Annotated in this window: 100 protein-coding genes and 1 pseudogene (1 of these 101 only partly in view); 57 read left to right on the plus strand and 44 right to left on the minus strand. The window is 66.3% G+C overall.

Annotated features, from left to right (window positions below; translation table 11 throughout):
• Nucleotides 1-508 precede the first annotated feature (508 nt).
• The gene (locus FEF15_RS06595; RefSeq protein ID WP_163558368.1) at nt 509-1738 is read left to right on the plus strand and encodes a DUF4236 domain-containing protein; all 1230 of its coding nucleotides are present in this window, start codon (nt 509-511) and stop codon (nt 1736-1738) included.
• A gap of 8 nt (nt 1739-1746) precedes the next feature.
• On the opposite strand, the gene brxL is transcribed toward FEF15_RS06595, so the two are convergent.
• The 6 genes from brxL to FEF15_RS06625 all read right to left on the minus strand — a co-directional run bounded on the left by brxL (nt 1747) and on the right by FEF15_RS06625 (nt 13770).
• Entirely contained in the window at nt 1747-3807 is a 2061-nt protein-coding gene (brxL, locus tag FEF15_RS06600; protein WP_163558369.1) for a BREX system Lon protease-like protein BrxL, read from the minus strand.
• Nucleotides 3808-3835: 28 nt separating this feature from the next.
• Nucleotides 3836-6169, minus strand: a complete 2334-nt coding sequence (gene pglZ / locus FEF15_RS06605) for a BREX-1 system phosphatase PglZ type B (protein WP_163558370.1) — start codon at nt 6167-6169, stop codon at nt 3836-3838.
• 54 nt (nt 6170-6223) lie between these two features.
• A complete protein-coding gene (locus FEF15_RS06610; RefSeq protein WP_163558371.1) occupies nt 6224-8092 on the minus strand; it encodes an Hsp70 family protein in 1869 nt (622 codons plus the stop codon).
• Between the two features lies 1 nt (nt 8093).
• Nucleotides 8094-9152, minus strand: coding sequence for a hypothetical protein (locus tag FEF15_RS06615; protein ID WP_163558372.1), 1059 nt, complete (start codon nt 9150-9152; stop codon nt 8094-8096).
• A gap of 250 nt (nt 9153-9402) precedes the next feature.
• A complete protein-coding gene (locus FEF15_RS06620) occupies nt 9403-10509 on the minus strand; it encodes a hypothetical protein (protein ID WP_163558373.1) in 1107 nt (368 codons plus the stop codon).
• Between the two features lie 33 nt (nt 10510-10542).
• On the minus strand, nt 10543-13770 hold the full coding sequence (locus FEF15_RS06625) for a DNA methyltransferase (protein ID WP_205598487.1): 3228 nt from the start codon (nt 13768-13770) through the stop codon (nt 10543-10545).
• Nucleotides 13771-13773: 3 nt separating this feature from the next.
• Here FEF15_RS06625 and FEF15_RS19225 point away from each other — a divergent pair, with 3 nt between their 5' ends.
• Nucleotides 13774-14097: a hypothetical protein gene (locus tag FEF15_RS19225; RefSeq protein ID WP_205598488.1), complete on the plus strand. Its 324-nt coding sequence runs from the start codon at nt 13774-13776 to the stop codon at nt 14095-14097.
• A 58-nt stretch (nt 14098-14155) separates the two neighbouring features.
• Here the strand turns inward: FEF15_RS19225 and FEF15_RS06630 are convergent, their stop codons facing one another.
• Genes FEF15_RS06630 through FEF15_RS06650 form a run of 5 tightly spaced genes read right to left on the minus strand, consistent with a single transcriptional unit; the run spans nt 14156 to nt 20917 of the window.
• Nucleotides 14156-15868 (minus strand): RNA-binding domain-containing protein, encoded by a 1713-nt coding sequence (locus tag FEF15_RS06630; RefSeq protein WP_163558375.1) that lies wholly within the window; start codon nt 15866-15868, stop codon nt 14156-14158.
• Nucleotides 15869-15882: 14 nt separating this feature from the next.
• A complete protein-coding gene (gene brxC, locus FEF15_RS06635) occupies nt 15883-19317 on the minus strand; it encodes a BREX system P-loop protein BrxC (protein ID WP_163558376.1) in 3435 nt (1144 codons plus the stop codon).
• A 50-nt stretch (nt 19318-19367) separates the two neighbouring features.
• A complete protein-coding gene (locus FEF15_RS06640; protein ID WP_163558377.1) occupies nt 19368-19919 on the minus strand; it encodes a BREX protein BrxB domain-containing protein in 552 nt (183 codons plus the stop codon).
• Nucleotides 19906-20694 carry a DUF1819 family protein gene (locus FEF15_RS06645; protein ID WP_205598489.1) on the minus strand — a complete coding sequence of 263 codons (789 nt, stop codon included), beginning with the start codon at nt 20692-20694 and terminating at the stop codon, nt 19906-19908. The genes FEF15_RS06640 and FEF15_RS06645 overlap by 14 nt, the downstream gene beginning before the upstream one ends.
• Nucleotides 20695-20722: 28 nt before the next feature.
• Nucleotides 20723-20917 (minus strand): helix-turn-helix domain-containing protein, encoded by a 195-nt coding sequence (locus FEF15_RS06650; RefSeq protein WP_163558378.1) that lies wholly within the window; start codon nt 20915-20917, stop codon nt 20723-20725.
• Between the two features lie 141 nt (nt 20918-21058).
• Between FEF15_RS06650 and FEF15_RS06655 the strand changes: the two genes are divergently transcribed.
• From FEF15_RS06655 to FEF15_RS06665, 3 genes are all read left to right on the plus strand, one after another.
• Nucleotides 21059-22021: a hypothetical protein gene (locus FEF15_RS06655; RefSeq protein ID WP_163558379.1), complete on the plus strand. Its 963-nt coding sequence runs from the start codon at nt 21059-21061 to the stop codon at nt 22019-22021.
• A gap of 90 nt (nt 22022-22111) precedes the next feature.
• Nucleotides 22112-22396, plus strand: coding sequence for a hypothetical protein (locus tag FEF15_RS06660; protein ID WP_023006937.1), 285 nt, complete (start codon nt 22112-22114; stop codon nt 22394-22396).
• A gap of 2 nt (nt 22397-22398) precedes the next feature.
• Complete coding sequence (locus tag FEF15_RS06665; RefSeq protein WP_163558380.1) at nt 22399-23067, plus strand: SOS response-associated peptidase; 669 nt, start codon at nt 22399-22401, stop codon at nt 23065-23067.
• A 334-nt stretch (nt 23068-23401) separates the two neighbouring features.
• Here the strand turns inward: FEF15_RS06665 and FEF15_RS06670 are convergent, their stop codons facing one another.
• Both FEF15_RS06670 and umuD read right to left on the minus strand, forming a co-directional pair.
• Nucleotides 23402-24676, minus strand: coding sequence for a Y-family DNA polymerase (locus tag FEF15_RS06670; RefSeq protein WP_163558381.1), 1275 nt, complete (start codon nt 24674-24676; stop codon nt 23402-23404).
• 14 nt (nt 24677-24690) lie between these two features.
• Nucleotides 24691-25131: a translesion error-prone DNA polymerase V autoproteolytic subunit gene (umuD, locus tag FEF15_RS06675; protein ID WP_163558382.1), complete on the minus strand. Its 441-nt coding sequence runs from the start codon at nt 25129-25131 to the stop codon at nt 24691-24693.
• 672 nt (nt 25132-25803) lie between these two features.
• Between umuD and FEF15_RS06680 the strand changes: the two genes are divergently transcribed.
• From FEF15_RS06680 to FEF15_RS06690, 3 genes are read left to right on the plus strand one after another with little or no spacing between them, the layout of a single operon-like run.
• Entirely contained in the window at nt 25804-26133 is a 330-nt protein-coding gene (locus tag FEF15_RS06680; protein ID WP_163558383.1) for a hypothetical protein, read from the plus strand.
• A gap of 10 nt (nt 26134-26143) precedes the next feature.
• On the plus strand, nt 26144-27352 hold the full coding sequence (locus tag FEF15_RS06685; RefSeq protein ID WP_163558384.1) for a PfkB family carbohydrate kinase: 1209 nt from the start codon (nt 26144-26146) through the stop codon (nt 27350-27352).
• Nucleotides 27349-27954, plus strand: coding sequence for a 7-cyano-7-deazaguanine synthase (locus FEF15_RS06690; RefSeq protein WP_163558385.1), 606 nt, complete (start codon nt 27349-27351; stop codon nt 27952-27954). Before FEF15_RS06685 ends, FEF15_RS06690 begins: the two co-directional genes overlap by 4 nt.
• A gap of 686 nt (nt 27955-28640) precedes the next feature.
• Here the strand turns inward: FEF15_RS06690 and FEF15_RS06695 are convergent.
• Entirely contained in the window at nt 28641-29411 is a 771-nt protein-coding gene (locus FEF15_RS06695) for an 8-oxoguanine DNA glycosylase (protein WP_163558386.1), read from the minus strand.
• Nucleotides 29411-30217, minus strand: coding sequence for a DNA adenine methylase (locus FEF15_RS06700; protein ID WP_205598490.1), 807 nt, complete (start codon nt 30215-30217; stop codon nt 29411-29413). Before FEF15_RS06700 ends, FEF15_RS06695 begins: the two co-directional genes overlap by 1 nt.
• 292 nt (nt 30218-30509) lie before the next feature.
• On the opposite strand from FEF15_RS06700, the gene FEF15_RS06705 reads away from it, so the two are divergent.
• The 11 genes and pseudogenes from FEF15_RS06705 to FEF15_RS06750 all read left to right on the plus strand — a co-directional run bounded on the left by FEF15_RS06705 (nt 30510) and on the right by FEF15_RS06750 (nt 42155).
• Nucleotides 30510-30875: a hypothetical protein gene (locus FEF15_RS06705; protein WP_163558387.1), complete on the plus strand. Its 366-nt coding sequence runs from the start codon at nt 30510-30512 to the stop codon at nt 30873-30875.
• A gap of 77 nt (nt 30876-30952) precedes the next feature.
• Complete coding sequence (radC, locus tag FEF15_RS06710) at nt 30953-31492, plus strand: DNA repair protein RadC (RefSeq protein ID WP_163558388.1); 540 nt, start codon at nt 30953-30955, stop codon at nt 31490-31492.
• Between the two features lie 93 nt (nt 31493-31585).
• A complete protein-coding gene (locus FEF15_RS06715) occupies nt 31586-32218 on the plus strand; it encodes a DUF3275 family protein (RefSeq protein ID WP_163558389.1) in 633 nt (210 codons plus the stop codon).
• Between the two features lie 81 nt (nt 32219-32299).
• Nucleotides 32300-32893, plus strand: a complete 594-nt coding sequence (locus tag FEF15_RS06720) for a hypothetical protein (protein WP_205598491.1) — start codon at nt 32300-32302, stop codon at nt 32891-32893.
• Nucleotides 32894-32961: 68 nt separating this feature from the next.
• A pseudogene (locus FEF15_RS06725) lies at nt 32962-34044 on the plus strand (DUF6094 domain-containing protein); the annotation flags it as partial.
• Nucleotides 34045-34221: 177 nt separating this feature from the next.
• Nucleotides 34222-34464: a plasmid related protein gene (locus tag FEF15_RS19230; RefSeq protein WP_205598494.1), complete on the plus strand. Its 243-nt coding sequence runs from the start codon at nt 34222-34224 to the stop codon at nt 34462-34464.
• A 129-nt stretch (nt 34465-34593) separates the two neighbouring features.
• Nucleotides 34594-36822, plus strand: a complete 2229-nt coding sequence (locus FEF15_RS06730; RefSeq protein WP_346427855.1) for a DEAD/DEAH box helicase — start codon at nt 34594-34596, stop codon at nt 36820-36822.
• Nucleotides 36823-37142: 320 nt separating this feature from the next.
• A complete protein-coding gene (gene mobH / locus FEF15_RS06735) occupies nt 37143-38870 on the plus strand; it encodes a MobH family relaxase (protein WP_163558393.1) in 1728 nt (575 codons plus the stop codon).
• Nucleotides 38867-39808 (plus strand): site-specific integrase, encoded by a 942-nt coding sequence (locus tag FEF15_RS06740; RefSeq protein ID WP_163558394.1) that lies wholly within the window; start codon nt 38867-38869, stop codon nt 39806-39808. The genes mobH and FEF15_RS06740 overlap by 4 nt, the downstream gene beginning before the upstream one ends.
• A gap of 595 nt (nt 39809-40403) precedes the next feature.
• Nucleotides 40404-41390, plus strand: a complete 987-nt coding sequence (thpD, locus tag FEF15_RS06745) for an ectoine hydroxylase (protein WP_163558395.1) — start codon at nt 40404-40406, stop codon at nt 41388-41390.
• A gap of 99 nt (nt 41391-41489) precedes the next feature.
• Entirely contained in the window at nt 41490-42155 is a 666-nt protein-coding gene (locus FEF15_RS06750) for a fumarylacetoacetate hydrolase family protein (RefSeq protein ID WP_163558396.1), read from the plus strand.
• Nucleotides 42156-42283: 128 nt separating this feature from the next.
• On the opposite strand, the gene speA is transcribed toward FEF15_RS06750, so the two are convergent.
• The 3 genes from speA to FEF15_RS06765 form a co-directional block, all read right to left on the minus strand.
• Nucleotides 42284-44209, minus strand: a complete 1926-nt coding sequence (speA, locus tag FEF15_RS06755) for a biosynthetic arginine decarboxylase (protein WP_163558397.1) — start codon at nt 44207-44209, stop codon at nt 42284-42286.
• The gene (locus tag FEF15_RS06760) at nt 44206-45168 is read right to left on the minus strand and encodes a homoserine kinase (protein WP_163558398.1); all 963 of its coding nucleotides are present in this window, start codon (nt 45166-45168) and stop codon (nt 44206-44208) included. Before FEF15_RS06760 ends, speA begins: the two co-directional genes overlap by 4 nt.
• 110 nt (nt 45169-45278) lie before the next feature.
• The gene (locus FEF15_RS06765) at nt 45279-45566 is read right to left on the minus strand and encodes a DUF2782 domain-containing protein (protein WP_163558399.1); all 288 of its coding nucleotides are present in this window, start codon (nt 45564-45566) and stop codon (nt 45279-45281) included.
• 178 nt (nt 45567-45744) lie between these two features.
• Here FEF15_RS06765 and polA point away from each other — a divergent pair, with 178 nt between their 5' ends.
• Nucleotides 45745-48513 carry a DNA polymerase I gene (gene polA / locus FEF15_RS06770; RefSeq protein ID WP_163558400.1) on the plus strand — a complete coding sequence of 923 codons (2769 nt, stop codon included), beginning with the start codon at nt 45745-45747 and terminating at the stop codon, nt 48511-48513.
• Between the two features lie 90 nt (nt 48514-48603).
• On the opposite strand, the gene FEF15_RS06775 is transcribed toward polA, so the two are convergent.
• Nucleotides 48604-49632 (minus strand): Fe(3+) ABC transporter substrate-binding protein, encoded by a 1029-nt coding sequence (locus FEF15_RS06775; RefSeq protein WP_205598492.1) that lies wholly within the window; start codon nt 49630-49632, stop codon nt 48604-48606.
• Nucleotides 49633-49882: 250 nt separating this feature from the next.
• Here FEF15_RS06775 and FEF15_RS06780 point away from each other — a divergent pair, with 250 nt between their 5' ends.
• Entirely contained in the window at nt 49883-51070 is a 1188-nt protein-coding gene (locus FEF15_RS06780) for an ABC transporter ATP-binding protein (protein WP_163558401.1), read from the plus strand.
• On the opposite strand, the gene FEF15_RS06785 is transcribed toward FEF15_RS06780, so the two are convergent.
• The 4 genes from FEF15_RS06785 to dctP all read right to left on the minus strand — a co-directional run bounded on the left by FEF15_RS06785 (nt 50981) and on the right by dctP (nt 55877).
• Nucleotides 50981-52669 carry an iron ABC transporter permease gene (locus tag FEF15_RS06785; protein WP_163558402.1) on the minus strand — a complete coding sequence of 563 codons (1689 nt, stop codon included), beginning with the start codon at nt 52667-52669 and terminating at the stop codon, nt 50981-50983. The genes FEF15_RS06780 and FEF15_RS06785 overlap by 90 nt on opposite strands.
• A 172-nt stretch (nt 52670-52841) precedes the next feature.
• Nucleotides 52842-54170: a TRAP transporter large permease subunit gene (locus FEF15_RS06790; protein ID WP_163558403.1), complete on the minus strand. Its 1329-nt coding sequence runs from the start codon at nt 54168-54170 to the stop codon at nt 52842-52844.
• Nucleotides 54167-54670 (minus strand): TRAP transporter small permease subunit, encoded by a 504-nt coding sequence (locus FEF15_RS06795; protein WP_163558404.1) that lies wholly within the window; start codon nt 54668-54670, stop codon nt 54167-54169. Before FEF15_RS06795 ends, FEF15_RS06790 begins: the two co-directional genes overlap by 4 nt.
• Before the next feature lie 97 nt (nt 54671-54767).
• Nucleotides 54768-55877, minus strand: coding sequence for a TRAP transporter substrate-binding protein DctP (dctP, locus tag FEF15_RS06800; RefSeq protein ID WP_163558405.1), 1110 nt, complete (start codon nt 55875-55877; stop codon nt 54768-54770).
• Between the two features lie 359 nt (nt 55878-56236).
• Here dctP and FEF15_RS06805 point away from each other — a divergent pair, with 359 nt between their 5' ends.
• Both FEF15_RS06805 and FEF15_RS06810 read left to right on the plus strand, forming a co-directional pair.
• A complete protein-coding gene (locus tag FEF15_RS06805) occupies nt 56237-58426 on the plus strand; it encodes a GNAT family N-acetyltransferase (RefSeq protein ID WP_240454096.1) in 2190 nt (729 codons plus the stop codon).
• 28 nt (nt 58427-58454) lie between these two features.
• A complete protein-coding gene (locus tag FEF15_RS06810) occupies nt 58455-59918 on the plus strand; it encodes an aminoacyl-histidine dipeptidase (RefSeq protein WP_163558407.1) in 1464 nt (487 codons plus the stop codon).
• Between the two features lie 67 nt (nt 59919-59985).
• Here the strand turns inward: FEF15_RS06810 and FEF15_RS06815 are convergent, their stop codons facing one another.
• Nucleotides 59986-60459, minus strand: coding sequence for a Dps family protein (locus FEF15_RS06815; RefSeq protein ID WP_163558408.1), 474 nt, complete (start codon nt 60457-60459; stop codon nt 59986-59988).
• Between the two features lie 293 nt (nt 60460-60752).
• Between FEF15_RS06815 and FEF15_RS06820 the strand changes: the two genes are divergently transcribed.
• From FEF15_RS06820 to FEF15_RS06835, 4 genes are read left to right on the plus strand one after another with little or no spacing between them, the layout of a single operon-like run.
• On the plus strand, nt 60753-61304 hold the full coding sequence (locus FEF15_RS06820; RefSeq protein WP_163558409.1) for a hypothetical protein: 552 nt from the start codon (nt 60753-60755) through the stop codon (nt 61302-61304).
• Nucleotides 61301-61657, plus strand: a complete 357-nt coding sequence (locus FEF15_RS06825) for a hypothetical protein (protein WP_163558410.1) — start codon at nt 61301-61303, stop codon at nt 61655-61657. Before FEF15_RS06820 ends, FEF15_RS06825 begins: the two co-directional genes overlap by 4 nt.
• A gap of 51 nt (nt 61658-61708) precedes the next feature.
• Entirely contained in the window at nt 61709-62392 is a 684-nt protein-coding gene (locus FEF15_RS06830; protein WP_163558411.1) for a DUF1007 family protein, read from the plus strand.
• Nucleotides 62383-63396 carry a nickel/cobalt transporter gene (locus tag FEF15_RS06835; RefSeq protein ID WP_163558412.1) on the plus strand — a complete coding sequence of 338 codons (1014 nt, stop codon included), beginning with the start codon at nt 62383-62385 and terminating at the stop codon, nt 63394-63396. The genes FEF15_RS06830 and FEF15_RS06835 overlap by 10 nt, the downstream gene beginning before the upstream one ends.
• A 2-nt stretch (nt 63397-63398) precedes the next feature.
• On the opposite strand, the gene FEF15_RS06840 is transcribed toward FEF15_RS06835, so the two are convergent.
• Nucleotides 63399-63821 carry an HIT family protein gene (locus tag FEF15_RS06840; RefSeq protein WP_163558413.1) on the minus strand — a complete coding sequence of 141 codons (423 nt, stop codon included), beginning with the start codon at nt 63819-63821 and terminating at the stop codon, nt 63399-63401.
• Nucleotides 63822-63972: 151 nt separating this feature from the next.
• On the opposite strand from FEF15_RS06840, the gene FEF15_RS06845 reads away from it, so the two are divergent.
• Both FEF15_RS06845 and FEF15_RS06850 read left to right on the plus strand, forming a co-directional pair.
• Complete coding sequence (locus tag FEF15_RS06845; RefSeq protein WP_163558414.1) at nt 63973-64116, plus strand: entericidin A/B family lipoprotein; 144 nt, start codon at nt 63973-63975, stop codon at nt 64114-64116.
• Nucleotides 64117-64158: 42 nt separating this feature from the next.
• A complete protein-coding gene (locus tag FEF15_RS06850; RefSeq protein WP_240454097.1) occupies nt 64159-64488 on the plus strand; it encodes an I78 family peptidase inhibitor in 330 nt (109 codons plus the stop codon).
• Between the two features lie 39 nt (nt 64489-64527).
• Here FEF15_RS06850 and FEF15_RS06855 read toward each other — a convergent pair whose 3' ends face one another.
• The 7 genes from FEF15_RS06855 to FEF15_RS06885 form a co-directional block, all read right to left on the minus strand.
• A complete protein-coding gene (locus FEF15_RS06855) occupies nt 64528-65535 on the minus strand; it encodes an ion transporter (protein WP_163558415.1) in 1008 nt (335 codons plus the stop codon).
• A gap of 59 nt (nt 65536-65594) precedes the next feature.
• Nucleotides 65595-66131: an acyl-CoA thioesterase gene (locus FEF15_RS06860; RefSeq protein WP_163558416.1), complete on the minus strand. Its 537-nt coding sequence runs from the start codon at nt 66129-66131 to the stop codon at nt 65595-65597.
• Between the two features lie 88 nt (nt 66132-66219).
• Nucleotides 66220-67530 (minus strand): short-chain fatty acid transporter, encoded by a 1311-nt coding sequence (locus FEF15_RS06865; protein WP_163558417.1) that lies wholly within the window; start codon nt 67528-67530, stop codon nt 66220-66222.
• A gap of 80 nt (nt 67531-67610) precedes the next feature.
• Nucleotides 67611-69008 carry an MATE family efflux transporter gene (locus FEF15_RS06870; RefSeq protein WP_240454098.1) on the minus strand — a complete coding sequence of 466 codons (1398 nt, stop codon included), beginning with the start codon at nt 69006-69008 and terminating at the stop codon, nt 67611-67613.
• A gap of 109 nt (nt 69009-69117) precedes the next feature.
• Entirely contained in the window at nt 69118-69366 is a 249-nt protein-coding gene (locus FEF15_RS06875) for a YfhL family 4Fe-4S dicluster ferredoxin (RefSeq protein WP_163558418.1), read from the minus strand.
• A gap of 87 nt (nt 69367-69453) precedes the next feature.
• Nucleotides 69454-69936, minus strand: coding sequence for a pantetheine-phosphate adenylyltransferase (coaD, locus tag FEF15_RS06880; protein WP_163558419.1), 483 nt, complete (start codon nt 69934-69936; stop codon nt 69454-69456).
• A complete protein-coding gene (locus FEF15_RS06885) occupies nt 69933-71822 on the minus strand; it encodes a beta-ketoacyl synthase (protein WP_163558507.1) in 1890 nt (629 codons plus the stop codon). The genes coaD and FEF15_RS06885 overlap by 4 nt, the downstream gene beginning before the upstream one ends.
• Before the next feature lie 366 nt (nt 71823-72188).
• Here FEF15_RS06885 and FEF15_RS06890 point away from each other — a divergent pair, with 366 nt between their 5' ends.
• The 6 genes from FEF15_RS06890 (at nt 72189) to FEF15_RS06915 (ending at nt 79182) form a co-directional block, all read left to right on the plus strand.
• Nucleotides 72189-72887 carry a methyltransferase domain-containing protein gene (locus tag FEF15_RS06890; RefSeq protein ID WP_163558420.1) on the plus strand — a complete coding sequence of 233 codons (699 nt, stop codon included), beginning with the start codon at nt 72189-72191 and terminating at the stop codon, nt 72885-72887.
• The gene (locus FEF15_RS06895) at nt 72887-73216 is read left to right on the plus strand and encodes an SMR family transporter (protein ID WP_163558421.1); all 330 of its coding nucleotides are present in this window, start codon (nt 72887-72889) and stop codon (nt 73214-73216) included. The genes FEF15_RS06890 and FEF15_RS06895 overlap by 1 nt, the downstream gene beginning before the upstream one ends.
• Before the next feature lie 77 nt (nt 73217-73293).
• Nucleotides 73294-74745 carry a D-alanyl-D-alanine carboxypeptidase/D-alanyl-D-alanine-endopeptidase gene (dacB, locus tag FEF15_RS06900; RefSeq protein ID WP_163558422.1) on the plus strand — a complete coding sequence of 484 codons (1452 nt, stop codon included), beginning with the start codon at nt 73294-73296 and terminating at the stop codon, nt 74743-74745.
• 19 nt (nt 74746-74764) lie between these two features.
• The gene (locus FEF15_RS06905; protein ID WP_163558423.1) at nt 74765-75136 is read left to right on the plus strand and encodes a diacylglycerol kinase; all 372 of its coding nucleotides are present in this window, start codon (nt 74765-74767) and stop codon (nt 75134-75136) included.
• A gap of 83 nt (nt 75137-75219) precedes the next feature.
• Nucleotides 75220-78201, plus strand: a complete 2982-nt coding sequence (glnE, locus tag FEF15_RS06910; RefSeq protein ID WP_163558424.1) for a bifunctional [glutamate--ammonia ligase]-adenylyl-L-tyrosine phosphorylase/[glutamate--ammonia-ligase] adenylyltransferase — start codon at nt 75220-75222, stop codon at nt 78199-78201.
• Between the two features lie 57 nt (nt 78202-78258).
• On the plus strand, nt 78259-79182 hold the full coding sequence (locus FEF15_RS06915) for a branched-chain amino acid transaminase (protein ID WP_163558425.1): 924 nt from the start codon (nt 78259-78261) through the stop codon (nt 79180-79182).
• A 72-nt stretch (nt 79183-79254) separates the two neighbouring features.
• On the opposite strand, the gene FEF15_RS06920 is transcribed toward FEF15_RS06915, so the two are convergent.
• On the minus strand, nt 79255-79758 hold the full coding sequence (locus FEF15_RS06920; protein WP_163558426.1) for a DUF4142 domain-containing protein: 504 nt from the start codon (nt 79756-79758) through the stop codon (nt 79255-79257).
• Between the two features lie 107 nt (nt 79759-79865).
• On the opposite strand from FEF15_RS06920, the gene napE reads away from it, so the two are divergent.
• The 6 genes from napE to FEF15_RS06950 all read left to right on the plus strand — a co-directional run bounded on the left by napE (nt 79866) and on the right by FEF15_RS06950 (nt 84530).
• Entirely contained in the window at nt 79866-80063 is a 198-nt protein-coding gene (napE, locus tag FEF15_RS19615) for a periplasmic nitrate reductase, NapE protein (RefSeq protein ID WP_163558427.1), read from the plus strand.
• A gap of 80 nt (nt 80064-80143) precedes the next feature.
• On the plus strand, nt 80144-80656 hold the full coding sequence (gene napF, locus FEF15_RS06930) for a ferredoxin-type protein NapF (RefSeq protein WP_163558428.1): 513 nt from the start codon (nt 80144-80146) through the stop codon (nt 80654-80656).
• Nucleotides 80653-80955, plus strand: a complete 303-nt coding sequence (locus FEF15_RS06935; protein WP_163558429.1) for a chaperone NapD — start codon at nt 80653-80655, stop codon at nt 80953-80955. The genes napF and FEF15_RS06935 overlap by 4 nt, the downstream gene beginning before the upstream one ends.
• Nucleotides 80936-83431: a nitrate reductase catalytic subunit NapA gene (gene napA, locus FEF15_RS06940; RefSeq protein WP_163558430.1), complete on the plus strand. Its 2496-nt coding sequence runs from the start codon at nt 80936-80938 to the stop codon at nt 83429-83431. The genes FEF15_RS06935 and napA overlap by 20 nt, the downstream gene beginning before the upstream one ends.
• A 12-nt stretch (nt 83432-83443) precedes the next feature.
• Entirely contained in the window at nt 83444-83917 is a 474-nt protein-coding gene (locus FEF15_RS06945) for a nitrate reductase cytochrome c-type subunit (protein WP_240454099.1), read from the plus strand.
• A gap of 10 nt (nt 83918-83927) precedes the next feature.
• A complete protein-coding gene (locus tag FEF15_RS06950; protein WP_163558431.1) occupies nt 83928-84530 on the plus strand; it encodes a NapC/NirT family cytochrome c in 603 nt (200 codons plus the stop codon).
• A 24-nt stretch (nt 84531-84554) separates the two neighbouring features.
• Here FEF15_RS06950 and FEF15_RS06955 read toward each other — a convergent pair whose 3' ends face one another.
• The 4 genes from FEF15_RS06955 to FEF15_RS06970 all read right to left on the minus strand — a co-directional run bounded on the left by FEF15_RS06955 (nt 84555) and on the right by FEF15_RS06970 (nt 88343).
• Nucleotides 84555-85217 carry an HAD family hydrolase gene (locus FEF15_RS06955; protein WP_240454100.1) on the minus strand — a complete coding sequence of 221 codons (663 nt, stop codon included), beginning with the start codon at nt 85215-85217 and terminating at the stop codon, nt 84555-84557.
• Between the two features lie 63 nt (nt 85218-85280).
• On the minus strand, nt 85281-86783 hold the full coding sequence (locus tag FEF15_RS06960) for a tripartite tricarboxylate transporter permease (protein ID WP_163558432.1): 1503 nt from the start codon (nt 86781-86783) through the stop codon (nt 85281-85283).
• A gap of 15 nt (nt 86784-86798) precedes the next feature.
• A complete protein-coding gene (locus FEF15_RS06965) occupies nt 86799-87275 on the minus strand; it encodes a tripartite tricarboxylate transporter TctB family protein (RefSeq protein ID WP_163558433.1) in 477 nt (158 codons plus the stop codon).
• A gap of 60 nt (nt 87276-87335) precedes the next feature.
• The gene (locus FEF15_RS06970; RefSeq protein ID WP_163558434.1) at nt 87336-88343 is read right to left on the minus strand and encodes a tripartite tricarboxylate transporter substrate binding protein; all 1008 of its coding nucleotides are present in this window, start codon (nt 88341-88343) and stop codon (nt 87336-87338) included.
• Between the two features lie 409 nt (nt 88344-88752).
• Between FEF15_RS06970 and FEF15_RS06975 the strand changes: the two genes are divergently transcribed.
• From FEF15_RS06975 to FEF15_RS07000, 6 genes are all read left to right on the plus strand, one after another.
• Complete coding sequence (locus FEF15_RS06975) at nt 88753-90600, plus strand: sugar phosphate isomerase/epimerase and 4-hydroxyphenylpyruvate domain-containing protein (RefSeq protein WP_163558435.1); 1848 nt, start codon at nt 88753-88755, stop codon at nt 90598-90600.
• Between the two features lie 42 nt (nt 90601-90642).
• Nucleotides 90643-91509: a shikimate dehydrogenase gene (locus FEF15_RS06980; protein ID WP_163558436.1), complete on the plus strand. Its 867-nt coding sequence runs from the start codon at nt 90643-90645 to the stop codon at nt 91507-91509.
• The gene (aroQ, locus tag FEF15_RS06985) at nt 91506-91952 is read left to right on the plus strand and encodes a type II 3-dehydroquinate dehydratase (RefSeq protein WP_163558437.1); all 447 of its coding nucleotides are present in this window, start codon (nt 91506-91508) and stop codon (nt 91950-91952) included. The genes FEF15_RS06980 and aroQ overlap by 4 nt, the downstream gene beginning before the upstream one ends.
• A gap of 317 nt (nt 91953-92269) precedes the next feature.
• Nucleotides 92270-93280 carry a DctP family TRAP transporter solute-binding subunit gene (locus tag FEF15_RS06990; RefSeq protein ID WP_163558438.1) on the plus strand — a complete coding sequence of 337 codons (1011 nt, stop codon included), beginning with the start codon at nt 92270-92272 and terminating at the stop codon, nt 93278-93280.
• 63 nt (nt 93281-93343) lie between these two features.
• Entirely contained in the window at nt 93344-93898 is a 555-nt protein-coding gene (locus FEF15_RS06995) for a TRAP transporter small permease subunit (RefSeq protein WP_163558439.1), read from the plus strand.
• On the plus strand, nt 93899-95170 hold the full coding sequence (locus FEF15_RS07000; protein ID WP_163558440.1) for a TRAP transporter large permease: 1272 nt from the start codon (nt 93899-93901) through the stop codon (nt 95168-95170).
• A 3-nt stretch (nt 95171-95173) separates the two neighbouring features.
• On the opposite strand, the gene FEF15_RS07005 is transcribed toward FEF15_RS07000, so the two are convergent.
• The 6 genes from FEF15_RS07005 to FEF15_RS07030 form a co-directional block, all read right to left on the minus strand.
• A complete protein-coding gene (locus FEF15_RS07005) occupies nt 95174-96064 on the minus strand; it encodes a DMT family transporter (RefSeq protein WP_163558441.1) in 891 nt (296 codons plus the stop codon).
• 81 nt (nt 96065-96145) lie between these two features.
• Nucleotides 96146-96970 carry a TIM barrel protein gene (locus tag FEF15_RS07010; RefSeq protein ID WP_163558442.1) on the minus strand — a complete coding sequence of 275 codons (825 nt, stop codon included), beginning with the start codon at nt 96968-96970 and terminating at the stop codon, nt 96146-96148.
• Complete coding sequence (locus FEF15_RS07015) at nt 96963-98705, minus strand: FAD-dependent oxidoreductase (RefSeq protein ID WP_163558443.1); 1743 nt, start codon at nt 98703-98705, stop codon at nt 96963-96965. Before FEF15_RS07015 ends, FEF15_RS07010 begins: the two co-directional genes overlap by 8 nt.
• Before the next feature lie 88 nt (nt 98706-98793).
• Nucleotides 98794-99747 carry an AEC family transporter gene (locus FEF15_RS07020; protein WP_163558444.1) on the minus strand — a complete coding sequence of 318 codons (954 nt, stop codon included), beginning with the start codon at nt 99745-99747 and terminating at the stop codon, nt 98794-98796.
• 75 nt (nt 99748-99822) lie between these two features.
• Nucleotides 99823-100602 carry an IclR family transcriptional regulator gene (locus FEF15_RS07025; protein WP_163558445.1) on the minus strand — a complete coding sequence of 260 codons (780 nt, stop codon included), beginning with the start codon at nt 100600-100602 and terminating at the stop codon, nt 99823-99825.
• Nucleotides 100603-100665: 63 nt separating this feature from the next.
• The gene (locus FEF15_RS07030; RefSeq protein ID WP_240454101.1) at nt 100666-101457 is read right to left on the minus strand and encodes an IclR family transcriptional regulator C-terminal domain-containing protein; all 792 of its coding nucleotides are present in this window, start codon (nt 101455-101457) and stop codon (nt 100666-100668) included.
• 126 nt (nt 101458-101583) lie between these two features.
• On the opposite strand from FEF15_RS07030, the gene FEF15_RS07035 reads away from it, so the two are divergent.
• The 9 genes from FEF15_RS07035 to FEF15_RS07075 all read left to right on the plus strand — a co-directional run bounded on the left by FEF15_RS07035 (nt 101584) and on the right by FEF15_RS07075 (nt 110672).
• Complete coding sequence (locus FEF15_RS07035; protein ID WP_163558446.1) at nt 101584-102912, plus strand: adenylosuccinate lyase family protein; 1329 nt, start codon at nt 101584-101586, stop codon at nt 102910-102912.
• Between the two features lie 207 nt (nt 102913-103119).
• Nucleotides 103120-103941 (plus strand): CoA transferase subunit A, encoded by an 822-nt coding sequence (locus FEF15_RS07040; RefSeq protein ID WP_163558447.1) that lies wholly within the window; start codon nt 103120-103122, stop codon nt 103939-103941.
• Nucleotides 103938-104714, plus strand: coding sequence for a CoA-transferase subunit beta (locus FEF15_RS07045; RefSeq protein WP_163558448.1), 777 nt, complete (start codon nt 103938-103940; stop codon nt 104712-104714). The genes FEF15_RS07040 and FEF15_RS07045 overlap by 4 nt, the downstream gene beginning before the upstream one ends.
• Before the next feature lie 9 nt (nt 104715-104723).
• Nucleotides 104724-105929 (plus strand): 3-oxoadipyl-CoA thiolase, encoded by a 1206-nt coding sequence (gene pcaF, locus FEF15_RS07050; RefSeq protein WP_163558449.1) that lies wholly within the window; start codon nt 104724-104726, stop codon nt 105927-105929.
• Nucleotides 105930-105974: 45 nt separating this feature from the next.
• Nucleotides 105975-107174 (plus strand): alpha/beta fold hydrolase, encoded by a 1200-nt coding sequence (locus tag FEF15_RS07055; protein WP_163558450.1) that lies wholly within the window; start codon nt 105975-105977, stop codon nt 107172-107174.
• Between the two features lie 48 nt (nt 107175-107222).
• On the plus strand, nt 107223-108152 hold the full coding sequence (gene pcaQ, locus FEF15_RS07060; protein WP_163558451.1) for a pca operon transcription factor PcaQ: 930 nt from the start codon (nt 107223-107225) through the stop codon (nt 108150-108152).
• A gap of 102 nt (nt 108153-108254) precedes the next feature.
• Nucleotides 108255-108983: a protocatechuate 3,4-dioxygenase subunit beta gene (gene pcaH, locus FEF15_RS07065; protein ID WP_163558452.1), complete on the plus strand. Its 729-nt coding sequence runs from the start codon at nt 108255-108257 to the stop codon at nt 108981-108983.
• Between the two features lie 13 nt (nt 108984-108996).
• Nucleotides 108997-109689, plus strand: a complete 693-nt coding sequence (locus FEF15_RS07070; RefSeq protein WP_163558453.1) for a protocatechuate 3,4-dioxygenase subunit alpha — start codon at nt 108997-108999, stop codon at nt 109687-109689.
• A gap of 152 nt (nt 109690-109841) precedes the next feature.
• Entirely contained in the window at nt 109842-110672 is an 831-nt protein-coding gene (locus FEF15_RS07075; RefSeq protein WP_163558454.1) for a 3-keto-5-aminohexanoate cleavage protein, read from the plus strand.
• A gap of 106 nt (nt 110673-110778) precedes the next feature.
• Here the strand turns inward: FEF15_RS07075 and FEF15_RS07080 are convergent, their stop codons facing one another.
• Entirely contained in the window at nt 110779-111681 is a 903-nt protein-coding gene (locus FEF15_RS07080; protein WP_163558455.1) for a LysR family transcriptional regulator, read from the minus strand.
• Between the two features lie 104 nt (nt 111682-111785).
• On the opposite strand from FEF15_RS07080, the gene FEF15_RS07085 reads away from it, so the two are divergent.
• Nucleotides 111786-112611: the 5' portion of a muconate cycloisomerase family protein gene (locus FEF15_RS07085; RefSeq protein ID WP_163558456.1), read on the plus strand. 293 nt of this gene lie beyond the right edge of the window; the window shows 826 of its 1119 coding nt (coding positions 1-826); its start codon is at nt 111786-111788; its stop codon lies off the right edge, out of view.

The raw sequence follows: 112611 nt of genomic DNA on the forward strand, positions 1-112611 counted from the left end.
CCTCGGGGGTGGGTCAAAAGCGTTGGCCGGTACTGGGTCAATTTACTTGGCCATTAACAACTTTGTCCTGCTACCGGTATCTGCGGTTCCCTTCCATGTTCAGGCCCTATCGGCTGAGCGGGGCCAGCAAAGGGTGAAAGGGCCAAAGGGTGGAAAGGTGAAAGGGCCAAAGGGTGGAAAGGTGGAAGGGCCAAAGGGTGGAAAGGTGGAAGGGAAGGGGAGCTCAAGGGGAAGGGGCTTGCCCCGAAATGCGCGATGAGTTGCAAACCCCAAAGGTGAAAGGGTAAAGGGTCGCTTCCGGGGGCACCGGTGCTGCTCGACCGTGTCACTGCCGCTTTTGCACACGGCTGCCGTGCAGAAAGAAAACTCCACCGCTGCAGAAAGAGCTGCTGCTGACCTACTGAATCTGCTGTTTCTTACGCCGCTTTAGGTGTCCCGCCTTCAGCAAGGTTTCACCGCAGTGCAGAATGAAGCACTGTCTGTATCTACCGACAAGGAGGTCGCCGTCGTGGGCTTTCGCTTCCAGCGTCGCATTACCCTTGCTCCGGGCATCCGGCTCAATCTGAGCAAACGAGGCTTGGGGCTCTCGGTGGGCCCACGAGGGGCCAGCCTCAGCGTGGGGCCGAGTGGCGTGCACGGCCATGCCGGTATTCCCGGCACAGGCTTGGCCTATCGGCAGAAGCTCAAAACCCGGAACCGCCGCGTGTCTGGATCTAGCGGTGGCGCCGGGCGCTCCAGTCCCGCTGCCACCCTGGATGCACTGTTGACACAAGGCAAGACGTTGCCCGTGCAGCTCGAGGTCGGCCCTCAGGGCGGCATCCGCTACTTCCATGGCGACGGCACGCCCATGAGCGAAGGCGAGGTGCGGGTGCTCCGGCGTCATGCCAGGCAGTCGCTGCGCGAGCAACTGGAGCGCCACTGCCAACGCCTGAACGAGGATCTCTATCGACTGGGTCGGCTGCACGAGGAAACGCCCCATCCGGATATGAACGGCTACACCACTCGTGATTTCGAGGAGCCCCCGCCACAGCCGCCCCAGCCTCAACAGCCGGCCTGGTGGCACCTGCTGTGGCCACCGGCCAAGCGCCGCCTGGAGGAGGAGAATCGCCGTCGCCAGGCAGCGTTCGACGAGGCCTACCGCGCCTGGGAGTGGTGCAAGGCCGAGCATGATGCGGCGGAGTTTGCTCGCCACCAACGCGAGAGCGATGGCGTGCGGCATGATCCCGATGCCATGGAGCAGACCCTGCGTGAGCGGCTGGAGGAGATCGACTGGCCCCGTGAAACGGCCATCGACTTCGACCTCGGCAGCGACGTGAGTACCATTGCCGTGGATATCGACCTCCCTGGTGTGGACGAGATGCCGGACCGGTACTGGACCATGCCCGCCAAGCAGGTAAAGCTCACCTCGCGCAAGCTGAGTGACACCAGACAGAGTGAACTCTACCGTGACCACGTCCACGGTATCGCCTTCCGCGTGCTGGGCGCGGTCTTCGCTCGCCTGCCCGCCGTGCAGGAAGCGCGGATCTCCGGCTATCGCCAGATTACCGACCCCGCCACCGGAGGCGAGCGCGATCAGTACCTGTTCAGCGTGAAGGTCGCCCGCAAACAATGGGACAGAATCCACTTCGACCAGCTGGAGCAGGTCGACCCCGTGGCCGCGATGGAGGCCTTCACCCTACGCCGCGACATGACCAAGACCGGCATCTTCCGCGATATCGAGCCGTTCAAGCTGGTGTAGGTGCTGTGCTACTCACCCAGCGACTTCAGCAGCGCATCCCGGGCATCCAGGTAGAACTGGATGTCCACCTTAGTGGCCATCTCGTCCGAGAGGTCGAATAGCAGCTTGCGGCAGGTGACGGGCATCAGGATGGCCGTGGCGCCCTTCTCCACGGCGATTTCTACCAGAGTCACCGGGTTGTGGATCGGCTCGATGGAGCCGCCGAGGTTGATCTCACCGACCACGATCAGCCCGCCACGGACACTGCGCTTGAGCAGCGCCGAGCTCATGGCGATCAGCGCCGCCACGCCCAACTTGCTGCCGGCTTTGGCGGCATCGAAGGCGCGCAGCTGAATGGTGAACTCATGCTGACGCGGATCCTTGTCACCGACCAGCTGCATGGCGCGGGTGTAGAGGTTCTGCTCGGCGTAGCCGATGCTCTCGCGGAAGGCGGGGGGTACGGGCTTATTGAGGATCTTCACCCCGGTGCCGGGCCCCTCGTTGACCTCGATGCGGAACAGGCCGGGATGTTCCTCCTGGCCGTTGCTGGCCTGACCGCCGGGGCTGATGCTCCACACCTGACCGGGTTCCAGCGGGTCGTTGCCGATGCTGTTGTCGCTCTGCAGCTCCGGGGTGGCAACGAACTTTTCCACACCATCCTCCCCCATGGTGTAGCTGAAGTGGGTGTTGCGGAACTCGGCGGCCCCGATGCGCTTCTGCTGCTCCTTGACCCGTCGGCGTGCTTCCATGGCGATATGAATCGCCCACTCCAGGTCCTCGTCGCTGGGTGATAGGTCATCACCAGGGTAGAGCAGCTTCAGCAGGCCGCTGGCGGTCTTGTTGACGGCGTTAGTGTCTCGCCCGGACAGGGCGCCACCGAAGAAGACGCGTCCTTGCCACTGCGAGACGCGGCTCTGGCTGCGCAACTGGCTCCAGCACTCCGAGAGGAAGTCGCTGACCAGGCCGAAGTGGTCGGTGAGCAGTTCCTTGCTAACCTTGGGCACGTCCCACCCGGGCAGGAAGGCGTGGATACGGTCCATGAAGGCGGTGTCGTGGCGCATCTCCTCCGGCAGCGGGCCGAACAGGTGGCCGATGCGCTGCTGGTGCTCCACATCCACATCGAAGTTGCCCACCAGCACGATGGAGCCGTCGGCGCGGATGCTCTCCTTGCCGCGGGAGAACTCACCGCTCTCCATGTAGCCCTTCATGATGTTGACGCCGTCCTTGTTATCGAACGAGATACCGGACACCTCGTCGAAGCAGACCACGTCGTACTGACATACCAGGCCGCGCTGGCCATTGGCGTTATTGACGAACATCTTGGCCACGGTGGCCTTGCCGCCGGAGATCAGGTGGGCATAGGGCGAGACCTGCTGGAAGAGGTGGCTCTTGCCGGTGCCGCGTGGACCGAGCTCGACGACGTTATAGTTGCGCTCCACGAAGGGCACCATGCGCAGCAGCATGGCGTCCTTCTGGCGTTCGGTGAGCCCCGCGGGCTCGATGCCGGTGGAGCGCAACAGGAAGGCCTTCCACTCCTCGGTAGTGAGGTGCTGGCGGGCTTGGGCCAGCTCGTCGAGCACGTCGCGCTTGGAGAGCTGGATCTCGCGCAGGGCGCGGATGCCGAAGGGGCGCCCGCCCTGCTCCTGGGCGATGCTGGCGTCGTATTCCAGGGTCAGTTCGGCGTAGAAACCGCCGGTCAGCATACGCTCGTGCTCACTGACCAGCTCGTCGGGAATCCGCACGTCGGTCAGGCGCAGGCTGGGCAGGCTGGCCATGTAAGTGTCGTTCTTGGTATCCAGGCGGGCCTGGATCAGGTCGATGATCTTGATCTCGCCCTTCTCGCGAGCGCGAGCCTTGAACAGCTCCTCTTCGCCGGCCTTGATCGTGCGAGACTTGAGTTGCCGCTGCACCACCTCTAGGCCCTCCTCGATCTCATCCGGATCGGTGCTGGCACAGTAGCGGCCGAGCAGGAACTCCACCACGTAGGTGGGAACCGGAAACTGCCGGGCGAAGGTGCGCACCAGATCCTTGCGCACCAGATAGCCATCCAGCAGCTCAGCCGCCTTACGATCCAGTTCATCGAGTTCCATGACGTCTCCCTGTGTCTGTTATCAAGGGCTATGCAGTGCCGCCAATAATGGTGGAGCGCTGAGCAATGACTTTGCCGTTGTCATCCAGCACCACGGCGTAGGCGGTTTCCCCTTCGAGGTCGTCATCCTCGACGACTACCGAGGCCTTGCCACCCGTCTTGAACGGCTTGGGCGAGAGCACCAGGCTGCTGGACGGGTCACCGGCATGGCTACGAACATCCAGCGTCAGTCCGTCGCTGTCGCCTTCCACCACAAGGGTACAGCGCAGCCCTTTCCACACCAGGTCATCGATCAGCACCGAGGGCTTGGGGCCGGCGCTGCCGGTCACCACCAGTTCCGGCGTGACGCACTCCTGCAGGCTGAGTCCACCATGGGTGTAGGTCTCGCCCGCCTTGAAGCAGTGGATGCTCTCCGCCAGCGCGAAGTGTACCTGTTCGTTCCAGTACCAGGGGAAGCGGGCCGCGTCTGTGTGGGCTCCCGGCTTGAGCGCGGCACAGCGCCCCCACTTGGTCTCCACCAGGCTGGCCGGCAGCTCGGTCTTGGGCAGCTCGCCCGGCAGCAGCAGCCAGCCGTGATCGGTGACCACACGCACCTGCGACCAGCCCTGGGCCAGCAATGCCTGGATACGCTCAGCGACTTCCCCCAGCATGTCATCGACGTGCTGAGCCAGCTTCCAGCCACGCTCATGGCCGGCGTGATCGATATCGCCGAACTCGCACCAGGCCGGCTTGGAGGTATCCAGGGTCTCCTTGTGCAGCTGCTCTACCTGGCGGCGCTCCAGCACCTGCCAGCCATTCTCGCGCAGCAGCTTCTGGAACAGGTGGCGAGTGATGGGCGTGAACTGGTAGCCGTCAGGCTCCTCGTGGATGCCATCGCTGCCGAGGATCGGCGCCACCGCGTACTTGCCGGTGCCGGTCACGCTGGGCAGCGCCGCCCAGGTGCTGTGCTCGGCGACTTCCAGGCCCTGGGCGACAAGGCGCTGAGTCAGGCGCTTGCCACAGTCCAAGCGCAGGCCATCCACGAACAGCACGCACTCACCGGGGCGGGCATTGGGCGATGCCTCGCCACGCTTCAGTCCATCCACGCCGGGCTGCCACACCCGCTGAAGATGGCGAGCGGCCTCATCGGCCCAGCGCAGATACACCGTGTGTGCCGCGGTGAAGATCGCCTCCTGCTCGCGCTGGCCGGTGACCTGGTCCAGTGCCCTGAGCAGGGCATCATCGGCCTTCCAGCCCTCGCTGAGGTACGCCTGGCGCATATCCTCGGCGTGCCCACCCGCCAGGCTGCGCCAAGTCATCCGACCCAGCTCGGCGAGGGGGGCCAGTGCCATGGCCAGCGGGCTTTCGCCCAGCTCCGCCCACACCCAATCGCGGCGCTGGCCGTGCTCGCCCTCCAGAGCTTCCAGCCGTTCCCTCGCCTCGTGAGCCGGCAACTGGCCGAGCGCACACAGGTCGTGATAGAGCCGCTCTTCCTCTTGGCGGTTGAGCTGTGGCCAGATCTCCATTTGCTCGGGTTCCGGGAAGAAATCCAGGGTAGGCGGCGTGAGCTGGCGAATCTGCTCGATCAGCTGCGGGTAGCGGCGGGGGGCCTCGGTGAAACGCGTCCATACCGTCTTCCAGTTGCCCTGGCGCTGAGTCAGCCGCTCCACGGCTTCCAGCGCACTCTGCCGCTCCGGGTGAAGGCCATAGCGGGAGTGGCAGACCTGGCAGAACGCCTGCCATTCGTGGAGGGGCCAGCTGGCCCTCATCGCCTCGGGCTGGTTGAGCCAGTCCAGCAGGTCGCGCACCGGGTCGCCGCCGGTGAGCAGGGTATTGAAGGTCTCGGCGTCCAGGTGGCGGCCCTGCAGGTCAGCGAGTGACTCCCTCAGCAGCCGGGGCAGGGCGGCCAGCAGCGCCTGGCGCGTGGCGGCGTCGCCGGCCACCTCCAGCCCTAGCCCACCTTGCTGGGAGGAGAGAAACGCCCGTGGTGTCCAGTCCTTGGCGTTGACCTGGGACCAGAGCACCCCGCGGTACTGGAGCTCGGCGAGCGGCTTCAAGGCCTCGGGGCACTCGCTGACGGCGCGCAGATCCTGACGACCCACGCCGGGCAGGTAGAGGATCGGCGGTGTTTCTGAATCGACGTCGATACCGTCTACCGTGCCGGCAATGGCGCAGCGCAGCCAAATGGCCGGACCGCGGAGCTGCTCTGGGGCATAGTCGCCCAGTACCAAGAGCTCAGGCAGCTCTGCCTGGATCTGTGCGATCACCGGCTCCCATAGCCGCTCGCGGTCTGGCCACAAGATGCAGGCCGGCGCCGCCTGCACGTCCGGGTTGTAGGCGGCGGCGCTGCGGATGCCTCTGATGAGCTGTTCCATGATAGCCATGGGATGGCGTGTCTCCTCGCTGCGAATGCTTTAACCCCAGTAGCTTACCGGAAATCAGTCCCTGACTCGGAAACTGCCAGGACCGCTTCGGCTCTGCTCGGAAAGGCAGCGGCACTTCGGATCACCGGCGCGTTTCCCGCAGTAGCTGCAGGGCGCATACCAGGCTCGTTCTTCGCGCTGTATCGGGCTCAGCTCTTCGACCCGGCTGAAGTGTCCGCCAGGCCTGCCCATCTCCTTTCTGGTCAGGGCCTCACCGGGCACCAACGTGATGTCCTCATGCCTGGCCACGTTGGGTCGCAGCAGGATACTGCCTACCGGCTGATCGCTCTGGCTGCTGCGACCCTCAGGCTTTTTTTCAGATTTCTCGGCCTCAACCTTCTGGTTGTGCGGCTCGTTCAATGAATGGCCGGTAATGCCCTGCATGATATCCAGGCCGAATTCCAGCTCGTGAATGGGCCGGTAGTCGCTGTCTCCTTTGATGGCAGACTTCGCCGAGGCATGCAGGATCAGGTTATCGTCCACCTCCAGATGGAGCATGATCCGCTCGAACAGTTGCTGCATCGAGGGCTCGACCTTGACGTTCAGGCACGCCAGTGGCTGGCGAGAGTCGTTGGGCTGTACTTGGCGCCCGTGGCGGGTGGGGGAGTACAGGCTGATCTTGCCGACTCCGTCACGCGGATCGGTGCAGTAGAGGGTCAGTATCTCCGACTCGCTGACCTCGCCGGAAGTGGGCATCTCATAGCCAGCGCCAATTACCGGGTAGTACTGGTTGCGTGCCGCATGAACCTCGATGTTCTTGGCCAGGCGTAAGCGTGCGCGGTCATGGGCGATCCATGCGGCCCCTTCCGAGATGATGGAGAAGCCGCGCTCGGAGATCTCGACCCGGGTGGCACCGAACATCTCATACAGGCCCGACTTGACCGCTGGCATGTTGACGATGCCGCCCGTTGCCAGGCACAGAGAGATATCCGAGGTGGTCAGGTCGGCAGATTCGATCAAGTTCTTGGCACGCTTCACTCCCTGGCGAACCTTCTGGCCGATGATCTCCTCCAGCTCGCTGCGGGTCAGCAGGATGTCTATATCCGGGTCCTTCACGTCGTTACGGAAGTATCCCGGGATGTAGATGGGCTCCTGCTCCCGCGAGGAGAGCTTGATCTTTGCCTCCTCGGCCCGGATTAGCAGGCGCAGCCTGGCATCCGGGTTGACGTCCGTCTCCTCGGAGCTGAGCCCTGCCGCTTCGACGGCGCGTTTCTCGACCTCATGACGGATGGCGTCATCCATCTTGTCCCCACCGAGCTCGTAGGTACCGTCGTTGCGGACCTGTATGAGCATGCCATTCTGGACCTGACACAGTGTCAGGTCCAAAGTGCCGCCGCCCCAGTCGAATACCAGCAGGTATTGCCCTTCAAGGTGGCGGATCTCGTTTTCCGGGTCTTCCTTGGTGCGCAGGTAGCCGTAAAGTGCTGCCATAGGCTCATGGACGAACTGCTCGATAACCAGGCCGGCCTGGTGGAAGGCTTCGCGAAGCTCGCGGCGCTGCCTGCCGTCCATATCGACGGGAATCGTGACGACGGCCCGGCTGATACTCCGGTCATGCTTGTAGCGTGGGTCTTCCTCGGTGCTCGACACCACATGCTTGACGACATCCGCGACCATGTCGCGGGGACGCCGCGGGATGCCATCGACGTCCACATGCTCCCGATCCAGCAGCATCTTGGGTGAGCGCACCACGTTGCCGATGACGCCAATCTCGTGGGTCGTCAGGCGTTTCTTGGCCTCGCTGCCGCAGATGACGCTATCGCCCTCGTAGCAGACCACCGAGGGATAGGGCTCCTCCCCCTGGTCGAATACCACCGTCTGTCCACCGATGACCTGGCTGATCAGGCTGTTGGTGGTGCCGAAATCGAAGCCGAAGACCACCATGTCACTCTCCTTCTGTCTCGCGCAGGATCTTCTTCAGATGCTCAAGCGTCTCGTCCACATAGTGCGAGACGATATGCAGCTTGGGCGGATCGCGCTGCAGGGCTGTCAGCGCCTCCTCCAGGCGGGGCACCTCGCTCTTCAGCGCCTTGGTTACCTGGGAGCGCAACCGGTACTTGTCATCCTCCAGGTGGACGCTGGTGGTCTGGGCGTTCTGTTTCTCCCGATGAATCGCCTGCTCAAGCTCTTCGACCCTGGCCAGCAGGGCGTCGTGCTCGTGGCACAGGGCAGTGTACTCCTGGCGAGCCTGATCGCGCTCGGCGGTGAGACGCTTGACGTCTCGCCTCAGCCGCTCAAGTTCGCTGGCCTGGCTGGTCTTGGTGTTCTCGATCTGGCGCGACAGCCAGCCCAGCGGGGAGAAGTCGGCAGTGGCCTGGGTGTAGGCCGCCTTCAATAGCGCCTCCGTGGCCTGGGTCGGGTAGTGGGTGCTGGTGGTGAAAACGCCCTCCGCTCTCAGGAAGCGCAGCATCTCGTCTTCTCTGGCCCATCCCTGGTTGGCCTGCCAGATCAGGCTCAGGAACAGCAAGTTGCGCAGCTTGGCCAAGCGCTCCTTCTTCTCCTGGGCCGGGACCCCCTTGCTGGACGCCGCCTGCTCCGCTCGGCTGGCGTAGCGCCTGAAGAGTTCCTTGGAGGGTATGCGGTCATCGTCGCTAAGCGGGAGCCAGTCATCGACACGCTCCATGGCCAGGTCGAACCCCTCGCGACCAGCGTCGATGGCGAACTTCAGCAGCAGATCCTTGATGGTACGGTTGCTGTGGATCTCGAAGGCGGCGAAGGCCAGGTTGACGGTGCGGGCAAGCGAGGCGTCCTCGCGCTGGGCAAGGTCGAGAAGCTCCGAGCGCTGGACAGCCGAGAGCGTGCGTTCCTCCAGCTTCTTCAGGGCCGGCTCGGTGATCTTCTTCGCTGTGCCCGAGGAGGCATAGAATCGCTTGATGATATCGAAGACCCGCGTGACGGCCTTGCTGCCCTTGGGCCCTTTGCTGGATGGGCTGTCATTCTCCATGGCCCCTCCCTGGCCTGATGACGACGCCATTGGCATTGCAACCTGGTCGGTTTCTCTTGCACGATAGTGCCCACCGGGCCGCCTATCCCGGCTGGTCGCTGACGCCTGCTGCATTGCGGCCGGCGATGAGGGTTCGGCCTCCCGTTCGGTCTCGTCGTTGTCGGGCTGCTTGCCGCGAGACTCGCCTCGGGAGACGGAGCCGGTCGCCTTGTCGATGATCATTACGGCCTTTTTCTCGTCCTTCGGGGAGTCACTCATTCTCTACGTCCTCGATGATGCGGGTGGCCAGTGCCTCGAATATCGGGCTGTGGCGAAGCTTCTTGGCCCAGCCGGCGGCCAGTTCTTGATCGCCCGCTTCCCAGCAGGTATTCATTGCCAGCGCCTGGATCTTTACCCGGTCATAGTCGGTGGTCAGGCGCTTGCTGGCCAGGTGCACAAGCTGAGGCAGCTGCTCCTGCTGCTCTGCCAGCGGCAGGCTGCAGAAGCGCATGGTCTCAGCGGTCAGGGTATCCACTGGCAGATTGTGGCCGGAAGCGACCCTGGTTTCGGGAGCCGGGCAGTGCTTGCCGGAGCGCAGCCCGTTCAGCACCCGGCAGGCGATCGCGACCTGACCACCGGGTGCCAAGGCCTCTGCTTCGTTGAAGGCGTTATCGTTGAAGTTGACCAGTGCCTTGATCAGGTTGGCCAGAGGGCGGTTGAGGAAGCGAAGTGCCTCGCGGGCGGCGTGGTACTTGGCCGAATAGTCATCATGGCCCAGGCTTGTGCCGCCCCGCTGGTCCTTGGCCAGCACGCCGTAGAGGAAGTCGCTGACGCCTTCCAGGTAGTACCTGGCACCATCCTCTTGCTTGGCCACGGTGATGAACTGGGCGATACGGTCACTTTCCAGCGGTTGGTTGACGATCAGCGTGTTGAAGGCCCGCTCCACCTTGGCCAGCTGTGCCTCGGTGGGGATATCGAATTCGATATGGTAGGTCACCGAGTAGTCGGCGCTGGTCAGGGTGACCTCGTGAAAGCCCGAGGTGAGCTGGCTGAGTCGGCGGCATGCCTGACGGCTGGATACGTCCTGCTGATCGATCACGATCCGCTCTGCCTGCTGCATCACCCAGTCCGCCGGCGGGAACGGGCTGGCAATCACCTCGCCCCGCTCCTTGACCATGCGGCTGCCTATGAGCAGCTGAGGGCGCTTGAAGGGGTGCTGGTCAAAGACGTGCTGCCGCCTTGCCTCGCGATCCGTGAAGACCTTCCCGCACTTGTTACATCTGAAATTGACGGGGCGATTGGGCTCCGTTGGAATCTCCGGGATCAGCACACTGCCCCCGGCGTTGCCGGGGTCGACTGCATCGGTGATCTTGGCCATCGTTCGCCTCCCTGCGCATAACTGCACTGTTTCTTATGGTTTTCTCGCCGCCTTCTTCGCCGCCAGCGTGAGGTGGTAGTCGTTGATCCTGGCGCCCTTGGCTTCGCCCAGTTGGGGGCCGAGGTGGTACCAGGGGGCGGATTCCACGTCCTTGCCGCGGTCCTTCTTCCAGTGGATGTTGGGCTTGTGGACGAGCACCCCGGCGCCCTTCTTCCTGACGTCGGGGACCGACAGGAAGGGGCGGATATTGAGGCGCACGCCGTCGTTGAGATCGGGGTGCCAGCCGATGGGCTGCTCCTCCAGCGTCTTCCAGCGCACGAAGATATCGTAGCCGTAACCCTGGTCTGGATAGCCTTCGCCTTCGAGGATCAGCTCCAGGCTCTTTTGCAGCGCCTCGGCGGCGGCGAGGCGGGCTTCGGCGCCGTCGATGCCGTCGTTGATCTGCTTCTTCTGCTGGGTGATCCAGTCGCCCAGGTAGGTGTAGGTGAGGGTTTCCAGCGCCTTGTAGTCGAGCTTGTGGTAGTTTACTAGCGCCGAGAAGCCATCCGTGAGGCCGTCCCAGATGTGCCAGATGAAGGGGCGGTGCTGGAACAGCTTGCAGTGCTGGGCGAAGAACTTGTCACGCAGCCAGCTTTCCAGATCCTTGCCGGCGTGATCGACGCTCTCCAGCAGCTTGCTCTGGATGGAGGCAGACCACTGGTCGCCGTAGGCATCGGCCAGCAGCGCCACCAGGCGGTCAACGGCACGGCGCTCGCCGCGCACGGCGGGCAGGCAGACGACGCCATCGCGGTCGGCATGGCCGAGCAGCGCCTCGCAGCGCTGGACCCACTCGCGCTGTTCCTCGGCCAGCTCCATCTCCGGGTCCCGCTCCGCCGGCCAGCGATAGCCCAGTAACCGGGCCACGGCGACCTGCAGCACACTGTCGTCGGTGCGCAGCGAGCCATGGGCGGTCCATTTGGCCTCCTCGTCCCAGATCACCGAACCGCAGGGGTGGCCGTGGAAGATCCACTGTGTCGGGTCGTCGGAGTAGGGTTCAGGAAGGCCGTGGGGGTACTTTTTCTCTGCAATCTTTGTCCAGTAATCCCTGTCGAAAGGAACTTTAATGAGAGTGGCGTTGGTTACATTTAGTTTTTGGTCTATTTCACGGACGCTGATGCTGTAATCGGCCGAGGAACAATAACACCAAAGCGCTGCCATGATTTTCTGTTTGTTTGGAAGTATGACGCCGATATTTGAGTCAAACTTATTGCCGATATATAGTGATGATGGCAGTGAGTTCATTTGGCTTATTGCCACACCCCACTTTCCCCAGGCCGAGTTGCCGCGCTGATCAGAATCGTGAAGCCTTTCTCTTCTAAATTCTGCAGGCAAACGCATGTGACCATTTATGTCGTCATATTCAATCACCTTTTCAAGCCCGCCAAAGTGTGTGGTGCTAACAACAGTCCCTTGTTGAAAAACAAAGTATTCAGGCTTATATAGAAATTCCCAAAACTGCCTTTGAAAGCGCGGGGAGTCACCATTCAGTATTCCAGCTAAGCCATCTGCTTCTTCACTTAATAGGCGGCATTCCGATGATTCGTTGAGTATTATTGTGCTGTCGGGATTTTTTAACTGATTTTCCTGCTTTAGGCTCTTTATTTCACTTGCTAGTAGCCCGGCTGATTTCTCATATCCTGACCGTCCCTCTGAAACATCTACACCCCGCAGAAGATTACTCAGGCTATCTGAGTTCAGGAGGTCCACAGACTGTCCTGTGAAGTTGGCACGGCTAATATTGATCAAAATCGCCTTGACCACTTCGCCGCTAATGGTCTCGAAGGCACCTGGCCCCAGCCGTGCAATTAGGTGCCAATTGTCGTTCTGGAGTAGCTTTTCACGAAATTTCTTGTAGCTGGTCAGGAATAGCCAGTTCTGCGGCAGCACATTGCTGGTGGTGCCACCCTCCACGCATAGCTCCAGGCAGCGGTCGAGGAAAACCGTGGCCAGATCATTCTTGGCCGCCGGATAATAGTCGGCACAGAATGCTTTAAGATTGGGATGCTGCTTAGCACGTGAGAGATAAGGCACGTTGGTGATGACCCAGTGGTAGCGATCCCCCAGTAGGGTCGCGGCCTTGGCCAGGCCCTGGGCAGTAATGGCGGCTTCGTGCTGCTCGTCGCTGCCTTCCTGGGCAAGCGCCTGATTTAGCGCCTGGGAGAGCTCTTCCCACTGGGCAATCTTGGCGGCGCTGGTGCGGGTGGGGTCGAGCAGGCTGCCGAGGATGGGGGCGTCCTTGAAGCTGTCGTAGAGCCAGTCCAGGGCGATGGTGAGGTTCTTCTTGCCCAGCCCGAGTGCCTTCCACTCCTCCTTGGCCACGCTGATGGGCAGCCCGGAGCAGGCCAAATGCAGCTCGGGCAGCTTGCGATAGCCACCGGTGCCGGGGTAGCGCCAGGCGGTAAGGGCCAGGGCGAAGGCGGCCAGCTCCACGCAGCGCTGGTCGATCTCCAGGCCGTGCAAGTTGTCGCGCAGTACCGCGTCCACGGCGTCGCGGGCGTTCAAGCCTTCTAGCTTCATGCGCATGGGCACCAGCATCAGCAGGGCGGCGACAAGGAAGTGGCCGCTGCCGCAGCAGGGGTCCAGGGTCTTGAGCTCGGCGAGGCACTGCGGCCAGGCGTCGAAGGTGCCGGCGGCCGGGGTCCAGTGGCCGGTTTCCTCGTCCCTGACGAAGCGCAGGTACTCCAGCGGCACGCCGGGCAGGCTGGCCTTGTCGCGCAGCTCCTGCTCGCTCTCGGCGCTGGCCAGGTCGGTTTCCGACAGGCGGCGGGTGGCCCACCAGGCCCCCAGGCTGTTATCCAGCAGGAAGCTGACCATATAGGGCTCGGTGAAGAGCTGGGTGACGGCGGGTAGCTCATCGGCGCCGATCTTCACCTCGGAGCGGTTAATGCGCTCCTTGTTGTCGCTCTGCCAGAACTGGTAGACCCAACCCAGGCTGTCGCTGGCGTGGAAGACCTCCGCGGGCAAGTCAATCAGCAGGCCCTCCAGGTCACGCTGGTACTCTGCGGCCAGGGTCAGCTCGAACACCGGGCTGTCGACACGGAATACCTGGGGCAGCATGGTGCTGGCCAGCCGGGCAGACAGGGCCCAGCCGCTGGTGCGCTCGCCCTGTTCGGCTTTCTCCTCGTTCAGTTCGTCGGCCAGCTCTTCGCACTCCTCCAGGGTGACGGCCACGCCGTCGTACATCAGCAGCTCATTCTCGGCCAGGAAGCGGGCGAACAGCATGCGGTGCCAGTGCTCGTAGGCGATCTCGCCGATCAGTCGGGTGACCGCCTGGGCGCCCTCCTTGAGCGGGTCACCGAGGCTGCGGGCGTGGGCACGCAGCCGGCGGCGCAGGGCGCGCTGGCCCTCGCTGAGGTAGCTGGGCGGGTTCTCTTCGCCGACGCCGAGCTGCTCCAGGGCGGCCTGGGCGGCCTGTTCGGCCACCGGGCGGGCCTTGCGCACGGTGCGGTCGAGCTGGTTGCGGAGTGTCTTGTCGAGTGGCTGCATGCTGCTGTCCTTGTTTATCCCTTCCAACGTTTTCCCTGCGAATGCGTGTCCATTTGCACGTAAGCGTTGCTGTGCGCATTGGGCGGCGTTTAATGCTCATTCTAATGCGCAGCGCATTGCGCTACGTATTGCGGTATTCGTAACGGGCGTGCTTGCCCTTCCCGGGGGGCTGGATCTGCGGGTTCTCTTCCCGTAGCTCGCGCATCAGGCGATAGGCGTGGTTGCGGTCGAAGCGTGTGATCTGGCGAATTTCCTTGTTGGTGAGGCCCGCCTCGCCGCGCTTGGCGCGTTCGATCAGGATGCTGAGCACCCGGGTCTTGGCGGCATCCCAGTCGATGCGCCGGCGTGTCTCCGCGTTGCCATCGGCACGAAGCCGTGCATAGAGCTCGGGGTGAATGCTCCAGTAGGCCCCGCGACCGCTGCCACCATGCTCTACGTAGCCCTGCCGCTCCATATCGGCGAGCAACTCACGGGTTTCTGGCTCGGTGCGCTGGCAGAGCCCCGCTGCCGTGGCGGTGTCGACCTCCGGGTGCTGGAGGAAATACTGCAACAGCAGCAGCTGATCGACCCCGAGGCTGCGACCGCTCTCGCTCTCTTCGGCCACGAACTGGCGGAACGCCGCATTGATCTCCCGCTTGTGGAAGATCACCGCGACGGAGTCGCCGATCTCGCGGATCACCGGTGGCTCCTTGCCCTCCATCAGCATGGCCTCAAACATGCGGCCTACCCCGAGGTTGCTACGGTTGACCAGGCGCAGCTTGACCAGCGCATCGACCAGTAGCGGGTTTCGGGCGGCTGGCTGGTGGTGGAGGATGTTGTGCTCGCTGATCCCAGCGATAAAACCGCCGTTGTTGCTGATCTCCAGGCGCTGGGGGTAGAGCTTGACCATCACGGGGCCGGCAAGGCGCAGGTCTCCGTGACAGAAGGCATTCATCAGCGCCTCGCGCACCGCGACCTCGGGCCAGGTGCGGTACTCGAAATGGAACATGCCCTGCTGCACGGTGGTGATGGGGTTGAAGGGCACCAGCAGCTCCTCGATGCGCTGCACTGATAGAGGCAGGGCACTGACGCGGTCCTCGCGAATGCCGTATTCGGTATCGGAACGCATCTGCAGGAAGGTCCACAGGTGGCCGGGCACATGCTCGCGCAGCGCCTCTTCGGTACCGGCCAGCAGGATAGCGGCGCGGGTGACCTGCCCCTTGCGGATCAAGCCCAGGGTATCGAGCAGCTCCCGGTCGGAGCGGCGCAGCAGCTCATCGGGGACTCTTTCACGCTGGGCCAGGTTGCGCAGTGCTTCCAGGGCGACGGGTGAAAAGAGGGCATCGTCGACGGGGCCCAGGGTTTCTGCGGTGTAGTCGGTATCGCCGGTCTCCACGCCGATCTTGCGGCGCTGGGTACCGGTGAGCGGTTGGCAGTCCTTGCCGATGCGTATGGTGCCGCCCCCCTTGGTATCGGTGTGGGGCGGCATGCCCGGATGCACCTGCATGATCAGCACCCGGCCGGTGCCCTCCGGGACGTGTAGTTCCTCGAACACTGGGGTAATGTGGGGGTCGGTCTGATCATAGACGGCCCGCTTCAGCACATTGACGTCGATTTCCGGCGGCACGCCCAGCACGGCCTGCTCGCGTCCGGATGCACGATCCGCCACGCCGAATACCACGCTGCCGCCACCGCCATTGGCCATGCAGATGGCCATCTCGACCACCTTCTTCACGGCCTTGTCGCGGCTCTTGGTGTCCCACTGCTTGAAGTCCAGGTCCTGGTCTTCCAGGTCATCGGCAATGCAGTGTTCCAGTTCCGCCAGCAGCGCCTCGATGTCACGGCGTGATCTCATGGACTGTTGCTCTCCTACTGGGTGATCACCGGCCCGTCCTGCAGGGCCTCGCGCAGCTCATGCCGAACGTCTTCCAGCCAGGTGTCGATATCGGCCTCGCTCTTGAGGGTACGGCGCGGCAGGTTGACGAACTGCACCTCGGGCTCCATCTCCTCGGCTGCCTTGACCAGCACCTCATCAAAGCGACTGGACAGCGCGGCGATGCGGTCTGCCAGGGCGTCGGGGCGCACATGGTTCAGGGTTTCCAGCACCTGGTCGGTGCCACCGAGGGTGATCTCGGGGGTGTCGTGGGCCGTCAGGCGCTTGGCGGCCAGCAGGTCGTGGCGCTGGTCCGGCGAGAGCTGCTGCCAGTTGTCGTCCGCCTCCAGGCGCTGCATGCCGGCGGCATGCTCATCGTTGTAGCGCTGCTGCAGCTTGTTGAAGGTGTCGCGGAACTGCTGGGTGAGGTTGGCCAGCAGTGGCTGGACGGGGTCCGGATCATCCAGCAACGAGCGGTGCTCGCGGATCTGGCTGACCTGGGCCAGCAACGGCTCGGCGTCAGGCAGGCTCTTTGCGTGGTCGGCCAATCGCTTGAGCGTGGCCCAGGCGGGGCGGCGCTGCCGGATCTTCTCGGCGGTGGCTTGCCACTCGTCGATGGCGGCCAGCAGCTCGGCCTGGTTGCTGACGATGGCCTTGAGTTGGTCGTTGCCGCTGCTGGTACGCACGGCTTCCAGGGCATCTAAACGTGGTGCCTCCGGGGCTGGCGGCTCGCCACCGGCCTGTTCGGCCAGGGTTCGGAGCTTGTCGGCGAATTCGGTGGCTTTGGCCGACTCCTCGCCAGACTTGGCCTGCACGCCGAGCTTCTGCATCACCTTGCGGATCTTGATGCGCTCCCCCGCGGAGATGGTGGTGGCCTCCACGCGAAACTCGGTCTTGCCGATGGCGCGGCGGTCCAGCTCCTGGGGGGCGGTGCCATCGGTGGTGCGGATCTGGCCGGCGACCAGAAGCACCTGCAGGGCGCCATCGATGGCATCCTGGGGCCAGCCGTAGTCGCCGTGCTCGAAGTGGTCGCGTATCTCGCTACCCTTCTTGCCGCCGCCGAGAAAACTCAGGATGGCCTTGCACACCGGATGGCTCTGCGGCTCGCCCTCAAAGCCCACGGCTTTGAGGGCATCGGGAGCACCCTGCTTGGCCTTGGCATAGACCTTCTCCCAGCCGGCGTGGTCGGCCTGATGGAACTTGGGGTGTAGTCGAGCCAGGGCGTTCTCGGCGCCTTCCTGGATGGCCTCGCGCAGGTTGCCGCCGACGATCTCGTTACCGCCGCCCTGGAATACCTGGGCGCCGTTGAAGGCCTCGTCGAGCAGCTCGCGGATGCGCCGCTGGGCGGCATCGCGGGTGGTCTGCATGGCGGCCCGTGCCTCTTCCCCTTCGGGGGTGCCGGGGGTGCCGCGGGTCTCCAGGGTGGCGCTGGCGGCCTTGAACTCGATCAGCTGGTTGCGCAGCTCGTCGGCGGAACGCTTGGGAATGAACACGAACAGGGTGGGTGACTCCGACCCTGCCTGGCGAGCGTCGGCGCGCACCTGGCTGATGTCATCGGACCAGCCATTACGCACCCAGACGTAGAGCCTCTCGGCGGCATCCTTGGGTAGCGTCATGTCGAAGACCGGCGAGAGCGGGCGCGGGACCTTGGACTCGCCGTGGCTCACCGTAAGGTTGCCGACCTGCTTGGCGAAGTGCTGGCGGATCAGGTCGTCACGCTCGGTCTCGATCTGGTGCGTGGCGTTGCCCAGGGTGCTCTTGTGGGAGAGGAAGGCGTCGTTCCAGGCGGCGCTCTCCTCGGTCTGGATGCGGTACTCGTCGCCCACCTTGATGATGAATTCGCACGCGTCGAGAAGAGCCGGCAGGCGGCTGCGCAGTGAGCTGCTGCCGGCCTTGAGGTCATCGACCAGCAGGTCGGCAATATTGGCCAGGGTGGGATGCAGGCCGAGCTCGGTATTGGTGCTAGCGACCTTGTTGATCAGGAAGACCACGGCACAGGCGCGGGCCATCAGCCGCTCATCTTCGCTGCCGTTACGCCACTGCTGGGTGGCGTCGTGGAGCTTGCGCGGCAGCATGCGGAACTGCAGCAGCTTGTCGGTGGCGTCGAAATACAGGTAGTCACCGGGGATGATGTTGCCCAGCGGGGCGTCCAGGTTCGTCTGGATCGCCTTGTGGATCATGCTGAGCTGGTTGCGCAGCTGGCTGTCGGTACCGGTCTGATCGAGCACGCGCAGGGCGGCGTCCCAGAAGCGGCGACGCACCGGCAGGATGGGGTAGTCCTGGGCGAAGTGGCGGGTATCCTCCTGGCGGTGAGCAATGGAGGTCTCGGCCAGGTGGCGGGAGATCTCGCCGAGGTTGCTCTCCATTACCTCGGTGACGGGTGCCTTGGCCTCGGGCTTCTTGGCCAGCACCACCTGACGGATAACAGCATCGACGTCGGCATCGGAGAGCTCGATGCGGGTGGTGAAGCGGCCCTGCAGGCGCGCCAGGTTGCTGGTACCGGTGATGGCGGTCTGGCCGGTACCGATGAACATCAGGCGGCTGCCGATCTCCTTGCAGCAGGCTTCCACTGCCTCTTGAACATCGATGGAGCGCTGGCCGTCGGTGCCGATGTACTGCTGCACCTCGTCCAGCACCACCAAAGTGAGCGGCATCTTGCCGTCGCGGCTCAGTGCCTGGCGGATGGCCTTGAGCATCTCGTCGCTGCTGATGTCGTTGACGTGAGGGTAGAGGTGGCTGAGGGTCTCGGCGCAGGACTCAACGCTGCTGAAGATCCTCGGCTTGGCCTGCACCAGGGCCTCGTGCAGTGACTCGGCGACGTAGAAGTTGTCGAGCTCCTCCTGCCAGTCGTCGCCGCGGCTGGTGACATCGTCGCGCACCTGGTCGAGGATGCCCTCGTCGCGCAGCCACATCACGAAGCGGGCGACGGGGTACTGTTGCGGCAGACCGGCGGCGCGGAAGATCACCGAGAGCAGCGCCAGGCGCACGCTCTTGTCGCGGGAGCTCGCCCCCAGGGTGCCGGAGGCGGCGAACAGGCCGCCGTGGCGTTTGCCCTGGGTGGTGAGCTCCTTGAACAGGTCCTGGATCTCCTGGGGCAGGTGGACGAGGCCGCGGGCGGTGGCACCGTCATCGAGGGTGACGTCTTCCCACAGGTTGCGCAGCATCTTGGCCATGTGCGACTTGCCCGAGCCGAAGAAGCCGCTGATCCACACGCCGGGCTGCTGGGAGGCACCGCTGCTCAGGTTGCGCAGGTAGGTGTCCAGAATGTCCTGCATGCCCCTGGCGTACTGGCCGTCGCAGACAAAGGTTTCGAGTTCATAGCGCAGCACCTTCTGGGCACGGTCGCTTCTGTCGTCGTTAACGTAGGCGACGCCCTCGTTGACCAGTCGTTGCTCAGATGGGTCTTTGGCGTAGATATCGCGGTTGCGCATGCGTCCTTTCCCCTGCGGTAGCGAAATTCGAATTCGTGCGTTACGGCGGCTCAACGGGCACCATCGGGCAAAATGGGGGTGGCCAGGTAGTTCCAGCCGTCGTAGCCGTCCAGCAGCCGGTAGTTGTCGTTCTCGAAGCTGCCCGGAAACAGCACGGCCAGGCGCCCGCTGACATGAGGGGCAAGACGGTCCACCACCTCCTTGACCTTCAGCAGGCCAAACAGGCTGCCCACGCCATGAAGCGTGACGACGTGATTGTCGCCGGCGCCTTGGTCGGACAGCTCGGTGGTGAACCGGGTCTCCAGCCAATCCAGATAGCGATGTATCACCGTAGCCAGCTTGGCCGGCGACCTGAAGTACCCTTTGGCATATTTCTGCTCGGCCATCCACAGGGCAAAGGTGTCGGTCAGGTCGAAGGCCATCCACTCATGTCCGTTCTGGCGCGTCACCAGCTCGAACTCACCGAGGTTGGCGCGCAGGCGCAGCTCCTCGGTTTCCGGGTAGACGCAGAAGACCACCCGCTGGGCGGCGGCGGCATCGTCGCGCCAGGGCAGGGCGATGAAGCGGCCGTAGGAGTCGATCAGGCGCTTAACCTTGCTCATGGAGGTTCTCCTGCTGAGAGACAGTCGCGGGTTCAGAGGGCTTCAAGGCCTGGCTGACAAGCGGCGCTAGGGCAGGGAAGTCGACATCGATCACGTTGTCGACGCGGCGCATCACCATCCAGCCCTTGGCCGAGGCCTGGGCCGCCAGCTCCAGCAGGCGGTCCTGGCTGGCGTCCAGCAGCTTGCACCAGGTGCTCTGCAGCAATAACTCACCACGACCACCCTGCAGCCAGGCAAGGTAGAGGGCGTAGGCGACGGCGCCTGTCGCAGGTTCGAGATGCACCCGCACCTTCTTTATGCGGCCAAGCAGGTAACCTACCTGTACCAGACTGCTGTTGATGTTCTGGGCGACGGACTTACGTGTCGCTGGGCTGAAGCGGCCCGGCCAACGCTGCTCGATGGCTTCCTCGACCGATTCGCGAGTGATCGAGGTGCCGAGCGGTTTGGCGAGAATGGCCGGGGCCAGGTCTCTGAGCAGAGAGTCGCGCGCAGCCGCTGCCAGCAGGGCGAGCTGGGGACGTGCGGCTTCATCCCTCGACCAGAAGTAGCGAAGACTGGCGTGGATGGGGTTGGCAGGGTCGAGCCCATAGAGATCGGCCAGGTGACTGGCCGTAAGCTTCCGGCTACGGCCGGAGCGCTTGGCGAGACAGTTGGCATCGCGGATAGCGGCCTGATACTCGTCCCTGCCGGCCGCTTCGGCGACATGGTCGAACAGGGTGTTCAGCTCGCTGAGCATGAGGGTGCGGGCCGTGTGGGTACTGCCCTGCTGGGTCATGAACCCTAGCCGCTTGAGGGTAGCCTGATCACGCATCGGTCTTGCTGCCCTCGCCGGCACCGCCGTTGCGGACCCAGTCGTCCACCTCGTCGCGCTTGAACTTCCACAGCCGCCCGATGCGGTGGGCGGGCATAGCCCGCTCGGAGATCCAGCGATAGATGGTGTCGCGCTTCACGCCAAGGTACTCGCCGATCTCATCGACGGATAGCCAACGGTCTTCCATGTTTCCACCACAGCAGCTGGTTTTGTGAGACTTTAGCAGAGTTTGAGCGTGTTTTGATCTGGCTGGCTCGAGATGGTTTCCCTCCAGCAGAGGCCATTTGATATACCCTGTCGCCACTGCAGACCTTTCGACGAGACGCGCATGACCCAGGCCACCTACCGCCACTACCCTAGCTTTACCCGCCGCTACGTGCGCTCGGTGATGAAGATGATGGGCCTGCCCAAGAAGCCCAGGCTTGAGGCCGAGGTCTTCGGCCAGATGGTGCTGGATGAGCAGGTGGTGCACTCCATCAACGGCGAGGTGCTGATGCTGGAGTGGCACCATGGCCGCGAGGGTAGGGTGGTGGTGCCGGAGCCGTCGCTTTCCGAGTGGCTGCAGACGGTGCAACTCAGCCGCGTGCAGGGCGATGCCTGGTCGTGGCCTTGGGAGTTCAGCACGCTCTCGTTCCCGACCAGCCAGACCTTCCATGGTCACCCGGTCGACGGCGCCCTGGTCGCCTGGGTGGACTCCACCACGCTGCCCAGCCGCTATGAGGCATTCCTCCGCGCCCATGATAACCCGCACGGCGTGGACATGCTGGGGCTCGGCGATCCGTGGCTGATCGTGGCGATCCATAACCCACTGGATATCCAGCCGAGCCTCAACCCCACCATGCTGCGCGGTGCCTTCAAGCCCAGCCAGATCACCGACTTCATCAACCGTGAGGCGATCGACCATGCCGGCGGTCGCGCACAGCCGCTGGCGGACGAGGAGGGGATGGTCCTGCGCGAAGTGGTGCGCTACGTGCTGTCGCTCGGCATGTACCTCTCTGCCTATCCCGAGGCGCAATCGAGCGGTGTGCCGGCCTGGATGAAGAACAAGCACCCCGAGGGCAAGAAGGGCGTGCCCTTCGCTCAGGTCGGATACGATCGCGAGGATCGCGAGCTCAAGCTGGCCATGACTTCGCCTCGCTCGGTTTCACCCTACTGGCGGCAGCTGCGCGACGAGCGCTTCTACCGCGGCAAGTGGGCCGAACACCGCCGCGGCAGCCGCTACGTGCTGGTCAGCGGCTATGAGGTAGGCGGCAGCAAGACGGTGGGAGTGGCTCCGGCCGAGCACTCGTGAAGGACTGATCGGCTGGGGTAGCATGTGACAAGCATTGGCCTGCTTGTCTTCATAGCAGCGCCACCTATACCCGCTGCAGAGGAAGCGAGCATGTCGATTGAGGTCATAGATGACCAGTTCATGGTCTGCACCGACTGCCTGATGATCATCGCCAATGACGATGCCACTGGGCTGGACTACTCACTGAGCGAGGAGGAGGCTGCCGAGCGTGAGCGGGAAATTCGCGAGGCCATCGCTGAGATCCAACGTACCGAGGGTCAGATTGCGGTTGGAGATAGCGACATGGACGATGAGTTCTCAGCAAGTCCTTGTGCCTGCTGCGGGACTCGCTTGGCCGGGCAGCGGCATCACTGCGTGATTCTTGCTAAACGCTGATCATGTGTGGCCGGTTTGCCCTCTACAGCCCCTACCCGAGCCTGGCAGCGTCGCTGCGCCTGCCGCTGGAGGCCGCTGAGGCTGATCTTGTGCCGCGTTACAACGTGGCGCCGGGCACCTGGATCAGCGCCGTGCGCCGGTTGGACGATGAGGGGCCTCTGGTGCTGGATGCGGTGTGGTGGGGCTATCACCCCCACTGGGCCGGCGATGACGCTCCCGAGCCCATTAACGCTCGGGTTGAAAATGTTGCGACCTCGAAGTATTTCCGCGGTGCCTTTACCCACAAACGCTGCCTGGTGCCTGCCAACGGCTGGTTCGAATGGACGCCAGTCGATGGCAAGAAGCAGCCCCACTTCCTGACTCGAGAGGATGGTGAGCCGCTCTGGTTGGCGGGTATCTGGTCGGAGCGCCCTGACGGCAAGCCAGGGTGTGCCATCCTCACCGAGCCGGCGAGAGGCGTGGCCAAGCAGGTCCATGACCGTATGCCGCTGGCTCTGGATGCCGACAGCCTGGCGCCTTGGCTGGATTCGAGCCTGACCGACCGGGAGACCATGCGGCAGATCATCCGTCACCTCGACCCCCGGGAGATCACCCATTGGCCGGTGAGTACCCGCGTCAACACGCCCGCTCACGACGATGAGAGCCTGATAGCGTCGCTTCCACCACGGTGAGGCCGGTGGTGGCGCCGGGTGCTGGTTGCTCTGTTGGGGTAGCTGACGAAGCGCTCTATATGGGCGTGACAGGCGCGGCAGCGTATCCAGAAGCGTCCCTCCGAGCGCCAAATGAATTCGAAGTGGGTCCAGGTCCTGGGCTTGTGGGTCAGACGCTGGCTCTGGCCGCAGCCGCATATCAGCGCACATCCGCCGTCATCCAGCGCGGTCAGTGTGATGGTCTCCATGCCATGTCCCACCCTCGTATCGTCCATGAAAGACACTGTGGGCCAGACGATGACGATGTGGTGTGAGCGATTTCGGAAAAACACGGTGGCGTTTGGCTGACAGTGTATCAGCGCAGGAGAGGGAGCTCGTCCCAGCGTGTGGTCCAGCGCGGCGTGCGGTTGGCGCAGCGCAACAGCCAGGCTGCTTTGGGCGATGGGCGCCCGAAAGTGACCGTGCCGCGCCCCATCTTGTGGTTGAGGGTATCCAACGTCGCCATCAGGCGGTCGTTACGCTCGCGCTGAGCCTGGCTTTCCGGGGTATCCAGAAGCGAGAGCTGAGCACGGTTGGCATCGACCAGATCCAGCAGCATCACACCGGCTTTCATGAACCGGTAGTGGGGGCGGTAGATAGCCGCGAACGCCTGGCTGGCCGCATGCAGGACGTAGCGGCTGTTATCGGTGGGCTGTGGCAGCTCCACCACGGCGCTCGGTGAATACTGTGGCAGGTCAGGGCGATGACGGTTGGTCTTCAGGAATACGTAAACCGCACGGGCTAGTCCGTCCTGCCTCCGCAGCTTCTCGGCGCTGCGCTGAGCGAACTGGCGGATGGCCTGTTGAATCTCCTGACGGTTGTCGGTCAGCCGCCCGAAGGAGCGGGAGGTCATGATCCGCTGCCGGGCCTCATCAGGGTCGTTCATCTCGATGCTGGGGATGCCCTTCAGCTCCAGGCAGGTGCGCTCCAACGTCACGGAGAAGCGCTGCCGGATCTGCTTGGGGTCAGCTTGGGTCAGATCCCATGCGCTGCGCAGGCCGAGCAGTGCCAGGCGCTCTACCAGGCGGCGCCCTACGCCCCAGACATCCCCGAGGGTGACCTGCCGCAGCAACGGCTCATACTCCTCGCTGTCGGCTCTCAGCACGCAGACGCCGCCATAGATCGGCAGCTTCTTTGCCACTCGGTTGGCCAGTTTGGCCAGCGTGCGCGTCGGTGCAATCCCGATGCTGATCGGAATATGCGTGAAGCGCCGGACTTTGGTGAACAGCTCCTGGGCATGGGTATGCATCTGCTCCGGGGCAAAGCCATCGAAACGGACGAACATCTCATCGATAGAGTAGGGCTCCACGCCGGCGGAGAACTCCTCCAGCACCTGCTGGACGCGCGATGACATGTCGCCATAGAGCTCATAGTTCGACGACAGCAGCTCGATCCGTCGCTGGCGGAGCAGGGGCCGCAGCTCGAAGGCCGGTGTGCCCATTTCCACGCCCAGCGCCTTGAGCTCGTTGGAGCGGGCGATCACGCAGCCATCGTTGTTGGAGAGCACGCCGACCGGTACGCCCTCCAGCCGTGGCTGGAAAGCGCGCTCGCAGCTGACGTAGAAGTTGTTGCAGTCGATCAGACCGATCATCCGCTCCTCCCCGGCTAGACGGAGTACTCGTGGATCACCGCTCGCACCACGCCCCAGGCCTGGCACTCCAGGTCTGCCGCGGGGATAGGTCGGTAGGAGGGGTTGCCCGAGGCCAGGTAGGGCCGGTGGTCAAGCACCTCGTAGCGCTTCACCACTAGCTCGCCCTCTACCGACGCGACCAGGATGTGTCCCGGGCGGGGCTCGATGGCGCTGTCGACCACCAGCAGGTCGCCTTCCGCGATGCCGAACGCCTCCATGCTGTCGCCGGTGACCGTCATGAAGAATGTCGATGCCGGCCGCTTCACCAGCCGCTCGTTGAGGTCCAAGGTGCGCCCTTCATAGTCCTGCGCCGGGCTGGGAAAGCCCGACAGGCCGGCCCGCGTGAGGGGTAGGGGGTAGGGCAAAGGGAGCAATGGCGGTTCAGGGTGCGCGGGGATGAGCTTTGCATCCGGCATGGTGGGCTCCTCTCTGTACCTGATATTTATACAGTATCGGCTAGGAGGCAGCGCATGCCAAGCCTGTGTTGCCACGAAGGTCGCGAGCAGCCACACCATGAAGCTGCTAACCTGACTGAGGTGTTCAGATAGCAAGGGAGTGCGGGATGAAAGCTCGTGACTATCAATCCAAGACCTGTTTACCGGTACCGGTATGATGTCTGCTCACGGCCGAGGCTGCGTGAAAACGTTTGAAGCGTCTCGCGTCGGTCAAAAATCGATCAATATTGGCGCTCTCTCGAAAATTCTGAGGTGGTTGAATAACAAAACTACGCCAGATATCGCGCATGAACGCCATCTTCAGGATGGCTCAGGAGTTTTCACACAGGCTCGATCCTCAGCGGACAGCCATCTCGAAAGCTCTGGGTCGGTATCACCGCCAGTCTTGACGAAGGCTAGCGGTGCCAATTGCAGTTCCCAAAGCTGTAGTCGTCTTCGTTGCGCGCCCTGGCCCCCTGATGAATACATTGATCAATGTCTTCATAGCTCTATCCTCTCAAGAGTCGGAGCTTCCGGGAACGCCGGGGCAGTTCAAGGCCTAGCGCGCTGTGTAACATTGTTTCATCACTAATTTGCCGCATAGCAAACCAGTGATAGCCAACACAGGATCCAATCCATAAAAAGGAATGTCATATGACCGGCACTAGCGGCAGTTCTTTCAGTGGTTTCTCCTCCACCGATACTTCCTGCGACTCCCTCGTGCTCGACACTCATCTCTCTTCTCCAAAGGAAGACGTCGTCGATCGCATCCAAGTGGATGACAACCTGAGCATCCACGTCCATAAATCGGGCAGTTTGAGCACTGTTCAGGCTTACTGGCACGATGAGCTTGTTGGTGGCATTGCCTCGCCTCGCATTCAACGACTGCTGAGCTGCATTGACGAGGGATACACGTACGTTGCTCGAGTAACCGCGAAGAACGGCGGTGAGGTTCGGGTACGCCTTTCACCCGTTTCGAACTGAGGCCACGCGCATGATCACGGTTGTCGGTGGCGTCTACCAAGAACGTTGCGTGTCACCAAAATGGGAAGAGATCTATGGCTCCGCCGGACGTGCAGCCACTGCCTTGGCACGTATGCAGGCGAAGGTCGAACTGCATACCTATGCTGATCCGACTGTAGCGACAGTTATCTCTCAACGAGGGGCGCTGGAAGGCTTCCAAGTGGTCGCCATTGATGTGCCAGAGAGCCCTGCTTTCTCCTATGTCCATGGCCTCTCTTCTCCCATTATTCACAAGCCACACTGCCACCTACCGGCTATCGAAATCAGAGCTGAAAAAGTGGTGCGGTTCGGGATGATTGAAGGCGATGCCAAGGTTGAGGCGACGTATGCGGTGTACGACCCGCAGAATGCTTTTAGGCCCCTTCCCTTTGGAGCCAATGGGTCGACAGCCAAGCACCTTGCCTTGATTCTCAACAGGCATGAGGCAGAGCTCTTCCTGGGCACCCATGGGAAGGCCCCTGAAGAGTTGGCTTTCGAAGTGGCCAAAGCGGAAGCTGCGGAGATTGTAGTAATCAAAATGGGCCCGATGGGGGCCCTGGTGTACCACAATGGCGAGGTCAGTCAGGTACCTGCCTATCACTCCGAGCGAGTCCACAAGATTGGGTCCGGCGATACTTTCGTCGCCCACTTCGCCTACGGCTGGTTGGACGCGGGGCTGTCGCCCCGTGACGCTGCCGATGCTGCCTCACGGGCCACTGCTTACTACTGCGAGAACCAGGGCTTCGTCACGCCCCGCCGACTCAGCGAGTTTCGCCTTACCCCCCTGCACGTGTCGCCTCGATACCACCATGGCTATCGACCGAAAATCTACTTGGCCGGCCCGTTCTTTTCCTTGGCTCAGCTATGGCTAATTGAGGAAGCGCGCAACAGCTTCCTGGCGATGGGGCTACAGGTGTTCTCGCCTTACCACGACGTCGGTCACGGGTCGGCTGAGGATGTTGTAAAGAAGGATCTCGATGCCATTCACGATTGTGAGCTGATGTTTGCGGTGGGGGATGGACTAGACTCTGGCACGATCTTCGAAATTGGCTACGCTCGAGCCCTCAAGAAGCCCGTCGTCATGTATGTCGAGAACGAGTCAGAGGAGGACAAGAAGATGATGGAGGGCTCGAATTGTATTCTGAGCAATGATTTCGTGACGGCCATCTACCGCATGGCCTGGGAGGCCATTTCCTTATGAAGACTGCATTACTGCTATCTGGGGGCATGGACTCAGTGGCCCTGGCCTGGTGGAAACGTCCAGATATCGGTATTACACTCGACTATGGTCAACTAGCTGCCGAAGCTGAAATAACAGCGTCGCGTGCGGCCTGCAATCGACTGAAGATCGACCACCATGTCGTGTCAATCGACTGTCGTGCGCTTGGCTCCGGCGACATGGCAGGCTCTCACCCCGATACGCATGCGCCCGCCAGTGACTGGTGGCCCTACCGCAACCAGTTGCTGGTCACTTTCGCGGCGATGAAGGTAATCAGTCTAGGTGTTGGCAAGCTGTATCTTGGTGCCGTCAAATCTGACGGTTCCCATCGCGATGGGACGCCCGAGTTCATTGAGGCGATCAGTCACCTGCTTGCATTGCAGGAAGGCGACATCACTGTGGAAGCGCCGGCCATCCATCTCAGCACAGCGGAGTTGGTGAGGACTGCCGGCGTTCCTCGCGATATGTTGGCTTGGGCGCACAGCTGCCATAAGGCAAACGTAACGTGTGGTCAGTGCAGAGGCTGCAACAAGTACTTCGAGGTATGGCACGAGCTTGATCATGGCTTGGATGGATCTCGGTAGCCCACGACCTAAGCAGCAGCCGGACAGGTACACCCCGTTTGTCTGGCCAGACGGGCACTTTCGGTTGCTCACACCTCAGTGGGTTAGCCAAGAGGAGCTGGCCGACGGGTGTTCAGCGGAACGTCACGTGTTGCGCGTGTTGGCACGGCGGCGGTCGAAGCGGACATTCAGTCGCTTGGACATGAGCGAACTGTCACAGCTGCTATGGCACTGTGCACGCACCCAGGCAACGTCGCCCTCTCCGCTGGGCTTTGAGCTCGAACAACGTCCAACGCCCTCGGGCGGGGCGATCCATCCGATCCACCTACTCGTCAAATTAGCGGGTGAACCTCAGTGGTGCAGGTATGACTCCCGAGTTCACGCACTTGTCGACGTCGTCGGATCGGCCGATCTCCTGAGGGATCTGCTTGCTCACAGCGAATTTGTTCTGCCAGGGGCAGAAGCGACCCGCATATTGTTAGTGGCGGAGCCGGGAAAGACTCAAGCGAAGTACGAGGATGCAGCTAGCGTCATCTGGCGTGATGCCGGAGCTCTGCTTGCCATCATGGCAGTGGTCGCTGAGGCACTAGGCTCACACTTTTGCCCCCTTGGAATCACCGGAGAGCCTTGGGCGAGTCGACTGGCCCCGCCCGGCATCTTGGCTGGCGTCGGCATGGCGCTGATCGGAAACTCACCTGAGTGATGACTCAGGCGGCTTTCAGTCCAGCATGGGAGAGCAAACCATGGACGACATTCGGCGCTGACATCATCTGAATCCATATCAGTGCGTCGAGCTTCGAGGGGCGGACGTCGATGCCATGGCTCAAGGCAATGAATTGCTCCTCCAGCTGCAGGTAATGACGTTCGACGGTGAGCCCTGGCGTGAAAAAACCAGCCAGCGCACCGGCCCGCAGGATGTGTATATCCAGAATGGCCACGTCGTCGGCACCCAGCCAGTTGCGGGCGACCCAGGACGCAGTCTTGTAGCCCACCCCGGGAATGCAAAGCAGCCAGTCACGCAAGGCTCGTCCCGATTGTAGCGGAGCCTCCTGGGTCGCTAACTGGGTCATAGCGGCATGGAGGTAACGGGCCTTCCGATTGGCAAAACGATAACGTACCGACTTGCCCGAGACATTCAAAGGCGTTGACAGCCATTCCCGCAGCTGCAGCTCGTCCGGTACATTATCCTCGAACGCCCCAAGGTCACGCAGATGAGCGAATGCTGCCAGACCGACACTAGCAGGAATGCCATGACCTCCCAGTAGGCAAGCCCCGACCTCTTCCCGCAATGTTGTGCCTAGCTTGTAGTTGATGGGCTCAACCTCTTGCTCATTAGCCCACGCCTGGTAGGCCCAGTAGGCCGGTGACGGGAAGGCCTCGATTGGCCCCCAGCTTACGCCTGGGAGCACCTCAATGCTCGCGTCCGGGAACTCCCGACGGTAGACTTGCGAATCGATGATCACCACTCCAGTCTGCATCACACAAGCTCCTGGGTGGAACCATAGGTTTCGGATATCCAGCGGACGAAACTACTGCGTTCAACCGGGTTCATCGAGCGGATGCGTTCGCGTAGACGCGCCTGCCGGCGAGCGATAGTTTGGCGCTCGCGGAAGGTATCGCCCAAGTACTGGGTGTCGTGGAGTTCGTTCGGGGCAGCGTAGTTCATCCAGACACACTCTTCCCTGACGTCTGTGTGGGTCTTAGCCGTGAATGAGACCTTCGTCCATCCTTGAAGTGTCTCGTTGTACAGGACATTATCATAGCCAGAGATCATCACCCTGCATGGGAAGGTCTTCAGCTTCTCCAGTAGGCACAGGTGCATAGCATCGTCGTACTCGAACCTATAGATCTTCGAACGTCGGCGAGTCTTTGTGACATACGGGGGATCAGCATAGACGAGCTCGTCGCCTGTGAAGGAGTAGTTTGCCAGGTAGACAATCGCGTCGGCCTGAATGAGGTCGCAGAAGTCGGCTAGTTTATGCTTATGCCACATAGCGTGGACATGCGGATCGATGTCGATACCAATGTTTCGAGCCGCTGGCTTTTTGTGGCGCATGACAGCGCCTGCGCCAAGGTGCGTCTCGATGTAGGTCTGATGCGGAGGCATCAGATTAATCAAGCGCTGGTAGCACTTGCCCTTTCCGCCTGGATATTTCATGCGGACATCATCGTCAGAAATGACGATGATGTCAAGGAGCGGTTCACCGATGATGTCTGCTCTTGGCCGGTTTGAGTTTGAGGCTTCCGCTTCTGGCCGAACCTGGCCATCCGCCTGCGATCCCATCGCTTGACGGCGTTCATCGGGGGTGTAGGCTTAACCATGCAAGTGCCGCCCATGGCGGTCCGGTGGCCTCGACCGGCACCAACCGAGGCACCCCGGTACCCAGGCGTTTCAAGGGTGCGCCGCTTGTCGGCACGCCACCTCCCAAGGCCTCGCGCAACCTGAGACGAGGCCGCCCGCCAGGGCTGGATGCAGCACTTCTTCCTCGGCACTGACGTGCCATCACCCACCAGGGGATTCACATCCCCGGTGGGGAGAGTGTGTCCCCTGTGTGCATTACCACAGGAGGTTCACCATGAAATCCTACGATATGTCGTCTCTGGCTCGTGACTACGGTTTTGTGGGCAAGGTCCGCATCAGCGAGCGGGTCATGGACGACTGCATGTATCTCTCGGAGCACGTGGTGTCGGAGCATGGGGTCACCCCCATCGAACGATTCCAGCTGCTGCTGCAGCGCGTGGCCCAGCAGCTTTCCGGGTACCCGGCAGGGACCCAGGCGGTGCGGCTGACTCACCATCGTATCCCGCCCAGCGGGAACCCTCATCAGCCCCTGGCCCTCGAGCTCGAGGCCATCGTTGTGCAGAAAGACCGTCAGCACGGTGACTACCTGTTGGTGGCTCGCCACGATGAACTGAACCACGCGCTGCTCTTCGCCGCGTAAGCCTTCCTCACTACCCACCCCGACCGGGACATCGCTCCCGGAGGGGGCGGTCTCGGTCATGTCCGGAGGTACTGGTCATGACACTTTCCTCAGCAGCTGCCCTCCCGGCAGAGTCTCGCTACGCCTCTTCCAATGCGCCTCAGCTGTTCGTGCGCGACAGCGACGGCAACTATCTGGCGGCCCCCGATGATCGTGTCATCGATGCGGCGCGGCAGGTGGTGGAGCGTTCCGTCTCCAAGGGCATGAAGCTCAACACGCCCAACCGGGTGCGTGAGTTCCTGTGGCTCAAGCTGGCCCGCTACGACCATGAGGTGTTCGGTGCCATCTTCCTGGACACCCAGCACCGCGTGATCGAGTTCAGCGAGCTGTTCCACGGCACGCTCGATTCCGCCTCGGTCTATCCGCGGGAGGTGGTGAAAGCGGCGCTGCACCACAACGCCGGCGCGGTGATCTTCACCCACAACCATCCCAGCGGGGAGCCCGATCCGAGCGACGCGGACCGACGCATCACCCAGCGTCTTCAGGAGGCGCTGGGTCTGATCGAGATTCGTGTGCTCGACCACATCGTGGTCGGCGGCTCGGACTCGGTCTCCTTCGCCGAGCGGGGCTATCTCTGATCCCTCGGCTCCTGCCCGAGGCTTCACGGACGGGTACCGGCACAGCCGGCCCCCGTCCTTTCTCTTCGCATACTGCCGAACAGGAGTCTGATGATGATCAAGCTCCCCGGGCGGCTTACCGTCCGCACCATTCATGGCCGCAACGGACCCTTCAACGTGGGGCGCCTGGCCACCTCTATTGGCGAATTCGTCATCAAGGACCCTCAGCTGGACCAGTTCAGCGAAGGTATGTTCGAGGGCGAGTTTCTGCTGCTCGAGATTCGTCCGGCGAGTTACTTCGCCGGTGGCCGGCTGGTCGTGGAGGTCCGCGCCAAGGTCGGCGAGATGCTGCTGACCGATGACGGCATGCTGGTGACCCAGCATGGCCCGCGCTTCGATTCCGCGGAGATGGACCCGCTGGAGGAGGAGGGGGCAGCACCTGCGTCTCCTATGCCGTCAGCGCAACCTGCACAGGCAGAGCCGTCGTCCCCTCAGGCGCCGGCTACGGCGCCTCAGGGCCCAGCTGGCGAGGCGCCGGCGCCAGGGCCGCAAGCCCCGGATACCCACGCCACTGGCCAGGAGGTCGATCCCGATGCCGAGCTCTTCGGGTTGCTGTGGCCCCTGGGGCAGAGCGTCAAGCTCGATCCCACCGTGGATCGGGTTCTGTTCCGCCGTCAGGTGAGTCGACTGAAGGAGTTGGGTTACCGATTCCAGGCGCCGACCCAGACCTGGCAAGCCGCTGCCTGAGGCAGCCACTCCCCACCGGGGCATCTCGATGCCCTGGGCTCGGGATGCCCCATCGATCTTCGTTAACCGATGGAGGCCATCATGCCCGAGCTCTACACCCTCGATGAGTGCCTGGACCTGTACGCCGATGCGTTCTGCATTGGCCGGCAGCGCGAGTGCCTGTTCCTCTCCCTGTGGGGACGGGATACGGCGCTCCAGGAGCTGCTGGCCCGGCTGACGCTGCCAACGGCAGATAACGGCCTGGATACCCTGCATCTCTGCCAGGGCGACACGCGCCACGCCATGGTCTTTGGCGACATGGACCGCTACTCCCGGCGCTCCGCCCGGCTGCGCCAGACTCGCTTCGGCACCCTGGTGCACGTGTGGATCTTCGATCAGCGCTGCATCACGCCGGATCGAGCCAACCTGCACAGCATCGCCCTGCTCGATGACGAGGGGGGCAACTGCCCGGTGGATGACCAGCTGTGGCCTCGCGTGCGGGAGCTCTGCCCGCTGCCCCTGCTGGATCACTGGCGGGCGCCGGTGATGACGCTGCTGCATGCCCAGCATGCGGTGCTGCCGGCCCAGTTCTCGCAGGGGCCGATTCAGGCCTGGGAGATCTCCCTCGATGAGAGCGACCTGGCCCCGCGCCTCAGCGGCATGATCCGCGCTGGTGTGCTCACTTCCGAGCCTTGAGCTCTCGCTCCACCCCGGTGCGGCCGTCCTGGCCGCGCCTACCATACCCAACCGACAGGAGGTGTCGCATGGCACTGATGTTTCAGCGCATTGCGCGCAACTTCGCCAGGAATGGCTACTTCCCCACGGACGAGGCGTCGCTCGAGCGGGTGCTTCAGGCGCTCAGCCCGGCCAGCGCCGGCCGGATGCGGGTGCTCGACCCCTGTGCGGGGGAGGGCGCTGCCATCGCCGAGCTGGCGCACCATCTGGGGCGCGAGCGCGTGCAGGCCTGCGGCGTGGAGTATCACGCCGAGCGGGCCGCCTCGATGACTGGCCTGGTGGATAGGGGCCTGCAGGGCGACCTGATGGACACGGTGATCTCACCGCGCAGCATGGGCTGCCTGTGGCTCAATCCGCCCTACGGCGATCTGCTGGCCGACCACGCCGGCTACGAGCTCTATCAGGGCAAGGGGCGCAGGCGCCTGGAGAAGCTGTTCTACCAGCGCACCATCGGCAGCCTGCAGGTCGGGGGTGTGCTGGTGTTGATCGTCCCCGACTACGCCCTGGACAAGGAGCTGACCGGCTGGCTGGTCAACCACTTCACCGAACTGCGGGTCTTCCGCGCCGCCGTGGATGACTTTCAGCAGGTGGTGATCCTGGGCCGCCGGGTTCGACGCCGTGAGGCGGAGCGCAGCCAGGAGGCCAAGGCCATGCGCGCCCAGCTGCTGCGCGTGGGGAGCAAGGAAGTCACGCCTGAGGTGATCCCAGCGGTGTGGCCCTTCGCGCCCTACGTGGTACCGGCGGCTCAGGGCGAGCTGCGCCACTTCTATCGTGTGTCGCTCGATGCCGAGCAGCTGGTCGATGAGGTCGCGCGGCTGCAGGGGCTCTGGCCTGAGGCGGACAGCGTGTTCGGGAAGACCGGCCTGGCGCCGCGTCTCCCGGTGCGACGACTCTCCTCCTGGCATCTGGCCCTGTCGCTGGCAGCCGGGGCGATCTCCGGCGTGGTCACCGCGCCCAACGGCCGCTGCCTGGTGGTCAAGGGCAACACCCACAAGGATAAGGTCGCCAAGACCGAGTTCACCGAGCGGGAGGACGGCTCCATCACCGAGACCCGCGTGCTCACCGACCGCTTCGTGCCGGTGATCCGCGCCTGGGAGATGACGCCGGACTCGCCGCACTGTGGCCAGTTTCTGATCATCACTTCGATGCCGGCGGCCAACGACGGCGAGCCGAAAGAGGGTGGCCAAGCGGCAGGTGCTGAGATGGAGGAAGAGCCAGGACCGCTCCACCGGGTCGCGGAGCATGCCGCGAGGCCTGATCCACGCCGCTTCGATGTGGGGCGCGTGGTGATGACCCGGGCCGTCAACGAGCTGGTGGAGCGGGGCGACGTCTCGCCCATGGCGCTGCTCCGACGACATGTCACCGGCGACTGGGGTGACGTGCCCGAGGAGGACCGTCAGAGCAACGAGCAGGCCCTGATTCACGGTGACAGGCTGCTCTCGTCCTACCGGATCGGTGAGTCGCTCACGGTCTGGATCATCACCGAGGCGGATCGCAGCGCGACCACGCTGCTGCTGCCAGAGGACTACTAACCGGCGCCCCGGGCGCCATTCCCCACGGCGGGCCTTTCCAGCCCGCCAGGGGAGGGGAGTGTCCGCCGTTTTCTTGTGCACAAGGAGACGGACATGAATGACATCACTCAGCTGCCGGCGCCGGCCGGCATGGCGCAGTCTGGCGAGGTCTTCGGGCCTCAGGTAGACCTCAACGCCTTCGTGGAGGAGTTTGGCGATGGCCTGCTGGCCTCGCTCAACCGCTCCCATCCCCCGGTCTATGACGGCGAGGCCAACCCTCGTCGCCAGGCCATCATGGCAGCCCTCAAGCGGGCGCCCTTCCCCGAGCAGGCCGAGGTGGTCCAGGCCATCTCGGCGCTGCTGCTCGACCGGCACGAGCCGGCGGGCATCATCAACGCCGAGATGGGTACCGGCAAGACCATGATGGCCATTGCCACCGCGGCGGTCTGTCACGGCGAAGGCTACCGGCGTTTCCTGGTGATCGCACCGCCCCACCTGGTCTACAAGTGGCGGCGGGAGATCCTGGAGACCGTCGATCAGGCCAGGGTCTGGGTGCTGAATGGCCCGGATACCCTGGTCAAGCTGCTCAAGCTCCGTGAGGCCCTGGGTCAGCCGTCCGATGGGCGGCCGGAGTTCTTCATCCTGGGGCGTGTGCGCATGCGCATGGGCTTCCACTGGCGACCCGCCGCGGCGCGCAAGCGCGTGCCGGGCGGCGAGCTGGCGGCCTGCCCCCGGTGTGGTGGCACGGTGATCGACAGCGATAACGAAGTGCTGTCGCTGTCGCAGTTTCTCCGTGAGGAGCGGCGCCACAAGTGCCGGCACTGTCACAGCCCGCTCTGGACGCTGATGCGGCCACAGCGGGCGACGGGCAGCCTGCAGCGCGAGCTGGTGCTCAAGGCGCTGCGCAAGCTGCCTACCATTGGCAAGGTCTCCTCGGAGCGCCTGGTGCAGCAGTTTGGCGAGGAGTTCCTGGCCACGCTGTTGGGTGACAACATCCACGAGTTCATCAATCTCATGGATGGGAACGGGGAGCTGGTGTTCTCCGACCGGCAGGCGGCCCGCATGGAGCGGGCCATGGCCACGATGGAGTTCGGCTTCGGCGAAGGAGGCTATCAGCCGACCGAGTTCATCAAGCGGCAGCTGCCGGATCATACCTTCGATCTGCTGATCGTGGACGAGGGTCATGAATACAAGAACGCCGGGTCGGCCCAGGGCCAGGCCATGGGCGTGCTGGCGGCCAAGGCGCGCAAGTCGCTGCTGCTAACCGGCACCCTGATGGGCGGCTATGCCGATGACCTGTTCCACCTGCTGTTCCGCATCCTCACGCCGAAGATGCTCGAAGACGGTTATCGCCCCAATGCGCGGGGATCGATGGGCCCAGCGGCCATGTCGTTCCTGCGTGACCACGGGGTGCTGAAGGACATCTACACCGAGCGCGACGGCGACGCCCACAAGACAGCGCGAGGCAAGAAGCTGTCGGTGCGGACCGTCAAGGCCCCGGGCTTCGGCCCCAAGGGGATCATGCGTTATGTGCTGCCCTTCACCGTCTTCCTCAAGCTCAAGGACATCGGTGGCAATGTGCTGCCGCCCTACGATGAAGACTTCATCGAGGTGCCGATGGACGACGAGCAGGCCTTTGCCTACCGGCGGCTCGAGGGTCAACTGACTGCCGAGCTCAGACAGGCGCTGGCACGCAAGGACACCACCCTTCTGGGCGTGGTGATCAATGCGCTGCTGGCCTGGCCGGACTGCTGCTTCCGACCGGAGACGGTCAAGCATCCGCGCTCAAGTAGTCTGATGGCGTTTGTGAAGAGCCTCTACGGCGAGCAGCAGCCGATGCCCAAGGAGCGCGAGTTGGTGGAGGTCTGCCGGCGAGAGAAGGCTGAGGGTCGCAAGGTGCTGGTCTATACGACCTATACCGGCAAGCGCGATACCAGCAGCCGACTCAAGGCGGTGCTTACCCAGGCCGGCTTCAAGGTCGCGGTGCTGCGCTCCAGCGTGGAGACCCAGCGGCGCGAGGACTGGATTGCCGATCAGGTCGACCGCGGTGTCGACGTGCTGATCACCAATCCGGACTTGGTGAAGACCGGGCTCGACCTGCTGGACTTTCCCACCATCGTCTTCATGCAGACGGGGTGGAACGTCTACACCCTGCAGCAGGCCGCCCGCCGCTCCTGGCGGATCGGCCAACGGCAGCCGGTGAAGGTGCTGTACCTCGGCTATGCCGGATCCTCACAGATCGCCTGCCTGTCGCTGATGGCGAAGAAAATCGCCGTGGCCCAGAGCACGTCGGGAGACGTCCCCGAGTCGGGCCTGGATGCCCTCAACACGGACGGTGACTCCGTGGAGATGGCCCTGGCCAGGCAGCTGGTCACCTGACCGATACCCAACCCATGCCCCCTCTTCGGAGGGGGTTTTTCTTCAAGCTCACCGAGCTGGCGCCTTCGCGACTCATACTTTAGTTGTAAGACAAGAGCTTCATAAAAATAAGAAATATCTCATTTAACCGATAGTGATTTTTCCAGTGCAATGACTTTCCTGATAAGTAAAATCATTCGCGCTTGGGTTGCATCCCATAGCTATTACACCAGGGCAAGGAGTGCCCTGGGGTAAAGCCTTCTCATCGCATTTAACGTTTCTTCTGGTGCCCGTCAGGGACTACCGCTGTGATGCATGGATTGCATCCAGAGGAGCGAAATTTGCTGATCCTCAATTTTCTACGCGGGCGCCGTGGCTCGACTGACGCTGGCAGCGTGCAGGGTGACGCCGATTGGGAAACCCCGCGCACCGGTGCAGAACTACTGGCGACACCATATCGCCAGCAGCTACTCAAGGCGATCCAGGAATGCACCTCGCTGACACCGCCCGTGTTCGAGGCTTATGTCAAGGAACCGGTGCAGCGATACGCAGAGCGGGTACAGATGCTGCCGGCCTCGGAGTCCCACCACCACAGCTACCCAGGCGGCATGCTGGATCATGGGCTCGAGACCTGTGTGTTTGGCCTGAGGCTGCGTCGACAGCACCTGTTACCGCCAAAGGAATCGCCCGAAAGGCAGTCCTCTACTGGGGAGTTGTGGAGTGTGGCGGTGATCTATGCCTGCCTGCTGCATGATATTGCCAAGGCCATCGTCGACGTCGATATCCACCTGAAATCTGGTCGAAGATGGTGCCTTTGGGAAGGCGTGATTCCCGATGAGTATCGTTTTCGGTATGTCAAAGGGCGCGACTACTTCCTACACTCCGCTACCAACCTACTGCTGTGCAAGGAGGTGGTTGGCAACTCTGCCCTCGAGTGGTTGAGAAGCCAGCCGGACCTGTTTGGCTTGGTGATGTATACCGCAAGCGGTCACTCTGAACGCTCTGGCATAGTCGGAGAGATCGTCAGTCAGGCGGACAGGGCCAGTGTTGCCAAGTCGCTGGGTGGCAAGGTCTCCAGCATTGAAAAAGCGCCCAAGGGCTCCCTGCAGGGCAAGCTGAAGGACGCCATTCGCCACATTGTCAAAGAGAAAATCAGACTTAATGAAAAAGGTGCGCAAGGATTTGTGACCGCCGAAGCGCTGTGGCTGGTCACTCCGCTGGTGCCGCGTGAGATAAAGAGCTACTTACTTTCCCATGGCATCGAGGGCGTGCCATCCAACGAGACTCGCCTCTACGATGAAATGCAGTCCCATAGACTGATTATGGAAAACCAGGAGGGGCGCTCGGTATGGAAGTGCCGAGTTGAGCTGGGTGAATGGAGTGCTGAGCTCTCCATGATAAAAGTCCATAAATCACTCGTTTGGAGTGGCGAGGAGGTTGCTGAAGAGTTTGCTGGCAGTGTTCAGGCCCTTGAGGGTAGCCAGGATCAGCAAGAAGAGCCTTCAACAACACCTCCAGACGACGTTTCTGCGCCGCAATCACATGAATCTGATGAGAAAAAGCACCTGCCGGATGATCTGGAAGCATCCATCCTAGCTATCGCGGGAGGGGGCAAGGAGGAGCCACCGGCTCCAGATGAAAAGTCAGAGGGGAAGGGTAGTAAAGAAAAAAAGGGCCCTGAGGCGGGCTCACCAGGGGAGGCTTTCCTGGAGTGGGTGAGAAGCGGGCTGAGCTCTCACAAGATATTGATGAATGACTCGAAGGCTCTGGTGCATGCAGTAGATGGAAAGCTGTTTATTGTGAGCCCCAAGGTATTTAAGCGCTACTGCCAGGAGGTGAACGGAGAGGAGAGAGAGTGGAAGTCGGTTCAGGACTCATTCCAGAAGATGAAGCTGCACAAGAAGAACAAGGATGGTGGAAGTTTTCACAAGGTGAAGGTGGTCGGTCCAAACAAGAAGTCGAGCACCATTTCTGGGTATCTTGTGGGTAAGGATGGCCTGATTGAGGAGAAAAAGGAGGTTTTTGACAACCCCTTCATTGAACTGATTGATGGAAAATATTCAGAATGAAACCATTTACCTTTGACGACTTGTTGCAATCCTATTTTTCCGAGCGTTGGCTAACGGAGCGGAGCAGAACTTCATATTTTGTTCCTGTAAAGCTTTTCCGGCGTTTCGTTGGTCAGGATAAGCTTCCTGAAGAAGTGACTCGTGATGATGTCAGGCAATGGCGGGACTTCTGCTTCTCTGAAACGGGGAGAAACCTTGCGCATTCGAGCTGGAATAACTACTGCCGGCATAACAGAATCCTCTTCAAACATGCGATAGATCATGCCTTGATCCCTATCTCCTCGAATCCGTTTGCCAAAATGGAGGTCAGTTCCCCGAAGAAGCGGAAAAAGACCCTCAGCAAGCGCCAGGTTGATATGGCCAGAGAGGCAATCGATCTGCACAAGAAGATGGAGCGATACCGATGCTCCCCATCGATACTGCATCCTGCATGGTTCTGGGAGGTGGTGTTCGAAACGTTCTACCATACGGGCATACGCCTCACCCAGCTACTGCTGATGAAGCCCGAAGATATCGACTTGAAGGGGCGAGTGCTTACCGCCACTTGGCAGGGGGCCAAGAACAATCGCGAGCACTTTGTTCCGATCTCCAATGCCCTTTATCCACACCTGGAGAACCTGATGAATTCGGCCAAGATGGTGGGGGTCAAGCGTGGTGAGCAGATTTTCAACGTCAACCGATTCAGCGTGCGGCACCGAATGGAGATGATGGACTCCTGGCAGGTGGAGAGCTTCTATCAGAAGCTTTCCCAGATTTGCGGCTATCAGATGAGCCCGCACCGATTCCGTCATACGTTAGGCACTGAGCTGATGAAGGAGCCAGACCGCAACCTGCACATCGTCAAGGCGCTGCTTGGCCACAGCAACATCAGCACGACGCTTGAGTATGTCGAGGTCGACATCGGCAGCCTGCGCAGCGCCCTCGAGGGGCGTGTTTAGGCTCAGCGGCGCTCGAGCGCAAATCTGACCATGACCCACCTGCGGTGCCAGGGGCTGGCTTTAATGCCCCGGCACCGCTTTTGCCGTCCTCATGGGGCTTTCCCCTCGGCTGCTGGCCCGCCTCATACCATCGTCTGAATTAGACTGCCCTCATACAGGTTGACAGCTGGACCCCTGTGCTCTTCAATAGCTACTTGATGATGCCGTGTGATGCTGATGATGGAGCCTGCCCTCAGGCCGCCTCTGTAAGCATTCCACGAAGGTTTTCCAGCGCAGTAACGTGTTGATTTTTTGAGACTTTTTGGTGCTGTGACTTGTAATCAGTAGGTCCCGGGTTCGACTCCTGGTGCCGGCACCATCAAAAAGACCGACGATACAACGAGTTGCGCATCACGATAAGCCGCCCGACGAGGCGGTTTTTTCGTGGGTGTCCCACTGCGGCGCCGCGATGTCCGGCGGGCGGCTGCCTTGAAACCGCGAACCCTGACACCCACATAGCCGTTCGGGAGGTATCTCCCATCTCCCGATGGCCGCTTCACGGCCCCGGCACGATAGCGAATCTGAAACTGATCACGGATGCACAGGAGGTGATTGGATGTCAGTGCAGACATCGTCCGCTCGAAACCTGACCCATACCCGCCACCAGGACCGCCCTCAAGAGCCGGTAGCGTCAGCGCCGTTCACCGGCCGCGACCCCTATCCCACGCGCCTCGGCCGGCCGCTCGACATGCCGTGGATCAACCGGCGCGAGGCCGTCGTCAAGGGCCGCGCCGATGAGGGCCCCTTGAGCCAGGCCCAGCTCGACGAGTTCGACCGCCAGGGTTTTCTCTTCGAGCCGAACTTCATCAGTGGTGAGGAGCTCGCCGAACTGCGTCGGGAACTCAAGGCACTACTCGACCGCGACGACTTCCGCAGCCGCGACTTCAGCATCGTCGAGCCTCGAGGGCGGGAGATCCGCTCCCTGTTCGCTGTGCACTTCCTCTCTGAGCGCTTCAACCGGCTCGCCTGCGACGCGCGGCTGATGGGGCGCGCCCGTCAGATCCTCGGCGGCGAGGCCTACGTGCACCAGTCGCGCATCAACTACAAGCCCGGCTTCGAGGGCAAGGGCTTCAACTGGCACTCCGACTTCGAGACCTGGCACGCCGAGGACGGGATGCCGGCGATGCACGCCGTCAGCGCTTCCATCGTGCTGACCGACAACCACGCCTTCAACGGGCCGTTGATGCTGATTCCCGGCTCGCATCGGGTCTTCGTGCCCTGCCTGGGCGAGACGCCCGACGACCACCATCGCCAGTCGCTGAAGAAGCAGGAGTTCGGCGTGCCGGGGCGCGATGCCCTTGGCGAGCTGGTCAAGCGCCACGGCATCGAGGCGCCCACCGGCGCCGCCGGCGGCCTGCTGCTGTTCGACTGCAACACCCTGCACGGCTCCAACGCCAACATGTCGCCGGACCCGCGCAGCAATGTCTTCTTCGTCTACAATCGCCGCGACAACGCCTGCGGGAAACCCTTCGCGGCGCGCCGTCGGCGTCCGGGCTTCCTCGCCCACGCGCCGGACGAGCGCTGGTCTCCCGACGACGCCTGAGGTGCCGCCGGCCATTGCGGAACGGGGCGCATGGTGGGGTAGACTGATATGCTTGTCGTTGAAAGGGCGGCACGCATCACGAGAAGGAGAAGACACGCCATGCGCTTTGTTCCCCGCTTTACCGATGGCCAGGCGTTTCCCCATGCGCTCGGCAAGATCGTCTGCGTTGGCCGCAACTATGCCGATCACGCGAAGGAGCTCGACAACCCGGTGCCCAGCGAGCCGCTGCTGTTCATCAAGCCGGCCACCAGTGCGGTCGCCTTGGACGGCACCCTGGATGCTCCCTTCTCGCGGGGAAAGGTGCACTACGAGGCCGAGCTGGCGCTGCTGATCGGCGAGACGCTGACCCATGCCACCAGCGGCGATGCGGAGCGTGCCATCGTGGGTATCGGCGTGGCGCTCGACCTGACGCTGCGCGACGCCCAGACCCGACTCAAGGAGAAGGGGCATCCCTGGGAAGTGGCCAAGGCCTTCGATGGCGCCTGTCCGCTCAGCGACTTCCTGGCGCTCAGTCGCGTTCCCAACTGGAATGCCCTGGTCTTCGAGCTGTCGATCGACGGCGAACTGCGCCAGCACGGGGAAGGGGCGGACATGCTCTTCCCGGTGCCCACCCTGGTGGCGGAAATGAGCCGCCACTTCACCCTGGAGCCCGGCGACGTGGTGCTCACCGGCACGCCGGAGGGAGTGGGGGAGTTGCCGCGCGGTGGCAAGCTGACGCTGACCCTGACCGGGGGGCTGGAGGTTTCGGCGCAGGTGGTGGAGTAGTTCGCTACCCCCGCGGTCCTGCCCCCCCCCCCCCCTTCAGGCGACGCCCCCGCGGGGTGACCGCGGGGGCGTCGGCGCTTGGTGCCGCGCCCGGTTCACTTCCCTCGGTTTACGCTAGCCAGCCCGGTTTACTCGAGATAGGTATAGCCCTGCAGGCCGGCCGAGAGGTCGTCGAGGAAGTGCGCCTGCTCGTCGCGGGACAGGCCGCTGGCGGCCAACTGGGCGGCCAGGCGCTCGCGCAGCACCTCGGCATTGAAATTGACGTAGGCGAGCACATCGGCCACCCGGTCGCCCTGCTGGGCGTTGGTGAGTACCCAGCGGCCGTCATCGCCAAGGGCGGCGTCCACCGAGTCGGTGTCGCCGAAGAGGTTGTGCAGGTCGCCGAGGATCTCCTGATAGGCGCCGACGAGGAAGAAGCCCAGCAGCCGCTCCTCGCCCTCGCGCCACTCCGGCAGCGGCAGGGTGGTCTCCACGCCCTGGCCGTCCACGTAGCCGTCGATGCGCCCGTCGCTGTCGCAGGTGATGTCCTGGATCACCCCGCGCCGCGTCGGCTCGTGGTTGAGCCCGGTGAGCGGCAGCACCGGGAATATCTGATCGATGCCCCAGACGTCGGGGACCGACTGGAACAGCGAGAAGTTGACGAACAGCTTGTCGGCTAGCTTCTCGGCGAGCTCGTCGAGGATCTCGCGATGGGCGCGATTGCGCGGGTCGAGCAGGCTGCGCAGGCGCGCGCAGGCGGCGAAGTAAACGCTCTCGCCCTCGGCGCGGGCAGTGATGTCGGCGATGCCCATGACGAAGCGCCCGTGCAGTTCGCTCATGCCCTCCAGCAGGTCGTGCCAGGCTTCGACCAGCCCGCGCGGGTCCACCGTCTGGGTGTGCAGGGCGTCGAACACCCGCCACAGCTCCTCGACCTGGGGGTCGTCGGCGGTGCGGGTGCTCGGGGCGGCCGCCTCGACGCGCTCCTCGCCGATCACGTTGCTGATCAGCACGGCGTGGTGGGCCGTCAGCGCCCGGCCGGATTCGCTGATCAGGTGCGGATGGGGCAGGTCGGCCTCATCGCAGGCCTGGACGAAGGCGGCCACCACGTTGCGCGCGTACTCGGTCATCGAGTAGTTGATCGAGCAGAAGCTGCGCGAACGGGTGCCCTCGTAGTCGATGCCGAGCCCGCCGCCCACGTCGACGGTGTCGATGGGCGCGCCCAGAGCCAGCAGGTTCTGGTAGTAGCGCGCGCACTCGCGCAGGCCGCGCCAGATGTCGCGGATGTTGGCGATCTGCGAGCCGAGGTGGAAGTGAACCAGCTGCAGGCTGGCCAGTGCCCCGGCCTCGCGCAGGCGTTCCACCACGGCCAGTATCTGGGTCGAGGTGAGGCCGAACTTGGACTTCTCGCCGCCGCTGGTCTGCCACTTGCCGCGGCCCACCGAGGCGAGTCGCGCGCGCAGACCGATGCGCGGCGTCACCCCGAGCCGCTCGGCCTCCTCGAGGATGATCGGCAGCTCGGAGAACTTCTCCACCACCAGATAGACGCGGTGGCCGAGCTTCTCGCCCATCAGCGCCAGGCGCACGTACTCGCGGTCCTTGTAGCCGTTGCACACGATCAGCGAGGGGCCATCGGTGGAGAGCGCCAGCACCGCGAGCAGCTCCGGCTTGCTGCCGGCCTCCAGGCCCACCCGGCCGTGGCCGCGCTCGCGGGTGGCCAGTATCTCCTCCACCACGCGGCGCTGCTGGTTGACCTTGATCGGGTAGACTGCCGTGTAGCCGCCCTGGTACGCCTCCTCGCGCATGGCCAGGTCGAAGGCGTCGCACAGCTGCTCCACGCGGTCGTGGAGGATGTCGCTGAAGCGTACCAGTACCGGCAGGCGCAGGCCGGCCTCGCGCAGCTCGTCGGCCAGGCGCGACAGCGGCAAAGCGGGGCCTTCCGCCTCGCTGCCCAATGGTCGGACCAGGGCGTGGCCGTGGTCGTCGACATCGAAGTAGCCGCTGCCCCACTGGTCGATGTTCCAGGTGCGGCGGGCCTGCAGGGCGGGGCCGGCGGAGGATCCCTTGGATAGCGTCATGCGTGGCTCGCTTGGGGCAGGGGGAGGGCGCCATGGTCCAGGCGCGCCTTGAGAATGGTGCGGAACTGCTCGGGGTCGTGGGGCCGGAGGTCGTGGGCCGGCGGGTCCACGTAGACCACCAGCAGCCGTGACAGCCAGTAGCGCAGCGCCGTCATGCGCAGCATGATCGGCCATACCGCGCGCTCGGCGTCGCTCAGCGGCCGGCGTGCCTGATAGGCGCTCAGGATGATGTCGTGGCGTTCGCCGTCCAGGCGGCCGTCGGGAGCGGTCGCCCAGTCGTTGATGACGATGGCCAGGTCGAACAGCAGGTCGCCGGTGCAGCCGTTGTAGAAGTCGATGATCCCGCCCAGGCGATCGCCCTCGAACAGGGTATTGTCGCGGAACAGGTCGCCGTGCAGGGCGCCCTGGGGCAGCTCCGGGGCATCGCCGAACACGCCCTGGTAGATCTCCACCTCATCCTTCATCAGCGTCTGGTCCTCCGCGGAGAGGTAGGCCAGCACCTTGTGGTGCATGGCCGTCAGCCAGTTGAGGTCGCGAGGGTTGGGACGATGGCCGGGGAAGTGCTGGGAGACCACGTGCATGCGCCCCAGGGTGTCGCCCAGCGTGCGGCACTGGGCGGCGTTGGGTGATACGGGGTGGCGCCCCGGCAGGCGCGGGAAGAGCAGTGCCGGCTTGTCGGCCAGGCTGTGCAGGGCGATGCCGTCGCGATCGTGAACGGTCCCCGGCACAGGCAGGCGGTGTTCGTCCAGGTAGTCGAGCAGCTCGACGAAGAAGGGCAGCTCCTCGTGCTCGCCCTGTTCGAAGAGGGTGAGCACCAGCTGGCGACGCTCGGTGGTGACGAAGAAGGTGCTGTTCTCGGTACCGCCGGCCACGCCCTCGAGTGAGACCAGCGAACCGACGTCGAAGCTGCTGAGGAAGTCCGCGACCTGTGCGTCGCTAAGCGGGGTGAATACGGCCATGTCTCTCTCGCCCAGGTTGCCAAGCCGCCTATTGTAGCGACTTGGTGTTGCGATGCACGCCCGCGGAAGGTGGCACGGCGGGCCGGTGCCGACAAGCTCGCTCGCCGCGGTCAGCGGCGCTGCACCCAGTCCGGCACGGTCTGGGGTGCGTTCTCCTGGCGATCGAAGTTGCCGTCGCCGTCGCGGTCCACCAGGTAGTAGTCGGCACCATCGGCCGGGCGGATCTCGATGGCATAGAGCTCCCCGTTCACCCGGTACTCGCGAAGGGTGCGCTGCGCTTCCTGGCGAACGGTGATCTCCGGTTCGGCCTGCGAGCCCGACTGGGCGTGTGCCGGGGCCGCGAAGGCGAAACCCAGGGCCAGGCACAGGATGGCCGGCCAACGACGGGGGGTGTTCATGGTGACCTCCTTGCCGGCGCGCGGCGCTGTCGGAAGGGCCCCAGTGTACGCTGCCGAGCTGGCGGCGCCCAACGCCCGCGGCAAAAGGGCGGCGCAATGCGTATCATGGGTGACCGTGGACCGCTGTTTCCATCACCGGTTTCATCTCATCTTTTCATTGCATCGGGGATGCCGACCCATGGCCGATACGCCCATCGTTCTCGTCGACGGTTCGTCCTACCTCTACCGCGCCTTCCACGCCCTGCCGGCGCTCTCCACCTCGGAGGGCCAGCCCACCGGAGCGATCAAGGGGGTGCTCGCGATGCTCAAGCGGCTGCTCAAGGACTACCCCGACAGCCCCATGGCGGTGGTCTTCGACGCCCCGGGCAAGACCTTTCGCGACGAGCTCTTCGAAGCGTACAAGGCGCACCGCCCGCCGATGCCCGACGACCTGCGCACCCAGGTCGAGCCGCTGCACGAGTGCGTGCGGGCACTGGGCCTGCCGTTGCTGTGCATCGAAGGGGTGGAGGCCGACGACGTCATCGGTACCCTGGCGCGCCACGCTACCGAGGCCGGCCGCGACGCGGTGATCTCCACCGGCGACAAGGACATGGCGCAGCTGGTCAACGACCACATCACCCTGGTCAATACCATGAAGGACGAGACCCTGGACGTGGCCGGCGTCAAGGAGAAGTTCGGCTTGCCGCCGGAGCGCATCATCGACTACCTGGCGCTGATGGGCGACAAGGTGGACAACATTCCCGGCGTGCCGGGGGTTGGCGAGAAGACCGCGCTGGGGCTGCTGAAGGGCATGGAGGGCGGCCTTGAGACCATCTACGCCGACCTCGAGCGCGTCGCCACGCTGGGCTTTCGCGGCGCCAAGAGCCTGCCCGGCAAGCTCGAGGAACACCGCGACCAGGCTTACCTCTCGTACCAACTGGCCACCATCAAGACCGACTGCGACCTGCCGGTGGGCCTCGACGACCTGGCTCTCGCCCACCCCGACCGCGAGGCACTGCTCGCGCTCTACCGCCGCCTGGAGTTCAAGGCGTGGCTCGCCGAGCTGCTCGAGGGGCAGGACGAGGGCGTCGACGACGTCGCCGGCGGCACGCCGGCCCCGCAGGGCAGCGGCGACGGGCAGGATGCCGGGAGCGGCGGCGCACGGGAGGATCACGTCATCCTCACCCGGGAAGGCCTTGACGGCTGGCTCGCCCGCCTGGCCAAGGCCGACCGCTTCTGCTTCGACCTGGAGACCACCAGCCTCAACTACATGGTGGCGGAGATCGTCGGGGTGGGGCTGGCGCTCGAGCCGGGCGAGGCCGCCTATGTTCCGCTCGCCCACGCCTACCTGGGCGCCCCGGAGCAGCTCGATTGCGACACCGTGCTCGCCGCCCTCAAGCCGCTGCTGGAAGACAGCGGCAAGACGAAGATCGGCCAGAATCTCAAGTACGACATCTCGGTCCTGGCCAATTACGGCATCGAGGTGGCCGGCTCGCTGGAGGACACCATGCTGGAGTCCTATGTGCTCGACTCCACGGCCACGCGGCACGACATGGACTCGCTGGCCTTGAAGTACCTGGGCGAGTCGACCATCGCCTTCGAGGCGATCGCCGGCAAGGGCGCGGGGCAGCTCACCTTCGACCAGATCGATCTGGAGCAGGCCGCGCCCTACGCCTGCGAGGACGTCGATATCACCCTGCGCCTGCACCGCACCCTGCGCCCGCGCCTGGACGCCGAGGGGCGGCTTGCCGAGGTGCTCGAGCGCATCGAGCTGCCGTTGATCCCGGTGCTGTCGCGCATGGAGCGCACCGGCGTGGCGCTCGACGGCGAGCGGCTGCACGCCCAGAGCCGGGAGCTCGAAACGCGTATCCAGGAGCTGGAGGGGCGCGCCCACGAGCTCGCCGGGCGCGAGTTCAACCTGGGCTCGCCCAAGCAGCTCGGCCAGATCCTCTTCGAGGAACAGAAGATTCCGGTGATCAAGAAGACGCCCAAGGGGGCGCCCTCCACGGCAGAGGCGGTGCTCGAGGAGCTGGCGCTGGACTACCCGCTGCCCAAGGTGATCATGGAGCATCGGGGGCTGGCCAAGCTCAAGTCCACCTACACCGACAAGCTGCCGCGGTTGGTCAATCGGCGCACCGGGCGGCTGCATACCAGCTACCACCAGGCGGTGACCGCCACCGGGCGGCTCTCGTCCAGCGACCCCAACCTGCAGAATATCCCCATCCGCACCGAGGAGGGGCGCAAGATCCGCCAGGCCTTCGTGGCACGGCCGGGCTACCGGATCGTCGCCGCCGACTACTCGCAGATCGAGCTGCGCATCATGGCCCACCTCTCGGCCGACAAGGGGCTGCTCGAGGCCTTCGCCGAAAAGCGCGACATCCACGCCGCCACGGCCTCCGAGGTGTTCGGTGTGCCTCTGGACAGGGTCTCCGCCGACCAGCGGCGCAGCGCCAAGGCGATCAACTTCGGGCTGATCTACGGCATGAGCGCCTGGGGGCTCGCTCGCCAGCTGCACCTAGACCGCAACCAGGCCCAGACCTACATCGACCGCTACTTCGACCGCTACCCCGGGGTGGCGCGCTACATGGAGCGCATCCGCTCGCAGGCCGCGGAAGACGGCTACGTGGAGACGGTCTACGGGCGGCGGCTCTACCTGCCGGAGATCCGCTCCCAGAACCGGGCGCGCCGCCAGGGCGCCGAGCGCACGGCGATCAACGCGCCCATGCAGGGTACGGCGGCGGATATCATCAAGCGCGCCATGATCGACGTCGACGCCTGGCTGCGGGCGGGCGACATGGACGCCTGGATGGTCATGCAGGTCCACGACGAACTCGTCTTCGAGGTCGCCGAGCGCCAGGTCGAGGGCTTCATCAAGGAGGTGAAGGCGCGCATGCAGGGCGCCGCCGAGCTCGACGTGTCGCTGATCGTCGAGGCGGAGAGCGGGGCCAACTGGGACGAAGCGCATTGAGGCCTTGATCCGGCCAGCAACGACAAGGCCCGCGGCGGATGCCGCGGGCCAGGTGTGAGCTAAGTAGGCAAGCGCTGGTTGGCGCGCGTCTTACCGCCAGCCGACGCGATCGAAGATCTTGACCGCCTCCGGGTTGTTCTCGCCCAATTCGCTGACGTTGAGCGCGTCCTTCTGGAAGTCGCCCCAGGACTCCAGCACTTCGTCCTTGGTCACGCCGTCGACTACCGGGAACTCGTAGTTGCCGGCCGCGAAGAGCTCCTGGGCCTGGTCGGAGGCGAGGAACTCCAGGAAGCGAACGGCGTTCTCCTTGTTGGGGGCGCCCTCGACCACGCCGGCACCGCCCACGTTGACGTGGGTGCCGCGACCGTCCTGGTTGGGGAAGTGGATCTCGACGCTTTCCGCGACCTCGCGGTCGGCGGCATCGTCGGACTTCAGCAGGCGCACGTAGTAGTAGTGGTTGGCCACGGCGATGTCGCACTCGCCGCTGGCCACGCCGCGGATCTGGTCGGTGTCGCCGCCCTCGGGGTCACGTGCCATGTTGTCGACCACGCCCTGGGCCCAGGCCTCGGCCTCCTCGGCGCCGTGGTGGGCGATCAGCGAGGCGAGCAGCGACTGGTTGTAGATGTTGTTCGAAGAGCGGATGCACACCTTGCCCTCGAGGGCGGGGTCGGCCAGGTCCTCGTAGGTGGCGATCTGGTTGGGATCGACGGTCTCGGGGTTGTAGAAGATGGCGCGGGCACGCTGGCTGAAGCCGAACCACTTGCCTTCCGGTTGGCGCATGGCATCGGGCAGGCGCTCGGCAAGCACCTCGGACTCGATGCCCTGGAAGACGCCTTCCTGCTCGGCGCGCCACAGGCGGCCGGCGTCGACGGTGATCATGACGTCGGCGGGGCTGGCCACGCCCTCGCGCTGGATGCGCTCGATCAGCTGGTCGGAGTCGCCCTCGAGGACGTTGACCTCGATGCCGGTCTCCTCGGTGAACGCCTGGTAGAGGGCTTCGTCGGAGTCGTAGTGGCGGGCGGAGTAGAGGTTGACCTCTTCGGCGGCGACGCCGCTAGCCAGTGCCGAGCCGGCCAGGGCCACTGCGAGCGGAAGGGCGAGACGCGCGTGCTTGATCATGGTGTACCTCGTAGACGATCCCAGGTGAATGATAATACGTTGCATTATTGACAGCCCTATTGAAGCTTCGATTGGCGCATTCGTCAAGCAATTGCCGATGTGGGCCTTGCCTGCCAGCTTCGTGCGACGCTTTCAACCCTTGCCGATCAAGATGCCGGCGGAATGCGAGTCGCTTTCAAACGCATTCATTGGCTATTTCGGTTATGCTACGAGGTGTCATTCACTCACATCGACCCACCGGCGTGACCCTATGACTCGCACACTGAAGCAACCCCATGCATCACCGGCCCGCCCGGCGGCGGTGCTGTCGATGCAGGACGTGCACCATGCGTTCGGCAAGCGTGACGTGGTGCAGGGCGTCGACCTGGAGGTGGCGCCCGGCGAGGTCGTCTGCCTGCTCGGCCCCTCCGGCTGCGGCAAGACGACCCTGCTGCGTATCGCCGCCGGGCTCGAGGTACTCCAGCGGGGGCGCGTGGCCCTCAATGGCGGTGACATCGCCGTGCCGCGCGGGCGCCACGTGCCCCCGGAAAAGCGCAATGTGGGACTGGCCTTCCAGGAGTCGGCGCTGTTTCCCCACCTCACGGTGCTCGAGAACGTCACCTTCGGCCTCAAGGGCGAGACGCCCCGCGAGCGGCACCGCCGGGCGGTGGCGCTGCTCGAGCAGCTGGGCATGGCGGGCTACGCCAACGTCTATCCGCACATGCTCTCCGGCGGCCAGCAGCAGCGCGTGGCCCTGGCCCGTGCGCTGGCGCCGGCGCCGCAGTTGATGCTGCTGGACGAGCCCTTCTCGAGCCTCGACGCCCGCCTGCGCGACCGCATCCGCGATGACACCCTGCACGTGCTCAAGCAGGTGGGGGCGGCGACGTTGCTGGTTACCCACGACCCGGAAGAGGCCATGTTCATGGCCGATCGCATCGCCCTGATGCGTGACGGGCGCATCGTGCAGACGGGCACCCCGCGCGAACTCTACTGCACGCCCTGCGACCCTTTCGTGGTGACCTTCTTCGGCGAGGTGAACGAGCTGAGCGGCGAGGTGCGCAACGGCCAGGTGCAGACCCCGGTGGGGCCGGTGGATGCCGGCTGGCTGGCCGAGGGCAGCCAGGCCCAGGTGATGATCCGCCCCGAGGCGCTGCGGGTCGTCGAGCGCGAAGCCCCGGTCGAGGCGCATCGCTACAGCCACATCATCATGGCCAAGCTGCTCGGCCGCAGCAGCCTGCTGCACATCTGCGCCCACGGCGAGGATGGCCGCGAAGCCCACCTGCACGCCCGCATGCCGGGGGTGTTCCTGCCCGCCGACGGGCAGCCGGTGGATATCCACCTCGACCTGTCTCAGGTGTTCGTCTTTGCCTTAGGCGTCGCCGGTGCCGGGGCGGGAGCGGCGCATGGCGAGGCTGAGCAGGATCACCGGGATTATGCCCACTGCCACGATGGCCAGTGAGGCCGTCGAGGCCTCGGCGAGGCGCTCGTCCGAAGCCAGGTTGTGGGCCCGCACCGCCAGGGTGTCGAAGTTGAAGGGGCGCAGGATGACGGTGGCCGGCAGCTCCTTCATGACGTCCACGAAGACCAGGATCCCCGCCGCCAGCAGGCTGCCGCGCATGATCGGGGTGTGAACGCGCTTGAGCGTGCCGGCGGCGCTCTGCCCCAGGGTGCGCGCCGCGGCGTCCATGCTCGGCGTCACCTTGCCCAGGCTCGCCTCCACGGCATTGAACGACACCGCCAGGAAGCGCACCACGTAGGCGTAGATCAGGATGAAGGCCGAGCCGCTGAAGATCAGCCCGATCACTTCCCCCTGATGGGCCAGGAGCCAGGTGTTGATGGTGTTGTCCAGCCAGGCAAAGGGAATCAGGATGCCCACCGCCACCACCGAGCCGGGAATGGCGTAGCCCATGGCGGCGATGCGGGTGGCCGTGCGCGTCAGCGGCGAGTCGTTGAGTCGCACCCCGTAGCTGAGCACCACCGCCAGCGCCACGGCGATCAGCGCGGCGACGGTGGCGAGCACTAGGCTGTTGCCGGCAAAGTCGAGAAAGCGCGACCCCAGCAGGGCATCGCCTTCCTGAAGAGCGAGCTGGGCAAGGATGCCGCTGGGAATCAGAAAGCCGATCAGCACTGGGAGGCCGCAGGCCAGGAAGGCGCTGGCGGCGCGCCAGCCACTCAGGCGAAACTCGGGAAGCTGCTGGTAGCGATTGGTGGTGTGGTGGTAGCGGCGCTTGCCGCGCGACCCCCGCTCGATCAGCACCAAGGCGATAACGAAGGCCAGCAGGCAGGCGGCGAGCTGGGCGGCGGCCACCGGCTCGCCCAGGCCGAACCAGGTGCGGTAGATGCCGGTGGTGAAGGTGTCGACGCCGAAGAACTGCACGGCGCCGAACTCGTTCAGGGTCTCCATCAGCACCAGCGAGACGCCGCCGACGATGGCCGGACGCGCCAGTGGCAGCGCCACGCTCCCGAACAGGCGCCAGGGCCCGCGGCCCAAGGTGCGGCCCACGTCCAGCACGCACACCGACTGTTCGAGGAAGGCCGCACGGGTCAGCAGGTAGACGTAGGGGTAGAGCACCAGGGTGATGAGGGTGGCGGCGCCGCCCAGCGAGCGGATGTTGGGAAACCAGTAGTCGCCGTGACTCCAGCCGAACAGCTCGCGCAGCCAGCTCTGCAAGGGGCCGGCGAACTGCAGGAAGTCGGTGTAGGCGTAGGCGATCACGTAGGTGGGCACGGCCAGCGGCAGCAGCAGGGCCCACTCGAACAACCGCCGCCCGGGAAAGCGGCACATCACCACCAGCCAGGCGGTACCGGTGCCAATCACCAGGGTGCCGAGCCCCACCGTTACCGTCAGGAAGAGGGTATTGCCGAGGTAGCGCGGCAGCACGGTGCTGGCCAGGTGCTGCCAGACCCCGCCCGTGGGCAGCACGATATGCGCCAGCACCACCAGCACGGGAAGGGCCACCACCGTGGCCACGGCGAGGAGCAGTGCCGTCCAGGGGGTGAAGTGCGGGATGAAGCGACGCGATACGGCGGCAAGCCCGGAGCTGACGGGTCGGGACAAGCGGGGACTCCTTGCGGTGGCAGGCCTGGGCAATGCGAGGCCAGTACGGCTGTGAATGGTATCAGTTGCCGTGCGCCGCTGCAGCCGCCCCAGCGTGATCCGCGTCAAGCCCAAGCAAGACGCCCGCCGTCGGCGTTGGCCGGCGGCGGGCGTTGCGGTCGATAGCGTGCTGTCAGTAGCCGAGCAGCATCGCCGGCAGCCCCAGGATCAGCGCCGGGAACAGCGCCATCAGCACGCAGGCCAGCACGATCAGCGCGCAGAAGGGGATCACCGCCCGGTACAGATCCAGCGTCTCCACACCTTCGGGTGCCACGCCCTTGAGGTAGAAGAGCGCGTAGCCGAAGGGCGGGGTCAAAAAGGAGGTCTGCAGCACCACGGCGACCATCACCACGAACCACAGCACGTCGACTCCCATGCTCTCGATGATCGGCAGCATGATCGGGAAGCTGAGCAGCACGATGCCGGTCCAGTCGAGGAACATGCCCAGGATGAACACCAGGAAGAGCATCAGCAGCAGCGCGCCGGTGGTGCCGCCGGGCATGGCCATGACGACTTCGTGGATCACCTCCATGCCGCCACCGATGGAGAAGACGCCGGTGAAAGCCGTGGCCCCCACCAGCACCAGCATCACCATGGTGGTGGTCTTGCTGGCCTCGATCAGGGTGCGATAGCAGGTCGCGAGCTTGCGGTCGCCGAAGATCAAAAACAGCAGGAAGGCGATGGTCACGCCGATGGCCGAGGCCTCCGTGGCGGTGGCGATGCCGGCGAACAGTGAGCCGAGTACGCCGAGGATCAGCGCCATGGGCGGCAGCACGTACTTGCCGAGCATGCCCATCAGCTCGCGGGTGGACACCTGGGCGCGCTCCTCGGCGGGCACCAGCGGACCGTAGCTGGGCTTCACATGGCAGATCACCAGCACGTAGAGGGCATACATCGCGCCCAGCATCAGCCCGGGGACCAGGGCGCCGGCGAACAGCGCCCCCACCGAGACCGGCGAATAGCTGGCCATCAGGATCAGCATGATGCTCGGCGGGATCAGGATGCCCAGGCAGCCGCTGGCCATGATCACGCCGGCGCTGAGCTGCTTGTTGTAGCCGTATCCCAGCATCGGCACCAGGGCGATCATGCCCATCACGGCGATGGAGGCGCCGACGATGCCGGTGGTGGCGGCGAGCAGCACCGAGACCACGACCACGGTCAGGGCCAGGCCGCCGCGCAGGTTGGCGAGCAGCAGGCGCATGGCCTCGAACATCTTCTCGGTCACCCCGGAGTCGTTGAGGAAACGCGCCATCAGGATGAACAGCGGGATGGCCACCAGGACGTAGTTGTCCATGGCGTTGCCGTAGATGTTGTTGATCAGAATGCCCAGCGTATTGGCCCCGGGGCCCAGCCAGGCGCCCAGCACGGCCACGCCGCCGAGCACGAAGGCCAGCGGATGGCCCATGAACAGCCCGACCAGCAGACCGCCGAACATGAACAGGGTGAGTATCTCGGCGCTCATGCGGCCTCCTCCTGGATCAGTTCCTGAACGGCGCGAATCACGATGGCGATGGCCTGCAGCAGGATCAAGGCGGCGGTGACGACGATTACCGCCTTCACCGGGTAGACGGGGATGGCCACCATGCCGTAGGTGGTCTCCCCGCGGCTGAAGGAGCGCATGAAGAAGTCCCAGCCGAGGGTGCCCAGCATCCAGATGAAGGGCACGAAGAAGATCAGGTAGCCGAGCAGTTCGACGGCGGCCCGCTTGCGGCGCGACAGCAGCCGCTTGAGCACGTCGACCTCGACATGGGCGTGGTGGCGCAGCCCGTAGGCGGCCATCAGCATGAAATGGGCGCCGAACAGCATCTTGGTGACATCGAAGGCCCAGTCGCTGGGACGTCCGATGAAGAAGCGCATGGCGATGTCATAGATCACGATCAGCGTGATCACGGCAAGTAGCGGGGCGATCAGGCGGCCGAACCCCTCGTTGAGGGCGTCGATGGCCCTGGCAATGGCATTCATGGTTGATGATCTCGAGATCGATCAGGTCAGCGAAGTCCTGCGCGAATGGCGGGGTGTCGGTGAAGGATGGGCCCCACCGGGGCCCATCCGGTGCCGCTTACTGGTTCATGCAGGCCTCGAGCTCGTCGAGAGACGGCAGGTTGTCGGTGACCCGGCTCATGTTGTAGGGCACGGAGATATTACGCCAGTTGGCGTAGTGCTCCATGTAGCTGATCATGGAGTGGTAGATTTTGGCGTGCATCGGATCCTCGCAGGCGCCCTGGAGGATCACGTCGTTGGTGATCTCCTGGATGCGTGCCAGGTCCTCCTCGGAGAGCTGGTTGATCTCGGTGCCGTCCTCGATGAACTTGACCGTGCCCTCGGTGGACTCGCGCTCGGACCACGCCAGCGACCAGGCCATGGTGGCCTCGGCAGCGATCTTGAGTTTCTCCTGGGTCTGTTCGGAGAGGGCGTCCCAGGCGTCCTTGTTGATCATCACGCCGAACACGCTGGCGGACTGGTGCCAGCCCGGCACGGACCAGTAGTCGGCGACCTCGGAGAAGCCGGCCTTGTAGTCCACGCCCGGGGTGGAGAACTCAGCGCCGTCGACCACGCCACGCTCGATGGCCTGGTAGATCTCGCCGCCGGCCAGTGTCACCTGGGAGCCGCCCAGCTGCTCGAGCACACGGCCCTGATCGCGCCCGGAGAGGCGCAGGCGCTTGCCTTCCAGGTCGGCCAGGCTCTCGATGGGGGTGCCGCCGCGGAAACCGGACTCGTTGTTGGTGATGCCGTAGGGCAGGTAGACCATGTTGTACTGGCCGTAGACTTCCTGGTAGAGCTCCCAGCCGCCCCACTGCATGATCCAGTTCAGGTAGTCGACGCCGTTGAACAGGCTGGTGGTAGTGGCCAGCGGCGAGAAGGCCGGGCTGCGGCCGGCCCAGTAGCCGGGCCAGTCGCCGGCGGCCTGGATGCTGCCGGTCTCGGTGGCGTCGAAGACCTCGCCCCCGGGCATCAGGGTGCCGCCGGCGCGGAAGTTGATCGTGAGCTCATCACCGGCGAGGGTGTTGACCAGCTCGGCCCAGTGGCGGTCGATCTCGATGAGGTCCAGGTTGTCGGGCCAGGTAGTGGTCATGGTCCACTCTTCCTGGGCCTGGGCGGTGGTGGAGAGGGTGGCCAGGGCGATGCCGGCGGCCAGCCCGGTAAGGGCGAACTTGGCAGACGTTTTCATGCGATGCTCCCTTCGTGGATCTTCTTGTGCCTTGTGTCGTCGCGTTCGTGTGTAGCCTGATCGAGGGCGGGGTGCCGGGCCCGCAGGCCCGCCGCGCCGTGGCTCGACAGCAGGGTACAAGCTAGCACGCTCTGGCTGTCACAATCGACTGCCGGGGAAACGCCGCGACGCTGCCTCGGACAGGCGTCAGGCGGCAACCCGCGGGCGGCAAGGAATGTCTTTTATATCAGTCAGGTATCGGTTACACAGGGGGTGTCGGGCGGTGGCCCGGGGTGGGGGTGAGCGTTGAAACGAGCGTGTGATATATACCAAAGTCGTAAGCTAATGGCTGTGTGCCATGTCAGCCCGAATGGCGAGGAATGCCTTGGCACGCTGCGGCATCGCCACGCCTGTGGGACGAACCGGCGGGGACGGCGATGAGCGGCAGCGCGGCCCTGCTCGACTGGGCCCGCCGCCTGGCGGCGCCGCGCTGGCGCGGCCTGGCCTGGTTGACCGGCGACGCGGCGACGCGGCGACGCCGGGCACGCGCCCTCTGGCAGCGCGGTCGCTGGCAGGCGCCCTGCTGGCTGTCGGTGGCCTCCCCTGGCCCGACGCTGGCGGCGCACTGGCTGACCCCGGCTCGGGCACACACCCGCCTGGGCGGCGAGCACGACCTGCTGGTGGTCGACACCGGCGAGGAGGGCGAGGCCTTCGACCCGGATGCCTTCGGTGCCCTGACCGGCACCCTGCGCGCCGGCAGCCTGGTGGTGCTGCTCACCCCCGAAGAGTGGGGTGAGGCGGCGGCCTCGCGCTACCTGGGGCGGGTATGGCAGCGCCTCGCCGCCGCACCGGATGTCGCTCACTGGCCGGCGACCGACCGCACTCCGCGCCTCCCGGCCCTGGCAGCTGAGCCGGTCACCCCCCAGCCGGTGGATGACCCGGCCTGCGTCACCACTGATCAGGCGCGTGCCGTGGCGCGTCTCACCCGGCTAAAGCGCCGCCGCCCCCTGGTGCTCACCGCCGACCGCGGCCGCGGCAAGACGGCTGCGCTGGGCATCGCCTGCGCCCGCCTGCTGGAGGCCGGCGAGTCGCGGGTGCTGGTTACCGCACCGCGCCCGGCGGCGGTGGCGGCGCTCTTCGAGCGGTTGGCTGCCCTGCGTCCCGCGGGGCGGCAGGCCGGCAACACCTTCGTCGATGCCGGCGGCGGTCGGGTCGAGTTCCTCGCCCCCGATACCCTGGCCGACCAGGCCGAACGCGGCGAGCTGGGCGGGGCGGGCAGCCTGCTGCTGGTCGACGAGGCGGCGGCGATCCCGGCGGGGCTGCTCGGGGCATGGCTGGCGGCCTTCCCGCGGATCGCCTTCGCCACCACGGTGCATGGCTACGAGGGCTCGGGGCGCGGCTTTGCGCTGCGCTTCCGGGAGCGCCTCGAGCGGCAGACACCTCAGTGGCGCGAGTGCCACTTGGCGGCACCGGTGCGCTGGGGCGAGAATGACCCCCTGGAGCGCCTGGTCAGCGACCTGCTGCTGCTCGATGCCGAGCCGCCTCCCGCCGAGCCGGCCGACCGGGTCCTGAGCCAGCGCCGCCCGCGCGGCGCGGCGCTGGCCGCTGACGAACCGCGCCTGCGATCCCTCTTCGGCCTGCTGGTGCAGGCCCACTACCGCACCGCGCCCACCGACCTGCAGCGCCTGCTCGACGATCCCACCCTGGCGCTGACCACCCTGGACGCCGCTGGAAGACCCCAGGCTGTGGCGGTGTGCGGCGACGAGGGCGGCTTTGACGCCGAACTGGCCGAGCGCGTGGCGCGCGGCGAGCGGCGCCCGCCCGGCCACCTGCTGGCCCAGTCGCTGGCGGCGCACGCCGGCTCGCGGGAGGCGCTGATGGCCCGGGTGCGCCGGGTGCAGCGCATCGCCGTGCACCCCGAACGACGCCGCGAGGGGCTGGGGCGACGGCTGCTCGCGGCCGAGCGGGCCGAGGCGTGCCGCGACGGCATCGACCTGCTGGGGGCGAGCTTCGGCGCCGAGCCGGGGCTGATGGCGTTCTGGCAGGCGCTGGGGTTTCGCACCGTGCGCCTGGGCCTTTCCCGCGAGACGGCCACCGGCGAGCATGCGCTGATGGTGGTGGTACCCACCAGTGCCCACGGCGAGCGACTCAGCGGAGAGCTCGCCGCCGGCTTCCAGCGTCTGCTGCCGGCGCTGCTCGCCTTCGAGCTTCGCGAGCTGGCTCCGCCGGTGGCGGGGCGACTGCTCGCCGAAGGCGGCGCCGGCGCGCTCTCGGCGGCCGATCGGCAGGCGTGCGCCGACGTGGGCCACGGCAACCGCGAACCCGCCACGGCGCGCCCCGCGCTGCAGGCGCTGTTGCGCCACCACTTGGCAAGGCATGGCGGGCATGACGATACTGAACTCATGGTGCTGCTGGCCTGGGCCTTTCAGGGGCGCGACATGGCCTGGCTGGCCAGGCACATTGGCGTGGCCGGACGGCGTGGCGTGGTGGCGGCACTGCGGCGCGCGGTGGCGTGCTGCCTTGCGGCGGCCGAGCCGGCTTCCCCCGGCGCACCGGGCCCGGTAAGGTAGCGCGGTCTCAACGTCAGGAAACTGCACCATGAATGCGCATCTCGAACAGCTCTCGCCCCAGCCGCTGTGGCGTCACTTCCGCACCCTGTGCGAGACGCCGCGCCCCTCCGGCCACGAGGCGGCGCTGGTGGCGCACCTGGAAGCCTGGGCGGAGGCCCGCGGGCTCGCCCACGACCGCGACGCCTTCGGTAACCTGCGCATCCGCAAGCCCGCCACGCCGGGCCGCGAGACCGCGCCGGGCGTGATCCTTCAGGGCCATCTGGACATGGTGCCCCAGGCCAACGCCGAGCATCCCCACGACTTCACCCGCGACCCCATCGACACCTATGTCGACGACGGTTGGCTGCACGCCCGCCATACCACCCTGGGCGCCGACAACGGCCTGGGGGTGGCGGCGGCGCTGGCCCTGCTCGAGGACGCCGACCTGGCCCACGGGCCGCTGGAGGCGCTCTTCACCCTCGAAGAGGAGTCGGGCATGGGCGGTGCGCTCAACCTCGCCGAAGAGTGGCTCGAGGGGCAGGTGCTGCTCAACCTGGACTCCGAGGAGCGCGGCGAGGTGTTCATCGGCTGTGCCGGCGGTGCCGACGTGGTGGTGGAGGCGCAGCTGCCCACCGCGCCGCCGAGCGCGGGCGAGGTCGCCCTGCAGCTGTCGCTCACTGGCCTTGCCGGCGGCCATTCCGGCATTGACATCCACCGTGGCCTGGGCAACGCCAACCGCCTGCTGGTGCGCGCGCTGCGCGCCCTGGAGGCGCTCGATGCCCGCCTGGCGAGCTACCGGGGCGGTACCCTGCGCAACGCCATTCCCCGCGAGGCCTTCGCCACCCTGATGCTGCCCGGCGAGGCGGTCGCCGCGGCCGAACGCCGTGTCGCCGAGCTGCAGGCCGAACTGCGCGGGGAACTGGACGGGATCGACGACGGCGTCACGCTGTCGCTCGAGACGCCGCGCGAGCCGCCCACCGAGGCACTGGTTGGCCAGGCCAGCCGCCTGCTGCTGGCGGCGCTGCACGCCGCGCCCTGCGGCGTCGAGCGCATGAGCGTGACGGTGCCGGGGGTGGTCGAGACTTCCAACAACCTGGGGGTGGTGAGCCTCGAGGGCGGGCGCTTCCACCTCTGCGCCTTGGTGCGCTCGCTGCACGACAGCGCCACGGTGGACCTGGCCGAGCGCTTCCGGGCGCTCTTCGAGCTGATCGGTGCGCGCACTCGCGTCGAGAACGCCTATCCCGGCTGGACGCCGCAGCCCGACAGCGAGCTGCTGGCGCGCTTCCGTCGCCTGCACCGCGAGCGGCTGGGCAGCGAGCCGGCCGTCCAGGTGATCCATGCCGGGTTGGAGTGCGGCATCCTGGCCGGCAAGTATCCCCACCTGGAGATGATCTCCTTCGGGCCCTTGATTCGTGGAGCCCACTCCCCCGACGAGCGCGTAGAGCTCGACTCCGTCAGCGAGTTCTGGACACTGCTGCGTGATCTGGTCGCCTCGCTGGCCGAGGCGCGCTGAACGGGTCCCTACGCAACAGCGCCGCCCGAAGGCGGCGCTGGCATGGTGGCGTGGCGTCAGCCGGCGTTCAGCCGAGGTAGGCGCCGAGCATCCAGACGGTCTTCTCCTGTTCGCGGATGTAGTCGCCCACCTGGGCAGCGGTGCCCTCGTCGTCGGCGTCCGAGGCCAGGGCGAGGATCTCGCGCTGCAGCTCGATCAGCGTCTGGTAGCCCTGGAGCACCCCACGTACGCAGGTTTCGCCGTTGTGCACGTCCTTGTCCTCCCGGATGCGCGAGAGCTCCACGTAGTCGCTGTAGGCGTGCACCGGCTTGTGGCCCAGGGTGAGGATGCGCTCGGCGACCTCGTCGACCTTGGCCAGCAGGTCGGTGTAGAACTCCTCGAACTTGGTGTGCAGCTCGAAGAACTGCGGGCCCTTCACGTTCCAGTGGTAGCCGCGCACGTTCATGTAGAAGATCTGGTAGTTGGCTAGCAGGTGGTTGAGCCGTTCGGCGAGCTGGCTGGCGCTGGCCTCATGCAGGCCGATGGTGTTGGTGTCGGTCATGACAAACTCCTTGTTCCGGTGAAGGTCCATGGCAAAGCGGTCGAGATCGCGAGTCTACCGGGCCCGCGGCCAAGCGGTAAGTGGCATTGCTGCATCGCCGTCATAGCCGCTGTCGATGTCCCGTATATGCCGACGTTCCAGCCGCTTTTCAAGGCGCTGGGCGGCGTTGTCGCGGCGGGAGCGTCCGAGAGGGGAACCCCGCGGCGGGACGCGACTCTAGAAGTGCCAGGAGGGCACTGCGCCGTCCTGCCCGGCCGTGTAGACTGCCGGGAATCGCTGGTCGGAGGTTGCCCATGTTCCCGCGCTGGCTGCTGCCTGCCCTGCTTGTCCTGCCCCTGGTCGGCTGCCAGGCGCCGCCCAGCCGGCTGCCTTCGGCCGAGCCGCCGCCGGCCGCCGAGTGCCACTGGCAGGTGCACGGGGCCACCCCGGAGGCTCTGGTGCGTGCCGCCGTGAGCGCCCTGGAGGCCGAGGATTTCATCATCCGCGACACCGACCTGACGCTGGGCCTGGTGAGTGCCGATCGCAGCGAGCGTATCCCCGCCCATCGCAATCCCTACCATGACTGGGCGGAACCCACTTGGTACGGTCGCTACGGGGTGGGCAGCCGTGGCTTCTCCACCGGCGTGGCGATCGGTTTCGGTGGCGTCGGCCCCTTCGATCGCGACGCCACGCGCCTGGAGCGTGTCTCGCTGGTTGCCGACGGCGACTGGGTGCGCGTCAGCCGCGACCTCCAGGTGATCGACTGGCGCGGGGCGGTGCGCGAATCGCGCAGCGCCAGCGATGCCGACTTCTGCACGCGCCTGCGCCGCGACCTGGCCACGGCGCTGGCCGGAGACGCATCATGAGAGCCGCCCCGATCCTGTTGCTGACCGCTTGGCTGGCCGGCTGTGCTGCGGTTGCCCCCGCGCCCGACCCGCGCGAGGAGGCGCTGGCCGCCCCGCCCGAGGCTGCCCTGGGTGCAGCGCTCGACCTGCTCAGCGAGCGGGGGTACGTGATCCGCCATGCGGATGGCGACCTGGGACGTGCGGAGGCAGTACTCGCCCGCTGGCCGGGCTACCGGGTGCGCGTGGAAGTCACCCCGGCCGAGGGCGGCAGCCGCGTGGCGCTGAGCGCGACCTGGGGCGGGCGGGCGCTGCCGGCCGACCGGCTCGACCCGCTGCTGGCCGACCTCGAGTCGCGGCTCGGCACCGTGCCCTGAGTCATCACCCCCGCCCTCTCGCCCGATGACATTGAGGAAATGACCCGACGCATGAAGCCGTTACTCCCCTTGCCGTCATGGCCCCCGGGCCGCTGGCGCCGCGCCTGGGCGGCGCTCTTGCTGTTGGGGCCGGGGCTTGCCCTGGCCCATCCCCATGGCTGGATCGACCTGCGCGTGCGCCTGCTGTTCGATGATCAGGGACGCGCCACGGCACTGCACCAGGCCTGGCACATGGACCCCTTCTACAGCTTGGTGGTTCTCGAGGAGCTGCAACACGCCGGCGGCGAGGGCGGCCTGGAGGTGGGGCTCGACCAACTGGGCGGCGAGATCCGCGACAACCTGCAGCCGCATGACTATTTCACCGAGGTGACGCTGGGTGACGAGCCGCTGGCCCTGGGCGAGGTGAGCGAGTACACCGTGATGGTGCGCGACGACCGGGTCGAGCTCCTCTTCCTGCTGCCCCTGGCCGAGCCCCGTGCCCTGGCCGGCGAGCCCCTGCGCTATCGCGTCTTCGACCCCACCTACTACCTGGAAATGGTCCACGAGCTCGATGGCGAGGGGCGCCACGAGGGGGCGCTCACGGTCAGGGGAGTGGCCGGCTGCGAGGGGCGTATCCTGCCCGCCGACCCGGATCCCGAGCGGGTGATGGAGGCGGCGATGCTCGATCGCACCGATGAGGCTCCCCCGGGGCTGGGACGCTACTTCGCCGAGACGGGGGTGGTGACATGCGAGTGAGTGGCAAGGCCTGGTCGGCCGCGGCGGCGGGGCTCGTGGCGGTGGCCGTGCTGGTGTGGCTGGCCCAGGGCGGCCTCGGGGCGCTGAGCCTGCAGCTGGTGGCCTGGCAGCGCGAGCTGCACCGCGCCCTGACCCTGGCCATCACGGCGCTCTCTGCCGTGCCGTCACGCGACGCCTGGCTGGGGCTGCTCGGCATCAGCTTCGCCTACGGGGTCTTCCATGCCGCCGGGCCGGGGCACGGCAAGGCGGTGCTGTCGACCTACCTGCTCTCCCAGGGCGGGGCCCTGCGCCGTGCCCTGGCGCTGTCGATGGCCGCCTCGCTGCTGCAGGGGCTGGTCGCCATCGCCCTGGTGGTGGCGCTGGTGCATGGCCTGGGCTGGGTGACCCGCCAGGCCATGGACAGTGTGGTGTGGGTCGAGCAGGCCAGCTTCCTGATGGTGGCACTGCTGGGCGCCTGGCTGTGCTGGCGCGCCATCGGCCAACTGCGTCGCCCCGCGCCGGCCGGGCACGCAGCCCACGCCGGGGAGGAGGGTGGCCGGCATCACGACCACGGCGCGTGCTGCGGCGGTCATCATCACGTGGCGCCGCAGCAGGCGGCGGACTGGCGCACGGCGCTGGCCACGGTGGTCGCCATCGGCGCGCGCCCGTGCAGTGGCGCCGTGCTGCTGCTGGGGGCGGCCAGCCTGCTCGGCCAGTTTGCCGTGGGGGTGACGGCGGTGCTGGTGATGTCGCTGGGCACGGCGCTCACCGTCTCGGCGCTGGCGCTGGCCAGCGTGGTGGCGCGCGGCTGGGCCGAGCGTCGCCTGCTGGGCCAGGCAGCGCGGCCGCGCGGCGCGAGGGCGCTGGGCTGGGTGTCGCTGGGCGGCGGGCTGGCAATCCTTACGCTGGGCGTGTCACTGGCGGCCACCGGCCTCAACCAGCCGGGGACGCCGTCGCTGCTCGGCGAGCCGCCGGGCGGCAGCCGCGAGGAGGTGCCGAATCGCTCCCTGCCGTTCGGCGGCTGAGCTCAGCCGAGGTCGAGATTGCTGATCCGGGCCAGCAGGTGGTCGCGCATGGCGGCCAGGGCGTCGAGGTCGTAGGGCTCGGCCTTGCCGTGCCCCCAGACTGGTCCGGGCCAGGCGGCGTCGCCGCGGTGGCGCACCACCACATGTACGTGCAGCTGGGCCACCATATTGCCCAGGCTCGCCACGTTGAGCTTATCGCCCTGGCAGAGCCGCAGCAGCGATTCGCCGACCCGGGTGGCCTCGTGCCACAGCTGCTGCTGGTCGGTCGGGTCCAGTTCGAAGAGTTCACTGACGCCGGGACGTCGCGGGATCAGCACCAGCCACGGGAAGCGGGCGTCGTCCATCAACCGCAGCTGGCAGAGCGGCAGTTCGGTGACCGGGTAGCTGTCTTCGACCAGCCGCGGATCCGCTTCGAAGCTTCCCATCGCTGTTCTCCCTGAGGCCGTGGTTACCTTGCCATCATGGCACAGGCGGGGCCTGGCCGGCAGCGCGGCCGGCAAGGGAAGCAGGGCGGTGTCGGGGCTGCTAGATTGAGGGAGACAGTCAACCGACGCGATACCCGCACTGGAGGCCAAGATGACACGATCACTGTTCTTGATCCTGATCTCGCTGTTCACCCTCTCCCTGCTCAGCGGCTGCAACACTATGGAAGGCGCGGGCCAGGATATTGAAGAGGGCGGCGAGGCGATTCAGGAGTCGGCCGATGGCGACGGCTATTGAGCCGCGCTCACCCTCCAGGCTGGGGTGCCGGGGGAAGCCGGGATGACGATGTCGCCTCTCGCGCTGATACCGCTGGTCGCCGGCCTGTTGCTGAGTGGCTGTGCCATGACCGCCAGCCCGCCGCCCCGGGAGCCGGCGCCACCTCCGCCCCGCGTCGATGGCGGCGATGACGCCTGCGGCGCCGGGCGAGTTCAGGATCGCGTGGGGCAAACCTACAGCGAGGCGCTGGGGCAATCCCTGCAGCAGGCGAGTGGCGCCGACGCGCTGCGGGTGATGCGCCCGGGACACGCCTATACCCTCGAGTACCGCGCCGACCGGCTCAACGTTCGCGTTGACGAGGCGGGCGTGATCACCGCCATTGGCTGCGGCTAGTCTCGCTGCGTCGGAGCCCGGGGCGACCGTCCTCCGCCATCAGTCGTAGCGCTGCTTCCACTGCTGCTGCGCAATCTGTCCCTTGATCACTTCCAGCATGTCGACCAACACCTGCTCGGTGACGCGGTCGGTGTGGGCGTCGACGCGCATCCAGGCATCGAAGCCGCTGTCGGCCAGACGCTCCACCAGTTGGTTGAACTCCGGTGAGCGCAACCCCTCGATGGTCTCGTGGACCAGGCGGCAGGCGATGTCGCTGAGCGAGTCGTCGAGCGCGCGCGAGACCTGGCGGCCCAGCGGCAGACGCCGCAGGCGCTTGATCTCGGGGTTCTCCGCCAGGGTACGTCCCACCAGGGCGCTGATGTAGCGCATCAGGTCATCCCGGTTGGTCCGGTAGGCGCTGTCGACCATCGTCTCCAGGCGTCGACTGATCTCGTGGATCAGTTGCTGCTTGCGCGGCATCACCACGTCCTCGGAGAGCCGCTTCGACAGCGAGCCGCTGTCGCGCACCTGGTCCTGGACGCTGTCCAGCAGGCGCAGGGCGGCGCGGTCGGAGAGCTCCTCCATCAGGATGTCGTAGTACTTGGCATAGACGCCGTAGAGCCACCAGCGGCGAACATCGATCAGCCCCAGGCGCTGCAGGCGGTGCAGCAGCGAGATGATCCGCAGCACGCGCAGCAGCCGGAAGCCGCTCAGGGGGATGCAGCCCAGCACGTCGTACCAGTGCACGAAGGGGTAGAAGAACCAGCGGTGATAGCGGCGTTCGATGATCGCCACGACCCAGCCCACCAGCACGTCGAGCAGCAACACGGCCACGAAGGCCAGGTCGATGGCGATGAAATTGGCGCGGACATGGCGTTCATAGGCGCCGTGCAGCCCCGGCGCCACGGCCTCGAAGGCGGCGTTCAGCGGCGGCAGCAGGAACAGGCTGTCGAACAGCAGCAGCGCTAGGTTGGCGATGACCACCGCGATGATCAGCAGGTCCCACACCAGGTGGAAGTTCTCTTGCCGGCGAGAGCCTGCGCCTTGCTCCGAGCTGGGATGAGACATGGCCCCTCCTGTTGCCGCTGGTGGGAGTGGACGCGCCTGGCCGGGCAGTCTCTCTTCGCTCAGTCGCCGGCCGGCCCGTCGCAGGCGTCGCCCTGGTTGGCGAGATGATCGTCCTGGGTGCGCCGCTCCTCGTCTTCCGCCTGCTTGCGCAGTTTCTTGCGCAGCGCGGCCTTCTCGAAGCGTAGCTTCTGCAGCGGCGTGTCGAGCCGGAGGGGAGGCACCGGGGCGGGCTTGCCGTCCTCGCTCACCGCCACCATGGTCAGGTAGCAGCTGTTGGTGTGGCGGATCACCTTGTCGCGGATGTTCTCGGCGACCACCTTGATGCCGATCTCCATGGAGGAGCGCCCCACGTGGTTGACGCAGGCCAGGAAGGTGACCAGCTCACCGACATGGATCGGCTGCTTGAACAGTACCTGGTCCACCGAAAGGGTGACCACGTAGTGGCCGGAATAGCGGCTGGCGCAGGCGTAGGCAACCTCGTCGAGTTTCTTGAGGATGGCGCCACCGTGCACCTTGCCGCTGAAGTTGGCCATGTCGGGCGTCATCAGCACGGTCATCGAGAGCTCGTGCTGGCCGGGCAGGTCCTGGGGTTCCATGGTGAGCATCCGGTTCGGGTGTCTTTCTAGCATAACGCCCCGGCCCGCGGATGGAGGCCGGGCGTCATGCCTGTGCGGGGCGGCGGGGCTAGAACCAGGTTAGTCCCGCGGCAATGATGGCGCCGGTGATGAACAGCTGCACCAGGCAGAAGCCCATGATGTCCTTGGCCTTGAGCCCGGCGATGCCGAGCACCGGCAGGGCCCAGAAGGGCTGCAGCAGGTTGGTCCAGGCGTCGCCCCAGGCCACGGCCATGGCGATGCGCGGTACGTCCACGCCGAGTGCGGCCGCCGCCGGCAGCATCACCGGTGCCTGTACCGCCCACTGGCCGCCGCCGGAGGGCACGAAGATGTTGACGATCCCAGCGCTGAGGAACGACCAGAACGGCAGTGTGGCCTCGGTGGCGAAGGAGATCAGCGCCTCGGAGAGGGTCTCGGCCAGCCCCGACTGCATCATGATCGCCATGATGCCGGCGTAGAAGGGGAACTGGATGACGATGCCGGCCCCGCCCTTGATCGCCTCCTGCAGGCTCTCGAGCAGGCTGCGCGGCGTGCGGTGCAGCACGATGGCCAGGAACAGGAACAGGAAGTTGACCACGTTGAGGTTGAGGCCGCCGCTGCGCAGCAGGAAGTGATCGGCGAGGAACAGCAGGCCGGGAATGCCCACCAGCCAGGCCAGGGGCACGCTGTTTTCCAGACGGTCGGCGGGACGCTGGATGCGCACGCGGCGGGCTTCGTCTTCGCCGAGCAGTGCCGGGTCGACGTAGACGCTCTCCTCCTCGTCGGGCAGCATCAGGCGATTGACCAGCGGCACCGCGACGAAGAGGCAGGCCACGATGGCCAGGTTGAACAGCGAGAAGATGGTCTCGCCGGTGCCGATCACGCCGATCTGCTCGACGCTGAAGTGGCCGTCGGTGGCGATGGTCAGCGGCACCGAACCGGCCAGGCCGCCGTGCCAGACGATGAAGCCGGAGTAGGCGCTGGCCACCAGCAGCCGGTAGTCGACACGGATCTGGCGGGCCAGCTCCTTGGCGAACAGCGCCCCCACCACCAGGCCGAAGCCCCAGTTGATCCAGCTGGCGGCCAGCGACACCAGGGTGACCAGCACGATGGCGGCCCCGGCGTTCTTGGCCTGGCCGGCCAGGCGCTGCAGCAGCCGCTTGACGGGCGGCGAGCTGGCCAGCATGTAGCCGGTCACCAGGATCAGCAGCATCTGCATCGAGAAGGTCAGCAGATTCCAGAAACCGTCCCCCCAGTAGCGCAGCACCGCGAGCGGCGTCTGGCGCTCCACGGCAATGGCCGCGGCGGCCGCGATCACGGTCAACAGCAGCACGAAGATGTAGGGGTCGGGCAGGTAGCGCTCGACCAGCCGGACGGCCGGCTTGGAGACGGTCTTGAGCATGGCGGGTTCGCTTCTTCTGATGGGTAGCGAGGTCTGGCCCCAAAAGTAGCGTAGCCTCAGGGCGTTGAACCGGAAACCGGTCAACGGTGCCGCGCTTCTCCCGCCTTGTCAAAGCGGCGCGGCGTTGCCGGCAGCGTGGCGGGGCGCCAATGATGGCGCCGGTAGTGGCGGTAGTAGGCGGCCAGCGTGGCCGAGCGCACGGCGGTGAAGAGGGTGAAGGCGAACCACAGGCCATGGTTGGTGAGCGCCTCCGGCAGCAGCGCCTGGCCGAGCCACCAGGCGGGCAGGTAGGCGGCCAGACCCGCGAAGATGCTGTTGCGCATCTCGCGAATGGCCGTGGCCCCGATGAAGACGCCGTCGAGCAGGTAGCTCCATACGGCGATCAGCGGCATGGCCACCATCCACGGCAGGTAACTGGCGGCCGTGGCACGCACTTCCGGCAGCCCGGTGAGCAGGGCGATCAGCCACTCCCCGCCCAGCAGGAAGGCCAGGGCGGCCGCCCCGGCGGTGGCCAGCGAGAAGGTGGCGGCCCCGCGCACCATGGCGGCGAACTCCTCCCAGCGGCCGCGTCCCACGGCGCGCCCGGTGAGCGCCTCGGCGGCGTGGGCGAAGCCGTCCAGGGCATAGCTGGTGAGCATGATGAACTGCAGCAGCACGGCGTTGGCGGCGAGCACCGTGTCGCCCTGGACGGCGCCTCGCGAGGTGAAGAAGGCCATGGCAAAGAGCAGCCCCAGGGTGCGCACGAAGAGGTTGGCGTTGACCCGGAAGAGCTCGCCGTAGGCGCTGAGCCGGAACAGCCGGTGGCTCAGAAAGCGTCCCTCGAGCAGGCGCAGCTGACGCACGATCAGCCAGCCGCCGAAGGCCAGAGCGGTGTAGTCGGCGATCACCGTGGCCCAGGCCACGCCGTCGCTGGTCATGCCCAGGCCCACCACGAAGAGCAGATCCAGGACGATGTTCACTCCGTTGGTCAGCACCAGGATGGCCAGGGTGACCCGCGAGTTCTGCTGGCCCAGAAACCAGCCCAGGATGGCGTAGTTGGCGAGCACCGCCGGCGCCGAGAGGATGCGGATCTGGGCGTACTCGGCGGCCAGGTCCGTGGCGACCTCGCTGCCGTCGAGCAGCCACAGCCCCAGGGCGATCAGTGGCGTGGAGAGCAGGATCAGCACCGCACCGATGCCCGCGGCCAGCAGCAGCGACTGGCCCAGCAAGTGGCGAACCTCGCTGTCGCTTTCGCGGCCCACCGCCTGGGCGGTGAGCCCGGTGGTGCCCATGCGCAGGAAGCCGAAGCCCCAGTAGAGGAAGCTGAACAGGGTGGCGCCCAGGGTGACCGCGGCGAGGTAGCGTGAATCCGGCAGGTGGCCCACCACGGCGGTATCGACGAGCCCCAGCAGCGGCACGGTGATATTGGAGAGAATGATCGGCCAGGCCAGCGCCCAGATGCGCTGGCGGGCGGCCCCTGGGGGGTTGGCTCGGCTCACGGCAGTTTCCCTGGCGAACGAAGGGGCCATCTTGGCCAGCGGTTGCCCGTCACGCAACAGCCCCGCTCGGGGCGGGGCTGTTGACGATAGGGGGTGCGAACGGCCGTGATCAGGCGGCCGTGATCAGGCGGTACTTCTCCATCAGCTGCTCGCGGCTTTCCTGGCGCTCCGGGTCGAGGGGGATGCAGTCCACCGGGCAGACCTGCTGGCACTGGGGCTCGTCGTAGTGGCCGACGCACTCGGTGCACAGGTTGGGATCGATGACGTAGATCTCCTCACCCGGGGAGATGGCGCCGTTGGGGCATTCGGGTTCGCAGACGTCGCAGTTGATGCACTCGTCGGTGATCATCAGGGCCATGGGGCTACCTCGCGGTCGGGCGGGCCGGCTCGGTCGGCGGGCGCCCTGGGTGGTGCCACTCGGTGAGCGAATCGCCGAGTAATTCAGTCAGGTATTGTAATGGCTCTTGAGGGTTTCGGCGACCCTGGGATGCACCAGCCGGGTGATGTCGCCACCCAGCTTGGCGATCTCGCGCACGATGGTCGAGGAGATGTAGGAGTTCTCCACGGCCGGGGTGAGGAAGACGCTCTCCAGCTCCGGTGCCTGGGCGCGGTACATGTTGGCGAGTTGCAGCTCGTACTCGAAATCGGAGACGGCGCGCAGGCCGCGCAGGATCACCCGCGCGCCCTGCTCGGCCATCATGTCGGTCAGCAGGCCCGAAAAGCCGATCACCTCGACGTTGGGCAGCTCGGCGGTGACCTCGCGGGCGAGGGCGATGCGGGTGTCGAGATCGAGCGCCGGGCCCTTGCCGGGGCTCGCCGAGATCGCCACCACCACGCGGTCGAAGAGCCGGGTGGCACGCTCAATCAGGTCATAGTGGCCGTGGGTGATGGGGTCGAAGGTGCCGGGGTAGATTGCACTGTTGCTCACGTCTCGTCTCCATCGTCCAGGCGGCCGAAGGGGTTGTCCACGGAGAGCGACACCGGTCGGGCATAGCCGGGAATGTGGATTCGTTCGGCGCTCACCCCGAGTTCCGGGCCCTCCAGCACGCCTTCGCCGAAACGGTAACGGGCCTGGTAACGGCCGTGGTCGGCCTCGCTCACGTAGGCGCGCGCGGCCTCGCGGGTCGCCTCGCGGCGCTCGCGCCAGGCGGCCAACGCCGGTTCGCCGTGGCGGTTGGCCAGCAGCCGTTCGGTCACCGCCGGCGAGAGCACCACGCCGGTGGCGTTGTTGCCGCCGAAGCCCTTGGCGTTGATGAGGCTGGCATCGGCAGCGAAGGGGACGGGCTCGCGGAAGAGGCGAAGGTGCTCGGCATAGACGTCCTCGGCCACGGCGTCCAGGGTGGGGATGCCGGGCAGCAGACCGTGGGCGAAGCTGCCCAGGGCGCTGGCCAGCTGGTCGCCGGCAGCGCTGCCCTGGGAGTGGCCGACGAAGGCCTTCACCGCCACCACCGGCCAGGTCTCGATGCCCTGGGCATGGGCCACGCGATCGAAGACGTGGGACTCGGTGACGCGATTCTTGGGCGTGCTGGTGCCGTGGGCGTGCAGGAAGGTGCGTTCGCGCAGGGCCCGGGCGCCGAGCATGTCGCGCACCAGGGCGGCAGCCTTGCCCAGGGTGATGTAGTTGCCGATGCCGGGGGCCGAGATGGAGCGCTTCCAGCCGTCGGCATTGACGAACACCGCCGGCACGCTGCCGCGGATCTCGGCGCCGGTCTCCAGCGCCAGGGCGTCGTCCATCAGCAGCAGGAACTGGCTCGACTCGGCGATGGTGAAGCCGCAGTTGCGCGCGAAGGGCCGGCAGGCTCGCTGGTAGTCGGCGTCGGTGAGCAGCTCCAGGGCGTCCAGCGCCTTGAGGCTCTCGTCGTCGGCCAGCGCCCCCATGGCGCGGAAGCCTTCGATGATCTCCGGGGTCACCGGGGCGTCGGAGGTGCCCACCATCACCACGCGGCGCTGGCCGCTGCGGATGTCCTCCACGCCCAGGCGCAGGTTGTAGAGGAAGCTGGCGCAGGCCCCCAGCACCGCGCCGGTGCCGCCCACGCTGCCCAGCACGTAGGCGTTGAGGAAGTCGGCCGGCATCTGGCCGTAGCCCAGCGGCATCTGCTTGGAGGTGGTGCGGCTGCCCGAGACGAAGCTCTTGAGCAGCCCGCCCCAGCCCTCGTCGTCGAGTTGGCCGATGGAGTTGCCGGCGTAGACGGCGATGTCGTCGGGATCGAGGCGGTCGCGCAGCGCTTCCCACTCGAGGCCGCTGTCGCCCAGGCAGTCGCTGGCGGCGAAGATCGCCATGGAGAGCCCGCGCGGGTGGTGCACGCTGCGGTAGTAGCTGCGCGGGTCGAAGCCGCTGGGCAGCTGGCCGGCGGCGCGCACCAGAGCGGGCCGGGTCTCGGGGAGCATCACCTCCAGGTCGCCCGGGGGGACCGCGACCTCCAGGGTCTGGCGGTCGACCTCGCGGATCTGCCAGGTGGGGGGCAGGCGGTCGGGCAGCTGGCGACGGCGCACCCGGAAGGTCAGCGGGGTTTCGAGGCCGAGGGTGGCTCGGCGGTTGGCGGGCAGGCCGGCATCGTTGAAGCGGGGGTCCTCGATGCGGCGGATCAGCGTGTGATCAAGCACCTGGGCGCGGCACTGCTCGGCGAGCTGCGACGCCGGTATCGGCCGCCCCTCGGTGTCGTGCCAGCCGTCGTCGTGATGGCTGCCCAGTCCCATCAGGGCGGCCAGCCCCAGCAACAGTTGCTGCTGGTCGCCATCGGGAAGGGCGTCGATCACGGTGCGACGAAATGCCTGATGGCCAGACGTCCGACCGGCGGGATTGATGCCGCCCATGCCGACGATCACGGGTAAGTGTGACAAGCCGCTTTCCTCGTGTGCTGTTCGTGCGAGTCGCTGTTATGGGTATTGGATGGGCGATCATAGCACCCGGTTCGCTGCGGCGTCATGGTCCCGGCCGCCGGGACGGGGTGCCAGCGAGCATGAAACAAACGTTTGAAGAAGGTGGCCGGCTGGGTTACCCTGAGCGTGCTGTTTGAGTCATACGAGTGGGTATCTGGGCGCCTCGCCATGAGGCGCCCTTTTTTTCTTCGTTTGTGTTGCTTCGTCTGGCGCCTCGCCTGTGGCGGGTGACCGAGCACCTCGCCAGCGGCTGCCGGGCTGGTAGAATGGGCGGCCGTTTATTCGAGGAAGGGGTGCCCCATGCAGGCCAGCTCCCGCACCATCACCTCCAATCAGGCCGGGCCGCACGACGACCTTGCGCGCCGCGTCGCCCGAGCACTGGCCCATCCGCTGCGCAAGCCGGTGGCCGAGCATACCCGCACGGCGTTTGCGGCGGCGCAGGCGTGGCGGGAGGCTCACCCGGGCCCGCTGATCCTGGACGCCGGCTGCGGTGTGGGGCTCTCCACGCGGCGCCTGGCCGAGCGCTTTGGCGACCATGCGGTGATCGGTGTGGACCGCAGCGCCCATCGGCTGGCCCGCGATCACGGTGCGCTACCCGACAATGCCCGGCTGGTGCGGGCCGATCTGGTGGACTTCTGGCGCCTGGCGCTAGCGGCGGGCTGGCAGCCGGCGCGCCACTACCTGCTCTATCCCAACCCCTACCCCAAGGCGGCGCACCTCAAGCTGCGCTGGCACGGCCACCCGGTGTTTCCCACCCTGCTGGCGCTGGGCGGGCGCCTGGAGCTGCGCTCCAACTGGCGCCTCTACGTGGAGGAGTTCGCCCTGGCGCTACGACAGGCCACCGGCATGTCTCCACTCGTGGAGCCGCACTCCCCCTGTGATCGTTGCCTCACGCCGTTTGAGCAGAAGTACCATGCCAGCGGCCAGCCGTTGTGGCGGCTGGTGTTGGACCTGCCCCACGCCCCCGGCCTGATTCCCGACCTGCAAGGAGAGTCCTGATGCCCTTCGTCTACCTGGCCCTGGCCATCGTCGCTGAGGTGGTCGGTACCACCGCCCTCAAGGCTACGGATGGCTTCACCCGGCTGTGGCCCAGCGTCGTCGTGGCGGTCAGCTACCTGCTGGCCTTCTACCTGCTGTCGCTGGTGCTGCGCAGCATTCCGGTGGGCATCGCCTATGCGATCTGGGCCGGGCTGGGGATCGTGCTGGTGGCCGCGGTGGGCGTGGTGGTCTATGGCCAGCGTCCCGACCTGCCCGCGCTGCTGGGCATGGCGATGATCGTCACCGGCGTGGTGGTGATTCAGCTCTTTTCGCGCGTGGCCGCACATTGAAACCGCTGTATCGTCGGGCCAAGCCGTCTCTTATCGGCCTGTCCGCGTCCCTGAGTCTCTGTTCGAGGTGTCCGGGTATGCTGCGTCGCCCCTTTCTCCTTCTTTCCCTTCCCGTTTTCGTGTGGCTGCTGTTGCTGCCGCTGTCTGCCCTGGGCTCCGGCTTCACCGAGCTCGGCCGGCTCGCCGAGCGCGGCTTTGTGATCGGTGCCGAGGCGCGGCTGCTCGACAACGATGAGGTACTCGGCAGCATCGCTCCGGAGCATCAGCTCTCGCCGGCCTCGGTCTCCAAGGCCTACCTGGCGGCGGCGGCGCTCGACCGCTGGGGGCCGCAGCACCGCTTCACCACCCGCCTGGCCAGCGACGCCGTGCTCGACGGCGAGGGCGTGCTGCGCGGCGACCTGGTGTTCGAGGGCAGCGGCGACCCGGGACTGGCCACCGAGGACCTGTGGCGCCTGAGCCAGCGGCTGCATCAGCGCGGCGTGCGCGAGGTCACGGGGCGGCTGGTGATCAGCCAGTGGCGCTTCGGACCGGTGGCCTGTCTCACAACCGACCGCTGCGAGGGGCGCGAGCGGGTGGCCAACACCTACAGCGCGCTGCTCTCGGCGGCCGGCATCAACCACGGCAACTGGTGCGTCAACGTCGCCCCGGGCGGCGAGGCCCAGGCACCGGCGCGGATTACCAGCTGCGACAGCCAGGCGCCCATCGTCGCCGTCGACAACCAGGTGATCACCCTGGCGTCGGGCGGGGCCACCGAGCTCGATGCCGAGCGAATCACCCGCGATGGCGAGGACGTCATGGTGCTGCGCGGCACCATCGCCGGGGACGCCGCGCCGCGCGACGTCTATCGCACCAGCGGCGACCCCGCGACGCAGACCGCGCGCACCCTGGCGGCGATGCTCGAGCAGGCCGGCATCCGGGTGGGCGGCGGCCAGGCGACCACCGTCCAGCCGCCCTCGCCGGCGGCGCGTACCCTGGCCAGTATCGAGGGTCGCCCGCTGCAGGCCCTGCTGGTGGACACCCTGCACTACTCCAACAACTTCATGGCCGACATGCTCACCCTGGGGCTCGCCGAGGTGCCGCGGCCCAGCCTGCCGGACGGCGCGGCGGCCATCGAGCACTTCGTGGCCGGCATTCCCGACCATGGATCGTTCACCCTCGAGAGCGGCAGCGGTTTGACGCCGGAGAACCGCACCACGGCGCGCGGTATCAACGCCCTGCTGGCCAGTTTCTATCATCGCCCGGCGCTCTTTCCCGCCTTCGTGGCCGGCCTGCAGACGCCGAGCAACGGCGTGATGCGCTTCCTGCACCGCGGCTCGCCGATCGTGCAGAACCGTGTGATGCTCAAGACCGGCACGCTCAACCAGCCGGTGGCGGTACGCGCCGTGGGCGGCTACTTTCGCACCCGCACGGGGCGCTGGGGCGTGTTCAGCGCCCTGGTCAACGGCACCGCCACCACTCCCTGGCTCAACTGGCGCCAGGTGCTGGACCCCCTGACCCGGGATCTCGAACAGATGATCGATGCCAACTGACAAGGAAGCCATCAGCATCATGAAACCTGCACACACCGGCTGGCGCCACCTCATCAGCGCCACCCGCTACTCCCTGAAGGGCTTGAAGGCCGCCTTGCGCCATGAAACCGCCTTCCGTCAGGAACTGGTCATCGCCGTGCTGCTGCTTCCGGTGGCGCTGTGGCTCGGTCGAGAGCCGCTGGAGTGGGTGCTGCTGATCGGCAGTTGCCTGCTGGTGCTGATCGTCGAACTGCTCAACAGCGCCATCGAGAGCGTGGTCGACCGCATCGGGCCGGAGCCCCACGAGCTTTCCGGCCGCGCCAAGGACCTCGGCTCGGCGGCGGTATTTCTCACCCTGGGCATCGCCGGCCTGACCTGGGGGCTCTTGGGCTGGCGGGCACTGTTCGGCTAGCCCGCGCGGCGCGGTCACGGGTGCCGTTGGCCCGTCGCCTTGGTTATGCTGGGGGCATTCGAGCTGCAACGAGCGAGACGCCCATGTCCCTGTCCCACGACTTCCTGCCCGCCGACGACATCCCGGCACCGCTGCGGCCGGCCCTCGACAAGACCTGGCAGCGCCTGGTCGACAGCCTGGCCCAGGCCGACAACGTCGCCGAGATGACCGGTCAGGAAGCGCCCTCCGAGAGCTGGGAGGCGCTGGACGAGGCGCGTCGTCGCCAGCTGGCGCGGGTGCTCGCCATCTCCGATTTCGCCGCCGAGACGCTGGTGCGCCATCCCGACTGGCTGCAGCACCTGGACGCCAGCGGGGAGCTCGATGCGGTGCCCGAGGCCGGGGCGTTCGCCGAGCAGCTCAGCGAACGCCTCGAGAGCGTCGAGGAGGAGGCCGAGCTGCACGCCGCCCTGCGCCGTTTCCGCCGGGCGCGCCTGCTGGGCATCGTGTGGCGCGATCTGACGCGGCCGCCGGGGATCGACATGTGGGCCACCGCCGGGGCGGTATCGGCGCTGGCCGAAACCTGCCTGGAGGGGGCGCTCGGCTGGCTGGAGGCGCACCTGGCCCCGCGCTGGGGGCAGCCCGCGCCGCGCGCCGACGGCAGCGAGCAGCGCCTGGTGGTGCTCGGCATGGGCAAGCTCGGCGCGGGTGAGCTCAACCTCTCCTCGGATATCGACCTCATCTTCGCCTTTCCCGAGAAGGGCGAGACCCAGGGCGGGCGCAAGGCGCTCGACCATCAGGAGTATTTCACCAAGCTCGGTCAGCGGTTGATCACCGCCCTGGACGCGGTGACCGCCGACGGCTTCGCCTTCCGCGTCGACATGCGCCTGCGTCCGCTGGGCGATGGCGGGCCGCTGGTGGGCAGCTTCTCCTCCCTGGCCAGCTACTACCAGGACCAGGGGCGCGAGTGGGAGCGCTACGCCCTGCTCAAGGCGCGTCCCGTGGCCGGCGACCGCGAGGCCGGCCGCGAGCTGCTCGCCAACCTGCGCCCCTTCGTGTATCGCAAGTACCTCGACTTCGGCGCCATCGAATCGCTGCGCGAGATGAAGGCGCTGATCAACCGCGAGGTGAAACGCCGCGGCCGGGAGGGCAACATCAAGCTCGGCCGCGGCGGCATTCGCGAGGTGGAGTTCGTGGTTCAGGCGTTTCAGCTGATCCGTGGCGGCCGCGACACCGAGCTGCAGGTGACCTCGCTGTGCACGGCCCTGGCGCGGCTGCCCGAGCTGGGCCTGTTGCCTGCCGAGGTGGTCGCCGAGCTCGAGCCCGACTACGTCTTCCTGCGCGACCTGGAGCACGTTCTCCAGGCGCTGGAGGACCGCCAGACCCAGAGCCTGCCCGACGACGAGGTCGATCGCGAGCGGGTGGCCCTGGCGCTGGGCACCGAGGACTGGCCCGCGGTGGTGGCGCGCCTCGACGAGGTGCGCACCCGGGTGCGCCAGCACTTCGATGCGGTGATCGCCGACCCCGAGGAGGATCTTGCCGAGGAGGCCGAGACGCCGGCGGGCAGCGGCGTGGCCCTGGAGGAGTGGCGCGCCCTGTGGCACGGTGAGCTCGACGACGACGAGGCCCAGGCGCTGCTCGGCGAGGCCGGCTTCACCGACCCGGCCACGACGCAACGGCGCCTCGCCACCTTGCGCCAGTCGCGCCACGTCCAGGCCATGCAGCGCATCGGCTTCGAGCGCCTCGAGGCCCTGATGCCGATGCTGCTCGACGCCGCCGCCGGCAGCGAGGCGCCGGACACGGCGCTGGAGCGCGTGCTGCCGCTGATCGAATCGGTGCTGCGGCGCACCGCCTACCTGGCCCTGCTGCGCGAGAATCCCGATGCCCTGGGTCACCTCATGCACCTGTGCGGGGCGAGCCCGTGGATCGCCGAGCAGCTGGCACGCCACCCGCAGCTGCTCGACGAGCTGCTCACTCCGGAAACCCTCTACACGCCGGCCGACAAGACGCGTCTCGCCGACGAGCTGCGCCAGACCCTGGGGCGCCTGCCCGAGGACGACGAGGAAGCCCAGCTCGAGGCGCTGCGTGTCTTCAAGCACGCCCATGTGCTGCGCGTGGCCGCCTCGGACATCGCCGGCACGCGCCACCTGATGAAGGTCAGCGACTACCTCACCTACATCGCCGAGGTGCTGCTCGAGGCGGTGCTGGCCATGGCCTGGACGCACCTGACCCGCAAGCACGGCTACCCCCAGCGCCGCGACGGCAGCCGCGCCGGGGCCGAGCCGGAGTTCCTGATCGTCGGCTACGGCAAGCTGGGTGGCATCGAGCTCGGCTACGGCTCTGACCTCGATCTGGTGTTCATTCACGACGCCGACTCCAATGCCACCACCGACGGGCGGCGTCCGCTGGACACCCCGGTGTTCTTCACCCGCCTCGGCCAGCGCATCATCCACCTGCTCACCGCGGTGACCCCGGCCGGCACCCTCTACGAGGTGGACATGCGCCTGCGCCCCTCCGGCAACTCGGGGCTGCTGGTCACCTCGCTGCCCGCCTTTGCCGAGTACCAGCGCAGCCAGGCCTGGACCTGGGAGCACCAGGCGCTGGTGCGTGCCCGGGTGGTGGCCGGCCACGCCGAGCTGACCGCGGCCTTCGATGCCGTGCGCGGCGAGATCCTGGGCCGCGAGCGCGACCGCGAGGCGCTGCGCGAGGAGGTGGTGGCGATGCGCCACAAGATGCGCGAGCACCTGGGCAGCAAGGGCGAAGGTGACGACTTCGACCTCAAACACGACCCGGGTGGCATGGTCGACATCGAGTTCCTGTGCCAGTTCGCGGTGCTCTCCATGGCCCACGAGACGCCCGATCTATTGGCCTACAGCGACAATATTCGTATTCTGGAAACACTGGAAGCGACCGGCCGGCTGCCGGGGCGCGACTGCCAGCGTCTGCGCGATGCCTATCTCGCCTACCGCAGCGCCGTTCATCGGGCCTCGCTGACCCGCGAGGCGGCTCGTGGCCGGGACGCGGACTTTCACGCCCATCGACAGGCGGTGAGTGACCTCTGGCAGCGGCTGCTCGAGCCCGAGCGCTGATGCCGGCCACCTATAAGCACCCAGACTCAACTCGATTTACCACAAAGGACGAACACTATGTCGATGGCTGACCGCGACGGTCTCATCTGGTTTGACGGCGAACTGGTTCCCTGGCGCGATGCCCGGATCCACGTCCTCACCCATACCCTGCACTACGGCATGGGCTGCTTCGAAGGCGTGCGTGCTTACGCCACTGATGAGGGCACGGCGATCTTTCGCCTCAAGGAGCACACCGACCGGCTGTTCGACTCGGCCAAGATCCTCGGCATGTCGATGCCCTACAACAAGGCGACCATCAACGAGGCCTGTCGGGCGGCGGTGCGCGAGAACGGGCTCGAAGAGGCCTACCTGCGGCCCATGGTGTTCTTCGGCAGCGAGGGCATGGGGCTGCGCGCCGACAACCTCCAGACCCACGTGATCGTGGCCGCCTGGGAGTGGCCCTCCTACATGTCGCCCGAGGCGCGCGAACTGGGCATCAAGGTGCAGACCTCGTCGTTCACTCGCCACCACGTCAACATCTCGGTGACCCGCGCCAAGGCCAACGGCCAGTACATCAACTCGATGATGGCGCTCGCCGAGGCGCAGCGCGGCGGCTATGACGAGGCGTTGCTGCTCGACCCGCAGGGCTATGCGGCGGAGGGCTCCGGCGAGAACCTCTTCGTGGTCAAGAATGGCGTCATCTACACGCCCATGCTCACCTCCTGCCTCAACGGCATCACCCGCAACACCGTGCTGCACATCGCCGAGCACCTGGGCTTTGAGCTACGCGAGAAACTGATCACCCGCGACGAGATCTACATCGCCGACGAGGCCTTCTTCACCGGCACCGCCGCCGAGGTGCTGCCGATTCGCGAGCTCGACGGCCGCACCATCGGCGAGGGCCGTCGTGGCCCGATCACCGAGCAGGTCCAGTCGCTCTACTTCGACCTGGTGCGCGGCAAGCGGGTCCTCGATTCGGAGTGGCTCACCCCGGTGGCCTGACGGTCGATGAGGGATGATGCGACAGGTGGCCGCTGACGTCTGGCATTGACGCGAACGGCCGCCTGTCGGCATTCAGCGCAGGGACTCCACCAGCGCGAGGTTCTTGCGCAGCGACTCGCGGGTCACCTTGAGGTGGTTGTCGAACTCGGTCAGCTCCTCCACCGCGTCGGGGCGCTGTCGCTCCAGGTAGTCGATGGCGGCCCGGAGCAGCTGCTCCTGGTACGCCAGGTAGGCCGTCTCGAAGCCTTCCCCTTCCTCTTCCTGCAGCGCCGCATAGGCCTCGTGGTCGCCCAGGGTGGTAGGGCTGTCGGCGGCGGACGCCTCGACGTCGGCCTCCGCCAGCCAGGCATCGAGCACGGCGTGGTCGCGCTCGAGGGTGTTCGCCAGTTCGACCACCGCATCACGCTCGATCCGTTCCGCGGCCAGGGCCGAGAGCTCGGCCTGGTGCCGATGCAGGTCACGCAACGTGGCCTGCACTGCCTCGCGGTCGTAGTTGGCCAGTGCCGCCCCCGCCATCAGGCCCATCAGGGCCACCGATGCGGCCATTATCGAGCGAATTGAAACGAAAGGTTTCACTGGTTTTCTCCTGGTTTTTCCCCGAAACCATCCCCTGTCGCCCCGATTTGCGTGATGTGTCGTTGCTTCCTACGGTAGTACAAGATGTCGCGTTTGGGGCCGTATTCATGCAAAGAACAGTTAATCAAGACAGTCGCCGACCCGAGCCCTCGTCTCATCGCCCGCAGAAGAAACAGGAACTGCTGGTCTTTCTCTTTCTCGCCCTGGTGCTGTTTCCCATCCTCGCCGTGCTGCTGGTTTCCGGCTACGGCTTCGCCGTGTGGATCTTCCAGATCTTCACCGGGCCACCCGGACCGCCCGGCTGAGGGCTGAGACGGCGGCGAGCCAGACCCTGACGACATGACCAGCAACACCGTGACGACAATAACGCATAGGGGGAAGCCACATGGGAGTGGACGTTTCGCGGCGCGCTCTGCTCCGAGGGCGTTTCGATCGGACGCCTTCGCTGCGCCCGCCCTGGTCCCTTGACGAGTCGACTTTCACGGCGCATTGCACCCAGTGCGCCGACTGTGTCGAGGCCTGCGAGACGGGCATCATCGTGCGCGACGCCGCGGGCTTTCCCCAGGTCGATTTCCAGCGCGGTGAGTGCACCTTCTGCCAGGCCTGCGTGGACGTGTGCCAAGCGCCGGTCTTTCGCGACCCCGAGCGCGAGCCCCCCTGGGGCCAGGTGGCCGAGATCGGCCCCGCCTGCCTCGGGCCCCAGGGCATCTACTGCCGAAGCTGCGGGGAGAGCTGCGAGACGAGCGCCATCCGTTTCGTCTACAACGCTCACCGCGTGCCGGAGCCCCGCGTGGATACCGAGGCCTGCACCGGCTGTGGCGCCTGTGTCGCCATCTGTCCCACACAGGCCATCACGGTGGGCCCGCCCCTGCCACCCCGCCGCGAGGAGACGCCATGAACCGGGAAGTGCATATATCCAGCCTGGTGGTGCAGCTTCAGCCCGAGCAAATCGAGCCGGTCAGTCAGCGCTGCCGGGCTCACCCGGGCGTCGAGGTCCACGCCACCGACCCGCACGGCAAGATGGTGCTGGTCCTGGAGACGTCAGGCCAGCGCGAGGTCGTGGAGTTCATCGATGGGCTCCAGCTCGCGCCCGGCGTGCTATCGGTGAGCCTCGTCTACCACCAGGTGGAGAGCGCCGACGAACTGGACAGGGAGATGATCCTAGAGGGGAGTAGCCATGAAGCTGACGCGACGTGATTTCATCAAGGCCTCGGCGGCTTCCACGGCCAGTGCCGCCGCCGGCATCAGCGCGACGAGCCAGGCGCAGAACCTGATCACCGACTCCGCCCAGGCCCAGTTGAAGTGGTCGAAGGCCCCGTGCCGCTTCTGCGGCGTGGGCTGCGGCGTCAATGTGGCGACGCGCGACAACCAGGTGGTGGCCACCCACGCCGACATCAATTCGCCGGTCAACCGCGGCGTCAACTGCATCAAGGGTTACTTCCTCTCCAAGATCATGTACGGCGAGGACCGCCTGACCCAGCCCCTGCTGCGCAAGACCGACGGCGAGTACGACAAGAACGGCGAGTTCACCCCGGTGAGCTGGGACGAGGCCTTCGACGTCATGGCCGCGCAGTACAAGCGGGTCCTCAAGGAGAAGGGCTCGGAGGCGATCGGCATGTTCGGCTCCGGCCAGTGGACGGTGTGGGAAGGCTATGCGGCCAACAAGCTGATGAAGGCCGGCTTCCGCTCCAACCACATCGACCCCAACGCCCGCCACTGCATGGCCTCGGCAGTGGCCGGCTTCATCCGCACCTTCGGCATCGACGAGCCCATGGGCTGCTACGACGACATCGAGGCGGCCGACGCCTTCGTGCTGTGGGGCTCCAACATGGCGGAGATGCACCCCATCCTGTGGACGCGCGTCACCGACCGCCGGCTCTCGGCACCGCACGTAAAAGTGGCGGTGCTCTCCACCTTCGAGCACCGCTGCTTCGACCTGGCGGACATGCCGATCGTCTTCACGCCCCAGGCGGACCTGGCGGTGCTCAACTACATCGCCCGCTACATCATCGAGAACGACCGGGTCGACTGGGACTTCGTCAACCAGCACGTGCGCTTCAAGGAGGGCAATACCCTGATCGGCTACGGGCTGCGTCCCGAGCATCGGCTGGAGCTGGTGGCCGAAAACGCCGAGGACCCTGGCGGCGCCAAGGACATCGACTTCGAGCGCTACCGCGAGTTTCTCCAGGAGTACGACGCCGAGACCGTCACCGAGCTTTCCGGCGTGCCCAAGCGCCGGCTCGACGAGCTCGCCGAGCTCTACGCCGATCCGGACACCCGGGTGATGTCGTTCTGGACCATGGGGTTCAACCAGCACACCCGCGGGGTGTGGGCGAACAACATGATCTACAACATCCACTTGCTGACCGGCAAGATATCGACCCCGGGCAACAGCCCCTTCTCGCTGACCGGACAGCCCTCGGCCTGCGGCACCGCCCGCGAGGTGGGCACCTTCGGCCACCGGCTGCCGGCGGACATGGTGGTGATGAATCCCCAGCACCGGGAGTTCGCCGAGGACACCTGGCGCGTCCCGCGCGGCCTGATCCGGCCCGAGGCAGGGGCCCATGCGGTGCTGCAGAACCGCATGCTCAAGGATGGCAAGCTCAACGCCTACTGGGTGCAGTGCAACAACAACGTCCAGGCGGCGGCCAACCTGGTCGAGGAGACCTACCCCGGGTACCGCAACCCGGAGAACTTCATCGTCGTCTCCGACGCCTACCCCACGGTGACCGCCGAACTCGCCGACCTGATCCTGCCGGCGGCCATGTGGGTGGAGAAGGAGGGCGCCTACGGCAATGCCGAGCGGCGCACCCAGTTCTGGCACCAGCTGGTGGAGGCGCCGGGCGAGGCGCGCTCGGACCTCTGGCAGCTGATGGAGTTCTCCAAGCGCTTTACCACCGACGAGGTGTGGTCCCAGGAGCTGCTCGACGCCAATCCCGAGTTCCAGGGCCGGACCCTGTTCGATGTGCTGTTTCGCAACGGCCAGGTCGACGCCTTCGGCCTCGACGAGCTCAATGCGGACTATGCCAATCAGGAGGCGCACCATTTCGGCTTCTACGTCCAGAAGGGGTTGTTCGAGGAGTACGCCAAGTTCGGTCGCGGCAAGGCGCACGACCTGGCGCCCTTCGACGTCTACCACCAGGAGCGTGGCCTGCGCTGGCCGGTGGTGGACGGCGAGGAGACCCTGTGGCGCTACAACGGCGACTACGACCCTTACGTAGAGGAGGGGCGCGACTTCCAGTTCTACGGCCACCCGGACGGCAAGGCGGTGATCTTCGCCGTGCCCTACGAGCCGCCGGCGGAGTCGCCCAACGACGAGTACCCCCTGTGGCTGGTCACCGGCCGGGTGCTCGAGCACTGGCACTCCGGGTCGATGACTCGCCGGGTGCCCGAGCTGCATCGCGCCTTTCCCCAGGCGGTGGTCTACCTGCATCCCGAGGATGCCCGCGAGCTGGGGGTGAGACGGGGCAGCGAGGTGCGCATCGTCAGTACCCGGGGCGAGATGAACAGCCGCGTCGAGACACGGGGGCGCAACCGCATGCCCCGCGGCCTGGTGTTCGTGCCTTGGTTCGATGCCAGCCAGCTGATCAACAAGGTCACGCTGGATGCCACCGATCCCATCTCCAAGCAGACGGACTTCAAGAAGTGCGCCTGTCGGATCGAGCCGGTCTAGGGGGGAAGTGCCATGCGACTGAGTGCCATGCGACTGATCGTGATCGCCTTCGCCGTGCTGGGGATCAGCATGGCCGTCATTGCCGCGGAAGGGGAGCTCGATGCCATGCGCGGCAACATGCCGCTGCTAGAGGAGCGCACCCCCGAGCCGCTCTATCCGGTTGAAAACCGGGATATCCGGCGGGTGCGCGCCTACCCCATGCAGCCGCCCACCATCCCGCACAAGATCGACAACTACCAGGTCGATCTCAACGCCAACCGCTGCATGAGCTGCCACAGCCGGGTGCAGGTGGGGGAAAGCCAGGCGCCGATGGTCAGCGTGACCCACTACATGGATCGCGATGGCAACTTTCTCGCTGACCTGTCGCCGCGCCGCTACTTCTGCAATCAGTGTCACGTGCCGCAGACGGATGCATCGCCGGTGGTCGACAACACCTTCGTCGACATCATCGACATCATCCGCCAATCCCCTGACACGGAACAGTGAGGGCCGCTGAATGCTGAAACGAATCAAGAGCCTGCTGTCGAACTTCTGGCGCATCTTCCGCTCCCCCAGCGGCTATTTCAGCCTCGGCTTTCTCACCGTGGGCGGCTTCATCGGCGGCGTGCTGTTCTGGGGCGGGTTCAATACCGCCATGGAAGCGACCAACACGGAGGCGTTCTGCATCAGCTGCCACGAGATGCGCGACAACGTCTACGAGGAGATCCAGCCGACGATCCACTTCTCCAACCGCTCAGGGGTGCGGGCCGTCTGTTCCGATTGCCACGTACCCCACGACTGGACCGACAAGATGGCGCGCAAGATGCAGGCCTCGAAGGAGGTGTGGGGCAAGATCTTCGGCACGATCAATACTCGCGAGAAATTTCTCGAGCATCGCCTGGAGATGGCCTCGCGCGAGTGGCGACGCTTCGAAGCCAACGACTCGCTGGAGTGTCGCAACTGCCATGACGAGGAGGCCATGGACTTCACCCGCCAGAGTCCCCGCGCGTCGGAGGCGCATCGGCGGGGCCTGATCGAGGGCGACGATACCTGCATCACCTGCCACAAGGGCATCGCCCACGAGCTACCCGACATGTCCGGCGTCGAGGGCTGGGAGTGATGGCCCGACTGCGGGCCGGATGTGTCACAGGCGTGCGAGCGCCGTTTCCAGGCCAGTGAGATCGGTGGTGGTGACGACGTCGCCAGGGAAGGGGGAGGCGGCCGGGTCGGTGGTGACGCCGATGAAGGCGGTGCCATTGGAGCGCGCCGCGCGATAGTCGTTGTAGGAGTCGCCGATCATCACCGTGGCGCCCGGGGCGTGGTCGCGGCGCACCAGCAGGTTGCGCAGCCCCGTGACCTTGTCCGGTGGGGCACCAATCACCTCGAGGAAGTAGCGGTCAAGCCCGCGCTGTGCGGTGATCGCCTGCAGCTCCGTTTCGGGAGTGGCGGAGAGCAGGTAGAGCGGCACCCGCTCGGCCCAGCGCTCGAGAAAGGCCAGCGCGCCAGGAATGGCCGGGGCCTCGAGCAGGCGCTGCTCGACCCGTGCCTTGAAGCGCCGGCACAGCGCCTGGATGCGCGCATCGCCGGCCTCGCGGCCGAGGATACGCCCTTCGATATGGCGGAACTTCACCTCGCGGGGCTGGCCGCCGCGGCGTTCCAGGTAGGCCACCACGTCGCGGCGCTGCTCCTCGGGCTCCTCGGCATAGAGGTCGGCGAAGGCCTGGCGCTTGAGCCGCGCCGAGTCGAGGATCACGCCATCGAAGTCGAAGACCAGGGCGGTGTCGGGACGGGACAGGCGATCGCTCACGGCTGGCTCCCTATCGACTCGACCTGGCGCGGCCGTGATGGTCGCGCCGGGTCGCAGCGGTGCTCACTGTCGGCTCAGGCGGCGCTTCACCCAAGGCTTGAGCGGCGTCTGGCTGAGTAGCACCAGCACTATGACCAGGGTCAGCACCAGCGACAAGGGGTTGGCCACCAGGGCCAACAGGAACTGGCCGGTGTCGTCGCCCACCGAGGACATTGCCTGGCGGTAGGTCTCGTCGAGCAGTGGCCCGAGGATCACGCCGAGGATGATGGGCCCCATCTGGAAGCCGAACACCTTGAGCCAGTAGCCGAGGATACCAAAGCCGAGCATCCAGTAGACCTCCATCATGTTGCTGTTGATGGAGTAGGTGCCCACCACGCAGAGCACCAGGATCAGCGGGATCATCAGCGCCTTGGGAACTTCCACCACCTTGGAGAAGACCTTGATGCCGGTCAGCCCGAAGAGCAGCAGGAAGAGGTTGGCCAGCGCCAGGTTGCCCACCGTGAACCAGAAAATGTGCGGCGTCTCGATCATCAGCATGGGGCCGGGATTGAGGCCATGGATGACCAAGGCGCCGATGATCACCGCGGTCACCGCGTCGCCCGGCATGCCGAGTGTCAGCATGGGCACATAGGCGCCGCCTACGGCGGCGTTGTTGGCGGTTTCCGGCGCCACCAGTCCCTCGTAGGCGCCCTCGCCGAAGGGGCTCGAGGGATTCTTGACGGTACGCTTGGCATGGTCGTAGGCAAACAGCGAGGCAATATCGCCGCCGGTGCCAGGCAGGGCGCCGACCACCACCCCGATGATCGAAGTTCGCACCGAGAGCGGCAGGTACTTCAGCACCATCTTGAGTGGGGGAATGATCTTGTCGACCTTCTGCTTGACCGGCACCCTGTTGAGGTTGTGCAGCTGGTAGAAGGCTTCGGCGGCACCGAACAGGCCGATCATCACCACCACGTAGTGGATGCCGCCCATCAGTGCCATGCTGCCCATGGTCAGGCGTGGCTGGGCGGTGACCATGTCCATGCCCACCAGGCCGATGATACCGCCAAGGGCCACGGAGAAGATGCCGCGGGCCAGCGACTTGCCGGAGAGGGTGCTGACCAGCAGCAGGCCGAGCACGGCAATCAGGAAATAGTCGCGCGGGGCGAACTCCAGCGCCATATCCGCCAGGTAGGGGGCGGTGCCGGCCAGCACCAGGGTGCCGAGCAGGCCGCCGATTACCGACATCACGGTGCTCAGGCCGATGGCACGTCCAGCCTCGCCGCGCTGGGCCAGGGGGTAGCCGTCGAAGGCGGTGGTCACTGCCGAGGGGGCGCCGGGAATGTTGAGCAGGATGGCGGTACGCGAGCCGCCGTACACACCGCCCACGTAGATGCCCACCATCAGCGCCAGGGCGTTGTTGATATCCCAGGAGAAAGTGAAGGAAATGAGGATCGACGCGGCCATGGTCACCGAGAGGCCGGGGATCGCGCCGACATAGATGCCGGCCAGGGTGCCCACTGCGGTCAGCAGCAGCAGCTGGGGGTCCAGCCAGGCCATCAGGAGATAGGAGAAGGTATCGCTCATCGGGGACCTCTGCGGTCAGGGGAGGTAGACGCGGAACACCAGCGTGAATAGGCCGTAGATCACCGCGATGGCCACGGCGGCGATGATCAGCGAGCTGACCACCCGGCCTTGGCGGAAATAGATGAACATCACCGCCAGGAAGAAGAAGGTGCTGATGTAGAAGCTCACCCAGACGATGGCGGCGAGATAGGCCACGGCGAATAGGGTGAAAACCACGATATGTGGCTGAAAGTGCTCGTGGAAGAACACCTGGAATTCGTGCCGGGCGTTGCGAATCCGCGGGTCACGCCGCTTATGGCGGTGGCTGGCCAGTATCACCAGCGACGAGGCGAGCATGATCACGGCAAGTCCCATGGGAAAGGAGCCCGGCGAGTTGAGGCCGGGAATCCCGTCGATGCGATAGGCCTCGATCAGGACAGCGATGCTCAGCAGCAGCAACAGCCAGTCGAAGACCTTCTCCCCCGCCTGGACGCGCTCGAATTTTTGGCTCATGGGATGACTCCAAGCAGGCCGGGCGAAACTTGCCCGGCCTCCGGCAGGTTGGGTTGGGGGTCAGGGGCGCGGAATGCCGAGCTCCTCGGGCGTCGCCTCGAGGATACCGGCATCGGCTTCGTACATGGCCCAGGCGGTGACCGACTGCCAGTTGTCCAAGTACTGCTCGGCCTCTTCACCGTTGAGGTTGAGCGCCTCGGCACCGAAGTTCTGCAGGAATTCCTGGAACTCCTCCCTGCCCACGGCTTCTTCATAGGCCGATTCAAGGGTCGCCTTGGCCTCGTCCGGGGTGTCTTCATGGACGAAGACGCCCCAGAACGGGCCCCAGGGCAGGAAGGATTCGATGTCCGGCAGCGCTTCGGTGATCGGCGGCACCTCGGGCAGCGAGTCGATCTCCTCGGTGGTCAGCACCGCCAGCCCCTTCATTTCGCCGCCGCGGATCTGCTCGCCGGCGGCGGCCAGGCTCAGCGGCATGAAGTCGATATGCCCGCCCAGCATGGCCGTGATGCCGGGGCCGTCGCCCCCGAAGGTCACGGTTCGCACGTCCAGCTCGTCGACGGCATTGATCATGGCATACACGGTGCTTGGCAGGCCGCCGGCCCCGGTGCCACCCATGCGCAACTCGCCAGGGTTTTCCTGGGCGTGCTCGAGCAGTTCGGAAAAGTTGTCGTAGGGGCTGTCGGCGGGCGCGGCGATCACCACCAGCCCCTGGCCGATGATGTTGACGGTGTGCATGTCGTCATAGGTGAAGTCGGCCAGGCCCATCAGCGGATAGAGCAGCGGGTTCTCGGCACCGTAGAGCAGGTTGTAGCCGTCGGGGCGCTGGCGCATCACGTGGTTCATGCCGATCACGCCGGTGCCCCCGGCGCGGTTGGTGAGCACGAGGGTGGTGTCGAGGATATCCTCGACGTGGGGGGTCAGGCTGCGTGCCACGTTGTCGGTGGCGCCGCCGGCGCCCCACTGGATGGTGGCCTGGATGTTGCGCTCGGGATACTCGGCCTGGGCGGTGCCGGCCAGGGCCAGGGAGCCGACGGCAAGGGCGAGCGGGGCCAGAATCGGTTTGAACATGGGTCCTCCAGGGATGCTTGTTGTGGTGGCTGCCAGACTTGGGCAGTGCCCCTTGTGTCGGGGCGGTGAATGACCGTTTATGTTCGCTTTACGAACTTACGTGCTTCCTGCGAACACTAGAACTCCCTTCCAGAAGTGTCAATGCGTGAGGGGCCATCTAAGACCATGGTCGAAGGTATCGAGATGGCCGCCGACCGCGCTGCTCCGGTGAGTCCGTTACCAAGGTATACCCTCTATAGTAGTAGGCAGTGGCAGGGAGGGGCGGTAGCCCAAGGTATGGAACGACGTTCCGAAACACCTTGCCAAGCGCCCCCTGTCTTCGTGCATAATGCGAACTAAAGAACGCTATGCGAACAAGCGGCATCGCCGGCTCTCGATGTGAGCCGCCGCTGATGCTTTGGAGGACACCATGCGCGCCATTGCCACCGTCTGCCTGAGCGGCGATCTGCGAACCAAGCTGGAAGCCATTGCCCGCGCCGGATTCGACGGCGTCGAGATCTTCGAGAACGACCTGCTCTCCTTCGACGGCTCGCCGTCCGAGGTGCGAGCGCTCTGCGATCGCCTGGGGCTGGCCATCGTCGCCTTCCAGCCGTTCCGCGACTTTGAAGCCATGCCCGAGCCCCAACGCAGCCGCAACCTGCAGCGCGCTGAGCGCAAGTTCGACCTGATGGAGGAGCTGGGCACCGACTTTCTGCTGGTGTGCAGCAGCGTCTCTCCCCAGGCCGTGGATGATCTGGACCGCGCCGCCGCCGACCTGCGCGAGCTCGCCGAGCGTGCCGCCGCGCGCGGCCTGCGGGTGGGCTTCGAGGCACTCGCCTGGGGGCGCTACATTGCCGACTACCGCGATGCCTGGGAGGTGGTGCGGCGTGCCGACCATCCGGCGCTGGGAGTGGTGCTCGACAGCTTCCACATCCTGGCGCGGGGCCTTGATCTTTCCGCCATCAGCAAGATTCCCAGGGAGAAGATCGCCTTCGTCCAGGTGGCCGATGCCCCGCTGCTGGAGATGGACCTGCTGCAGTGGAGCCGCCACTTTCGCTGCTTTCCCGGCCAAGGGCGCCTGCCCCTCGAGGCCTTCATGCAGGCGCTGGCGAAAACCGGCTACGACGGCCCGCTGTCGCTGGAGATCTTCAGCGACGCCTTCCGCGCCGCCCCCACCGATGCCACGGCCCTGGATGGCCTGCGCTCGCTGATCTGGCTCGAGAACCTGCTGCCGCAGGGGCCCTGGGCGAGTCCGGTGCCCCCCGCGCCGCGCTACAACGGCATCCACTTTATCGAGTTCACCCTCGACGAGGAGAGTGCTGCGCCGCTGGGCGAGTTCATCGGTGCGCTGGGCTTTCGCCACGTGGGGCGACACCGCTCCAAGAACGTGGAGCTGTGGAAGCAGGGCGATATCCATCTGGTGCTCAACTTCGAAACCGACAGCTTTGCCCACACCTTCCGCCTGCTGCACGGCACCTCGGTGTGTGCCGTGGGCTTTCGTGTGGACGATGTGGAGCGGCTGCTGGGGCGTGCCCGCGCCTTCAAGGCCCAGACCTATCGTGGCCAGGTGGGCGAGGGCGAGATGGAGATCCCCGCCCTGCGTGGCGTGGAGGGCAGCCTGATCTACCTCGTCGACGACGCGGCGGCCGCCGATCGCCAGTGGCGCACCGACTTCGAGCTCTTCGACCAGGAGAGCCGCGACGAGGCGGGGCTGACACGAGTCGACCACCTTTCCTACGTGCTGCCGGCCACCCAACTGCTCGGCTGGCAGCTCTTCCACCGCACCGTGCTCGGCTTCGAGGCCGAAGCCGAGCACGAGATCGTCGACCCCCACGGCATGATGGTCAGCCAGGCGGTCAACAGCCCCGACGGTAGCATCCGCCTGCCGCTCACTGTGTCCCAGGCCCAGGACACCGTGCCGGGGCGTTTCCTCAGCGCCCACCGCGGCGGCGTGCAGCAGATCGCCTTCGCCAGCCGCGACATCTTCGCTACCGTCGACGAATTGCGTGCCCGCGGCCTGCCGCTGTTGAAGATCCCGCAGAACTACTACGACGATCTCGAGGCGCGCTACGACCTCGACAGTGACCTGCTCGAGGGCATGCGCAGCCGCAACATCCTCTACGATCGCTCCGATGACGGCGAATTCTTCCACGCCTACACCGAGACCTTTGCCGGGCGCTTCTTCTTCGAGATCGTCGAGCGGCGCGGCGGTTACCACCGCTTCGGGGAGGCGAACGCCGGCATACGGCTTGCCGCCCAGGCTAGCCATTCGCGCTGAGCATTCCACGATGAACCTTTCACGATGCACAGAGGTACCACCATGCGACTCGGCTTGATCGGCAAGGCCATCATGAACTCCAGTTCCCCCGACCTGCACCGCCGTCTGGGTGAGCTGACCGGCATTCCCGTTACCTACGACCTCTTCGATGCCAACGAGCAGCCCATCGCCTCGCTGGAGAGCCAGGTTCGGCAGGTGATCGCCGACGGCTATCGCGGGGTCAACGTCACCTTCCCCTGGAAGGAGGCCGCGGTGACGCTCGCCGACCGGCCCGCCGAGGGGGCGCGCATGGTGGGGGCCGCCAATACGCTGGTGTTCGAGGCCGGCGGTATCGTCGCCGAGAACACCGACTTCACCGGCTTCATCAGCGGCTACCGCGCCACCCTCGGCGAGCGCGCCCCGGGGCGGGTGCTGCTGATCGGCACCGGCGGCGTGGGCAAGGCGGTGGCCTTCGGCCTGGGCAAGCTGGGTGCCCAAGAGATCATCCTGATGGACCTCGACGCTGCCAAGTCGCGCCAGCTCGTCGGCGAACTGGCCGCCCAGGGCTTTGCCGCCTCCTTTATCACGCCCGATCAGCTCGACGCCACCGTCGCGCGCTGCGACGGGCTGGTCAATTGCACCCCCATCGGTCACGAGAAGAGCCCCGGCTGCCCGCTGCCTAAGGGGCTGATCCAGCCCCATCACTGGATCTTCGATGCGGTCTACGTGCCCGCCGTCACTGAGTTCGTGGCCGCCGCCAGGACCGTTGGCGCCAGCGTGATGAGCGGCGTGAGCCTGTTCGTCTTCCAGGGTGTCGACGCCTTCAAGCTGTTCTGCGAGGATGAAGCCCGGCGCGCCGCCGCCGACGAACAGGCGATGACCCTGTTCGCCCACTACCGGCGCGAACTGCTCAAGGAGAACGACGCATGAGCCAGGGCAAGGTGCTGGTGCTGCACGGCCCCAACCTCAACCTGCTGGGCACCCGCCAGCCAGAGATCTACGGCCGAGAAACCCTCGACGACGTCAACAACGCCCTGCACCAGCGGGCGCTACTTGCTGGCTGGGACATCCACTGTTTCCAGAGCAACCACGAGGGAGCGCTGATCGACGCCATCCACGCCGCCCGGCTGGACGGCACCCTGGCGATCATCATCAACCCGGCGGCCTACACTCACACCTCGGTAGCGATCCTCGATGCCCTGAACGCCTTCGAGGGCAAGGTGTACGAGGTGCACCTCTCCAACGTGCACCGGCGGGAAGCCTTCCGCCACCACTCCTACGTTTCGCTGCGCGCCGACGGCGTGATCGCCGGCCTGGGCACTCAGGGCTACCAGGCCGCGCTGGAGGCCGTTTTCGCCGCCGCGCCCCCCTGACGGCTCCACCGCTTGACCTCTCCGACCCGCCATCTGGCGGGTTTTTTGCGATCCAGATGGCCGGCGCCCCCTGACAGAAACCGAGGCTTGGCTCCCCCTTCTTGGCACACCTGCCGCGCGAGGTGTGAGCATCCCATCCGAGCCGGCATGGCGCGGATGCCGCCCAGGCGAGTCAAGGCGACCGGACTCACGTTGCCCCAGTCGACGACTTGCCAAGTATGTACCACTCTTGCAGTCAGGAAGGCAGGTGGCGCTCGAGCGACCTCGAGCGTAGCCCGCAGCAAAAAACATGACCATCGCAAAACAAGGAGCCGTCCATGAACCTTACTGCAGCCAAGCCGCTACTCCTGGGTACCGCTTTCTGTCTGGGAGTCAGTGCGTTCGCCCAGGCCGATACCATTCGCTTCGCGCACGTGGATCCCGACGACTGGCAGACCTCCAAGAAGGGGGCCGCCGCCCAGATGTTCAAGCACATCGTCGAGGGTGAGACCGAACATACGGTGGATATCTACCCGGCGGCCTCGCTGGGCGACGAGGACGAACTGGTCCAGCAGGCCATGGACGGTACCACCCAGGTAGTGATGGTCTCGGGCGCCATGTCCTCGGTCTGCCCGGCCGCCGGGGTGCTGGACATCCCCTACATGTTCGAGTCGCCGCTGGTGGCCTGGGAGGTGCTTGACGGCGACTTCGGCGACCAGCTCGCCGAGCACTGCCGGGCGCAGACCGGCCTGCGCACCCTCGGATATGGCGAGACCGGCGTGCGCCACTTCACCAACAGTGTGCGCGAGATCCGCACCCCGGCCGACATGGAGGGCCTGAAATTTCGTGTTCAGGACATTCCCCTCTACGTAGAGATGGTCGAGGGGCTGGGAGGCGAGCCGACCCCCATTGCCTGGTCGGAGCTACCGACGGCGCTCTCCACCGGGGTCGTGGATGGTCAGGAGAACCCGGTTGGCACCATCTACAACAACAACCTGCATGAGCTGCAGGAGTACATGACCCTCGACGGCCACATCTACGCCGCCGATTTTCTGGTGATCAACGATACCTACTTCAATAGCCTCTCCGAGGCGGACCAGGCGGTGCTGCGCCGTGCCGGTGTCATTGCCGGGGCCATGGGGCGCTCCATCCAGCAGTTCACCACGGCACAAGGCCTCAAGGCCGTTCAGGATGAGGGCATGCAGGTTTACCGCCCGTCGCCGGATGAGCTCGAGCAGTTCCGCGAGCAGGCCCAGCCGCCGGTCATCGACTGGCTGACCGAGGACCTGGGTGACGAGGCGGAGTGGATCGAGCGCCTCCAGGAGGCCGTGGCCGCGGCCACCGAGTAAGTGCCCGCCGTGCCGGCACGCCGCCGGCACGGTGCCTGTGACTCGCCAGAAGGAGCGACGCGCATGACGCTTCTGTTGCGGACTGTGCCGCGCCTGGCCGCGGGCGTCTTCGCCTTCGGTGCCGGGCTCACCATGGCCTTGATCTTCTTGATCGTCTTCTTTAATGCCTTGGGTCGATATGTCTTTGGCACCTCCCTTGCCTGGGGCGATCAGGTGCCGGTCTTCCTGGGCATCTACGGCGTCATGTTCGGCATGGCGCTGGCCTACCTGCAGGATCGCCACGTGCGCCTGGGGGTGCTGGTCGACCTGCTGCCGTCCCGGCTGCGGGAGTGGCTTTTCTTCGTGGTCGACCTGGCCATGATCGCGATCGGTCTGCTGTTGGCCTGGTCGGCCTATCTGTTCATGGCCAGCCGCGGCGGCATGCGCATCTCCGGGCTCAACAGTACGGTGCGGAGCCTGCGCGAGGCCACCGGTCTGGAGATCGTCAATGTGCTGGCCACCATGGCGCCCTATCAGTTTGCGCTCGTGCTGGGGGGTGTCATGCTCTCGCTGGCGGCGCTGCTGAAGGCCATCGAGCGGTTCAGCGAACTGCGTGCATCGACTAGCGAGGGAACCTAGATGGTCTATCTGATCCTGCTGGTTAGCCTAGCCATCGGCATGCCGGTGGCCTTCGCCATCATCGCCTCGCTGTTCTATTTCATGGCCGTGGGCGAGTTCCCCTATCGGCTCGCCATTGTCCCCACGGAGATGTTCTCGGGGATCAACTCCTTTGCCCTGCTCGCCATCCCGCTGTTCATCCTGGCCGGGGAGTTGATGAACGAGAGCGGTATCACCGTGCGCATTATCGCCTTTTCCAAGGTCCTGGTAGGCCGGCTCAAGGGCGGTCTGGCCCACGTCAACATCTGGGCCTCGGTGATCTTTGCCGGTCTCTCCGGCTCGGCCGTGGCCGATACCTCGGCGCTGGGTCGGGTGTTCATTCCCGAAATGGAGAAGGAGGGCTATCCGCGGGACTTCGCCGCGGCACTCACCGCCGCCTCTTCGGTGATCGGGCCGATCATCCCACCGAGCATCCCGGTGATCATCTACGCGCTGATCGTCAGCGGCGTCTCGGTGCCGGCGCTGTTTCTGGCCGGCATCGTGCCCGGCCTGCTGCTGGCCCTCTTCCTCTCCGGCTATGTGATGATCTTTGCCAGCCGGTACGAGAAAGGTGGCGCGGCGCTGCCCAAGGAGGAGAAGCGCACGGTGCTCATCGACGGCATCATCCCGCTGCTGATGCCGGTGTTCGTGGTTGGCTCCATCTTGCTGGGCATCGTCACTCCCACCGAGGCGGCGGCCTTTGCCGTGGCCTATGCGCTCTTCGTGGGCATGGTGCTGTTTCGCAATATCGGTTGGCGCGACCTGCCGGGTATCTTCTCGCGCACCATGGTCGACAGCGCGGTGATTCTGGTGATCATCGCCGCGGTGTCCGCGGCCAACTGGCTGCTCACCTTCAACCGTGTGCCCAACATGCTCACCGATATGGCGCTGGTGTATATCACCGCGGAGTGGACCTTCCTGCTGGCGGTGATCGTGCTGTTCCTGGTCGCGGGGCTCTTCCTGGAGGGCATTGCCGCCATGCTGGTCCTGGTGCCGATCCTGCACCCCATCGCGGTGGGCATGGGGGTGGACCCCGTTCACTTCGGCATCATCGTCATCTTCAACCTGATGATCGGCCTGATCACCCCACCCATGGGGCTGTGCCTGTTCGTGGCGGACTCCGTGGCCAACGTTGGGATGGCCAAGCTGTCGCGGCGTATCCTGCCACTGTTCCTAGTCGAGTTTCTGGTGCTGTTGATCATCACCTTCGTGCCGGTCACCGTCACTGGCTTGCCCAGACTGCTGGGATATTGACGTTCAGCCCCGCCGGGTGGCGAGGAAGATGCCGGCGCCGACAATCAGCACGGCGCCCAGGTAGGTGTCGAGTTCCGGTACGTCGCCGAATACCAGGTAGCCGGAGGCCGACGCCCAGATGATCTGCAGATAGAGGAAGGGCGAGACCAGCGAGGCGGGGGCGCAGCGCATGGCCATGATCAACGCCATCTGGCTGGCGGCACCGAGCAACCCCACGCCGAGGAAGAGCGGAGCGTCAGCGGCGGCGATGGGCGTCCAGAACAGCGGCACCACTGCGCTGGAAACCAGTGCGCCGGCCAGGCCGGCGTAGAACAGCGAGGTGAGCGGGTGGTCGTGGCGGCCGAAGCGCCGGGTGGTGAGCTGATAGAGAGCGAAGCACAGCGCCATGCCGAAGGGCAGCAGGGCGGCCGGCTGGGCGCGCCAGTCCACCGGGCCCACGGCGATCATCACCCCGACAAAGCCGGTGGCGACGGCCAGGCCGCGTGGGAGGCTCACCCTCTCCTTGAGTAGCGGGATGGCCAGCAGGGTGACCAGCAGCGGCGAGCTGAAATTGACCACATAGACCTGCAGGATCGGCAGTTCGCGCAGTGCCAGGTAGGCGAAGGTGCTGGCGCCGAACAGCAGCAGGCCACGCAGCCCCTGGCCAATCAGCGACTCCGTGTGCATCAGTTCGCGGCAGCGGGCCAACCCCAGCCAGGCGAGATACCCGGCGAGCACCAGCATGTGCCCCGCGTAGCGCGCCCATACCACCTGAACCGGCGAGTAGCTCTGGCCGAGCCACTTGACGCCGGTGTCGAGCATCACGAACAGCAGGCCGGCGGCGAGCATGAAGGCGATGCCGAGCAGCGGGCGGTCGGCGGGCAGTGCGGGAACCAGCGGTGGCGAGGTGCTCATGGGGCTCCGGGGGATGTGGATGGGGGGCTTGATGATAGCTGGCTAATTGATAGAGCGAGAAGGCAGGCATCGCCGGAGTGTTCAGCGACCGATCACCCGGCGGGCTTTCTCCAGCGCCAGGGTGGCGCGCTCGAGGGCACTGACCCCCTGTTGGCGCAGGGCATCGGTGGGGATCTCCAGGCTCAGGGGCACGCTGGGCGGGATCGCCGCCAGCAGGCCCTGGAGGTCGGCCGCGCCGTCACCCGGGAAGCGCCGCTCGCTGCGCGCCTCGCGCAGGATCTCGTCCATGCTCTCCGGGATCGGGCCCGGGACGTCGCACAGCTGCGCATAGCGCAGCCAGTCGGCGGGCACCTGGGCCAGCGTCTCGAGGCGGCTGCGGGAGCGGTCGAAGTGGAAGGCGTCGACCAGCAGGCAGGCGTTGTCGTGCCCGGTGTCGCGCGCCGCAGCGACGATGTGGCGCGCCTCCGCGAGGTTCTTCACCCCGGTCCAGGGCATGAACTCCAGGTGGGGGTGGAGTCCGTAGGGGCGGGCCAGCTCGCACAGGGCAGCGAAGTTGTCGATGGTGCGGGTCTGGTCGTCGTCGTTGCCCGCCACCAGGATTTCGCTGGCGCCGAGCGCCGCGCCCACTTCCATGACGGCGGCGAAGTCCGCCTTCACACGGGTCTCGGGCTTGAGCCGCAGGATCTCGATATCGAGTACCTGGAGGCCGGTGTCGCGAAGGCGCCGGCAGGTCTCGCGCAGCAGGCCGCTGTCGGTCATCAGCGGGAAGCTGGGTTCGCCGGCGGTGGCCGGGACCGGGCGCAGGCCGACGGCGTCATAGCCGGCGCGAGCCGCGGTCTCCACCATCTCGGGCGGGGAGAGTTCGAGCACCGTCAGGGCGGCGAGGGAGAAGCGGCGTTCACTCATGGGCGGCAGGCTCGCGTGTCGTGTCGGCATCGGTCAGCGGTTGGCCGGCGGCGTGCCGGCCGGCGAGGTAGCCGAAGGTCATGGCCGGGCCGAGGTTGATGCCGCCGGCCGGGTAGTAGCCGCCCATGATGCTGGCCATGTCGGTGCCGGCGGCGTAGAGGCCGGCGATCGGCTCCCCACCCGCGTCGAGCACTTGGGCGTGTTCGTTGGTCTTGAGGCCGGCGAAGGTGCCGAAGCAGCCGGGCACCACCTTGACGGCGTAGAAGGGGCCGCGGTCGAGGGGCGCCACGCAGGGATTGGGGCGGTGGGCCGGATCGCCCTGCTTGCGGTTGTAGAGGGTGGAGCCGCGGCCGAACTCGGGGTCCTCGCCGTGGCGAGCGTGCGCGTTGTAGGCGGCAACGGTGCGCTCGAGGCCCGCCGCGTCGATGCCGCAGGCCTCGGCCAGCTCCCGCAGTGTCCGACCGCTCTTGAGGTAGCCCTTGCGGATCCAGTGCTTGAAGGGCACCGGCGCCGGACGGGTGATGCCCAGACCGTAGCGGCGCTGGAAGCGGTGGGTGCAGACCAGCCAGGAGCACACCTCCTCGCCCTCCGGTACGGCCTTGACCATGGCGTCCACGTAGTCGTAGTAGCCGTGGGCCTCGTTGACGAAGCGCTGGCCGCTTCGCAGCACACCGATCAGGCCAGGCTTGCCGCGGTCGATGATGTGCGGAAAGTGGCCGACATGACCGTCCTGGTAGGGGACCACCGAGACCGGGGCCCAGGCCACCGGCGAGTAGAGCGTGGTGTCGACCACCCCGCCCACTGCCTCGCCCAGGCGCAGGCCGTCGCCGCTCGCCGCGGGGGGCGGCAGCGGCCAGTGCTCCTGACCGGTGGGCGTGCGCGGGAAGAGCTCGCGTCGCCGCGCAACGTCCCAGGGAAAGCCACCGGCGGCGAGCACCACGCCGCGACGCGCGGTCAGGGTCATCTCGCCCTCGGGCGTGTCGACCACCACGCCGCTGACCCGCTCGCCCTCCCGGATGAGGCGTTGCGCCGGCGAGGACACCCAGGTCTCGACGCCCAGTGCATCGGCGGAGTGGACCAGCCGGCCGATCAGCGCCACCCCGTTGACCAGCTGCATGGCGCGGCCGTGGCGCGCCAGGTCAAGGAGGTGGCGGCTGAAGCGCTTGGCGACATGCCAGGCGGACTTGAGCGAGCGGGTCACGGTCAGGAAGGCCATGAGGTCCGGTCCGGCCTGGATTGGCATGCCCAGAAAGGCGGTCTCCGGCATGGTCTTGCGCAGCTTCGTGAGGGTGGTGGGGTCGAGCGCGCGGGCATCGAAGGGCGCGGCGATCACCGAACGCCCGCCGGTGCCGGCACCGGGGGTGTCGCCGTGGATGTCGGGGATGGCGTTGCCGTCGGCGAACTGCAGGGCAGTCCTGTCGTGGAAGAACGCGACCATCGCCGGGGCGCCGGCGAGGAAGGCGTCGATCTTCTGGGGATCGTAGCGCTCGCCCAGCTCGTGGCGCAGGTAGGTGCGCACCGTCTCCGCGTCTTCCTGGATGCCGGCGGCGCGGGCCAGGGGGTTGAGCGGTGTCCACATCCAGCCGCCGGACCAGGCGGTGGCGCCGCCCAGCACCGGCTCTTTCTCCACCACCGCCACCGACAGGCCGTGGTAGGCGGCGGTGACAGCGGCGGAGAGCCCGGCGGCGCCGGAGCCTACCACCACCAAGTCGTAGTCGTGCCCTGTCTCGCCCATGGGTGCCTCTCCGGAATGGTGTTCCGGAGTAATCTAGAACAATGTTCCATTTTTGGCAACCGATGATCGTTGCCGGACCCGACTGGGTTCAGGGGGCGGGCAACAGACCCGCGTAGGTCATCAGCCCGATGGTTACGCTGATGGTCACGAAGGAGGCCAGGGTGGCGACCATCAGGGCGGCGGCACCCACGCCACCCATGGCGTAGCGCTGGCCGAACAGCGGGTAGACGCTGATCATGGGCGCACAGGCGAACAGCAGGGCGCCGGTGAGCAGGAAGGGGTCCATCTCCGGCATGAGCAGAAAGGCGCCGACGATGGCGAGAGGGTGGAGAATCAGCTTGCCGACGACGATCTGGCCGACATCACCGAGCATGCCCTTGACCTGCAGCCGGAACAGCGAGGCGCCGATAACGAAGAGCGCTGCCGGGCCGGCGGCGTTGGCGAGCATGTCGATGGATCGGGCGAGTGGCCCCGGCAGGGTGAGACCTGAGGCCGCGAGCAGCACACCGACCAGCAGCCCGATGAGAATGGGGTTGCGGATCAGGCGCCGTCCGGTCTGGCGGACGGTCTCGGCGAGCCCGGCGCCACTCTGGTTGCCCAGCTCGGCAAGGATCAGGGCAGCGGGAATGATCAGCAGGTTCTCGATCAACATGTTGAGCGCCAGGAACACGGCGGCCGGCGAGCCCAGCACCATGGCGGCCACCGGGTAGCCGATGAAGCCGCTGTTGGCGGCGGACATGCCCAGCGCCTGGATGGCGCCGTTGCCCAGCGGCTGGCGTTGCCAGACCAGGGTCAGAAGCAGTCCCAGGCCGAAGACGACCAGCGAGCCCAGGCCGTAGGCGAGCAGGTACTGGGGATTGAAGACCTCCTCCAGGGGGTTCTGGGTCAGGGCCCGGATCACCAGCGCCGGCAGGGCGCAGTACATGACGAAGGTGCCCACTCCCTGCACCTGCTCGCGGGTGATGATGCGCCCGGCGATGGCCAGGTAGCCGACGGCGATGAGCAGGAAGATGGGGGTGGTGATGGCGAGAATCTCGAGCACGGCAGGCTCCTTGCCGGAAAGGTCCCGGAGTGTGGTGCCCCGGGGCCGGGTCTCGGGTAGCGGCAGCGCCCGGGGTCAGGAAAAGAGTTGCGACGAGGCGCTGGCCTGGGACAGCTCTTCCGCGGCGGTCAGTAGCGGCGGGGCCAGGGCGGGGATGCGCTCGGCGTCGAGGCGTACGCCGGGGCCGGCGATACTCAGCACGCCGATGGGGTGGCCATCCTGGGGATCACGCACCAGGGCGGCCATGGCGGCGGTGCCCGGCCCCATGCTGTCGCTGACCCAGGCGTAGCCGCGGGCGCGAGTACGCTGCAGGTGGTCGAGCAGTTCCGCCTTGCTGCGTGGTGCCTGGGGGCCGAGCGGGTGGTCCGTCTCCAGGCCCTGGGCCTCCACTAGCGCTAGCGCCGCGTCGTCGTCGAGTCCGGCGAGCCAGGCGTGGCCGCTGGCGGTGCAGAAGAGTGGCGCCTCCTTGCCCATGTCCGGGTCGTACCGCAGGCCGCTGCGCGCCCCCTGGGCCTTGGCGATCCAGGTCAGGCGCTGCCCCTCGATCACCGAGAGGCGCACCAGCTCGCCGCTGGTCTCGGCCAGGCGGTCGAGGATCGGCTGGATGACGTCGCTTGCCCCGGTGCTCGCCAGGTAGCGGAAGCCCAGGGCCATCAGGCGCGTGGTCAGCTGGTAGTGCTGGGTGCGCGGGTCCTGACGCACGTGGCCGAGGCGGATCAGCTCGTTGCAGATGCGGTGGGCTGCACTCTTGGGAATCCCCAGGCGATCGGCGATGACCAGCAGGGGCAGGCCTTCGGCATCTTCCGAGAGCGCTTCGAGCACGCCCAGGGTGCGTTCGATCAGGCTTCCCGCCATGGTGACTGTCCGTTGGTTGTGAAAAATGAAATTCTAGAATGATGTTTCGAAAAATGCACGCCGTCAGCTGACGTGGGTGCGGATCTGCCGTGCCTTGGCCTGCAGCAGCGGCAGGTAGTCGCGCATCAGGGTGTCGTAGTCGACGCGAGCGGCGTTAGTGCTGATGTTGATGGCGCCGAGCAGCTTGCCGTGGGCATCGAAGGCGGGTACGGCGATGGAGCGCAGGCCGGAGTCGAGCTCCTGGTCGGCGATGGCGTAGCCCTGCTGGCGCACCTTGCGGAGGCACTGGCGCAGCTCGGCCTTGTCGGTGATCGTCTTCTCCGTGTAGCGCTCGAGGGTGACCCGCTCGAGGAAGGCATCGAGCTCGCTGTCGTCGAGCTGGGCGAGCAGCACCCGCCCCATGGAGGTGTGCGCGGCGGGCAGGCGGGTGCCTACCGAGAGAGTGATGGCCATCAGCCGGTGGCGGGAGGCGGAGCGGGCAACGTAGATCACCGCGTCGCCGTCGAGCACGCCCAGCGACGAGGATTCGCCACACTCGGCGGTAATCTCCTCGAGCACCTGCTGGATGACGCTGCGGTAGTTGTTGGCCGAGAGGAAGGCGTAGCCGAGCTGCAGCACCTTGGGGGCCAGCTCGAAGCTGCGCCCCTGCTTGCGCACGTACCCCAGTGCATGCAGGGTGAGCAGAAAGCGCCGCGCCCGCGCGCGGTTCATGCCGGTGCGGCTGGCGACTTCGCTGAGCGTCATGCGGGGATGGGCCTGGTCGAAGGCCAGGATCACCTCGAGGCCGCTGGCCAGCGCCGTGACGAAGTCGCGGTCGTCCGGGCTCAGGATATCCTCCTGCACGGCAGTCTCCATGGTCGGTCGTCCTCGGTCGAGTTGCCCAAAAGTTGGCCTACAATCTAGCATAGTGTTCGAAATACGAACACTTGTACGACCATAGATTGAGAGCCTGTTTCCCGCCCTTCCACCGGAGTCCTTGCCATGTCCGCCGCGCTGCTGCAGCACCCCTTCATGAGCCCCGATGGCCTGGCCGCCACCCAGGCCGAGGCGCTCGTCGAGGCCATGCTGGCCTTCGAGCTGGCCCTCGCCGAGGTGCAAGAAGCCCGCGGCGCCGTGCCCGAAGGGGCCAGCCAACGGATGCGCGAGTTGCTGGCGCCTCACCCTTTCGACGTCGGGGGCATCGCCGCCGGTATCGCCAGTGGCGGCAACGCGGCCATCCCCTTCGTCAAGCAGGGGCGTGCCGCCTTGCCGGACGCGCTCAAGCGCTACTGGCACCAGGGGGCTACCAGCCAGGACGTGGTCGACAGCGCCCTGATGCTGCTGCTCAAGCCGCGGTTCGCGGCGATCGATGCCCTTCTCGCGCGCTGCCGCACGGCGGCAATCCCGCTGATGCAGCAGCACGCTGCCACGCCCATGGTGGGGCGCACCCTGATGCAGCAGGCGCTGCCCCTCGCCTTCGGCGTCAAGGTTGCCCACTGGGCGCTGGGGCTGGAGCAGGCGCGACGTCGGCTGGCCGCGGTCGAACTCCCGGTGCAGTTCGGCGGCGCCGTGGGGGTGCACTCCGGCTGGGCCGACCAGGGGCTCGAGTTCATGGACGGCCTGGCCGAGCGGCTGGGGCTCGCCGTGCCGGTGCTGCCCTGGCACACCGAGCGCCAGCCGATCCATGCCCTGGCCACCGCCCTGGACGCCGTGGCCGGCGCCGCCGAGAAGCTGGCACTGGACGTCGCCCTGCTCACCCAGACCGAGCTCGGCGAGGTGGCCGAGCCGGCCGGCGAGGGGATGGGCGAATCCTCCTCCATGCCCCACAAGCGCAACCCGGTGCGCTGTGCGCTGATCCGCGGCGCCACGCGCCAGGTGCACGGTCATGCCACGGTGATCCTCAATGCTGCGGCCCAGCCGCTGGAGCGTGGCCTGGGCGAGTGGCACGCCGAGTGGGCGCCGCTCGTCGACGCTGCCCTGCTGGTGGAAGGCGCTCTGGAACAGGCGGCGATACTGCTCGAGGGACTCGAGGTGCATCCCGAGGCGATGGTGCGCAATCTGGCGGCCACCGGTGGCGGCATCATGGCCGAACCGGCCTCGAAGCTGCTGACACCCGTGCTGGGCCAGGAGGCCGCCAAGCGCATCAGCGCCGAGGCCGCCGAGGCGGCGCGTGAGTCCGGCCGCCCCTACGCGGAGGTGTTGGGCGCCCATCCCGAGGTGGCGGGCCGGCTCGAGCCCGAGACCTTGGCCCAGGCCACGGACCCCGCTTTATACCTTGGTAGCAGCCAGCGTCAGGTCCAGCGTGCCATCGCCTGGCTGGAAGAGACGTAATGCACTGATAAAAAAGCGATTCGTCGAATTTCAAGGGGGAAGGTTAGACCTTCCCCCTTTTTCGTTTCCGGGCCGTGACGTTTGACGCTTCCCGCTTTGGGGATTAATTTGTTCGTATCACAAACCTATGTTCGTAAAACGAACAAATTTGCGAGCCGGTCGGTCTACTGCCGCTGGCTCCCGGCGAATCAGCGAGAGGCAACTACTATGGCCGAGATTCTCAGCCTGCATGACGCCGTGGCGCGCTACGTGGAGGACGGCGCCACCGTGGCCATGGAGGGCTTCACCCATCTCATCCCCTTCGCCGCGGGTCACGAGGTCATCCGCCAGGGCAAGCGCGATCTCACCCTGATCCGCATGACGCCCGACCTGATCTACGACCAGCTGATCGGTGCCGGCTGCGCCAAGAAGGTGATCTTCTCCTGGGGCGGCAACCCCGGCGTGGGCTCGCTGCATCGGCTGCGCGATGCCGTGGAGAAGGGCTGGCCGCGCCGGATCGAGATCCTCGAGCACAGCCACGCCGCCATGGCCTGCGCCTTCGAGGCGGGGGCGGCGGGCCTGCCAATGGCCGTGCTGCGCGGCTACGTGGGGAGCGACCTGCCCAAGGTCAACGACCAGATCAAGTTCATCGAGTGCCCCTTCACCGGCGAGCGCCTGGCGGCGGTTCCCTCCATCCGCCCCGACGTAGCCATCGTCCATGCCCAGAAGGCCGACCGGCACGGCAACGTCCTGGTGGAAGGCATCATCGGCGTGCAGAAGGAGGCGGTGCTCGCCGCCAAGCACAGCATCGTCACCGTCGAGGAGATCGTCGATGACCTCGATGTCGAGCCCAACGCCTGCGTGATCCCCGGCTGGGCGGTCAGCGCCATCGCCGTGGCCGAGCAGGGCTCGCTGCCCTCCTACGCCCACGGCTACTACGATCGCAACAACCGCTTCTACAAGGAGTGGGACGCCATCGCCCGCGACCGCGACGCCTTCACCCGGTGGCTCGACGACAACGTCTACAACGCCGGAGGAGCGACCCAATGAGCCTCGACTACACCGCCTCGGAGATGATGACCGTCACCGCCGCCCGGGCGCTGGAGAACGGCATGACCTGCTTCGTCGGCATCGGTCTGCCCAGTGAGGCGGCCAACCTGGCGCGCCTGACCCACGCCCCCGACGTGGTGCTGATCTACGAGTCCGGCACCCTGCAGACCAAGCCCGAGGTGCTGCCGCTCTCCATCGGCGACGGCGAGCTGTGCGAGTCGGCGCTGACCACCGTCTCGGTGCCGGAGATGTTCCGCTACTGGCTGCAGGGCGGCCACGTCAGCGTGGGCTTTCTGGGTACCGCCCAGATCGACCGCTACGCCAATCTCAACACCACCCTGATCGGCGACTACCATGATCCCAAGGTGCGTCTGCCGGGCGGGGGTGGTGCGCCCGAAATTGCGACGAATGCGGGTGAGGTCTTTATCACCCTCAAGCACTCCAAGCGCACCTTCGTGAAGGACGTGGACTTCGTCACCACCCTGGGCTTCGGCCGCGACGGCAAGGGGCGCGACGGCGTACCCAACATCGGCCGCGGGCCGACCCGGGTGATCACCGACCTCTGCGTGCTCAAGCCCGACCCCGAGACCAAGGAGCTCACCGTGGTGTCGCTGCACCCCGGCGTGACCCGCGAGGACGTGATCGAGGCGACCGGCTGGGAGATCCGTTTCGCCGAGTCGCTGGAAACCACATCCGAGCCCTCGGTCCGCGAACTCGAGATCCTGCGTGAATTGAAAGCGCGTACCGACCGCAAACACGCCGGGGACGTCTGAGGAGGCCCTATGACCGACGTTTACCTGTGTCATCCGCGGCGCACCGCCGTGGGCCGCTTCGGCGGCACCCTGGCGGCCGTGCGCCCCGACGACTTCGCCGCGACGATCTTCCAGGCCGTGCTCGCCGAGGCGCCGGGGCTCGACCCCGCGGCCATCGACGAGGTAATCATGGGCTGTGCCAATCAGGCCGGCGAGGACAACCGCAACGTGGCGCGCATGTCGGCGCTGCTGGCGGGCCTGCCGACCTCGGTACCGGGCACCACCATGAACCGCCTGTGCGGCTCCGGCATGGACGCCGTGGGCACCGCCTTTCGCGCCATCCGTGCCGGTGAGTTCGAGCTGGCGCTGGCCGGCGGCGTGGAGTCGATGTCCCGCGCGCCCTACGTGCTGGGCAAGGCGGAGAGCGCCTTCTCCCGCGGCCAGGCCATCGAAGACACCACCATCGGCTGGCGCTTCGTCAATCCCTTGATGAAGCAGCAGTACGGTGTCGATTCCATGCCGGAGACCGCCGAGAACGTCGCCGCGCAGCACCGCGTCTCCCGCGAGGACCAGGACGCCTTTGCCCTGCGCTCCCAGCAGAAGGCCGAGCGCGCCCAGAAAGATGGCCGCTTCGCCCAGGAGATCACCGCCATCGAGATCCCGCGGCGCAAGCAGGAGCCGCTGGTCTTCGACCAGGACGAGCACCTGCGCTCGGGCACCACCCTGGAGAAGCTCGCCAAGTTGCCCACCCCCTTCCGCGAGGGCGGCAGCGTTACCGCCGGCAACGCCTCGGGCGTCAACGACGGCGCCGCGGCGATGCTGGTGGCCAGCCAGGCAGCGGTGGAAGCGCACGGCCTTACTCCCATGGCGAGGATCCTCGGCATGGCCACCGCCGGGGTCGAGCCGCGCACCATGGGCATGGGCCCGGTGCCGGCGGTGACCAAGCTGCTCGACCGGTTGGGCGTGTCGCTGGATGAGATCGACGTGATCGAGCTCAACGAGGCCTTTGCTTCCCAGGCGCTGGCCTGTCTGCGCGAGCTGGGCATTGCCGACGACGACCCCAGGGTCAACCCTAACGGCGGCGGCATTGCGCTCGGCCATCCGCTGGGCATGTCCGGGGCCCGCCTGCTGACTACTGCGGCCTTTGAACTGCGCAACAGCGGCAAGCGCTACGCCCTGTGCACCATGTGCGTGGGCGTGGGGCAGGGGATTGCTACGCTGATCGAACGGGTATAGGCAGCCCAGATTTATTGCTACCGCTCAAACGGTACGGAGGCTTTCATGGCATTTCTGACAATCGACGGCCGCAGTGTCGCCTATCGCCTGCTGGGCGCCGAGGCCAACCCGCTGGTGCTGCTGGCTCACCCGCTGGGCATGACCCAGGCGGTTTGGGACGACCTGCTGCCGGCGCTGCTGCCGCGCTATCGCGTGCTGACCTGGGATCTGCCCGGTCACGGCGCCAGCGAAGCCTGGCCGGCGGAGGGCGGCGCCATCACGCCGGCCGCACTCGCCGCCGAGGCGCTGGCCCTGGCCGAGCAGGCCGGCGCGACGCGTTTCCACTTCGTCGGTACCTCCATCGGCGGGGTGGTCGGGCAGCAGCTGATCGCCCAGCACGCCGAGCGGCTGCTCTCGGCCGTGCTGACCAACACCGGTGCGGTGATCGGCACCCCCGAGCTGTGGACGACGCGCGCCGCCCGCACGCGTGACGAGGGTTTGGCGGCGCTCTCCGGCGAGATCGTGCCACGCTGGTTCTCCGCCGAGCGCCTCAAGAGGGAACCGGCGCTGGAGAGCGGCTGGCGCACCCAGATGGCGCGCACCGACGGCGAGAGCTATGCGCGGCTGTGCGAGATGCTCGGCAAGAGCGATTTCCGCGGCTCGCTCAAGGATCCCCTGTCTCGCAACCCGGGCCTGCCTGTGCACCTGCTGGGTGGCAGCGAGGACATGGCCACGCCCCCGGAGACTCTGGAAACGCTCGCCGCCGAGTGCGACGGCGCGCCGCTGGAGATCCTCCAGGGCTTCGCCCACGTGCCCTCGGTGGAGAGCCCCGAGGCCATGGCCAAGCGGCTGCAGTTGTGGCTGGCCGTGGATCGCAGTGCGGTCGGTGAGCAGGGTGTGAGCTATGCGCAAGGTCTCGAGACCCGCAAGCAGGTGCTCGGCGAGGCGCACGTGGCGCGCGCCAGCGAGAACGCCAACAGCCTCGACGCCCCCTTCCAGCAGATGATCACCCGCCTAGCCTGGGGCGAGCTGTGGGGCAACGACGACCTCACCCGTCGCGAGCGCAGCCTGATCACCACCGGCATCCTCGCCGCCCTGGGCCGCGAGGAGCTCGAGCTGCACCTGAAGACCGCTCAGCGCATCGGCCTGACCGAGGCGGAGCTGCGCCAGGTGCTGCTGCACGTGGCGATCTACGGCGGGGTGCCGGCGGCGAATCACGCCTTTGCGCTGGCAAAGCAGCTCGGCTGGGGCACGCCCCTCGAGTGACAGGTGCGGCGGTCGGGGCCTGCCCCGGCCGTTGCCAGGGAGCCGCGCATGCTCAATGCCCGTATCAAGCTGCGTCATCTGCAGGCCTTCCTCGAGGTGGCCCGTCAGCGCAGTTTCGCCCGCGCCGCCGATCGCCTGGCGATCACCCAGCCGGGCATGTCCAAGACGATTCGCGAGCTCGAGGAGATTCTCGAGACGCCGCTCTTCGAGCGCACCTCGCGGGGCGTGGCGCTGACCCAGGCGGGGCTCACCCTGCTGCGTCACGCCGGGCCGGCGCTGCGCGCGCTGGAAGAGGGCATCGGTGCGGTGGGCAGCAGCGAGCCGGGCACCCGCTGGCTGCGCGTGGGTGCGCTCTCCACGGTGGAGAGCCGCCTGCTGCCCGAGGCCATCCGCCGCTTCCAGGCCGGCGGGCCGGCGGGCGTCGGCGTCAATGTGGTCACTGGCCCCAGCGCCTTTCTGCTCTCGCGTCTGCGCCGCGGCGAGCTGGACCTGGTGGTGGGGCGCATGACGGAGGCGCGCGAGATCCGCGACCTCGCCTTCGAGCACCTCTACTACGAGCGGCTGCTGCTGGTGGTGCGCGATGGCCATCCGCTGGCCGGGGTGGACCCCCTGCCCCCCGCGGCGTTGACGGCCCACCCCTGGATCGTGCCGCCGCCCCAGACCACGCTGCGCCAGCAGGTCGACAGCTTCTGCGTGCGCCACGCCCTGACACTTCCCGAGACGCTCCTCGAAACCCTGTCGCTGCCCCTCGGCCAGGCGGTCACCCAGGGCAGCGACGCCATCTGGGTGGCGCCGGAGGAGGCGGTGCGCGCGGCGCTGGATGCGGGGTGGCTGGCGGAGCTGGCCCTCTCCCTGGAGCAGCAGGGCGGCTCGGTGGGGCTGTGCACCAACGCCAGCCTCGAGCCCTCGCTGGCGCTCGACGCCTTCTGCGAGATTCTGCGCGAGGTCACCGCCGGAACCCCGGCCGCGGTGACATAACCCAGCGGTTATGGACCGGCGCCGAGACGTCAATTGGCACCCCTGCGACATTGCGCCACACTCGCCGGACCCCTCAACCCACAACCCCAGAGACGACACGCCATGCAAGATGACAACAAGCGCTTCGTGGAGCGCGACCGCAACTGGCATCCGCCGGCCTACGCGCCGGGCTACAAGACCACCGTGGCGCGTTCGCCGCGCCAGGCGCTGGTCAGCCTGCAGCACCCCACCATCTCCGAGCGCTCCGGCCCGGACTTTCGCCACCTGCGCATGGGCCCCCACGACAACGACCTGCTGCTCAACTTTCGCCAGGACTCGAGCCAGGGCCTGCCGGTGGGCGAGCGCATCATCATGTTCGGCCGTGTGGTTGACCAGTTCGGCAAGCCGGTGCCCCACACCCTGGTGGAGATGTGGCAGGCCAACGCCGGCGGCCGCTACCGCCACAAGAACGACAACTACCTGGCGCCGCTCGACCCCAACTTCGGCGGCGTGGGGCGTTGCCTCACCGACGAGGCGGGCTGGTACCACTTCCGCACCATCAAGCCGGGCCCCTATCCCTGGCCGAACGACATGAACAGCTGGCGCCCCTCGCACATCCACGTTTCGGTGATGGGGCCGTCGATCTCCACGCGCCTGATCACCCAGATGTACTTCGAGGGCGACCCGCTGATCCCGCTGTGCCCCATCGTTCACACCATCAACGACCCGGACGCCGTCGAGACCATGATCGGGCGGCTCGATATGGCCCGCAGCAAGCCCATGGACTGCCTGGCCTACCGCTTCGATCTGGTGGTGCGCGGCGAGCTGCAGACCTATTTTGAAAACCAGTAACGGGGGCAACGAGATGAAACAGCCGAATTCCCAGCCGGCCAGCGAAACGCTGCTGCGCGAGACCGCCTCCCAGACCGCCGGGCCCTACGTGCACATCGGCCTGGCGCTCGCCGCGGCGGGCAACCCGACCCGCGACGAGGAGATCTGGAACGAGATGGCCAAGCCCGGCGCCGAGGGCGAGCCCATCGAGATCGTCGGCACCGTCATCGACGGCAACGGCGACCTGGTGCGCGACGCCTTCCTCGAGGCCTGGCAGGCCGACGCCAACGGCCAGTACCAGCGCGAGTTCGACGTGAAGAAGCCGTTCAACAGCTTCGGGCGCACCGCCACCACCTTCGACTACGGCAGCGAATGGTCGCTCAAGACCGTCAAGCCCGGCCGCGTGCGGGTCGACGGTACCGACGAGGCGCACGGTGTCATCGACGACAAGGACTCCGATCTGGCGAGCGCCCGCAGTGCTCTGCTGATGGCGCCGCATATCAACCTGTCGATCTTCGCCCGGGGCATCAACATCCACCTGCAGACGCGTCTCTACTTCGAGGACGAGGTCGAGGCGAATGCCGAGTGCCCGGTGCTCTCGCGCATCGAATCGCCGGCGCGCCGCCAGACACTGATCGCCAAGCGCGAGGAGGTCGACGGCCAGGTGCGCTACCGCTTCGACATCCGTCTGCAGGGCGAGGGCGAGACGGTGTTCTTCGATTTCTGACGCCGCGTCTCGCTCACTGCGCCCAAGCCGCCAACGCCGCCCTCGGGCGGCGTTCGGCGTTGACGATGACGGCATCGTCACTCACCCCGGGGCACGCCCCGGCAATGCAATGAAAAGAGCCCGCGTATCGTTTCGATACGAAGAGAGGTCATATGTCCACCCCCTGCATCATCTGTGTCGCCATCACCGGCAGCCTGCCGCGCAAGGAAAACAACCCTGCCGTTCCCATCACCATCGAGGAGCAGATCGAGAGCACCCAGGCAGCCTTCGAGGCGGGTGCCACCATCGCCCATTGCCACGTGCGCAATGACGATCAGACCCCATCCTCGGACCCGGAGAAGTTCGCCCGGCTGATGGAGGGCCTGAAGAAGCACTGCCCCGGAATGATCATCCAGCTCTCCACCGGCGGGCGCTCGGGTGCGGGCGAAGCGCGCGGCGGCATGCTCTCCCTCGAGCCCGACATGGCGAGCCTCTCGGTGGGCTCCAACAACTTCCCCAACCGCGTCTACGAGAACCCGCCGCAGCTGGTGGAGTGGCTCGCCGAGGAGATGCTCAAGTACGACATCAAGCCCGAGATCGAGGCGTTCGACCTCTCGCACATCCACCAGGCGGTCAGTCTCTCGAAGCAGGGCAAGCTCAAGGCGCCGCTCTACGTGCAGTTCGTGATGGGCGTCCAGAACGCCATGCCGGCGGACAAGCCGACCTTCGACTTCTATATCGAGACGCTCAAGCGGCTCGCCCCCGAGGCCCAGTGGTGTGGCGCCGGCATCGGCGCCAACCAGCGGCTGCTCAACGAGTGGTCGATCGCCGCCGGCGGCCACACCCGCACCGGCCTCGAGGACAACGTGCGTCTCGACCGCGACACCCTGGCGCCCTCCAACGCAGCCCTGGTCGAGCGCACCGTGGCGCTGTGCGAGCAGTACGAGCGGCCGGTGGCCACCTGGCAGCAGGCGCGCGAGATCCTGGGGCTGAAGGCCGGCTGAGGGGCGAGGCCCGCTCGGGCCAGGCCTCCCCGGCGGACTGCTCCCGCTGACTCTCCGGCTGGCTTGCCGGCGGGCGAGCGTTGCCGTTCGGTGCAGCGTCTCCGCGCTACGGATAGCGCCCGCTGCGGCGGTTCTCCACCAGCACTTCGAGAATGGCGTTGGCGTCCCGCATCAGCGGCGAGGGCGTCTCGCCGCGGCGGCGGCTGCACAGCACCGGCGAGGTGATCGACTTGTCGGCGAGATAGACGTAGACGATGCCGTCGCGCTTGACCCGCATGACCTGCTCGGGCACCAGGGTAATGCCGATCTCCGAGGCGACCAGGCCCAGCGCGGTCTGCAGCTCGTTGGCTTCCTGCACCACCTCGACCTTGAGGCCGTGGCGGCGAAACAGCCCCAGGGTCATGTCGGCGAGGCTGGGGCGCGGCTTGGCGGGAAACAGGATCAGCGGATAGCGAGCCAGCGCCTCCAGGCTGGGCTCGGAGCCTTCCAGCGGGTGGCCGGCGGGCAGGGCGGCCATCAGCGGCTCGTCGAACAGCGCCTCCTGCTCCACGTCCGGGTCGTCGATGCGCAGGCGACCGAAGCCCAGGTCGATGCGCCCCGCCTTGAGCGCCTGGATCTGCTGCACCGTGGTCAACTCGGCCAGGGTCAGCTCGACATTATCCTTTTGTCGTAACTCGCGCACCAACAGCGGCAGCTGGCCGTAGAACACCGACGGCACGAAGCCGATGCCGAACAGCACGCGCTGGCTGCGGGCCATCCGGCGTGTCGCCTCGAGGGTGGCGTCCACCTTCTCCAGTATCTGCAGGGCATGCTGATGGAAGAACTGGCCGGTGGCCGTCAGGCGCAGGCCGCGCGGGCCGCGCGCGAACAGTCCGGATCCCACCTCCTGTTCCAACTGCTTGATCTGCCGGGACAAGGGCGGCTGAGACATGTGCAGTCGCTCGGCCGCGCCGGTGAGGTTGAGCTCCTCGGCAACGACACAGAAGTACCGCAGGTGGCGCAGCTCCATGATACCTCCTGAGTATGGCTGGGCACCTAAACAATATTGGTTCCCTGTTCCGGCGGCAATCACACTGCCACGCAATCACCGCATTGCCGGAATTGGGAGCCGCCATGTCACCCGTGATCGACACCATCGAGACCCTCTTGGTCGACCTGCCGACCATCCGCCCCCACCAGCTCTCCATGACCACCATGGCCTGCCAGACGATGGTCATCGTGCGCCTGCGCGACAGCGACGGCATTGAGGGCCTGGGCGAAGGAACCACCATCGGGGGGCTGGCCTACGGGCCGGAGAGCCCCGAGAGCATCAAGCGCAACATCGACACCTACCTCGCACCGCTGCTGATCGGCCAGCCCGCCGACAACCTCAACGTGCTGCGCGCCCGCCTGGCGCGTCACGCCCGCGGCAACAGCATCGCCAAGTCGGCACTGGAGACCGCGCTGCTGGATGCCCAGGGCAAGCGCCTGGGGCGCAGCGTGGCCGAGCTGCTGGGTGGCGCCCGCCAGACCCACCTGCCGGTGCTCTGGACCCTGGCCAGCGGCGATACCGCCAAGGACATCGACGAGGCCTGCCAGCGCCTGAAGCAGCGCCGCCACGGCGACTTCAAGCTCAAGATCGGCGCCAACCCGGTGGAGGCCGACGTGCGCCACGTGGCGGCGATCAAGGAAGCGCTGGGCGACCGCGCCGGCGTGCGGGTCGACCTCAACCAGGCCTGGAACGAGGCTACTGCCGTGCGCGGCATCGCCGCCCTGCAGGACGCCGGCATCGAGCTGATCGAGCAGCCCATCCCGGCACGCGAGCACGCCGGCCTGATCCGCCTGGCCAACCGCTTCCGGGTGCCGATGCTCGCCGACGAGGCCGTGCAGGATGCCCGCGACGGCCTCGACCTGGCGGTCGGCGGCTTCAGCGGCGCCTTCGCCCTGAAGATCGCCAAGT

The sequence above is a fragment of the Halomonas sp. NO4 genome (assembly GCF_010994375.1).
GTDB lineage: Bacteria > Pseudomonadota > Gammaproteobacteria > Pseudomonadales > Halomonadaceae > Halomonas.

Excerpts from the sequence above, each read along its gene's own strand:
- napE (WP_163558427.1), top strand. The coding sequence starts at position 79,866 with ATGCAAAGAACAGTTAATCAAGACAGTCGCCGACCCGAGCCCTCGTCT.
- FEF15_RS06705 (WP_163558387.1), top strand. The coding sequence starts at position 30,510 with ATGAAATCCTACGATATGTCGTCTCTGGCTCGTGACTACGGTTTTGTG.
- FEF15_RS07040 (WP_163558447.1), top strand. The coding sequence starts at position 103,120 with ATGGCCGAGATTCTCAGCCTGCATGACGCCGTGGCGCGCTACGTGGAG.
- FEF15_RS06715 (WP_163558389.1), top strand. The coding sequence starts at position 31,586 with ATGATCAAGCTCCCCGGGCGGCTTACCGTCCGCACCATTCATGGCCGC.
- FEF15_RS06970 (WP_163558434.1), bottom strand. The coding sequence starts at position 88,343 with ATGTTCAAACCGATTCTGGCCCCGCTCGCCCTTGCCGTCGGCTCCCTG.
- FEF15_RS06650 (WP_163558378.1), bottom strand. The coding sequence starts at position 20,917 with ATGGAAGACCGTTGGCTATCCGTCGATGAGATCGGCGAGTACCTTGGC.
- polA (WP_163558400.1), top strand. The coding sequence starts at position 45,745 with ATGGCCGATACGCCCATCGTTCTCGTCGACGGTTCGTCCTACCTCTAC.
- FEF15_RS06980 (WP_163558436.1), top strand. The coding sequence starts at position 90,643 with ATGCGACTCGGCTTGATCGGCAAGGCCATCATGAACTCCAGTTCCCCC.
- FEF15_RS06620 (WP_163558373.1), bottom strand. The coding sequence starts at position 10,509 with ATGGCCAAGATCACCGATGCAGTCGACCCCGGCAACGCCGGGGGCAGT.
- FEF15_RS06615 (WP_163558372.1), bottom strand. The coding sequence starts at position 9,152 with ATGGAGAATGACAGCCCATCCAGCAAAGGGCCCAAGGGCAGCAAGGCC.
- FEF15_RS06890 (WP_163558420.1), top strand. The coding sequence starts at position 72,189 with ATGCAGGCCAGCTCCCGCACCATCACCTCCAATCAGGCCGGGCCGCAC.
- FEF15_RS07015 (WP_163558443.1), bottom strand. The coding sequence starts at position 98,705 with ATGGGCGAGACAGGGCACGACTACGACTTGGTGGTGGTAGGCTCCGGC.
- FEF15_RS06845 (WP_163558414.1), top strand. The coding sequence starts at position 63,973 with ATGACACGATCACTGTTCTTGATCCTGATCTCGCTGTTCACCCTCTCC.
- dctP (WP_163558405.1), bottom strand. The coding sequence starts at position 55,877 with ATGAAAACGTCTGCCAAGTTCGCCCTTACCGGGCTGGCCGCCGGCATC.
- FEF15_RS06855 (WP_163558415.1), bottom strand. The coding sequence starts at position 65,535 with ATGTCTCATCCCAGCTCGGAGCAAGGCGCAGGCTCTCGCCGGCAAGAG.
- radC (WP_163558388.1), top strand. The coding sequence starts at position 30,953 with ATGACACTTTCCTCAGCAGCTGCCCTCCCGGCAGAGTCTCGCTACGCC.
- FEF15_RS06965 (WP_163558433.1), bottom strand. The coding sequence starts at position 87,275 with ATGAGCCAAAAATTCGAGCGCGTCCAGGCGGGGGAGAAGGTCTTCGAC.
- FEF15_RS06720 (WP_205598491.1), top strand. The coding sequence starts at position 32,300 with ATGCCCGAGCTCTACACCCTCGATGAGTGCCTGGACCTGTACGCCGAT.
- FEF15_RS06610 (WP_163558371.1), bottom strand. The coding sequence starts at position 8,092 with ATGGTGGTCTTCGGCTTCGATTTCGGCACCACCAACAGCCTGATCAGC.
- FEF15_RS06655 (WP_163558379.1), top strand. The coding sequence starts at position 21,059 with ATGACCCAGGCCACCTACCGCCACTACCCTAGCTTTACCCGCCGCTAC.
- FEF15_RS06740 (WP_163558394.1), top strand. The coding sequence starts at position 38,867 with ATGAAACCATTTACCTTTGACGACTTGTTGCAATCCTATTTTTCCGAG.
- FEF15_RS06775 (WP_205598492.1), bottom strand. The coding sequence starts at position 49,632 with ATGATCAAGCACGCGCGTCTCGCCCTTCCGCTCGCAGTGGCCCTGGCC.
- FEF15_RS06760 (WP_163558398.1), bottom strand. The coding sequence starts at position 45,168 with ATGGCCGTATTCACCCCGCTTAGCGACGCACAGGTCGCGGACTTCCTC.
- FEF15_RS06835 (WP_163558412.1), top strand. The coding sequence starts at position 62,383 with ATGCGAGTGAGTGGCAAGGCCTGGTCGGCCGCGGCGGCGGGGCTCGTG.
- FEF15_RS06950 (WP_163558431.1), top strand. The coding sequence starts at position 83,928 with ATGCTGAAACGAATCAAGAGCCTGCTGTCGAACTTCTGGCGCATCTTC.
- FEF15_RS07070 (WP_163558453.1), top strand. The coding sequence starts at position 108,997 with ATGAAACAGCCGAATTCCCAGCCGGCCAGCGAAACGCTGCTGCGCGAG.
- FEF15_RS06935 (WP_163558429.1), top strand. The coding sequence starts at position 80,653 with ATGAACCGGGAAGTGCATATATCCAGCCTGGTGGTGCAGCTTCAGCCC.
- FEF15_RS07005 (WP_163558441.1), bottom strand. The coding sequence starts at position 96,064 with ATGAGCACCTCGCCACCGCTGGTTCCCGCACTGCCCGCCGACCGCCCG.
- FEF15_RS06875 (WP_163558418.1), bottom strand. The coding sequence starts at position 69,366 with ATGGCCCTGATGATCACCGACGAGTGCATCAACTGCGACGTCTGCGAA.
- FEF15_RS06815 (WP_163558408.1), bottom strand. The coding sequence starts at position 60,459 with ATGACCGACACCAACACCATCGGCCTGCATGAGGCCAGCGCCAGCCAG.
- FEF15_RS06895 (WP_163558421.1), top strand. The coding sequence starts at position 72,887 with ATGCCCTTCGTCTACCTGGCCCTGGCCATCGTCGCTGAGGTGGTCGGT.
- FEF15_RS06780 (WP_163558401.1), top strand. The coding sequence starts at position 49,883 with ATGACTCGCACACTGAAGCAACCCCATGCATCACCGGCCCGCCCGGCG.
- aroQ (WP_163558437.1), top strand. The coding sequence starts at position 91,506 with ATGAGCCAGGGCAAGGTGCTGGTGCTGCACGGCCCCAACCTCAACCTG.
- FEF15_RS06645 (WP_205598489.1), bottom strand. The coding sequence starts at position 20,694 with ATGACCCAGCAGGGCAGTACCCACACGGCCCGCACCCTCATGCTCAGC.
- FEF15_RS06640 (WP_163558377.1), bottom strand. The coding sequence starts at position 19,919 with ATGAGCAAGGTTAAGCGCCTGATCGACTCCTACGGCCGCTTCATCGCC.
- umuD (WP_163558382.1), bottom strand. The coding sequence starts at position 25,131 with ATGCCGGATGCAAAGCTCATCCCCGCGCACCCTGAACCGCCATTGCTC.
- FEF15_RS06670 (WP_163558381.1), bottom strand. The coding sequence starts at position 24,676 with ATGATCGGTCTGATCGACTGCAACAACTTCTACGTCAGCTGCGAGCGC.
- FEF15_RS06995 (WP_163558439.1), top strand. The coding sequence starts at position 93,344 with ATGACGCTTCTGTTGCGGACTGTGCCGCGCCTGGCCGCGGGCGTCTTC.
- FEF15_RS07035 (WP_163558446.1), top strand. The coding sequence starts at position 101,584 with ATGTCCGCCGCGCTGCTGCAGCACCCCTTCATGAGCCCCGATGGCCTG.
- FEF15_RS07010 (WP_163558442.1), bottom strand. The coding sequence starts at position 96,970 with ATGAGTGAACGCCGCTTCTCCCTCGCCGCCCTGACGGTGCTCGAACTC.
- FEF15_RS06960 (WP_163558432.1), bottom strand. The coding sequence starts at position 86,783 with ATGAGCGATACCTTCTCCTATCTCCTGATGGCCTGGCTGGACCCCCAG.
- FEF15_RS06660 (WP_023006937.1), top strand. The coding sequence starts at position 22,112 with ATGTCGATTGAGGTCATAGATGACCAGTTCATGGTCTGCACCGACTGC.
- FEF15_RS06665 (WP_163558380.1), top strand. The coding sequence starts at position 22,399 with ATGTGTGGCCGGTTTGCCCTCTACAGCCCCTACCCGAGCCTGGCAGCG.
- FEF15_RS06830 (WP_163558411.1), top strand. The coding sequence starts at position 61,709 with ATGAAGCCGTTACTCCCCTTGCCGTCATGGCCCCCGGGCCGCTGGCGC.
- speA (WP_163558397.1), bottom strand. The coding sequence starts at position 44,209 with ATGACGCTATCCAAGGGATCCTCCGCCGGCCCCGCCCTGCAGGCCCGC.
- FEF15_RS06795 (WP_163558404.1), bottom strand. The coding sequence starts at position 54,670 with ATGAATGCCATTGCCAGGGCCATCGACGCCCTCAACGAGGGGTTCGGC.
- FEF15_RS06805 (WP_240454096.1), top strand. The coding sequence starts at position 56,237 with ATGCCTTGGCACGCTGCGGCATCGCCACGCCTGTGGGACGAACCGGCG.
- FEF15_RS06915 (WP_163558425.1), top strand. The coding sequence starts at position 78,259 with ATGTCGATGGCTGACCGCGACGGTCTCATCTGGTTTGACGGCGAACTG.
- FEF15_RS07000 (WP_163558440.1), top strand. The coding sequence starts at position 93,899 with ATGGTCTATCTGATCCTGCTGGTTAGCCTAGCCATCGGCATGCCGGTG.
- glnE (WP_163558424.1), top strand. The coding sequence starts at position 75,220 with ATGTCCCTGTCCCACGACTTCCTGCCCGCCGACGACATCCCGGCACCG.
- FEF15_RS06850 (WP_240454097.1), top strand. The coding sequence starts at position 64,159 with ATGACGATGTCGCCTCTCGCGCTGATACCGCTGGTCGCCGGCCTGTTG.
- FEF15_RS06810 (WP_163558407.1), top strand. The coding sequence starts at position 58,455 with ATGAATGCGCATCTCGAACAGCTCTCGCCCCAGCCGCTGTGGCGTCAC.
- pcaH (WP_163558452.1), top strand. The coding sequence starts at position 108,255 with ATGCAAGATGACAACAAGCGCTTCGTGGAGCGCGACCGCAACTGGCAT.
- FEF15_RS07025 (WP_163558445.1), bottom strand. The coding sequence starts at position 100,602 with ATGGCGGGAAGCCTGATCGAACGCACCCTGGGCGTGCTCGAAGCGCTC.
- FEF15_RS06695 (WP_163558386.1), bottom strand. The coding sequence starts at position 29,411 with ATGCAGACTGGAGTGGTGATCATCGATTCGCAAGTCTACCGTCGGGAG.
- pcaQ (WP_163558451.1), top strand. The coding sequence starts at position 107,223 with ATGCTCAATGCCCGTATCAAGCTGCGTCATCTGCAGGCCTTCCTCGAG.
- FEF15_RS06730 (WP_346427855.1), top strand. The coding sequence starts at position 34,594 with ATGGCGCAGTCTGGCGAGGTCTTCGGGCCTCAGGTAGACCTCAACGCC.
- FEF15_RS06820 (WP_163558409.1), top strand. The coding sequence starts at position 60,753 with ATGTTCCCGCGCTGGCTGCTGCCTGCCCTGCTTGTCCTGCCCCTGGTC.
- FEF15_RS06625 (WP_205598487.1), bottom strand. The coding sequence starts at position 13,770 with ATGCTGTTCGCCCGCTTCCTGGCCGAGAATGAGCTGCTGATGTACGAC.
- FEF15_RS06750 (WP_163558396.1), top strand. The coding sequence starts at position 41,490 with ATGCGCTTTGTTCCCCGCTTTACCGATGGCCAGGCGTTTCCCCATGCG.
- FEF15_RS06790 (WP_163558403.1), bottom strand. The coding sequence starts at position 54,170 with ATGAGCGCCGAGATACTCACCCTGTTCATGTTCGGCGGTCTGCTGGTC.
- brxL (WP_163558369.1), bottom strand. The coding sequence starts at position 3,807 with ATGGAACTCGATGAACTGGATCGTAAGGCGGCTGAGCTGCTGGATGGC.
- brxC (WP_163558376.1), bottom strand. The coding sequence starts at position 19,317 with ATGCGCAACCGCGATATCTACGCCAAAGACCCATCTGAGCAACGACTG.
- FEF15_RS06765 (WP_163558399.1), bottom strand. The coding sequence starts at position 45,566 with ATGAACACCCCCCGTCGTTGGCCGGCCATCCTGTGCCTGGCCCTGGGT.
- napA (WP_163558430.1), top strand. The coding sequence starts at position 80,936 with ATGAAGCTGACGCGACGTGATTTCATCAAGGCCTCGGCGGCTTCCACG.
- pcaF (WP_163558449.1), top strand. The coding sequence starts at position 104,724 with ATGACCGACGTTTACCTGTGTCATCCGCGGCGCACCGCCGTGGGCCGC.
- FEF15_RS06945 (WP_240454099.1), top strand. The coding sequence starts at position 83,444 with ATGCGACTGAGTGCCATGCGACTGATCGTGATCGCCTTCGCCGTGCTG.
- FEF15_RS06860 (WP_163558416.1), bottom strand. The coding sequence starts at position 66,131 with ATGGAACCCCAGGACCTGCCCGGCCAGCACGAGCTCTCGATGACCGTG.
- pglZ (WP_163558370.1), bottom strand. The coding sequence starts at position 6,169 with ATGGCTATCATGGAACAGCTCATCAGAGGCATCCGCAGCGCCGCCGCC.
- FEF15_RS06825 (WP_163558410.1), top strand. The coding sequence starts at position 61,301 with ATGAGAGCCGCCCCGATCCTGTTGCTGACCGCTTGGCTGGCCGGCTGT.
- FEF15_RS06685 (WP_163558384.1), top strand. The coding sequence starts at position 26,144 with ATGATCACGGTTGTCGGTGGCGTCTACCAAGAACGTTGCGTGTCACCA.
- FEF15_RS06905 (WP_163558423.1), top strand. The coding sequence starts at position 74,765 with ATGAAACCTGCACACACCGGCTGGCGCCACCTCATCAGCGCCACCCGC.
- FEF15_RS07080 (WP_163558455.1), bottom strand. The coding sequence starts at position 111,681 with ATGGAGCTGCGCCACCTGCGGTACTTCTGTGTCGTTGCCGAGGAGCTC.
- FEF15_RS07030 (WP_240454101.1), bottom strand. The coding sequence starts at position 101,457 with ATGGAGACTGCCGTGCAGGAGGATATCCTGAGCCCGGACGACCGCGAC.
- FEF15_RS06690 (WP_163558385.1), top strand. The coding sequence starts at position 27,349 with ATGAAGACTGCATTACTGCTATCTGGGGGCATGGACTCAGTGGCCCTG.
- thpD (WP_163558395.1), top strand. The coding sequence starts at position 40,404 with ATGTCAGTGCAGACATCGTCCGCTCGAAACCTGACCCATACCCGCCAC.
- FEF15_RS06885 (WP_163558507.1), bottom strand. The coding sequence starts at position 71,822 with ATGGGCGGCATCAATCCCGCCGGTCGGACGTCTGGCCATCAGGCATTT.
- FEF15_RS07045 (WP_163558448.1), top strand. The coding sequence starts at position 103,938 with ATGAGCCTCGACTACACCGCCTCGGAGATGATGACCGTCACCGCCGCC.
- FEF15_RS06680 (WP_163558383.1), top strand. The coding sequence starts at position 25,804 with ATGACCGGCACTAGCGGCAGTTCTTTCAGTGGTTTCTCCTCCACCGAT.
- FEF15_RS06990 (WP_163558438.1), top strand. The coding sequence starts at position 92,270 with ATGAACCTTACTGCAGCCAAGCCGCTACTCCTGGGTACCGCTTTCTGT.
- napF (WP_163558428.1), top strand. The coding sequence starts at position 80,144 with ATGGGAGTGGACGTTTCGCGGCGCGCTCTGCTCCGAGGGCGTTTCGAT.
- FEF15_RS07055 (WP_163558450.1), top strand. The coding sequence starts at position 105,975 with ATGGCATTTCTGACAATCGACGGCCGCAGTGTCGCCTATCGCCTGCTG.
- FEF15_RS06840 (WP_163558413.1), bottom strand. The coding sequence starts at position 63,821 with ATGGGAAGCTTCGAAGCGGATCCGCGGCTGGTCGAAGACAGCTACCCG.
- dacB (WP_163558422.1), top strand. The coding sequence starts at position 73,294 with ATGCTGCGTCGCCCCTTTCTCCTTCTTTCCCTTCCCGTTTTCGTGTGG.
- FEF15_RS06630 (WP_163558375.1), bottom strand. The coding sequence starts at position 15,868 with ATGAGATCACGCCGTGACATCGAGGCGCTGCTGGCGGAACTGGAACAC.
- FEF15_RS06700 (WP_205598490.1), bottom strand. The coding sequence starts at position 30,217 with ATGGGATCGCAGGCGGATGGCCAGGTTCGGCCAGAAGCGGAAGCCTCA.
- FEF15_RS06865 (WP_163558417.1), bottom strand. The coding sequence starts at position 67,530 with ATGCTCAAGACCGTCTCCAAGCCGGCCGTCCGGCTGGTCGAGCGCTAC.
- FEF15_RS07075 (WP_163558454.1), top strand. The coding sequence starts at position 109,842 with ATGTCCACCCCCTGCATCATCTGTGTCGCCATCACCGGCAGCCTGCCG.
- FEF15_RS06975 (WP_163558435.1), top strand. The coding sequence starts at position 88,753 with ATGCGCGCCATTGCCACCGTCTGCCTGAGCGGCGATCTGCGAACCAAG.
- FEF15_RS19230 (WP_205598494.1), top strand. The coding sequence starts at position 34,222 with ATGACCCGGGCCGTCAACGAGCTGGTGGAGCGGGGCGACGTCTCGCCC.